Annotated in this window: 75 protein-coding genes, 2 pseudogenes and 1 riboswitch; of the genes and pseudogenes, 48 read left to right on the top strand and 29 right to left on the bottom strand. The window is 61.4% G+C overall.

All coding sequences use genetic code 11. The annotated features are described in order from the left end of the window. Nucleotides 1-222: hypothetical protein (locus F759_RS43065; RefSeq protein ID WP_209440508.1), on the top strand; the 222-nt coding region annotated here is incomplete at its 5' end. A gap of 315 nt (nucleotides 223-537) precedes the next feature. Here F759_RS43065 and F759_RS0122545 read toward each other — a convergent pair. Then, nucleotides 538-1698, bottom strand: a complete 1161-nt coding sequence (locus tag F759_RS0122545; RefSeq protein WP_027801858.1) for an iron-containing alcohol dehydrogenase — start codon at nucleotides 1696-1698, stop codon at nucleotides 538-540. 757 nt (nucleotides 1699-2455) lie between these two features. On the opposite strand from F759_RS0122545, the gene F759_RS0122535 reads away from it, so the two are divergent. Beyond that, nucleotides 2456-3490, top strand: coding sequence for a TauD/TfdA family dioxygenase (locus F759_RS0122535; protein ID WP_027801857.1), 1035 nt, complete (start codon nucleotides 2456-2458; stop codon nucleotides 3488-3490). A gap of 330 nt (nucleotides 3491-3820) precedes the next feature. Beyond that, nucleotides 3821-6049, top strand: a complete 2229-nt coding sequence (locus F759_RS0122530) for an NADP-dependent isocitrate dehydrogenase (RefSeq protein WP_027801856.1) — start codon at nucleotides 3821-3823, stop codon at nucleotides 6047-6049. A 200-nt stretch (nucleotides 6050-6249) separates the two neighbouring features. Here F759_RS0122530 and F759_RS0122525 read toward each other — a convergent pair whose 3' ends face one another. The 3 genes from F759_RS0122525 to F759_RS0122515 all read right to left on the bottom strand — a co-directional run bounded on the left by F759_RS0122525 (nucleotide 6250) and on the right by F759_RS0122515 (nucleotide 8838). Further along, nucleotides 6250-6477, bottom strand: coding sequence for a hypothetical protein (locus tag F759_RS0122525; protein ID WP_027801855.1), 228 nt, complete (start codon nucleotides 6475-6477; stop codon nucleotides 6250-6252). 369 nt (nucleotides 6478-6846) lie between these two features. Further along, on the bottom strand, nucleotides 6847-7665 hold the full coding sequence (locus tag F759_RS0122520; RefSeq protein ID WP_027801854.1) for an alpha/beta fold hydrolase: 819 nt from the start codon (nucleotides 7663-7665) through the stop codon (nucleotides 6847-6849). Nucleotides 7666-7944: 279 nt separating this feature from the next. Continuing rightward, on the bottom strand, nucleotides 7945-8838 hold the full coding sequence (locus F759_RS0122515; RefSeq protein WP_027801853.1) for a LysR family transcriptional regulator: 894 nt from the start codon (nucleotides 8836-8838) through the stop codon (nucleotides 7945-7947). Nucleotides 8839-8937: 99 nt separating this feature from the next. Between F759_RS0122515 and F759_RS0122510 the strand changes: the two genes are divergently transcribed. The 3 genes from F759_RS0122510 to F759_RS0122500 are packed head-to-tail and all read left to right on the top strand — an operon-like array spanning nucleotide 8938 to nucleotide 11946. Then, nucleotides 8938-10242, top strand: coding sequence for a CitMHS family transporter (locus F759_RS0122510; RefSeq protein WP_027801852.1), 1305 nt, complete (start codon nucleotides 8938-8940; stop codon nucleotides 10240-10242). A gap of 26 nt (nucleotides 10243-10268) precedes the next feature. Then, a complete protein-coding gene (locus tag F759_RS0122505; protein WP_027801851.1) occupies nucleotides 10269-11627 on the top strand; it encodes an acyclic terpene utilization AtuA family protein in 1359 nt (452 codons plus the stop codon). 1 nt (nucleotide 11628) lies between these two features. Further along, nucleotides 11629-11946, top strand: coding sequence for an AtuA-related protein (locus F759_RS0122500; RefSeq protein WP_027801850.1), 318 nt, complete (start codon nucleotides 11629-11631; stop codon nucleotides 11944-11946). A gap of 36 nt (nucleotides 11947-11982) precedes the next feature. On the opposite strand, the gene F759_RS0122495 is transcribed toward F759_RS0122500, so the two are convergent. After that, on the bottom strand, nucleotides 11983-12693 hold the full coding sequence (locus tag F759_RS0122495; protein ID WP_027801849.1) for a FadR/GntR family transcriptional regulator: 711 nt from the start codon (nucleotides 12691-12693) through the stop codon (nucleotides 11983-11985). A gap of 411 nt (nucleotides 12694-13104) precedes the next feature. Between F759_RS0122495 and F759_RS0122490 the strand changes: the two genes are divergently transcribed. The 3 genes from F759_RS0122490 (at nucleotide 13105) to kdgD (ending at nucleotide 16899) form a co-directional block, all read left to right on the top strand. Then, nucleotides 13105-14436 carry an MFS transporter gene (locus F759_RS0122490; RefSeq protein ID WP_027801848.1) on the top strand — a complete coding sequence of 444 codons (1332 nt, stop codon included), beginning with the start codon at nucleotides 13105-13107 and terminating at the stop codon, nucleotides 14434-14436. 133 nt (nucleotides 14437-14569) lie between these two features. Continuing rightward, entirely contained in the window at nucleotides 14570-15919 is a 1350-nt protein-coding gene (gene gudD, locus F759_RS0122485; protein WP_027801847.1) for a glucarate dehydratase, read from the top strand. A gap of 62 nt (nucleotides 15920-15981) precedes the next feature. Continuing rightward, nucleotides 15982-16899, top strand: a complete 918-nt coding sequence (gene kdgD / locus F759_RS0122480) for a 5-dehydro-4-deoxyglucarate dehydratase (RefSeq protein WP_027801846.1) — start codon at nucleotides 15982-15984, stop codon at nucleotides 16897-16899. A gap of 38 nt (nucleotides 16900-16937) precedes the next feature. On the opposite strand, the gene F759_RS0122475 is transcribed toward kdgD, so the two are convergent. Continuing rightward, nucleotides 16938-18446 carry an MFS transporter gene (locus F759_RS0122475; protein WP_027801845.1) on the bottom strand — a complete coding sequence of 503 codons (1509 nt, stop codon included), beginning with the start codon at nucleotides 18444-18446 and terminating at the stop codon, nucleotides 16938-16940. A 402-nt stretch (nucleotides 18447-18848) separates the two neighbouring features. Here F759_RS0122475 and F759_RS0122470 point away from each other — a divergent pair, with 402 nt between their 5' ends. After that, the gene (locus tag F759_RS0122470) at nucleotides 18849-20483 is read left to right on the top strand and encodes a methyl-accepting chemotaxis protein (RefSeq protein ID WP_027801844.1); all 1635 of its coding nucleotides are present in this window, start codon (nucleotides 18849-18851) and stop codon (nucleotides 20481-20483) included. Nucleotides 20484-20554: 71 nt separating this feature from the next. Next, on the top strand, nucleotides 20555-22138 hold the full coding sequence (locus tag F759_RS0122465; RefSeq protein ID WP_027801843.1) for an alpha/beta hydrolase family protein: 1584 nt from the start codon (nucleotides 20555-20557) through the stop codon (nucleotides 22136-22138). Between the two features lie 60 nt (nucleotides 22139-22198). Here F759_RS0122465 and F759_RS0122460 read toward each other — a convergent pair whose 3' ends face one another. Then, nucleotides 22199-22801, bottom strand: a complete 603-nt coding sequence (locus F759_RS0122460; protein ID WP_027801842.1) for a methylated-DNA--[protein]-cysteine S-methyltransferase — start codon at nucleotides 22799-22801, stop codon at nucleotides 22199-22201. Nucleotides 22802-23076: 275 nt separating this feature from the next. Between F759_RS0122460 and F759_RS0122455 the strand changes: the two genes are divergently transcribed. Both F759_RS0122455 and F759_RS0122450 read left to right on the top strand, forming a co-directional pair. Then, entirely contained in the window at nucleotides 23077-24444 is a 1368-nt protein-coding gene (locus F759_RS0122455) for a leucine-rich repeat-containing protein kinase family protein (RefSeq protein ID WP_027801841.1), read from the top strand. A 94-nt stretch (nucleotides 24445-24538) separates the two neighbouring features. Continuing rightward, complete coding sequence (locus tag F759_RS0122450) at nucleotides 24539-25501, top strand: substrate-binding domain-containing protein (RefSeq protein WP_027801840.1); 963 nt, start codon at nucleotides 24539-24541, stop codon at nucleotides 25499-25501. Between the two features lie 141 nt (nucleotides 25502-25642). On the opposite strand, the gene F759_RS0122445 is transcribed toward F759_RS0122450, so the two are convergent. Next, complete coding sequence (locus F759_RS0122445; protein WP_027801839.1) at nucleotides 25643-27400, bottom strand: methyl-accepting chemotaxis protein; 1758 nt, start codon at nucleotides 27398-27400, stop codon at nucleotides 25643-25645. Nucleotides 27401-27765: 365 nt separating this feature from the next. On the opposite strand from F759_RS0122445, the gene F759_RS0122440 reads away from it, so the two are divergent. The 10 genes from F759_RS0122440 (at nucleotide 27766) to F759_RS45185 (ending at nucleotide 39670) form a co-directional block, all read left to right on the top strand. Continuing rightward, the gene (locus F759_RS0122440; protein ID WP_027801838.1) at nucleotides 27766-28803 is read left to right on the top strand and encodes a transporter; all 1038 of its coding nucleotides are present in this window, start codon (nucleotides 27766-27768) and stop codon (nucleotides 28801-28803) included. Nucleotides 28804-28970: 167 nt separating this feature from the next. Then, a complete protein-coding gene (locus tag F759_RS0122435; protein WP_027801837.1) occupies nucleotides 28971-30164 on the top strand; it encodes a GGDEF domain-containing protein in 1194 nt (397 codons plus the stop codon). Between the two features lie 567 nt (nucleotides 30165-30731). Further along, the gene (locus tag F759_RS0122425) at nucleotides 30732-31940 is read left to right on the top strand and encodes a CaiB/BaiF CoA transferase family protein (protein ID WP_027801836.1); all 1209 of its coding nucleotides are present in this window, start codon (nucleotides 30732-30734) and stop codon (nucleotides 31938-31940) included. Nucleotides 31941-32260: 320 nt separating this feature from the next. Next, nucleotides 32261-33316, top strand: a complete 1056-nt coding sequence (locus F759_RS0122420; protein ID WP_027801835.1) for a BKACE family enzyme — start codon at nucleotides 32261-32263, stop codon at nucleotides 33314-33316. A 41-nt stretch (nucleotides 33317-33357) separates the two neighbouring features. Continuing rightward, nucleotides 33358-34179 (top strand): SDR family NAD(P)-dependent oxidoreductase, encoded by an 822-nt coding sequence (locus F759_RS0122415; protein ID WP_027801834.1) that lies wholly within the window; start codon nucleotides 33358-33360, stop codon nucleotides 34177-34179. A gap of 35 nt (nucleotides 34180-34214) precedes the next feature. Continuing rightward, a complete protein-coding gene (locus F759_RS38275) occupies nucleotides 34215-34976 on the top strand; it encodes a carboxymuconolactone decarboxylase family protein (RefSeq protein ID WP_051377410.1) in 762 nt (253 codons plus the stop codon). 110 nt (nucleotides 34977-35086) lie between these two features. Further along, a complete protein-coding gene (locus tag F759_RS0122405) occupies nucleotides 35087-36421 on the top strand; it encodes an MFS transporter (RefSeq protein ID WP_027801833.1) in 1335 nt (444 codons plus the stop codon). Nucleotides 36422-36526: 105 nt separating this feature from the next. After that, complete coding sequence (locus F759_RS0122400; RefSeq protein ID WP_027801832.1) at nucleotides 36527-38143, top strand: 3-(methylthio)propionyl-CoA ligase; 1617 nt, start codon at nucleotides 36527-36529, stop codon at nucleotides 38141-38143. A 46-nt stretch (nucleotides 38144-38189) separates the two neighbouring features. Continuing rightward, nucleotides 38190-39314 (top strand): porin, encoded by a 1125-nt coding sequence (locus F759_RS0122395; protein WP_027801831.1) that lies wholly within the window; start codon nucleotides 38190-38192, stop codon nucleotides 39312-39314. A 104-nt stretch (nucleotides 39315-39418) separates the two neighbouring features. Continuing rightward, entirely contained in the window at nucleotides 39419-39670 is a 252-nt protein-coding gene (locus tag F759_RS45185) for a transposase (RefSeq protein WP_084534323.1), read from the top strand. Nucleotides 39671-39804: 134 nt separating this feature from the next. Here the strand turns inward: F759_RS45185 and F759_RS38270 are convergent, their stop codons facing one another. Next, on the bottom strand, nucleotides 39805-40848 hold the full coding sequence (locus F759_RS38270) for an AraC family transcriptional regulator (protein ID WP_036024982.1): 1044 nt from the start codon (nucleotides 40846-40848) through the stop codon (nucleotides 39805-39807). 633 nt (nucleotides 40849-41481) lie between these two features. Here F759_RS38270 and F759_RS40170 point away from each other — a divergent pair. Both F759_RS40170 and F759_RS0122380 read left to right on the top strand, forming a co-directional pair. Beyond that, nucleotides 41482-42414: a phytanoyl-CoA dioxygenase family protein gene (locus F759_RS40170; RefSeq protein WP_051377409.1), complete on the top strand. Its 933-nt coding sequence runs from the start codon at nucleotides 41482-41484 to the stop codon at nucleotides 42412-42414. Nucleotides 42415-42607: 193 nt separating this feature from the next. Then, nucleotides 42608-42895 (top strand): DUF1330 domain-containing protein, encoded by a 288-nt coding sequence (locus F759_RS0122380; protein ID WP_027801830.1) that lies wholly within the window; start codon nucleotides 42608-42610, stop codon nucleotides 42893-42895. Nucleotides 42896-43305: 410 nt separating this feature from the next. On the opposite strand, the gene F759_RS42285 is transcribed toward F759_RS0122380, so the two are convergent. Then, nucleotides 43306-43608 (bottom strand): hypothetical protein, encoded by a 303-nt coding sequence (locus tag F759_RS42285; RefSeq protein WP_152530688.1) that lies wholly within the window; start codon nucleotides 43606-43608, stop codon nucleotides 43306-43308. Between the two features lie 467 nt (nucleotides 43609-44075). Between F759_RS42285 and F759_RS0122370 the strand changes: the two genes are divergently transcribed. From F759_RS0122370 to F759_RS0122325, 9 genes are all read left to right on the top strand, one after another. After that, complete coding sequence (locus tag F759_RS0122370; RefSeq protein WP_027801829.1) at nucleotides 44076-47009, top strand: polysaccharide deacetylase family protein; 2934 nt, start codon at nucleotides 44076-44078, stop codon at nucleotides 47007-47009. Then, nucleotides 46999-50967 carry a tetratricopeptide repeat protein gene (locus tag F759_RS0122365; protein ID WP_027801828.1) on the top strand — a complete coding sequence of 1323 codons (3969 nt, stop codon included), beginning with the start codon at nucleotides 46999-47001 and terminating at the stop codon, nucleotides 50965-50967. Before F759_RS0122370 ends, F759_RS0122365 begins: the two co-directional genes overlap by 11 nt. Before the next feature lie 76 nt (nucleotides 50968-51043). Beyond that, a complete protein-coding gene (locus F759_RS0122360; protein WP_027801827.1) occupies nucleotides 51044-51595 on the top strand; it encodes a hypothetical protein in 552 nt (183 codons plus the stop codon). Between the two features lie 88 nt (nucleotides 51596-51683). Beyond that, nucleotides 51684-53087, top strand: coding sequence for a PelD GGDEF domain-containing protein (locus F759_RS0122355; protein ID WP_027801826.1), 1404 nt, complete (start codon nucleotides 51684-51686; stop codon nucleotides 53085-53087). Between the two features lie 4 nt (nucleotides 53088-53091). Beyond that, nucleotides 53092-54129 carry a tetratricopeptide repeat protein gene (locus F759_RS0122350; RefSeq protein WP_244438887.1) on the top strand — a complete coding sequence of 346 codons (1038 nt, stop codon included), beginning with the start codon at nucleotides 53092-53094 and terminating at the stop codon, nucleotides 54127-54129. Beyond that, entirely contained in the window at nucleotides 54126-55814 is a 1689-nt protein-coding gene (gene pelF / locus F759_RS38260; RefSeq protein WP_051377408.1) for a GT4 family glycosyltransferase PelF, read from the top strand. The genes F759_RS0122350 and pelF overlap by 4 nt, the downstream gene beginning before the upstream one ends. Further along, nucleotides 55814-57187: an exopolysaccharide Pel transporter PelG gene (gene pelG / locus F759_RS0122340; RefSeq protein WP_027801824.1), complete on the top strand. Its 1374-nt coding sequence runs from the start codon at nucleotides 55814-55816 to the stop codon at nucleotides 57185-57187. Before pelF ends, pelG begins: the two co-directional genes overlap by 1 nt. A 15-nt stretch (nucleotides 57188-57202) precedes the next feature. After that, complete coding sequence (locus F759_RS0122335; protein WP_027801823.1) at nucleotides 57203-58105, top strand: endo alpha-1,4 polygalactosaminidase; 903 nt, start codon at nucleotides 57203-57205, stop codon at nucleotides 58103-58105. Between the two features lie 541 nt (nucleotides 58106-58646). Further along, complete coding sequence (locus F759_RS0122325) at nucleotides 58647-59324, top strand: HD domain-containing protein (RefSeq protein ID WP_027801822.1); 678 nt, start codon at nucleotides 58647-58649, stop codon at nucleotides 59322-59324. A gap of 285 nt (nucleotides 59325-59609) precedes the next feature. Here F759_RS0122325 and F759_RS0122320 read toward each other — a convergent pair whose 3' ends face one another. The 4 genes from F759_RS0122320 to F759_RS38255 all read right to left on the bottom strand — a co-directional run bounded on the left by F759_RS0122320 (nucleotide 59610) and on the right by F759_RS38255 (nucleotide 62793). After that, entirely contained in the window at nucleotides 59610-60467 is an 858-nt protein-coding gene (locus F759_RS0122320) for a hypothetical protein (protein ID WP_027801821.1), read from the bottom strand. Nucleotides 60468-61151: 684 nt separating this feature from the next. After that, nucleotides 61152-61376, bottom strand: coding sequence for a hypothetical protein (locus tag F759_RS0122315; protein WP_027801820.1), 225 nt, complete (start codon nucleotides 61374-61376; stop codon nucleotides 61152-61154). 291 nt (nucleotides 61377-61667) lie between these two features. Then, on the bottom strand, nucleotides 61668-61871 hold the full coding sequence (locus tag F759_RS0122310) for a cold-shock protein (RefSeq protein ID WP_006047703.1): 204 nt from the start codon (nucleotides 61869-61871) through the stop codon (nucleotides 61668-61670). Between the two features lie 286 nt (nucleotides 61872-62157). Continuing rightward, nucleotides 62158-62793 (bottom strand): LysE family translocator, encoded by a 636-nt coding sequence (locus F759_RS38255; RefSeq protein WP_036024978.1) that lies wholly within the window; start codon nucleotides 62791-62793, stop codon nucleotides 62158-62160. Nucleotides 62794-62938: 145 nt separating this feature from the next. On the opposite strand from F759_RS38255, the pseudogene F759_RS45040 reads away from it, so the two are divergent. Next, nucleotides 62939-63209 (top strand): annotated as a pseudogene (locus tag F759_RS45040) (DNA-binding protein). Between the two features lie 161 nt (nucleotides 63210-63370). Beyond that, nucleotides 63371-64627, top strand: coding sequence for a serine hydrolase (locus F759_RS0122295; protein ID WP_027801819.1), 1257 nt, complete (start codon nucleotides 63371-63373; stop codon nucleotides 64625-64627). Nucleotides 64628-64766: 139 nt separating this feature from the next. On the opposite strand, the gene pcaG is transcribed toward F759_RS0122295, so the two are convergent. Beyond that, a complete protein-coding gene (gene pcaG / locus F759_RS0122285) occupies nucleotides 64767-65354 on the bottom strand; it encodes a protocatechuate 3,4-dioxygenase subunit alpha (RefSeq protein WP_027801818.1) in 588 nt (195 codons plus the stop codon). A 3-nt stretch (nucleotides 65355-65357) separates the two neighbouring features. Further along, on the bottom strand, nucleotides 65358-66062 hold the full coding sequence (gene pcaH / locus F759_RS0122280) for a protocatechuate 3,4-dioxygenase subunit beta (protein ID WP_027801817.1): 705 nt from the start codon (nucleotides 66060-66062) through the stop codon (nucleotides 65358-65360). Between the two features lie 104 nt (nucleotides 66063-66166). On the opposite strand from pcaH, the gene pcaQ reads away from it, so the two are divergent. Continuing rightward, on the top strand, nucleotides 66167-67165 hold the full coding sequence (pcaQ, locus tag F759_RS0122275) for a pca operon transcription factor PcaQ (RefSeq protein WP_027801816.1): 999 nt from the start codon (nucleotides 66167-66169) through the stop codon (nucleotides 67163-67165). Nucleotides 67166-67430: 265 nt separating this feature from the next. Beyond that, complete coding sequence (locus tag F759_RS0122270) at nucleotides 67431-68564, top strand: 4-hydroxyphenylpyruvate dioxygenase family protein (protein ID WP_027801815.1); 1134 nt, start codon at nucleotides 67431-67433, stop codon at nucleotides 68562-68564. A 14-nt stretch (nucleotides 68565-68578) separates the two neighbouring features. Here the strand turns inward: F759_RS0122270 and F759_RS0122265 are convergent, their stop codons facing one another. The 5 genes and pseudogenes from F759_RS0122265 to F759_RS0122250 form a co-directional block, all read right to left on the bottom strand. After that, the gene (locus F759_RS0122265; RefSeq protein ID WP_027801814.1) at nucleotides 68579-69211 is read right to left on the bottom strand and encodes a helix-turn-helix domain-containing protein; all 633 of its coding nucleotides are present in this window, start codon (nucleotides 69209-69211) and stop codon (nucleotides 68579-68581) included. A gap of 398 nt (nucleotides 69212-69609) precedes the next feature. Further along, nucleotides 69610-69905, bottom strand: a pseudogene (locus F759_RS44245) (transporter); the annotation flags it as partial. An 832-nt stretch (nucleotides 69906-70737) separates the two neighbouring features. Further along, on the bottom strand, nucleotides 70738-71031 hold the full coding sequence (locus F759_RS0122260; protein WP_027801813.1) for a DUF4148 domain-containing protein: 294 nt from the start codon (nucleotides 71029-71031) through the stop codon (nucleotides 70738-70740). Between the two features lie 173 nt (nucleotides 71032-71204). Next, nucleotides 71205-72296: an aldose epimerase family protein gene (locus tag F759_RS0122255; protein ID WP_027801812.1), complete on the bottom strand. Its 1092-nt coding sequence runs from the start codon at nucleotides 72294-72296 to the stop codon at nucleotides 71205-71207. Nucleotides 72297-72329: 33 nt separating this feature from the next. Continuing rightward, nucleotides 72330-73553, bottom strand: coding sequence for a XylR family transcriptional regulator (locus F759_RS0122250; RefSeq protein ID WP_027801811.1), 1224 nt, complete (start codon nucleotides 73551-73553; stop codon nucleotides 72330-72332). 288 nt (nucleotides 73554-73841) lie between these two features. Here F759_RS0122250 and xylA point away from each other — a divergent pair, with 288 nt between their 5' ends. The 6 genes from xylA to F759_RS0122220 all read left to right on the top strand — a co-directional run bounded on the left by xylA (nucleotide 73842) and on the right by F759_RS0122220 (nucleotide 82150). Next, nucleotides 73842-75164: a xylose isomerase gene (gene xylA / locus F759_RS0122245; protein ID WP_027801810.1), complete on the top strand. Its 1323-nt coding sequence runs from the start codon at nucleotides 73842-73844 to the stop codon at nucleotides 75162-75164. A 143-nt stretch (nucleotides 75165-75307) separates the two neighbouring features. After that, nucleotides 75308-76336, top strand: a complete 1029-nt coding sequence (xylF, locus tag F759_RS0122240) for a D-xylose ABC transporter substrate-binding protein (RefSeq protein ID WP_027801809.1) — start codon at nucleotides 75308-75310, stop codon at nucleotides 76334-76336. Nucleotides 76337-76415: 79 nt separating this feature from the next. Further along, nucleotides 76416-77975 (top strand): D-xylose ABC transporter ATP-binding protein, encoded by a 1560-nt coding sequence (xylG, locus tag F759_RS0122235; protein ID WP_027801808.1) that lies wholly within the window; start codon nucleotides 76416-76418, stop codon nucleotides 77973-77975. Next, nucleotides 77972-79171, top strand: a complete 1200-nt coding sequence (locus F759_RS0122230; protein ID WP_027801807.1) for a sugar ABC transporter permease — start codon at nucleotides 77972-77974, stop codon at nucleotides 79169-79171. Before xylG ends, F759_RS0122230 begins: the two co-directional genes overlap by 4 nt. Nucleotides 79172-79410: 239 nt before the next feature. Then, nucleotides 79411-81678 (top strand): xanthine dehydrogenase family protein molybdopterin-binding subunit, encoded by a 2268-nt coding sequence (locus F759_RS0122225; protein WP_027801806.1) that lies wholly within the window; start codon nucleotides 79411-79413, stop codon nucleotides 81676-81678. A 13-nt stretch (nucleotides 81679-81691) separates the two neighbouring features. Then, nucleotides 81692-82150, top strand: a complete 459-nt coding sequence (locus tag F759_RS0122220) for a (2Fe-2S)-binding protein (RefSeq protein ID WP_027801805.1) — start codon at nucleotides 81692-81694, stop codon at nucleotides 82148-82150. 222 nt (nucleotides 82151-82372) lie between these two features. Here the strand turns inward: F759_RS0122220 and F759_RS0122210 are convergent, their stop codons facing one another. From F759_RS0122210 to F759_RS0122180, 7 genes are all read right to left on the bottom strand, one after another. Then, a complete protein-coding gene (locus tag F759_RS0122210) occupies nucleotides 82373-83944 on the bottom strand; it encodes an efflux transporter outer membrane subunit (RefSeq protein WP_027801804.1) in 1572 nt (523 codons plus the stop codon). Continuing rightward, nucleotides 83941-84897 (bottom strand): efflux RND transporter periplasmic adaptor subunit, encoded by a 957-nt coding sequence (locus tag F759_RS0122205; protein ID WP_027801803.1) that lies wholly within the window; start codon nucleotides 84895-84897, stop codon nucleotides 83941-83943. Before F759_RS0122205 ends, F759_RS0122210 begins: the two co-directional genes overlap by 4 nt. Nucleotides 84898-84904: 7 nt before the next feature. Continuing rightward, nucleotides 84905-85114 carry a DUF1656 domain-containing protein gene (locus F759_RS0122200; protein ID WP_027801802.1) on the bottom strand — a complete coding sequence of 70 codons (210 nt, stop codon included), beginning with the start codon at nucleotides 85112-85114 and terminating at the stop codon, nucleotides 84905-84907. 33 nt (nucleotides 85115-85147) lie between these two features. Beyond that, nucleotides 85148-87250: an FUSC family protein gene (locus tag F759_RS0122195; RefSeq protein WP_027801801.1), complete on the bottom strand. Its 2103-nt coding sequence runs from the start codon at nucleotides 87248-87250 to the stop codon at nucleotides 85148-85150. 6 nt (nucleotides 87251-87256) lie between these two features. Further along, complete coding sequence (locus F759_RS38245; RefSeq protein WP_152530687.1) at nucleotides 87257-87838, bottom strand: MarR family winged helix-turn-helix transcriptional regulator; 582 nt, start codon at nucleotides 87836-87838, stop codon at nucleotides 87257-87259. A gap of 78 nt (nucleotides 87839-87916) precedes the next feature. Continuing rightward, nucleotides 87917-89575 (bottom strand): ATP-binding protein, encoded by a 1659-nt coding sequence (locus tag F759_RS0122185; RefSeq protein ID WP_027801800.1) that lies wholly within the window; start codon nucleotides 89573-89575, stop codon nucleotides 87917-87919. A gap of 4 nt (nucleotides 89576-89579) precedes the next feature. Beyond that, nucleotides 89580-91097: an ATPase domain-containing protein gene (locus F759_RS0122180; protein WP_027801799.1), complete on the bottom strand. Its 1518-nt coding sequence runs from the start codon at nucleotides 91095-91097 to the stop codon at nucleotides 89580-89582. 164 nt (nucleotides 91098-91261) lie between these two features. Here F759_RS0122180 and F759_RS0122175 point away from each other — a divergent pair, with 164 nt between their 5' ends. After that, entirely contained in the window at nucleotides 91262-91702 is a 441-nt protein-coding gene (locus F759_RS0122175; protein WP_027801798.1) for a hypothetical protein, read from the top strand. Between the two features lie 17 nt (nucleotides 91703-91719). On the opposite strand, the gene F759_RS0122170 is transcribed toward F759_RS0122175, so the two are convergent. After that, a complete protein-coding gene (locus F759_RS0122170) occupies nucleotides 91720-92310 on the bottom strand; it encodes a histidine phosphatase family protein (RefSeq protein ID WP_027801797.1) in 591 nt (196 codons plus the stop codon). A gap of 78 nt (nucleotides 92311-92388) precedes the next feature. Next, a riboswitch (adenosylcobalamin (AdoCbl) riboswitch) is annotated at nucleotides 92389-92475 on the top strand. 51 nt (nucleotides 92476-92526) lie between these two features. On the opposite strand from F759_RS0122170, the gene F759_RS0122165 reads away from it, so the two are divergent. The 3 genes from F759_RS0122165 (at nucleotide 92527) to F759_RS0122155 (ending at nucleotide 94501) form a co-directional block, all read left to right on the top strand. Beyond that, complete coding sequence (locus tag F759_RS0122165) at nucleotides 92527-92748, top strand: CbtB domain-containing protein (protein ID WP_027801796.1); 222 nt, start codon at nucleotides 92527-92529, stop codon at nucleotides 92746-92748. Nucleotides 92749-92759: 11 nt separating this feature from the next. Beyond that, nucleotides 92760-93554 (top strand): CbtA family protein, encoded by a 795-nt coding sequence (locus F759_RS0122160; protein WP_027801795.1) that lies wholly within the window; start codon nucleotides 92760-92762, stop codon nucleotides 93552-93554. 605 nt (nucleotides 93555-94159) lie between these two features. After that, the gene (locus F759_RS0122155) at nucleotides 94160-94501 is read left to right on the top strand and encodes a type VI secretion system baseplate subunit TssF (RefSeq protein ID WP_244438886.1); all 342 of its coding nucleotides are present in this window, start codon (nucleotides 94160-94162) and stop codon (nucleotides 94499-94501) included. Nucleotides 94502-94633 lie beyond the last annotated feature (132 nt).

Below are 94633 nucleotides of genomic sequence, written 5' to 3'. Positions count from 1 at the left end.
GAAGTGCCTGAAGTGCCTGAAGTGCCTGAAGTGCCTGAAGTACCCGAAGTGCCCGAAGTGCCCGAAGTGCCTGAAGTGCCTGAAGTGCCTGAAGTACCCGAAGTACCCGAAGTACCCGAAGTACCCGAAGTACCCGAAGTACCCGAAGTACCTGAAGTCCCGCCCAAACCTCCGCCGCCGAGGCCGCTAGTGTTGGGTGTAAGAGTTGATCCGCATCCGTAAAGCGCCAGTAGTGTAGACGCCGCGACAGCGATAGCGGTGCGGCCAGCAATTTTCATCATGATGTCCCCGTTGAACGTCTATTGACGGAGACATCTCCGCAAGTACCGCGCCATTCGAGTGGAATAGCGTGAACTCGCGTAATGAGCCTATTAAAACGGATTTTTCAAGCTTAGTTCGAATTAACGACGAAAAATCACGCCAGGAACATAAGCGGAGGGCGCGTGTTCCGACTGCGCGCTACGTAACGCGCAGGTTCCCGTAACGGCGCGAACTGTCGCGCGCTCTGCGCAACGTTAATTGTCAAAACAGGAGGAATTAAAAAGCAGCGGTATAAATCGCCAGTGCATCGGCCTCGCTCACAGGCCGCGGGTTATTCACGAGTAGCCGCGTTTGCAGCATCGCGTCACTGGCCATCCGTCCGAGCCCTTCACGCTCGATGCCCACATCACGCAATCGCGCCGGAATCGCTGTGGCGGCAATCATCTGTTCGAGCTTTTCGATCAGCGCCTGTGTCTTTTCATCGACGTTGCCTGCTGCTCCCGGCACGACGACCTCGGCCAGTTCAGCATAACGATCCGCCGCCGACTCAGCGTTAAAGCGCAACACATGCGGCAGCACCAGGGCATTGGAAAGCCCATGCGGCACGTGATAAATGCCGCCGATCGGATAGGCAAGCGCGTGCACCGCAGCTACCGGCGAGTTCGCAAATGCCTGTCCCGCGAAGGTCGCGCCGAGTAGCATCGCTTCGCGCGCTTCGCGATTGTGGCCGTCTTCGCAAGCGGGCAGCAGATTGCGCGACAGCAGTTCGAGCGCTTTTATCGCGAGCGTGTCCGAGACGGGGTTCTTCAAACGCGCGGACGTATAGGCTTCGATGGCGTGAACCATCGCGTCGATGCCCGTCGCCGCTGTTGCCGCAACCGGGAGCCCGAGCGTGAGTTCGGCGTCGAGAATGGCGAGGTCGGCAATCAGCTGCGGCGCGACCACGCCCATCTTCTTCGCCTCGCCGACTGTGACAATCGACACAGCCGTGACTTCCGAGCCGGTTCCCGCGGTTGTCGGCATCTGCACGAGCGGCAAGCGCGACACTGAAACCTTGTTCACGCCATACATGTCACTCAGCGCCTGCTCCTGCTGCGGAGCGAGGACAGCGATGAGCTTCGCGACATCCATCGACGAGCCGCCGCCTAATCCAAGCACGAGCTCAGCGCCGGCCGTGCGCGCCCGCGCTGTCGCTTCGAGCACGATATGTTCGGGCGGATCGGCGATTACGTCGTCGATTACCGTCGCATGCCAGCCATGCGCGGCCAGGTCTGCGAGCGCGGGGTTCAGTAGGCCGCTCGTGTGTAGAAAGCCGTCCGTCACGACGCACAAACGTTGAAGCGCCGGAAATTGCGCGCGCAACAGAGCGCCGAGACGGCGAGCCGCGCCGAATTCGACTATCAGCGTGGGCACTGTTTGAAAGCGGAATGGGTTCATCATTTGCGTCTCCAGGCATCATATAGCTCGACACTTAACGCCGGTCGAGCAACAGAATGATTATGCCGAAAGCGGGGCGCTGAAAATGCCCGGTTGCCGCGATGTTCGGCAAGACCATTTGCACCGCCGTACTGTTCGACGATCACTGAGTGATCGGGCGCGGGCGGCGAGCGGGAAATCGTAGTAGACGTTGGTGGGCGCCGCGCGAGTTGTGGCGGCAAGTTGGGTGAGAGCCTGCACGTCGCGCCGCTATTGCGGATTGCTGGGCTTGGCAGAACATCGGGCGATCACCAGGGCGCGCGCGTTGGCCATCAATTGCTCGAACCTAACTGTGATCGAGGTTCTCACTGCACAGCCGACCGCACGGTGGGCTGACGTTGTCGTCATGCGGTGACGGTGCGGCGCACGACGTCAGTTGTCCCAGAGCGGATTCGGCCGCTCGTCCTTCTATATTTGCCGGACGAACTATCGAACGCGCGGGATCATGCCAAATGTCAATTGAGAATGATTCGCGTTTCCGTTAGATTGTTGCTGTGCCACGTGAAGGAGGGAGCGGGCCATGATCGACATGTTTGTCCGGGGGAACCTTCCACAGCAGTTCCAATGTCGGTTGTGCCGGCGAGCGCCACAGAGAAAGCCGTAAAGGCCTACTTCGCCAAGGGGACCGCTGCAAAGACTAGCGCCATCAAAGACTGCGCCATATAACAGAGCGCGCCAGAACACCGTCGACACGCCGCTACTTCAAAAAGGATTCCATATGACCATGCTTTCGACGCCGCCGCTGGCGCTTGCCGATCTCCGCGTCGAGCCGGGACTGCCTACTGTCGTTTCGCCGCGCGCGGGCGCAGACGCTTCGCTGGACGACGCGACGCCGCTGCTGCAGCAGATCGCCGAAGAAAGGCTCGAACGCACGGGGGGATTACTGTTTACCGGCTTCCGGATTCAATCGATCGATGCATTCCAGAGTTTCGCGGCTTCGTTCGGGCATCCGCTGATCGGTTATGAATTTGCGTCGACGCCGCGTAGCCAGGTTCACGGCGCGGTGTACACGTCGACGGAATATCCGCCGCATCGCTCTATTCCTTTGCATAACGAGCAGTCGTACACGCGCGAATGGCCTTTGCGTATCTGGTTTCACTGCGCGCTCGCCGCGCGTTCCGGCGGTGCGACGCCGATTGCCGATAGCCGCGCGATCTATCGTGCGTTCGACCCCGCGCTCGTCGAGCGCTTTGCGAGCCGCGAACTGCTTTACGTACGCAACTTCGGGCAAGGGCTCGATTTGCCGTGGGAGCAGGCTTTTGGCTCGGACGATCCGGCCGTGGTCGAGCGCATTTGCCGCGCGCGCGGCATTCAATGCGAATGGCGCGACAGCGAAGACGGCGAGTTGCTTTTGCGCACGCGCGAGCGTTGCCAGGCGGTGGCGCGGCATCCGCGAACGGGCGAAAACGTCTGGTTCAATCAGGCACACCTGTTCCACCTTTCGTCGCTCGATGAAGACATGCAGCAGGCGCTAATCGACTCTGTCGGTCCGGAAAATGTGCCGCGCAATGTGTATTACGGCTGCGGCGCGCCGCTGGAAGCCGACGCGCTTGCACAGATTCGCGGCGTGCTCGATGAGCAGCGGATCGCGTTTCCTTGGCAGACCGGCGACGTGCTGATGCTCGACAATATGTTGACCGCGCACGCGCGCGACCCATTCGAAGGGCCGCGCAAGGTGGTGGTCGCAATGGCGCAGACCTATCGCACAGGCGATGTGGGCGACGGCGGAACGGGAGAACCCGCGTGGTGTTAAGCGGCTGGTTAAACGATTGGGCCTAAGTCCCCGTTATATGAGAACCATTCTCGTTAACCCAAAGTTGCGGGCGCTGGGTCATCTATAAGACATATGTATTTTCACATAGTCCAAATCGATCAAAGCCTTGTGTGGCGGGCATCGCGTCAAATTGAGCCGGTTTGTCGGCATGTTTGTTTAGCAGCAGATAGAGGAAAACGCGCATATACTCACGCTCGGGCCGTAAAAAGTAGTGCCGCGGGTCGCGCTGCGTTTTGCTGCTTCGTCGCAACTCGCTGGCTCAGCGCTTCCAACGCTCTGTCTCTCACTTCACCTAGCAAAGCATCAAACATGTCCACACCGCCGAAGATCATCTACACCCTGACCGACGAAGCGCCTGCTCTGGCGACTTACTCGCTGCTGCCGATCGTCAAGGCGTTCACGCGCTCGTCCGACGTGATCGTTGAAACGCGCGATATCTCGCTTGCTGGCCGGATCATCGCTGCATTTCCGGACTACCTGACCGCGGAACAGAAGGGTTCCGACAATCTGGCGGAACTGGGTGGACTCACCACACGTCCCGAAGCCAACATTATCAAGCTGCCGAACATCAGCGCTTCAGTGCCGCAACTGAAGGCCGCGATCACCGAATTGCGCGATCAGGGTTACAAGCTGCCGCCGTATCCGGACGTCGCTACGACCGACACCGAAAAAGATGTCAAGGCACGCTACGACAAGATCAAGGGCAGCGCGGTCAACCCGGTGCTGCGCGAAGGCAACTCCGACCGCCGCGCGCCGCTGTCGGTAAAAAACTACGCGCGCAAGCACCCGCACAAGATGGGCGCGTGGGCTGCGGACTCGAAGTCGCATGTCGCGCACATGAGCGGCGGCGATTTCTACGGCAGCGAAAAATCGGCGCTGATCGCAGCGGCCGGTGCGGTGAAGATCGAACTGACGGCGGCCGACGGCACAAAGACCGTCCTGAAGGAAAAGACACCGGTGCAGGCGGGCGAGATCATCGACGCGTCGGTGCTGAGCAAGAACGCGCTGCGCAATTTCATCGAAGCGGAAATCGCCGATGCGAAGAGCAAAGGTGTGCTGTTCTCGGTGCACCTGAAAGCTACGATGATGAAGGTGTCCGATCCGATCATCTTCGGTCATGTGGTGTCGGTGTTTTACAAAGACGTGTTGACCAAGCACGCCGATGCGCTGGCGCAAGCGGGCTTCAATCCGAACAACGGTATCGGCGACCTGTATGCGCGCCTGAAAGATCTGCCGGCTGAAACGGCTGCGCAGATCGAAGCCGACATCAAGGCTCAGTACGAACAGCGTCCGCAACTGGCTATGGTCAACTCGGACAAGGGCATCACGAGCCTGCATGTGCCGAGCGACGTGATCGTCGACGCGTCCATGCCGGCCATGATTCGCGAGTCGGGCAAGATGTGGGGCGCGGACGGCGCACTGCACGACGCCAAGGCCGTGATTCCGGACCGTTGCTACGCGGGCGTGTATCAGGCAGTGATCGAAGACTGCAAGAAGAACGGCGCGTTCGATCCGGTCACGATGGGCACGGTGCAGAACGTCGGCCTGATGGCACAAGCCGCCGAAGAGTACGGTTCACACGACAAGACGTTCCAGATTCCGACGAACGGCGTGGTCCGCGTGACCGACGCAAGCGGCGTTGTGCTGATCGAGCAAGCGGTGGAAGCGGGCGACATCTGGCGCATGTGCCAGACCAAAGACGCGCCGGTGCAGGACTGGGTCAAGCTCGCAGTGAACCGCGCGCGCGCCACCAACACGCCGGCGGTGTTCTGGCTTGACGCGGCTCGTGCACACGACGCGCAGATCATCAAGAAGGTCGAGCAGTATCTGAAGGATCACGACACGAACGGTCTGGACATCCGCATCATGACGCCGGTCGAGGCAACGAAGTTCTCGGTCGAACGCATCCGCGCGGGCAAGGACACGATCTCGGTCACCGGCAACGTGCTGCGCGACTATCTGACCGACCTGTTCCCGATCATGGAACTGGGCACCAGCGCGAAGATGCTCTCCATCGTCCCGCTGATGGCCGGCGGCGGTATGTTCGAAACCGGCGCGGGCGGTTCGGCGCCGAAGCACGTTCAGCAACTGGTCGAAGAAGGTTTCCTGCGCTGGGACTCGCTGGGTGAATTCCTTGCGCTGGCTGCGTCGCTCGAACATCTGAGCAGCGCGTATCACAACCCGAAGGCGCAGGTTCTCGCGAAGACGCTGGATCAGGCAACCGGCAAGTTCCTCGACAACGACAAGTCGCCGGCGCGCAAGGTTGGCGGTCTCGACAACCGCGGCAGTCACTTCTATCTCGCGATGTACTGGGCCGAAGCATTGGCCGCGCAAACGGAAGACGCTGCGTTGCAGGCGCAATTTGCCGGCGTGGCGAAAGCAATGGCCGGCAACGAAGCGAAGATCCTCGATGAACTGCGTGCAGCGCAGGGCAAGCCGGTGGATATCGGCGGCTACTATCGTCCGAACGTCGAACTGACGAGCAAAGCTATGCGCCCGAGCGCCACGCTGAATCAGATCGTGGACTCGATTGCGTGAAGTGTTTGGCCACGTGCTGAACGGCGTGCGGAATAGCGCGGCTGCGAACGCACTAGCAAACGCAGTGGCGCATGCACTGGCAAACGCGCTAGTGGAAGAAGAACCTAAGGCCGCATAGAAGTAAGCGGTAAGCATGACGATGGCGCTTTCGAGCGCCATCGTCGTTTCTGCGATTACATGGACGCGCGGCATGCGGTCCATCAGACGTGAACGATTTCCCAGTCGCTCAGTTTCTCGGGAATTTCGAGTGTCGACGTGTCGACTTCGGACAGATGCGGGCAAGTCAAACCGCGCGCCAGATCGTCAGCCGCCTGTTGCGGGCTCGAAAACTCGCCCAAAGTTTCGTTACCGTAGGTTGCTTCCCAACCGTCCTGGCCCGGCAAAATGTAAAACGCTCCCTCGGTCGATCCAAAGCGAAAGCCTTTCATTTTTAGTCTCCCAATTGCCAATAAAAACCGCGGTGCCGTGGCGGCTTCATGCGAATGGGATTCGGGGACTTCCGACAGTGTTCTGTCCCATCCAATCGGTTGCGTCGCATGAAGCGCCTGCTCTTGTAAAAGAGTCTAAGTCAGCAGGCAGCGGCGCAAGCAGTTGTTAGACGCTCCGCTCGAACAAAAAATAGCCTCTATAAACAGTAAGTTACTGGCTTGATTTTACGATGTGCAACGTGGGGCGGCATTGCGAAATGAGGGATTTGTGCCACGCACCACGATTTTTTACGAAGCAAGGGCGCGTGCCATATCGTGAAATTTGGAGGGTCGCGCGCTGATACAGGCGCGCATTCGTTAGGGCACGCGTCAAGAAAGCACGCGCCCCACGAACGCAAGCATCACCTGGTTAAAGACCGCCGGTCTTTGCACCGGCGCGAAATGACTGACGCCGGACAGCACGCTGAACTCCGCGCCCGGAATAGTGCGCGCGAGATATTCGGCGTGCTCCATCTTGATGAACTCGTCGTGCTCGCTTTGCACGATCAGAACCGGCACGTGGATGCGCGCGAGATCATGCGCGGCATAGTTGGGCTCGGTCCTCATCATTTCGCTGACGGCCGCGACGAACGCATCGAACTCGTCCGGCGTAGCGGAAAGCCGTGCGTAGTCCCGACGATGCCGGCTAAAACAGCGGTCGATAACCGGTGTCGCCACGAATTCCTTTGTGCCGCCCGGATCCATATTGCAGCCGAAGAAGAACACGCCGGCCACACGTTGCGGCGCCACGATACCCAGCACCATCGCCACGCATGCGCCGTCGCTCCAGCCGACGATTGCCGCGCGTTCGAGCGCCAGCGCGTCCATCACGGCGAGTACGTCGGAGGCCATCAGTTCGTAGTTGTACGGCCGCTCATCGCGCGTACTGCGGCCGTGGCCGCGACTGTCGATGACGACCACGCGGTGGCCAGCATCGAGCAGCGCCGGCACCTGATAACCCCAGTTGCCGCTGTGGCCCAGTCCGCCGTGCAGCAAAATCACCGGCGCGCCGCTGCCGTGAGACGCGTACCAGATTCGCGCGCCTTCATGCTCGATCCAGCCCGAGTCGTTCGACGCGGGTAGTGGCGGCACGCCAGGCGCTTCGAATTGTTCAAGCGTGTCGTCGTGCGTTTCCGCGAAAGATGCCATCGCCGTCGTCTCCACTGTCGACCGGAGTTCGCGCTTTAGCGCGTTACTCCGGTCCCATGCAGGGCGGTCGACCGGAGTTCGCGCTTTAGCGCGTTACTCCGGTCCCGTGTAAAGCGGTCTCATGTAAAGCGCTAACCATGACCGCCTCAAAATATTGTGATCGAATGCGTCAGCGTGCCAGCACGGCGGCGCGCAAAGCAACAAACCTACGAGAATCTGCTGACTTGCGCCAGCGACGTCGCGACTCACGCACACCCACCGCAAACGCCAGGTCGCCATTCACCCGGAGTCGAGCTTCGCAATCAGCATCGCAACGAACGTCTCCGTGACGGGCGGCAACGTGCGACCGCGCTTCTTGATCAGCGCGATAGGCCGTGTGAACGCCGGGTCGTCGACCGGACGCACCACCAGATCCGGCTCCGCTCTCACTTCGCGAGCCGATGCGGGGAGGATCGTCACGCCGAGCCCCGCGCGCACCATTGCGACGGCGCTCATCATGTAGGTCGGCTCGCACGCAATCTCCGGCACGCAACGCGCGTTGACAAATGCGCTGTCGACGACCGCTCTTACACTCGTGCCTTGCGCGGTCAACACCAGTGGCGTCGCGGCGAGATCGGCAAGCGTGATGCGCCGCCGCTTCGCCAGCACATGCTGCTTCGGACAGACAACCACCAGCCTGTCGATGCCCGCATGCAGCACTTCGAGGTTCCCGTCGTCGAGTTCGCCGCCCGTCAGTCCGATATCGGCCTCTTCATTGCGCACCAACGTATTGACCATGCTCGCGACTACGTCGCGCACCTGGAAGCTCACGCGCGGCACCGCCTTCTTCAGATTCTGCACGAGTTCAGGAAGCGAGCTCGCCGCAAAGGTCGGCAGGCAAGCGATCCGCACTGTGCCGCTCGCGCCGTCGCCAAGTGCGCGCGCGTCGATCAGCACGTGCTCCATGTCGTGCAGCGACTTTTGCAGAAGCGGCAGCAGATCCCGACCGGTCGGAGTCAGCGCGACATTGCGGCTGTTGCGGTCGAAAAGACGCAGCCCCAGCGTTTCTTCGAGGCGCCGGATCTGCACGGTCAACGCCGGTTGCGAAAGATGCAGCCGCGTTGCTGCTTGCGTGAAGCTGCCGGTTTGCGCGACCGCGATAAACGCGCGAATGTCCCGAAGGTTTAGATCCATGATGACTCATAATTGCTGCGATCAATTCATTTCAATTGATTTATCAGTGTTCTGAACTTACGCTGGATCGCAGTAAAAAACAACATCGGAGACAAGCACATGCTGCCATTGCTGGGGCTGGCCACCATCGTCGTGCTGCTCGGCGCCATTCTGTCGAAACGCATGTCGCCGCTGGTGGCGCTCATCATCGTGCCGATTGCCGCGTCGTTGATCGGCGGGTTCGGCTTCCAAACAAGCAAATTCGTGATCGACGGGCTCAAGGGCCTTGCGCCGGTCGTCGGCATGTTCGTGTTCGCGATTCTTTATTTCGGCACGATCACCGACGCGGGCACGCTCGACCCGATCATCGACCGCATTCTGCGCGCCGTCGGCACACGGCCCACGCGCATTGTGATGGGCACCACGCTGCTCGCGCTGCTGATCCATCTCGACGGCTCCGGCGCGGTTTGCTTTCTCGTCACGATTCCGGCGATGCTGCCGCTCTACGACCGTCTGAAGATGGACCGGCGCGTGCTGGCCGCGGCCGTTTCCATGGCTGCCGGCATCAACTTCCTGCCGTGGACCGGGCCGATGATCCGCGCGTCGGCTTCGCTGCATCTGCCGATTTCATCGCTCTTCAATCCGCTGATTCCGGTGCAGGCAATCGGCCTCGTCTTCGTTTTTGGCGTTGCGTTCTGGCTCGGACGTCGCGAGGAAAAGCGGCTCGGTCTCGGCGCTGCTAGCGGTTCGGCGCCGATGCCCAAACGCGAACTGACGCCTGAAGAACAGACGTTGCGTCGACCGAAAAATTTCTGGTTCAACATCGTGCTCACGCTCGTCGTGCTCGGCACGATGGTCGTGATGGGCGAGAAGATTCCGCCCGCGATCATGTTCATGGTCGGCTTGTGCGTGGCGCTCATGGTCAACTATCCGAACGTAGACATGCAGCGCAAGCGGATCGACGCGCATGCACGCGCGGCGTTGATGATGGCCGGCATTCTGCTCGCGGCCGGCGTGTTCACCGGCATCATGCAAGGCAGCGGTATGCTGAAGGCGATGGCGCAAGCCGCCGTCGGCTTCGTGCCGCCTTCGATGGCGAGCCATATTCCCGTCGCACTCGGCATCATGTCCATGCCGCTTAGCATGCTGTTCGATCCCGACTCGTTTTACTTTGGGGTACTGCCCGTTATCGCCGAAGTGGCAGGCCAGCTAGGCGTGCCCGCGGTGCAGGTCGGCCAGGCCGCGTTGCTCGGACAGATGACAACCGGCTTTCCCGTCAGTCCGTTGACGCCCGCTACTTTCCTCGTCGTCGGTTTGTGCGGCATCGATCTCGCCGACCATCAGCGATTCACGTTCCCCTTGTTGTTCGGCGCATCGATCGTAATGACGATTGCGTGTGTCGCGTTGGGGATATTTTCACTGTGAGCTTTACCCAAACAGGTGTGAGCAGGATGACAGCCACTCAGCATAGGCGCCTTGTGCGAATCGGCGCGGGCGCGGGTTATTCGGGCGACCGTATTGAGCCCGCAGTCGAACTCGCGGAGCACGGCGCGCTCGATTACCTCGTGTTCGAGTGTCTTGCCGAGCGCACCATCGCAATCGCGCAGCAGGCGCGCAGCAAAGACCCCGATCTCGGCTACGACCCGCTGCTCGAAACGCGCATGAAGGCGGTGCTGCCCGCCGCGCTGCGTAACGGCGTGCGCATCATCTCGAACATGGGCGCGGCCAATCCGCTGGCGGCGGCGCGCAAGACGGCGCAGATTGCGCGCGCGCTCGGCCTCGGCGACATCAAGATCGCCGCAATCACCGGCGACGACGTGCTCGATGCGGTGCGCAACGGCGATTTCCGCTTCGAGGAGTCGGGCGAGCGCGTGGCGGACTACAAAACGCGGCTCGTCTCCGCAAACGCCTATCTGGGCGCGAGCGCCATCGTCGACGCGCTCGCGGCCGGCGCGCAGATCATTCTGACGGGGCGTGTGGCGGATCCATCGTTGTTCGTCGCGCCGTTGATCCACGAATTCGGCTGGCGCATGGACGACTGGCAGACGCTCGGCCAGGCGACCGTGATTGGTCACTTACTTGAATGCGCGGGGCAGATCACGGGCGGCTATTTCGTGGACCCCGGTTTCAAGGACGTTCCCGCGCTGGCGAGACTCGGCTTTCCCATCGCGGAGGTCGGGCAGGACGGTGCGGTGGTAATCACGAAGCTGCCGCAAGCTGGCGGACGCGTGACCGAGGCGACCTGCAAGGAGCAACTGCTGTACGAGATTCACGATCCGCGACGTTACTTGCAACCCGACGTGGTCGCTGATTTTTCACAGGTGCGTGTCCACGAGGAAGCGCCGGATCGTGTTCGCGTGAGCGGCGGCAGCGGCACGCCGCGCACCGGCACGCTTAAAGTCTCGGTCGCGTATTTCGACGGCTATATCGGCGAGGGACAAATTTCATATGCCGGTCCGGGTGCGCTGAAGCGTGCTCGCCTCGCGCTCGACATCGTGCGAGAACGGCTCGCATTGACCGGAGTTCAGACGCATGAATTGCGCTTCGACCTGATTGGCGTGAATGCGTTGCACGGTGAGACCCTTGCCGCTGAGTTCGCGGAGCCCTACGAAGTGCGCGCGCGCGTGTCGGGGCGCACGGCATCGTTGGAGCAGGCGGTGCGCATCGGCAATGAAGTCGAAACCTTGTACACCAATGGTCCGGCGGGCGGCGGCGGCGTGACGAAGTCCGCGCGCGAAGTCGTTGCCGTGCAATCGGTCCTGCTGCCGCGCGAGCAGGTGAAGCCGGCATTCACGATGGTGGAGGCGTGAGATGAAACTACGTGAGCTTGCTCATTCCCGAACCGGCGACAAAGGCAATACGCTGAACATCTCGGTGATCTGTTACGACGCGCGGCATTACGAGCATTTGCGAGCCGTACTCACGCCGCAGCGCGTGAAGGCGCATCTCGCGGATGTCGTGCGCGGCAAGGTCGCGCGCTATGAACTTCCCACCATTACCGCGTTCAACTTCGTACTTGGCGATGCGCTCGGCGGCGGTGTCACACGTTCGCTCGCGCTCGACGCGCACGGCAAGTCGCTGAGTTCCGCGTTGATGAGCCTCGAAATCGAAGCGCCGCCGACGGTGTGAACCCGGAGGCCGGAATGCGCCACCGTTCGTACGCGGCTATTCGCCCGGCCGACTCAATTCATGCGCGCGACGCAGCCGTTCGCGGCTGTTGCTCAGATGCATGCGCATTGCGGCGCGGGCGTCGTCGGGGTCCTGGCGCTCGATAGCACGATAGATCAGTTGGTGCTCGTTGAGCACGTTGCGCAAGGTCTCGATGTGATCGAGCTCCGCGATCTCCGCTGAGCCGAGGCGCGTGCGCGGACTCACGGCGCTTCCCAACTGGCTCAGCACGTCGAAAAAATAGCGATTGCCGCTCGCCCGCGCGATCTGCAAATGAAACTCGACGTCGTGCGCAAGCGTGTCGGTGCTGCCGCGTTCGAGCTCGGACTCGAAGCGGGCGAGCGCCGCGCGCATCTGCTTGAGGCTCTGCTCGGTGCGCCGCGCGGCGGCGAGCGCCGCCGACGCCGCTTCCACATCGATACGGAATTCGATGATCGCCATCACGTCGAGCATGCTCGACATATCGGCGGCCGGCAGTTGCATGGTTTGTTCAGCGGCGGGTGCGAGTACGAACGTGCCGATGCCATGACGCGTTTCCACGACTCTCGCCGCCTGCAAGCGCGAGATGGCCTCGCGCACGACGGAGCGGCTGACCGACAACTGCTTCATCATCGCGACTTCTGTGGGTATGCGGTCTCCCGGTCTCAGAACGCCGCGGCGGATTTCATCGGAAAGGGTGGCCACCACTTTCTCAGTTAGGCTGCTCATTTCTGTGGCTTATTGACTGATCGGCTGAAAACACGTGCGTCGAGCACGTGCGGGACGTCTCGTGACGTCTGGACATTAGCCATCATAGCGTCTGTCGCCACATTCATCGTTCGATGGATGGAGAGGGATGTCGACAAGGCGATCAATTTGGACTCGATGACTCTATGTCATCAGACGTCTTATTTTCAGTTTCGACCGGCCGATGTTCCGGCTGCGCTAAGCCTTCGGGCTCGTTGCCTTCCCATCTAACATGGAATGACAGGGTAAACACCGCATTGGAAATCAGAGAGTAACAGCGGTAGACTGTCATCAGACAACATATCTCGGTTCGTCATGGGTGATGCCTGCTGACTGCCCATCCGCCCGCGACGTCAGATCAAGGCCGCTCGACGGCCGACACTGGAGACTCTCTTGAACTCTGCTCTTACCACGGCAATCGATCCGCTAGCGTCCGCGGTCTCGAAGGTGAAGCGGCACGTGTTGCCGCTCTTCCTGATCATGTTCATCGCGAACTACATCGACCGCGTGAACATCGGCTTCGTCAACGCTCACATGAAAACCGACCTCGGCATCGGCGCGGCGGCGTATGGGCTGGGAAGCGGCTTGTTCTTCATCGGCTACGCGCTGTTCGAGGTGCCGTCCAACGTATTGATGCAAAAGTACGGCGCGCGTGCGTGGCTGACGCGGATCATGGGGACATGGGGCGTCGTGGCCGCAGCAATGGCGTTCGTGTCGAGCGAGACGTCGTTCTATGTGTTGCGATTCCTGCTCGGCGTCGCCGAAGCGGGCTTCTTTCCGGGCGTGGTGTTTTATTTCACCCAGTGGCTGCCGCAAAAAGAACGCGGCAAGGCCGTGGCGATTTTTCTCTCGGGCTCGGCCATCGCGTCGGTGGTGTCCGGACCGATCACCGGCAGCCTGCTGTCCATTCGCGGTTTCGGCCTGCACGGCTGGCAATGGATGTTCCTGATCGAAGGCGGCTTTTCCATCGTGCTGTGCGCGATAAGCTGGATCTTTCTGAAGTCCCGCATTCGCGACGCGTCGTGGCTCACAACCGAGGAGCAAGGCGTTCTCGAGAGCACGATCGCCGCTGAACAGGCCGAGCGCGTCGCCCACGGCGGCGCGCATCTGCCGGCCAGGAAGCTGTTGAAGGACCCGCAGATCGTGCTGTTCTGCTTTCTCTACTTCGCAATCCAGTTGACGATTTACGCGGCTACCTTCTGGCTGCCGACTATCATCCGCAAGATCGGCGGCCTGTCCGATTTCCAGGTCGGCATGCTCAACGCTATTCCGTGGCTCATCGCAATGGTGGCGATGTACTGCTTCGCATTGCTTTCGGCGAAGTGGCGTTTTCAGCAGGCGTGGCTCGCTGTGGCGCTCGTGATCGCGGCGTGCGGCCTCTTTGCGTCGACGTCGGGCAATCCGGTTCTGTCCTTCGTCGCGATCTGTTTCTCGGCGATCGGATTCAAGGCGGCAGCTTCGCTCTTCTGGCCGATTCCGCAGGGCTATCTGGATGCGCGTGTCGCTGCGGCGGTGATCGCGCTGATCAATTCCATCGGCAATCTGGGCGGGTTCTTCGCGCCGGCCACGTTTGGCTATTTGCAGCAGCACACCGGTTCGATCACAGGCGGCCTGTATGGTCTGGGCGTGGCTTCGCTGATCGCGGCGGCAGCGGCGTTCCTTGCACGCAATCGACGCGGCGATGGCAAGGTGTTACGCGATCCGCTGCACGGCAGCGCACACTGAGCGCTTCTTTCTCTCGCCGCTGCTCATGAGCCCGACGCGCAAAACAGTTTCCGTCCGGTAAAGGTGTTGAGCGCGTTCGCACGACGCGCCGCTCATCACCGTCCGGCTCACCCACTCACCCGGTCTAGTCCACATGTCCACGAAACCATCCAATTCGAACGATACGCCCACTATCACTGAACTGCGCGTCGTGCCCGTCGCCGGCCGCGACAGCATGTTGATGAATCTGAGCGGCGCACACGGTCCTTTTTTCACGCGCAATATTGTGATTCTGCGCGACAGCGCCGGCCACGTGGGCGTGGGCGAAGTGCCGGGCGGCGAGAACATCCGCAAGACGATCGACGACGCGCGGCCGTTCGTCGTCGGCCAGTCAATCGGAAATTTGCAAGCTATCCTGAACAAAGTGCGCACGCAATTCGCTGATCGCGATGCCGGCGGCCGCGGTCTGCAAACGTTCGATCTGCGCACCACGATTCATGCTGTGACCGCGCTCGAAGCGGCCTTGCTCGATCTGCTCGGCCAGCATCTCGGCGTGCCTGTTGCCGCGTTGCTCGGCGAAGGCCAGCAACGCGACGAAGTGGAAATGCTCGGCTATCTGTTCTATATCGGCGATCGCAACAAGACCGACCTGCCGTATGCGAGCGGCGCCGACGGACGCGACGACTGGGAGCGCGTGCGCACCGAACAAGCGCTGACGCCCGAAGCCGTGGTTCGCCTCGCCGAAGCCGCACAAGCCCGCTATGGCTTCAACGACTTCAAGCTCAAGGGCGGCGTATTGTCCGGCGACGCGGAAATCGAAGCGGTGACCGCGCTCGCTGAACGCTTTCCGAATGCGCGCGTCACGCTCGACCCGAACGGTGCGTGGTCGCTCGCGGAAGCCGTGCGCCTGTGCCGCGACAAGCACGACGTGCTCGCGTATGCAGAAGACCCATGCGGCGCCGAGAACGGCTATTCGGGCCGCGAAGTGATGGCGGAATTCCGCCGCGCGACCGGCTTGCCGACGGCGACCAACATGATCGCTACCGACTGGCGCCAGATGGGTCACGCCATCCAGTTGCAGTCGGTGGATATTCCGCTTGCCGATCCGCACTTCTGGACCATGCAGGGCTCCGTGCGCGTCGCGCAGATGTGCAACGACTGGGGCCTCACGTGGGGCTCGCATTCGAACAATCACTTCGATATTTCGCTCGCGATGTTTACGCATGTGGCAGCGGCCGCGCCTGGCAAGATTACCGCTATCGATACGCATTGGATCTGGCAGGACGGCCAGCGTTTGACGCGCGAACCGTTGCAGATCGTCGGCGGCAAGGTGAAGGTGCCGCAGAAGCCGGGGCTAGGCGTCGAAGTCGATATGGATGAACTCGAAAAAGCGCATGCGCTGTATCAGCAACACGGCCTCGGCGCACGCGATGACGGCGTCGCGATGCAGTACCTGATTCCCAACTGGAAGTTCGACAACAAGCGCCCATGCCTCGTGCGCTGATTGCCCGAGACGCAGCCCGTCGCGCGTCCGTTCACATTTGACGATATTCACGCCCTATACAAATGACTTCACCGCAAGAACTGAAAGCGATCGTATCCGAAGGCCTGTTGTCCTTCCCCGTCACTGACTTCGACGCGCAAGGCGACTTCCGCGCCGACACGTACGCCGAGCGACTCGAATGGCTCGCGCCGTACGGCGCGACCGCGCTGTTCGCGGCGGGCGGCACGGGCGAATTCTTTTCGCTTACCAGAAGCGACTACACCAACGTGATTCGCACGGCGACCGAAACATGCAAGGGCAAGGTGCCGATTCTCGCGGGCGCGGGTGGCCCGACGCGCGTCGCGATCGAGTACGCGCGGGAAGCAGAACGCCTCGGCGCAAGCGGCGTGCTGCTGATGCCGCATTACTTGACGGAGGCTTCGCAGGAAGGCATTGCGGCGCACGTCGAGCAGGTGTGCAACGCGGTGAACAACATCGGCGTCATTGTGTATAACCGTGCGAACTCCAGGCTCAATGCCGATATGCTCGAACGGCTCGCGGATCGCTGCCCGAATCTGATCGGCTTCAAGGACGGCGTGGGCGAGATCGAAGCGATGGTGACGATTCGCCGGCGCCTTGGCGAGCGTTTTTCGTACCTTGGCGGCTTGCCTACCGCAGAAGTTTATGCCGCTGCGTACAAAGCGCTTGGCGTGCCGGTGTATTCGTCGGCGGTATTCAACTTTATTCCGAAGACCGCGATGGAGTTCTATCGCGCGATTGCCGCCGACGATCACGCGACCACGTCACGGCTTATCGACGAATTCTTCTTGCCGTATCTGGCGATTCGCAATCGTCGTGCGGGTTACGCAGTGAGCATCGTGAAGGCGGGCGCGAAACTGGTCGGCCGCGACGCGGGACCGGTACGTGCGCCGCTTACCGATCTGACCGGCGAAGAGCTCACGCAGCTCGACGCGCTGATCAGGAAACTCGGCCCGCAATAAGCGGTGCCTATCCGCGTGTTTTGCCGACGGCGGAATGTCTAGCCGCGGCGGAACACGACGTGCGAAATCCGCTGTACGAGCAACGCCGCCGCCAGCGCGGCCACCGCGGTAAGCCACACGCCGATATGAATGGACTGCACCAGCGCATCGCGCGCGGTGTCGATCAATGCGAGCGTGTCGAGCCCTGACGGCTTCATGTCCGCAATCAGCTTCAGGCGCGACGCTTCGTCGATCAGAATGCGCAGATCGACGAAGCGCGGCCGCCATTGCGATGCGGCCGGCTCGCCGAGCACGCTCATCGTCCGCGTGACTACATCTCGATAGTGATGCTGCACGACGGTCGCCACGATGCTCGTGCCCAGCATGCCGCCCACCATGCGCGTGGACTGCAACAGCGCAGTCGTAATGCCGAAGCGCTCGCGGCCCGCAATCTCCTGGCCGAACACATTCAGATTGTTGAGAATGAAACCGAGACCGATGCCGACCGCGGCCATCGGCAATTCGAGCCACAGGTGCGGTGTTTCGGGATTCGCAAACGCAAGGCCGATTGATGCGAACAGCAGTAGCGCAAAGCCGATAGACAGAATTCGCGTCGGCTTCTTCATGTGAATGACGATGCGCGTATTGAGCACACTGCCGAGCGCGATGCATGCGGCGATCGGCGTGGCGAGCAGGCCGGCCTGTTGCGGAGAGAGTCCGAAGCCGCCTTGCAGCAGTAGCGGCGCGAAGAAGATCAGCGAGAACATCACGAAGCCCGACAGCATGCCGAGCGTGAACAGCGTGACGAGTTGCGAGTCCCTGAACAGGTCGAGCGGAATGATCGGATGGGTGGCGCGCTTCTCGCACACGAACAACGCAATTGCGCCGACGATCACACACACGGCGAGCGTGACGTTGCCGGCGGTCAAGCCGTCTTTCGGCACAGCTTCAATGAAAGCCTGCAAGCCGCCGAGCACTGCGGCCACGAGCCCTGCGCCGAGCCAGTCGATCTTGACCTCGCCTTCATGCGGACGCTGAAAGCTCGGCAGATGCGCCCAGATGAAATAGAGCGCCGCTGCACCGACCGGCAGATTGATCAGAAACGTGGAGCGCCAACCCAGATGCTCGCTCATCCAGCCGCCGAGCGACGGCCCCGCCGCCGTGCCGATGCCGTAGGCCGCGGCCATCACCACTTGCCAGCGCACACGCGCGCGCGGATCGGGGAACAAGTCCGGTATCGACGCGAACGCGGTGCCGACCATCATTCCGCCGCCCACGCCTTGCAAGCCGCGCGCGATCACGAGAAACAGCATGTCGTTCGCGATGCCGCATAGCACGGACGCCACCGTGAACGTGATCACCGCGGCAATCACGAAGCGCTTACGGCCGAAGTAATCGCCAAGCCGCCCGAACACGGGCACGGTCACTACCGACGCGAGCAGATAGGCGCTCGCGATCCACGCGTAATACTCGAAACCGTGCAACTCTGCGACGATCGACGGCAGCGCAGTGCTGACGACCGTCTGGTCGAGTGCGACGAGCATGTTGACGAGACCGATGCCGAGCATCGCGAAGAGGGCGTTCCGGAAAGGCAGCGAGGGGGCGGCGGCAGTGGAAGTCACGGATCTGGGCAGGGAGCGATTAAGGTGAAGCGCCGGGCGGCGCAGGATCGAGACAAGCATGTGCCGCAGTTGTCTGACCACTTGGGCGTCATTATACGGGTTTGCCCTTAGTTCAAACTATTGTCTTTGCGCCTTGACGCGTTGGAATGCGTGGCGTCCATCGTCGCGCCGCGTATGCCCCGGCGGCGCGCACCGCACACAGAGGGTTTGTCTCTACACATGCCGCATGAATCGCTGCCGATAAATAAGTCGAGTGGTCGTGTGATGCTGCCGTTCCGCCTGAACCATTGGCGGTTTGCGCAGCCGTTCATCGGCCTCCTTCCAACAGACGACATAGGGGGCGCGAGCATGCACCGATTGAATTTCAAGCAGAAGCTCTGGTTGCCGCTCGTCGTCAGCCTGCTGGCACTCCTTGCCGTGTCGGTGTCGGCGGCGTGGTTGTCGCGTGAGACGCGCGTTGAAGAGCGCAAGCACGATCTGGTGAACGTGGCTCACGTCGGACTCAGCATCGTGAAGGAGTACGCGGCGCTTGCGCAAAGCGGCGCGCTCAGCGAGGCCGATGCGCGCAAGCAGGCACTCGAGCGTCTGCGCGACGTGCGCTACGGCGAGGACGGCTACTTCCTCGTGCTGGACTCGAAGCCGCGCATGGTCATGCATGCGATGAAACCCGCGTTGAACGGCAAGGACCTCGGAGGCGCCGCGGACGCCGACGGCCGTCACCATTACGTGACGTTTGCCGCGACAGCGCAGGCGCCGGAGGGAGGGTTCGTCGATTACGTGTTTCCGCATCCGGGTAATCCGCCGTCGGCTGCGGTCGGCAAGATCGGCTACGTCGTGCGTTACGCGCCGTGGGACTGGATCATCGCGACGGGCGCTTACGTCGACGATATCGACGCCGCTTTCACAGAGTCACTGTATGTGCTCGGCGGCGTGGTGGGCGCGGTGGCGCTATTGCTGTCGGCGCTCGTCACGTTCACCAATCGCAGCATTCAACGCACGATTGGCGGCGACCCGGCCTATGTTGCGCAGGTCGCCGGTGAAATCACGACGGGTAATCTCGTGATCCCGATCGAGGTTCGCCCCGGCGATGACTCAAGTCTTCTGCACACCATGCGACTGATGCGCGACGCGCTTGCGAAGACCATCGTGCAGATCGGCGGCGCGGCCGAGAAGGTGGCGACCGGCGCGCGTGAGATTGCAGCGGGCAATACGGACCTGTCGGCGCGTACCGAGAGCCAGGCGGCCTCGCTGGAAGAGACGGCGGCCAGCATGGAGCAGATGACCGCGATGGTCCGGCAAACTTCGGAGAGCGCGCAGACGGCGAGCCAACTGACCGCTAGTGCCGAGCAGATCGTCACGCACGGCGGACAGATGGCGGCCGAGGCCGTGTCGACGATGCAGGAGATATCGACCGAATCGCACAAGATGGTGGAGATCATTTCGGTGATCGAAGGCATCGCATTTCAGACCAACATTCTCGCGCTGAACGCGGCTGTCGAGGCGGCGCGCGCGGGAGACGAAGGGCGCGGTTTCGCGGTGGTGGCGGGCGAAGTGCGCACGCTTGCCCAGCGCAGTGGATCCGCTGCGAAGGAAATTCGCGCCTTGATCAGCCGCGCGGTGGGCCGCGTCGAGAGCGGTGTTGAACTCGTCGACAAAACCGGCGCGACTATAGAGGCGGCGAGCGAGGCCATTGCGAAGCTCTCCGGTGTGATGCGCGATATCGCCGCGGCCGCCGCCGAGCAAAGCGCGGGCATCGATCAGGTCGGCGACGCCGTCACGCAGATGGACAGCGTCACGCAACAGAACGCCGCGCTTGTCGAGCAGGCCGCCGCGGTGGCGCAGACATTGACCGAGCAGGCGAGACTGCTGGAAGCGTCGATTCATACTTTCCAGGTGGAATACGATTCGCGCGAAGGTGGAGCGGGCGTGGCGGCGGGGCAGGCGGCGGTGAATCGATCGCAGCGGTTAGTCGCCGCTGTTTGAATTCGGGTATCGAGGCCTCAGCGGAAGTCACGATAGTGGCGCTATGCTAGCGGTTTCGTTCGGAGACCCGCATGCCACAAGCGACCCGCACCGCAGCCCTCGCATTGCTGTCATGCGTTGCCTTGACCATCGGCACGTCAGCCGAAGCTGACTCATCATGCGATCAGGCATGCCGCGCGCGCGGCCAGCTTCTCGATCATCGGGTCACGTTGCGGCTTGGCGCTCGCGAGTTCTCGGATCTGCTTGCATCGAGTCCCTCCGGGCAGCGCCTCATGCAAATGGCGGGGCCGCCCGCGTGCGGCGTGCAGGTCGTGTACTTCCGCTACCGGACCATCGGCGGCGCGGACGAACCGGCCACTGCGAGCGGTGCATTGATGATCCCGCAAGGCGATTCTTCCGCATGTAGCGGACCGCGTCCGCTCATGTTGTATGCCCACGGCACCACCGCGTACAGCAAATACAATCTTGCCGACATCGCGCGCACCGATCCGGACAACGGCGGCGCCGGCGAAGGTCTGAGCGTGGCCGCGATGTATGCGGCTCACGGCTATATCGTGGCGGCGAGCAACTATGCGGGCTATGCCGGGTCCGATCTTCCGTACCATCCTTATCTGAACGCGGACCAGCAGTCCGCCGATATGATCGACGCGCTGCGAGCCGCGCGCGCGATGCTGAACGACAACGGCTCGCCAACCGCCACGCGCGAAAACGGCAAGCTCTTCATTACCGGCTATTCGCAAGGCGGTTTCGTCGCGCTGGCGACGCATCGTGCGCTGCAAGCCGCAGGCGTCAAAGTGACAGCGTCCGCGCCGGGTTCAGGTCCTTATGCGCTTGCCGCTACGGCCGACGCGATCATTGCAGGCGAGGTCAACCTCGGCTCCACGCTCTTCACGACGTTGGCCGTAACGGGTTATCAGCATGCCTATAAGAACCTCTATCGCGAGCCGGCCGCGTTCTTCGAAGCCCCTTATGCGCAGGGTATCGGACAACTGCTGCCGAGCGCGCAACCTCTCAACGCACTTTTCTCGCAAGGCAAACTGCCGTCGACGCATCTTTTCAGCAGTACTCCACCGGCGCCGCAATTCGCGTCGCTAACGCCGCCCGCGTCGCCTGCATTGACGCCGTCCGCATTGACGCCGCTATTTGCCGCAGGTTTCGGCGATGCCAATCTGGTGCGTAACGCGTACCGCCGCGCGCTTCTCGAAGACGCGGCGGCGAATCCCGATGGCGCTTTCCCCACTGAAACCGCAAGCCTCGCGCCCGCCGCGAATCCCGGGCATCCGCTGCGGCAGGCGTTCAAGCGCAATGATCTGCGTAACTGGGTTCCCAAGGCGCCCGTCCTGCTATGCGGCGGCGGCTCCGACCCAATGGTGTTCTTCTTCAACGCCCGCATCGAGCAGGCCTATTGGCTTAACGCGAAGGTCCCTGCGGGACTGACTTCGGTGCTGGACGTGGACTCGTCCGTTACCGGACCCGACGATCCATTCGCAGCCGTCAAGCAGGGCTTTGCAAAAGCGAAGGCTTCGATTGCGCGCGAGGCCGTTGCCGCAGGCGCGGCGGATGGCGGCGCGTCTGCTGTATTGCGGTCCTATCACGGAGGGCTCGTTGCGAGCTCGTGCATGGTTGCCGCGCGAGCATTCTTCGCGAACTTCTGAGCGGGCCTGCTTATCGTTGCGACGACGCACGACGCACGACGCACGACGCCGCCGACGCCGTCAATTGCCGAACAACGTGCTCTGCATTCCGCGCGCAGGCGCCGGGCGTGCGCGTTTGGCAGCGACGCGGGCCGCGTCTGCGGGCCCTTGCGTTTGCGTATCCGCGGCGGCTTCGAGCGATGTTTGCCCCGCTTCCAACGAGAGCAGCAGCATCTTGTTCGCCAACCCGCCCGCGAAGCCGGTGAGCTCGCCCGACGCGCCGATCACCCGATGACACGGCGTCACAATGGAAATCGGATTTCTGCCGTTTGCCGCGCCGACTGCGCGCACCGCGTTGATATTGCCGATCTGCACGGCGATTTGCGCGTAAGTGCGCGTCTGGCCGAACGGAATCGTCTGTAACGCGGCCCACACTTTTTTCTGAAACTCGGTTCCTTCGAAGTGGAGCGCGAGATCGAACGTCTGCCGGTTGCCGGCGAAATATTCATTCAGCTGATGCTCGGTTTCCAGAAGGATGGGGCGATCGCCGGCTTCAACCAACCCTGCGAGCCGCACGCGGTTCGGCTTGTCGTTCTCCCATAAAATTGCGGCCAATCGCTCGCCGTTGGCAACGAGCTTCAATTTGCCTACTGGGGAATCCATCAGCTTGTAAGCGTAAGTCACTTGTCTGCTCCTGCAATTGAAGTGAGACTGCGCGGCACGAGGCTGCGAACTCGCGGTGCGCGACGATCCGAGTGTGGACTTCGCGCCGGCTAGAAACACTTCGGATCTTGCTGTCCATATCGTCGTCAAGTATGAAGGATTTATGCGTGAGACTGTCAGCTATCGCGAAGCGGCAGCGTTGCTTCGTTCGCTGCGCAGAAGCGCCTCACGATGCGACTCAGTAGAATTGAGCCTTCGTGCACGACGGGCGCGGGCCACCGGATCTTTTTACGACTGTGACAACGACACTGGAACAACTTCGAGCGGGACAGCTATCTGGCGCACGCCAACTGAAACTCGCGTGCGGGCTCACCGAATTTCCGCGCGAGATTCTGGATCTCGCCGATACGCTCGAAGTTCTCGATCTTTCGGGTAATGCGCTCTTCGCGTTGCCGGACGATTTTGCGCGGCTACGCAAGTTGCGCATGGTGTTCGCGTCCGATAATCCCTTTACGGAGCTTCCCGAAGTACTTGGGCAGTGTCCGCAGTTAAGCATGGTCGGCTTCAAGGCGAATCGCATCCGTAGGGTCGCCGGCAACGCATTGCCGCCACGGCTGCGCTGGCTGATTCTCACGGACAACGAGATCGACGCGTTGCCGCCACAAATCGGCGACTGTACGCATTTGCAGAAGTTGATGCTGGCGGGTAATCGTCTGCGCTTTCTTCCTGAAGAACTGGCCGCGTGTTCGCGGCTCGAATTGCTGCGGCTCGCCGCGAATCGGCTCGACGAATTGCCGGCATGGTTGTTTCGCATGCCGCGGCTCGCTTGGCTCGCCCTTGCGGGCAATCCATTTGCGGATGCACTGGAAGGCGCAGCGTTGGCCGATACCCCCATCGCCGAAATCGGCTGGGACGATTTACGCTTGCAGGAGCAATTGGGCGAGGGCGCCTCGGGACTCATCTATCGCGCCGAGCTTGGCGGGCAGCATGGCGCACCACGGTCCGTCGCGGTCAAGCTGTTCAAAGGCGCCGTCACGAGCGACGGTTTGCCCGACTGTGAAATGGCAGCTTGCATCCGGGCCGGCGATCACCCGAACCTCATTGCGGTCGCGGGGAAAGTGAAAGGTCATCCCGCAAACGCGCATGGCCTCGTGATGGAACTGATCGAACCGCAATTCCGCAATCTCGCGGGGCCACCGAGTTTCGAGTCGTGTACGCGAGACATTTACGAGGCGGGCGCGCGTTTCCAATCGGCCGACGTCGTCGAAATCGCGCACGGCATTGCATCGGCGGCGTGTCATTTGCATCGACGCGGCGTCATGCACGGCGACCTCTACGCGCACAACATTCTGCACGACGGCGAAGCGCGTGTATTGTTAGGAGACTTTGGCGCCGCATCTTTCTATTCGACGGATAACCGAGAAAGGAGCGTTGCGCTCGAGCGCCTGGAAGTGAGGGCGTATGGTTGTCTGCTTGAGGAGTTGATCGACCGTTGTGGCCGTTGCGACCATTACGATTCGGGCGATTGGGCCGATTCCATTGACCAACCACGCGTCGCTGAAAAACTAGCCGGGTTGAGAGACAGTTGCCTCAGCGAAGACGTTCAAAGCCGGCCGCTATTCGAGCAGATAGCAACGGATCTGTTGGCGCTGAAGGCCCGGTGATGTTGAACATGCGAACCGCTTGCGGGTCAATTAGTCGGCATTCGTCCGCTGGCGTTGATGCTGTCGACGGACGCTGTCAGCAAGGAGAGAAACCATGACGCAGAGAATGCGCCGCCGCGTGCTGATCGCCGGTGCACTTGCTGCGGCCGGGCTCGCGCGTGCAGCCGGCGCAGCAACCGTGGAAGGCGGCACGCCGAAGATCGCGCTTGTGCTGAAGTCGCTCAGCGATCCGTTCACTGTCGCAATGGCTAACGCGGCGAAAAACTATCAGCAGCATTACGCGTCGCAATTCGCGTTGATGGTTCGCGGAACCGCCACGGAGCCCGATACGACGGGACAGATTCGCATTGTCGACGAGATGATCAGGGCGAAGATGAACGCGATCGTGATTGCGCCGTCCGGATCGAAAGCGCTGACGGCCGTGGTGGCGCGCGCGATCAACGCAGGCATCATCGTAGTGAGCATCGACAATCCGCTCGACGACGCATTGCAGGACGCCGCGAAAATCTCGGTGCCGTTCGTCGGACCGGATAATCGCAAGGGCGCGATGCTCGTGGCGAACTATCTTGCCGAGCGGCTGAAGGCCGGCGACCAGGTGGGGATCATCGAGGGCATTGCCGCCGATCGCAACGCGCAGCAGCGCACGGCCGGCTACAGCGAAGCGATGAACGCGGCCGGCATGCAGGTGGTCGCTAGCGAGGCTGCCGATTGGGAGTATGGCAAGGGCCGCGACGTCGCGTCGAAAATGCTCGGCCAGCATCCGCAGATTCGCGGTTTGCTATGCGCGAACGACAACATGGCAATGGGCGCGGCGGACGCTGTTCGCGACGCGGGCCGAACCGGCGGCGTTTATATCACTGGCTATAACGCGATCGAAGCGATCAAACCGTTGATCGCCGACGGCCACGTGCTCGCCACCGTCAATCAGTTCGCCGACCGCCAGGCCGTGTTCGGCATGGACGTCGCGTTGAAAGCGGTGACCGAGCAGCGAAAGCAGCGCGAACTGTCGAGAACGATAGAGACGCCGCTGCAACTGGTGACGGCGGCGAAGCGATAAACCGCCTGCTGAGCGGTAATCGAACGGGCGGCCGCCTGTCTGTTGACCGGCTTTCGACCTTGCTCTTGACGCGGCACGGACCGCCGTCCGCCGTCCGCGTGCCTCAGCGCTTAACACCCGTGACGACGGTTAAAGCGACGGTTAGAACGTATCCCAGCCGTCCGTTCGCGTCGCAGCAGCCCCAGCCCCAGCCCCGGCCCCAGCGGCGGGGCGCAAGCTAGCCAAAGCAGCGCGTTTGTTCGCCACAGTTCTATTGTTTGCAGAGGCGGTTCGCGCACGCGGCGCCGCGGAACTTGCAACTGAAGACGCCTGCGATGCCGGCACCGCAGCGCCTTCGAGACGGAAGAACGACACGGACTGATTCAACTGCCGGCCCTGGTCTTCGAGCGATTTCGACGCGGCCGCCGCTTCTTCCACCAGCGCCGCGTTCTGTTGCGTCACCTCGTCCATCTGCGTGATCGCCTGATTGACCTGTTCGATTCCACGACTCTGTTCCGCCGACGCCGACGCGATTTCGCCCATGATGTCGGTCACGCGTGCAACGGCTTGCGTGACTTCCGCCATTGTCATTCCCGCCTTGTCCGCGAGTGACGACCCATCGTGGATCTTCTGCACTGACGTGCTGATCAGATCCTTGATCTCTTTTGCCGCGCTCGACGAGCGTTGCGCGAGGTTGCGCACCTCGCTTGCCACCACCGCGAAGCCGCGGCCCTGCTCGCCGGCACGCGCGGCTTCCACGGCGGCATTGAGCGCCAGGATATTCGTCTGGAACGCAATGGCTTCGATCATGCCGGTGATTTCGGCGATACGTGTGGAGTTTGCGCTGATCTCGCCCATCGTCCCCACCATCTGGCCGACCACGCCATTGCCCTTCAGCGCCACCTCGGATGCATTGGCGGACAAGGTGCTTGCCTGCTGCGCGTTCTCCGCGTTCTGCTTCACCGTGGCGGTCAACTCTTCCATGCTCGATGCGGTTTCCTGAAGGGACGACGCCTGTTGCTCGGTGCGCGACGAAAGGTCGACGTTGCCCGACGCAATCTCGCTGGAGCCGGTCGCGATGCTGTCCGCCGCATTGCGGACATTGCCGATCAGGCGAACGAGGCTCGACTGCATCTCGCCCATCGACGCAAGCACGCTGCCTGCCGGTGCATTGCTCGCACCCGGAACGGGGCGCAAGTCGCCTTCCGCGACGCGCCGCGTGACCTCCGCGAGCGCGACCGGCTCCGCCCCGAGCGCACGCAGCAAGCCGCGTGTGATAACGATCCCCGCTACGACTGCGAGCGCGACAGCAGCGAAGCAGAAGACGATCAGCACGTTGCGCTGATGGGCGAACTGCTCTTTCGAATCCAGCGCCGACTGCGTCGCATGTTCGTGCGTGACGTCGGCGTATGCATTCGAAGCCTTGATCAATGCACTGAGCAAGGGTCTGCATCTGGTCGCGATATCCGCGATCGCCGCCTCATGCTGTCCATTCAAGGCGAGCCTGTCGATCTCCAGCGCGACCGGCCGATAGAGCTGTTCGATACGGGATATCTCGCCAGCAAGACTGCGCGCCTTATCGCTCATGTCCTGTGCGCGAGCCACCATCGCATTGAACTTCTCGAGATTGTTCTCGACCCGCTTCTCTGCATCGAGCACGGCGGCCTTTTCTATTTCGATGTCCGCCGACGACGAAACCAGCACCAGGTTGCGTACTGCCATCGCACGGTCGTCGACCGCGTTGCGCACAGACTCGGCCATCTGCGCGCGCGCATTGACGCCACTCACAAAGCCGGCGAAGCGCTCGTTTGCATCATTGAGCGCGTTCAGCGATATCGCCGAGACGATCAATACGACGACCGCAAGTGAACCGAACGCGGCGCCCAGCTTTGCCTTTTCCGACAGGTTATGAAAATTCATGATTGTGGACTCCAGTCGCCACTTTTCTGGCCGAAAACTACTTAAGACTTTCGATTCCCCTTTACTACCCAACGGGGGCGGCATCACGCGATGGAAGTGAGTTTGCGCCGGTGCTAAACGCAATAACGGCCCACGGATCTCTTGCCGTAGGGCGACTAGCCCTGGCAATGCGAGCGCAAAGGTTTGCGCATGATTGAAATTCACTATGAAGCAATCGCTCAACGAGAGATCAATGCGCGCACCGTCGTTTAGCGGCAATATGACGTTCGCGTGACTCGGTGATGGCGGCCATCGCGGGTTCATCTTGGGCTGGTAAATTGCGGGGTGTGAACAAACCCGAAGCGGAAGCAGGCACCGAACGATTTATGAAATCTGAACTTCTGCTGCAAACCTACGGCTCGGATTCATCGGGCATCGTGTGCGGTTTTGTCTTTTCACCGACGCAACCCGGCCGACCCATTTCAGCCGACGACGCGCTGGAATGGCTGCATGCGCTGCAAAGCGCAGGCGCTGACGCGCATACCGACGAATTTTTGTGGCTGCATTTCAACCTCGCGCACAGCGCGAGCGAGCGCTGGATGCGAGCGCAACTCGAATTGCCCGAGACTTTTTTCGACGCATTGCGTGAGGGCTCGCACTCGACGCGCATCGAGCAGGCGGACGGCGCGCTGCGCGCCGTGGTCAACGACGTGATGTTCAACCTGGAGTTCATCCCGTCGGAGATCGCCACGTTATGGATTTACGCGCACCAGCGAATCATCGTCACGGCGCGCCTGAAGCCGCTGCGTTCCGTGGACCGGTTGCGCGCGTCGGTCAAAGAAGGCGAGATTTTCCGCTCGCCGGTGGAACTGCTCGTTCATCTGATGCGCGACCAGGCCGACCTGCTCGTGCAGATCGTCCGCCGCACGAGCACGGACGTGGATCGCATCGAGGACCGTTTTCTCTCGCAGCGGCCGACGCAAAACCGGCTCGACCTCGGCGCGATGCGACGCATGTTGACCCGCTTGCAGCGGATGCTCGCACCGGAGCCGGGCGCGATTTTTCGCCTGCTCGCAAGGCCGCCTCGCTGGCTTCATCCGGAAGACGTGCAGGATTTGCGCGAGTCGACGGAAGAGTTCTCGGTGGTGCTCTCCGACATGGCAGGTCTGATCGAACGCGTCAGGCTGCTGCAGGAAGAGATCATTTCCCGGCTGGAAGAACAGAATAACCGCACCCTGTTCACGCTCACCCTGGTCACGGTTCTGGCGATGCCGATCAACATCGTCGCGGGGTTCTTCGGTATGAACGTGGGCGGCATTCCATTTGCCGAGAATCATCACGGCTTCTGGGTCATGGTGGTGCTCGTGGCCTGCTTTACGGGGCTGACGGCATGGTGGGCGTTTCGCCGGAGAAAGGACCGGTAGCCCGATGCGCCGGCGCGACTCGCGCATACTATCGCCGATGCCGCGCGTGCCGATAGCGCGGCAGCATCAAAACGAAGTCTGTCCGTACGAGGGCTGTGCCAACGGACGCTATAGAAAAATCAGAGGCCGCACGCCGCATGTGCGACCGACAATAACGCCAAAAGACCATGTCCAATTCCCTTGCGCTGCTCGCCACCGTATTCGTCTCGTGTCTTTCGAGCGCGGCTGTGCTGGGCTACCTTGCACGGCGTAAGGTAGCCGGATTGCGTCGCTGGCTTGCCGCGCATTGCCTGTTCGCCACCGCATCCGGCGTGCTGTTTGTCGTGCACGCTCGTCCTTCGGCGACCGTGATGCTTGCTTCGTGCATGCTCGTGCTTGCCGGCGCACTGCTCATGCTGCAAGGCTGCCGCGCATTCGTCGGCGAGCCGCCGTATCGAACTGGCGAGCATCTCGCGTTGGGCATGTTCGCGTGTGCCCTCGTCTACTGGACGTGGGTCTCGCCGACGATCAGCGCCAGAGCCGCGGCTATGTCGTTCGCGCTTGCGTATGCGCGCATCGCCGTAGGGTGGACGATCTGGCGCGCGCGTGTGCGCGGGCGGCCGCAATACGGTCACTGGCTCGTGCTGTGCGCAGCGCTTGTCGGCGGCATCGTATATTTGGCGCGGGGTGTTCTCAACGCTTTTTTCGCCGATCCCTCGATGGAGTGGCCGAAGCACATCGCTCCGGACTTCGCCTTTCTCGGCGTCAGCATTCTCTCGTTGCCGATCCTCTCGATCGGGCTCGTGATGCTGGCCAACGACCGGCTGATGCAGCAGGTCGAGCACCTCGCCACATTCGACGACCTGACCGGCGCGCTGGTGCGCCGCGCGTTCATGACTCGCGGCGCAACGCTTTCGCACACGGCACGTGCCGCGCACACTGAACTGTGCGTTGCGATTATCGACATCGACGATTTCAAGACGATCAACGATCGACACGGACATGCCGCAGGCGACCGCGTTCTCGCCGACTTCGGCGCCGAAGTGCATCGGCACATGCGTGCCGGTGACGTGTTCGGTCGACTGGGCGGCGAAGAGTTCGCGATACTTTTCCCGCATACGTCGATGGCGGAAGCGGCTCAACGGGTCGGCAGCATGCTCGCCGCGGTCAGTTGCCCGCCGCCGGGTGCGAATGGCAAGCTGGCCTATGCGTTCAGTGCCGGCATCAGCGAATGCGCGCAGGCGGAGAGTTTGAGCGACGCGCTGGCCGCCGCCGACGCAACGCTCTATCGCGCGAAACGGGCCGGCAAATGCCGGATCGAACTGGCGCGGACCGAACGCGTGCGCCATGCCGCGAACGACATCGCACGTTCGGTGTATTAACGCCCATGTGTTGACTGCCGGGAGACGGCGCTGCGAATTCACGCGAATCCACGCCAATGGCCGGGTGAGCGTGCGAGTGTTACCGCATGACGGGTTCGACATTTGCATTGGAAGTTCGCGCGCACGGCGCGGCCCGTCGCGCTGAACGCGGGCAGCAACCGCACGTGCATCTGAGCGCCAAGCAGGAGGACTAGCGTCGGTCAATGCGGCTGCTCGATCATCAGATAGCGGATCACCAGTGCGGGATCAGGCGAAGTAACCAGAGAAGCGCACCACAGGGGAAAAAATCAGGTGAAGAATTTTTTCGAAAAAGGCACGTCACGAGTTGGTTCCTAATCGCTCCGGTTCCGGCCGACAGCCCAGACTGTCAAATAAAATTTGACAGTCTGTCAATTGCACACGGGATTGTCTACGGTCATTGTTCACCGCACAATCTGCCGACAGATCCTCCGGAACCGACGGCCTGCTTAAAGAGGCGGCCATAATTCGAGGGGCGTAATGCTCTCGCTGCCTCGATTCCTCATCAAATGGCCCCTCGAGCGGGTCGAGACAAAAACTAGAGACATCATGCAGACTGACAACCTCGCCTTGCCGCTTGCCGGCGTCCGCGTACTGGACTTTTCGCGCATTCTCGCCGGACCCTGGTGCGCTATGGTCCTCGCCGATCTTGGCGCTGAAGTCATCAAGGTCGAGCACCCCGAGCGAGGCGATGACACCCGCGACTGGGGCATGCGCGTAGGCGCCACGGAGACTGCCTATTTCAACAGCGTCAACCGGAACAAGCGCTCGGTCACCCTGAATCTGCAGTCGCCGGAAGGCGTCGAGCTTGCGCGCGCGCTCGTGCGCAAGAGCGATATCGTCATCCAGAACTTCAAAGTGGGTGACGCGGCGAAGCTTGGCCTAGGCTATGACGATTTGCGTAAGGACCGCGAAGATCTGATTTACTGCTCGATCTCGGGTTATGACCACACCGGCCCGGAAGCGACGCGTCCGGGCTACGATCTCGTCGTCCAGGGCGAAGCCGGGCTGATGGGTATCAACGGCGAAGCCGGCCAGTCTCCGTTGAAATTCGGCGTGGCTGTCGTCGATCTGTTCACCGGCATGTATTCAGCGCAGGCGATTCTGGCGGCGCTCTACCAGCGCCAGCGCACCGGGCAAGGCCGCTCGATCGAGATGGCTTTGTACGACTGCGGCCTGATGATCACCGCGTACTACGGGCTCGAAGCCTTGCTAATGGGCGAAGATCCGCCCCGCTATGGCAATGCGCATCCTTCGATCGTGCCGTACGGCGTCTTCGATGCAGCCGACGGCCCACTCGTGGTGACCGTCGGCAATAACGCGCAGTTCGTACGCTTCTGTCGGGACGTGATCGAGCGGCCTGATCTCGCGACCGACCCGCGCTTCCTGACGAATCTGAACCGGTCGAAAAATCGCGCAATGCTCCTGCCGGAAATTCATCGCGAACTCGCCAAACGCAGGCGTGATGGACTGCTTGAGTCGCTGGCTCGTTCGAACATTCCATGCGGCGAAGTATTGGGTCTTCATGAAGCGCTGACGTCGACACGTACCCGCGACGCCGGGCTTGTGACGTCCCATCCGCATCCGGTGGGCGGCAAGGTAGATGTGTTTGCGCCACCCTACCGCTTCGACGGCGAACGGTTGCCGGTCCGCGCCATTCCGCCAACGCTTGGCGAGGGTACGTCGGACGTTTTGAGCACGCTACTCAATGTATCCGCTGACCGTCTCTCGCTTCTGAAGGCTAACGGCGTGATCTGAACGCGCCCTGAGCAACGGCATTGCAACGGTGCCGACGAACCCGTCCGTCGCGACGGGTTCGAAGTAACTTCTCAAGTCCCCCATCGCTGTTTCCCCCTCCGTCTTCACCGCCAAAGGCCGCCCGAGCGCATTGTCGACGCGCTCAGCGGCACTGTTGCACGCGTGGTGCGCATCGAAAGGGTTTATCCCAATGTTGCATGTGACAGTGTGATAAAACCGAGTGACAAAATGATAAAAGCGGTTCCCTCACTTTCCCTACAGTTCCAATCAACGGATCGCGTTAGCGCAACCGGCCACCAATCCCAGTTTGGAGACGCCCAATGAATTTTCTCGACGATAGCCTCTTCCCCGAAGTTCAGGAAAAACTCGTGATCCAGGTCGCGCCGTTTGGCCCGCAGTGGGTTCCGAGCGACTCAGACGACATCCCGATCACGATGGACGAACAGATCCAGAAGGCAGTGGACTGCTACAACGCCGGCGCTACGGTGCTGCACGTGCATGTGCGCGAGGAAGACGGGAAGGGCTCCAAGCGCCTGTCCAAGTTCAACGAGAGTCTCGCCCGGCTGCGCGAAGCGGTGCCCGATATGGTCCTGCAGGTGGGCGGCTCGATTTCTTTCGCACCGGAATGCGAGGGCCAGGAAGCCCGGTGGCTCGATTACGACACGCGGCACATGCTCGCGGAACTCGATCCGAAACCCGACCAGGTCACGATCGCGATTAACTCCAGCCAGATGAACATCTGCGAGTTGCTCACGCCGGACGACGTGATGGGCACCATTCTCGAGAAGCCTGAATATTTCAACGCCTATTCGGAAATGGTCGTCGATGCGAAGCCGTCATTCTTTATCGAGCACCTGCGCCGCCTGCAGGCGGCCGGCATTCAGCCTCATTTCATGCTGGGCCACGTGCACCAGCTCGAGAGCGTCGAGCGGCTGATCCGCCGCGGCCTCTACACCGGTCCCTTGGTGCTCAACTATGTCGCGATCGGCGGCGGCGCGGCGGGCCTGCATCCAGCCGACCTGATCGAATTCGTTCGACGCACGCCCGATGGAGCGATTCTGACGATTGAAAGCGCAATGCGCGCCGTGTTGCCGATGAACGCGATGGCCATCGCGATGGGACTGCATGTGCGCGTGGGAATCGAGGACAACCTCTGGGGCCGCAAGGGCGAGCGCATGACGTCGGTGCAGCAGATCGAGCAGAGCGTACGCATTGCCCGCGAGCTCGGCCGCGACATCGCAACGGGCGAAGACGCAAAGCGCATCTATCAGATCGGCGAGCAGTACCGCAGCGCCGACGAAACGATCGCCGCCCTCGGCATGGCGCCGAATCGCAAATCTACTCAGCGCGGCTTCACGGTACCGGGCCGCGCGTGAATCCACGGCGCACATCTCTCCACCTTCAGACTGGAAAGAGCATGACACTACGTAACAGGATTGCGCTGGTCACTGGCGTGGGCCCAGGACTCGGTCTGGCATGCGCGGACGCTCTTGCCGCCGAGGGCGCCAGCGTCGTCATATGCGACGTCGACGAAAACGCGCTGGCGGTGGCCCGCGCCGCTGTCGAAGCACGCGGCGCCGAATGTCTTGCACTCCGGTGCGACGTGTCGTCGAGCGAAGAGGTCAGGCATATGTTTGCGCAGATCACAGAGCGCTTCGGCACGTTGCATGTCCTAGTTAACAACGCCGCGCTGACGCCTAATCGTCCTATCGACACCGAACGACGCAATAAGCTGTACGCGTATATGCAAACGCCCATGCCACGTCAGTCGCTGAAATTCACCAGCGAAATCAGCGACGAAGAATGGCATCGCTACTGGGGCGTCAACGTCCACGGTGTGTTTTATTGCACGCGTGAGGCGTTGAAACTGATGGAACCTCAGCTCGACGGGAAGATCATCAACATTGCCTCGATTGCCGGACTTTCGACCAAAAGCGCGCACAGCCCGCACTACTGTGCCACGAAGGGCGCGGTCATCGCCTTCACGAAGTCGGTTGCCTTCGAAGTGGCCGGCGCCAATATCTTTGTGAACGCGATGGCGCCGGGCGGCGTCGCCACGCCGGCATTCAACGACTATCTCGATAAGATCGGCGAAGACGCCCGCAACCGGTTGTGGCAAAGCTGTCCGTTAGGGCGTTTTGGCACCGTAGAAGAATATGCGTCGACAGTGGTCTATCTTGCGGGTAATCACTATCTCGTTGGCCAGGTTATCAGCCCGAACGGAGGCGCGGTGATATGAGTACGAAATTATCCCAACCGGACATGACGACAAGCATGAGCGATCGACAGCCCACACCGAACTACGACACGATGCGCGCCGCAGGTCTCGTTGCCCCCACGCTCGATCCGCTCGCCGAATGGGATCCTGAGTGGACCGAGTCGTTCATGAAGCTCAGCCAGAGCGCCCACACCAGCGACGTGCTCGATCCGCGCCTCGTGGCGCTGATCCGGTTGAACATCGACGTGACGGCCACGCATATGTATGGCCCTGGCGTGCGTCGTCATGTTCGCGACGCATTGCGACTGGGTGTCACGCGAGCGCAGATTCTCGAGGTGTTCAAGCTTGCGAGCGTAGTCGGTATTCACGCATGCGCGCTCGGTGTACCGATTCTTTCCGAAGAACTCGCGAGTGCGGGGCTGTCGGACGAACCAGCGCCTGCCACGTCGACGCCAGTTTGTGATCATGTGCGCGCGAGTGGGATGTTCAATCCGCTGTGGGAGACGATCTATCGGTGGGACCCGCAATATCTCGAGAAATTTCTCGCGATGGGTCTGGGTCTGTGGCGCGACAACGTTCTGCCACCGTTGTGGATCGAGTTCCTTTGCATCGCGGGCGACGCCGCAATCACGCATATGTACGCGCACGGCACGCGGCGTCACATCAAGGCGGCGCTCGAACTCGGTGCGACGCGTGAGCAGATTCTGGAAGTGCTGAAAATAGTCAGCCTGCAAGGCATCGAGGCATGCGAGCTCGCCGTGCCTTTGCTGGAGGCCGAATGCGCGGAGCAGGACCGTGCCCGGCGTAATACGGTTTAAGGCAGGGCCGTGCCTTCCGCGTGACGCGTCGCATAAGGCATGCGTGCGGAGCCTTCACCATGCGACGGCGACTCTGCGCCGTCGCACTGAATGTAGCAGATGGAGACACCATGAGTCATGCCGCTTTACAGGCTGAGGCGATCAGCGGGTCGCGTTCATCGCGCGAAGTCCGGGAGACATATCACAAGATCGCCTGGCGGCTGCTGCCGTTCCTGTTTCTGGCCTACGCAGTCAACGCGATCGACCGGATCAACATCTCTTTCGCCAAACTGCGCATGGCGCAGGATCTCGGTCTGACCGATGCCGCCTACGCCATCGGAGCCACAGCGTTCTTCGCCGGCTACATTCTCTTCGAAATCCCGAGCAATCTGTATATGCAGCGTGTCGGCGCACGCGCCACGCTGACCCGTATCATGATTCTGTGGGGACTCGTCACTATGCTCACCGGCATGGTCTTGACACCGGTGCAGCTTTACATCGCGCGATTTGTCCTCGGTATTGCGGAAGCAGGCTTCTTTCCCGGCGTCATTCTTTATATGACCTACTGGTTTCCGTCATGGAAACGAGGGCGGATCACGTCGATTTTCTTCATGGCGGGTTTTGTCGCGGGAATGATAAGCGGGCCACTAGCCGGCGCAATCATGACTGAACTCGACGGTTGGCATGCGATGAAGGGATGGCAAACGCTGTTCATCCTGGAAGGCATTCCTGCGGTGTTGCTCGGCGCATTCGCGTGGTACTGGCTCGACGATCAGCCCGTGCACGTCAAATGGCTCACCGATCAACAGAAGGCGATTGTCGCCGACAATCTGCGACTCGACCGTGAATCGAACAATGCGCCGGCGCGCACGTTCGGGAGCATCATCCGCGATCCCCGTTCTTACATTCCTGGCATTGTATTTTTCGCGATTTATTGCGCGACCAACACGGTCGCCTACTGGATGCCGTCAATGCTTCAAGGCGCGGGATTCACCGATGTGCGCAGCATCGGTTTGATTGCGAGTGGACCGTATGTACTCGGCGCGGTCGCCATGTATTTGCTGGGACGCAGTTCGGACCGTCGTCTGGAGCGCCGCTGGCACCTCGCGGCAACCATGTCGACTGCGGCATTCGCCTTTTTCCTGATGCATCTCGTATATGCGAACGCGTTGCTATCGACTGTTTTTATGACTGTCGGCGCGGCGGCTTGCCTGGCGGCAGTGCCCGTGTTCTGGACCATTCCGCCGGCATTCTTCAACGGCCGTGCAGCGGCAGGTGGCATCGGGCTAGTGAGTAGCCTGGGCTCAATCGCCGCGGTAGTCAGTCCGATCACCGTCGGCGCAATAAAAATGCACACCGGAAGTCTCTACATTGCGTTCGACGTAATCGGCGTGATCCTACTGGTGGGCGTGATTGTGCTGCTCACCGGCATCCCGGCCGCGGCTCTTCAGCAACGCCGGCAGTAGAACGCTCGATTTCATATTTTCCTTTATCAGCGGTATCTCACGCGCCCAGGCGATCTTGCCGGGTGCGGGGAAACGGCTGCTCTCGCTTCGTCCAGGGAAAACGGAATGAATAGCTCGATGATGCAGATGCCACTGCTCATTTCCTCGTTGCTCGTGCATGCGGAGCGCCATCACGGCGACCGTGAGATCGTCTCGCGACGCGTCGAAGGCGATGTGCACCGAATGACCTTTCGACAGCTGGCACAGCGTGCGAGACAACTTGCCAACGCTCTTGCCGCGCTCGGCATCAGATCTCCCGACCGTGTCGCTACGCTCGCATGGAACGGGCATCGGCATATGGAGCTGTATTTCGCCGCGTCCGGTTCCGGCGCCGTGCTCCACACATTGAATCCGCGTTTGCATCCTGATCAGTTGCTTTACATCGCCGATCACGCCGAAGATCGCGTGCTGTTCTTCGATCTGACCTTTCTTCCGCTAGTGGAGGAAGTCGCTAAACGAAGCACCACGTTGAAAACCTTTGTCGCGATGACCACCCGGGATCACATGCCGGACTCCAGTATCGCGGAGCTGCAGTGCTACGAGGACCTGCTCGACGAGCAGCCTGGCGATTTTGCATGGCCCATGCTCGACGAGAATCAGGCAGCGTCGATGTGCTACACGTCCGGCACCACAGGCATGCCCAAGGGCGTTGTCTACAGCCAGCGCTCGACGGTGCTGCACACCTACGCGGCTGCTTTGCCCGATGCGCTCAACTGCTCGTCGGGCGACGTGATTCTGCCAGTGGTTCCGATGTTTCATGTGAACGCATGGGGCTTGCCGTACATCGCTTGCATGGTCGGCGCGAAGCTGGTGTTTCCTGGACCTGCACTCGACGGCGAATCGCTTTACAACCTGATTGAATCCGAAGGCGTCACGCTGTCAGCGGGTGTGCCGACTGTATGGCAGAGCCTGCTGACATGCGCTGATCAGCATGACCTCACATTCACCACCATGCGGCGCACTGTGGTCGGCGGCGCGGCGTGTCCACCGGCCATGTTGCGTCGGTTCCAGAATCGCTATGACGTGGAGGTTTTGCACGCGTGGGGCATGACTGAACTGAGTCCGCTCGGCACGGTATGCAGTTTGACCGGTGCGCAACGCACGAAACCCACGCAGCAACGCGAAGCGATTCAGGCCAAACAGGGGCGTGCGGTATTTGGTATTGACATGAAGCTCGTCACGGATGACGGCCGGGAGCTTGCTTGGGACGGCGAGAGTGCGGGGAACCTGCTCGTGCGTGGCCCGTGGGTTGCGGCCGGTTACTTTCGTCATGAAGGCACGGCACCGCTTATCGACGGCTGGTTTCCAACTGGCGATGTCGCCCGCATCGACCCGCAAGGTTTTATGCAGATCACGGACCGAAGCAAAGACGTGATCAAGTCCGGTGGGGAATGGATCAGTTCCATCGACATCGAGAATCTGGCGATGTCGCATGAAGCCGTTGCGACGGCCGCCTGCATTGGCGTCAAACATCCGAAGTGGGACGAGCGGCCACTGCTGGTCATAGTCCGGAAAGCTGGTGCCCACGTGTCCCGCGAAACGCTGTTGACGTTCATGGACGGCAAGATCGCGAAATGGTGGATACCCGACGACGTCGTCTTCGTCGATTCGATTCCTCTCGGCGCAACCGGCAAGGTGCAGAAAAGCCTTCTACGCGAACAGCTCGCGCCGATACCCGACTAGGCACCGATTCAGATTCACAAACAAAGCACCACAAAAGGGAGACGGCATGAAACTGAAGTTGATGGTCGGGTTGGCGGTAATGGCATTTGGCACAGCGGTTCACGCGCAAGCGTCGGTCACGTTGTATGGCGCAGTCGACGGCGGCCTGCTATATCAAAGTACATCGGCAGCATCGTTTAGGCCTACAGAAAAAAATCTCGGCAAGATCTATCGGTATAAGGATGCGGGCATCTATTCGAGCTTCTGGGGGCTGAAAGGCGTAGAGGATATCGGCGGCGGCTACGCCGTCAACTTCAGATTGCAAGGTGTGCTCGATACCGGAACCGGCAAGCTTGGGCTGTCGGATACGGCGGGCGTGCCGGGCTTTTTCAACCAGATTGCGACTGTTGGTGTCAGCGGCCCCTTTGGTTCGATCAACGCGGGCCGCCAGATCGTGCCGATGATCTATGCGATGGCGGAGACCGATGTCCGCGCATCGCAGTATTTCGGCAGCATTCTGAGCGCGTGGCTCGGGTTGAATACGGCGGCAGGCTGGCCAGGTACTAGCACAAATGGTCCGATTGGCGCGCTGTATGACAGTAACGCGCTGGTCTATCGGTCGCCGGTCTTCCACGGATTGAGCACTGAACTCGAATATGCGCTCGGCGGCGTGGCGGGGCAGCCGCAGGGCAACACGCGCGAGTCGGCCGTGCTGAAGTATGCGGGGTACGGGCTGCGACTTTCTGCGCTTTACTACAACGGCCACGATACCAACCCCGGTCCGAGCACTGTTCCGACCGGGCTCAACAACAACCGCTACTGGTATTTGGGCGCGCTCTATAAGTACGAAGGATTCTCGATCTCCGGCTCATACAGCAATGGATCGAATCCCGCGCACAGGAATCTGGTCGACCTGGATTTGTACGCGTTCGGGTTGGGGTATCGCTTCGCCCCCGACTTCCAGATCACCGGTGGTCTCTACTACATCAAAGACAAAAACGTCTCGGCGAACAAGTCACTGCAAGTCGCAGCGGGAGCGGAATACAACCTGTCGAAGGCCAGTGCGTTGTATGCGCAGGTCGGTTGGGTGAACAACCACGGGGACATGACGCAAACCATCACCTACGGACAACCTGTTGCGCCAGGTACGGGGACAACTGCAGTCATGATCGGGATGCGGCACAGCTTCTAAACAGACACAGGCTGGCGATGACCTCGGCGGATGCTGGTCTGTGGCGTTTTCTATGAGCGGAGTACCGGTCTGAAGTCCGGGCTTATCATGCGGCAGCCCGAACCATTGATCGAACTGCCTCTTTCAGACACCGACTGGGAGCAAGTCAAACATCGGTTGGCCACACATCGCCCGACACGTGGCCGCCCGGGCGAGACATTCGTCTTATCCCTAATGCCATTCTCTGGATTACGCAAAACGACGAGAGGTGGCATCGCCTTCCCTTGACCTTCCCCTCGCCACAGACCTGTTACGCGAAGTTTCTTGCCTGGCGACGCAGGACACTTCTGCAACAGTCACTGAACTGCTGTGTATGAAACCACTTGACGGCGGTTCGCTCGAAAACTGATCAGGCGTATCGCCAGCTGTCCTTCATCAAGGATTGCGACTGTCAGAGTTAAAGTTCTCTTTAGCGGCCGCAGAGGCCGGCGCTCTCTCGAAACCCACCATGTCACTTCTCATCATGCACATTGGTCACTTTTAGTCGGGCCGCGTTTCTGCGCAATTCAGTCGGTGTTCGTCCATTCCATCGTTTGAACGCGCGCGTGAAATTGCCTTGGCTCTCGTAGCCGAGCCGCGTCGCAATGTCAGCAATCTGAAGGTCGGTCTGCGACAGAAACTGATTCGCCAGATCGCGCCTGACGTCTTCGAGCAATTTCTCGTAGCTCGTATGTTGCTCGTCGAGATGACGATAAAGCGTGAAACGGTGGACTGCAAAAAATTCCGCGACTTTCTGCGACGTACATCCGGTCGGAAGAAGCGCTTCGATCACTTGCCTGACCCGCGCGCTGAAGTCGTCGGTCTGACGCGCCTCCAACTCGGTCATGTGTTGATGCAGGAAGTGGCCAAGCTGCTGGTCGTGACTCGACCTCGGCTGATCGAGCAAGGACTGCGGAAACAAGATCTCGTAATGCGCCTGGCCGAACCATACAGGCGCTTGAAAATACTGCTCGTACAGCGCTGCGGTTTTTGGTTTCCGATACGCGATCCGCACCAGTGTGGGCCGCCACGTGCGACCGAGAATCAACTCCAGAATCCTTACGTTCGCCGCGAGATACGCGGTAAGCAGATGCCGCGCGCCCGGAATGCCGCTGTCGATCGACAGTGACATACAGGCGTAGCCTTCATCTTCCTTCATGCTGACATGCAGCCCGCGATACCAGACACCGCAAAAGCGGATCAGGCTTTCGACGGCCTCGCGCACCGTGGGTGCGTTCAGTACCAAAAAGCGCAGGGGCCCTGCGTTGTCGAGTGTCGCTCTTTGTCCCAGTAGAAGACCGAGGTGCTCGCAGTCAATTAGCTTCGCTGCCGATTCGAGAATGCGGCCGTGTGAGACTGTCGACAACGGGCTCAGTGGCGAAGCTAACGCTTCCTCTGTCACGCCAAAGGACTCGAGAAGCACCCACGGGTCCGCACCATGCTCGCGCAAGACAGCTGGCAACGATTTGAGCGCGCCGATCGGGATGGACTTTTCCGCTGTGGGTTCGCGCTTCATGTTCTGACTCTTTGAGCAATGCTGAATGGCGAATAATCTGACGTCACTTGACACCATTTTACCGCTGTTAGATCCGCGTCTAATCGCGGAACAAAAGGCTTGAATCCTCCTGACATCCCCACGGAGTTTCGCAGAATCACGGCAGGAAGTCGCACTCGCCCACACAGAAGCGACGGTGGAAAACCAGGTGCGCGCGCTCAGGCAACACGAGGAGCGTCAACATGCAATCGCAAGCTCAAGGGAACTTCCGTTACAAGAGAGACCAGCGCACCGATAGCCGTCCCCTTGCGTTCCTTGCTGGTCTTCGCAAATAACTGCGCAATCTCCACTTTCCTGACCGCCGACAACTGGGGGACGCCACATTGATCCCGTCCTTGTTGCTCGACAGGTACTTGTCGAACTTCTGCTTGTCTTCGAGCAGTGGACTTTTAGTCCGTTGGTCGGCGGTTCGAAACCGCCACAGCCTACCAAAGAAAGAGTATCAAGACCCGTGTCACACCAGACGGACGCCCCGACGCTGACCGCGAGCCAGCGAGGTCGATAAATCCGCAGATGGATCGCCGTCCCCTCATGGTATAGACTTCAAGCCGGAGTGTTCGAACGAATCAAATCAACAGATCGCGGAGTGCATTGGTGGATCCTCTTTTGAAGCAAGATTTTGAGTGCAATGGTTTTGCCATCCTTCCGGCGTTCTATTCGCACAGTGAAATAGACGCGGTTCTCGATTCCATTGCTACGAGAAAGCTCGCCCGTCCGATGAATGTAACGGTAGACCTGCTGGATACAGGGGAACGCAGTCTTCTTGGCTTATTGACCGCCCAGGAAATTGCGACGCGCCGAATGAAGATCAATGATCTTTATCTCGACATGCCGGGCGTTCGGGAACTGGCTTTGTCCGAGCGAATCGCTCCGATCCTTCGCGAACTACTGGGTCAAGCGCCAGCGCTTTGCAACAGCCTCTATTTCGAGAAGGGTAGCCAGCAGCCCGCCCATGTCGATTCCATCTACATGACGCCTGCCACGCCCAATCATCTGATAGCGATCTGGGTCGCGCTCGAAGATGCGCACGCGGATGCAGGGCAGTTGGAGTACTACCCCGCGAGCCACAAAATCGAGCAGATGATCTTTAGCAACGGCACTCGACATTTCGAACCAGCCGAAATGCCGAAGTGGCATGCGTATATGGACGAGGAAGTTGCGAAGGCGGGCCTGCATAAGAAGACGTTTTCGGCAAAGAAAGGCGACGTTTTCATTTGGCACTCGAACTTGCTCCACGGCGGCGGGCCGATTTCCGATCCCTCGCGTACCCGGAAATCGCTTGTCTTCCACTACTTCTCAACGAGCGACGCCGTCGATCTCGACATGCGGCTGCAGCCGTTGTCCTGCGGATTCTGGATTGACCGCCCAATTCTCGACGTTCCAAAGGCAGCCTTTGAGCGTGCGGAATTCGAGCGGGCATATCTGGCGAAATACGAAGACGTCGCGCAGGCAGTTCGCGCTGGAACCTTTGCGTCTGGCATCCAGCATTACGATCTTTGCGGCAAGGCGGAAGGCCGGACGATCTAGCTTCTTCCGCTAGTCCCAGATGACGGCTTCCACGTCTGCAGCGGTGCTGGCGGCGCATCTCTGGGACTTAGCGACTGACGTTTGTGGAACGCCGTGTTCTGGTGGTCCGATGCACCGTCGCCGTGGATCGAAGCCCGATGCCGTTTCATGGCATCATCGTATGCACCTTCACACCACTGCAGGAGCGTACGCTATGGCGACTTATATCGTCTTCACGAAGGAAAGCACGCAGGATCAGGGTGAGTTCGACATCTACCAAAGCAAGGTGGGCGAAACCTTCAAAGGTCATCCGGTCAAGGTTCTCGCTGCTTACGGACCTCAGCAGGTTCTTGAGGGCGAAGCGCCACAGGGCGTCGTGATCGTGGAGTTTCCGTCAACTGCGGACGCACGTGCGTGGTATGACAGCCCGGCGTACCAGGAAGTCGCGCAGCACCGGTTCAAGGGCGCGCGCTATCGCGCCGTTCTCGTCGAAGGCGTGTGATAAAAGGCGGCGACGCCCAGGCTTGGAATTCAGTTGCCTCGTCGGCGTACGACGGGCGCGATCAGAGAGCCTCTATGCCTTATCTGCAAACACACATCGCGCGTTGTCTGCGGACAGGTCCATAGTCGTTACTTGATCGCGCCGGCATTTGCTGCTTGAACGGCGCGCGCAAATTCGCATCGTTATGCGCTTGTCTTTACCAAAGTTCATTCGCTGATTTGATTCATGCGTTGAGCATTTGTCCCATGAGCTCCCACAGGCGACGGCCGCATAATTTGGTGGAACCGAGTTCTGTCCCCGTATATTCCAGTTATTTGAGTCGACGGCGGCACATGTAGTCGAGTTTGCCTGTGGGTGCGCATAGGAATCGCCGCGACGCCGATTGACTTGATAATTGGCGCCGGTCACATTCAAAAAACGTATTCGGGATGGCGACGCAGCGGTTTTGCCTGGAATGTGGGCTGAATACGCCACGCCTGAAACGTGATACGAATAATCCTCTGACGATTGTCTTCTCTGCTTGCGGGGACCGAAACTGAGGAGAACTCGTGCTGACGGCAATTGCCCCGAACCCAAATTTCATCGGAAAACTGCTGCGGTAAGCAGTAGCCGCGGCGCGCCATTTTTCGCGCAATCCGAACAAATGTCGTTACAGCCACGCGGCCATTGCCGCCTTTTCGTTGCGGCGCATAGCAACAATTTGCGTTTTGCATATCCCCGCGCACCGTCGCGCACGACGCGGGCGCTGATTCGCACGCCCGTTTTAGTTCAACGAACTCTGTGAAAGACGGCTAAATGTCTTCGCGTATTGTTAATTATCGTCAGGCGCCGCGATATTTTCAGCGCGGCTACTTGCGAAGTAAAACGTTTGCGGCGCCATACCGGGCGCGATTAGCATGCGCGTTGATAGAAGTTTGTCCATCGTTGACGACCGTGCGCGAAGCTTTCAGGAAAAAATAGTCGTGCGTCTGAAAAAAAGAGCCATTAGAATGCGCAGCCTGGACGCGGGGCGACTATTAACGGGCAGAAGGCCCGGGCGGTGTGTGATTACGTCACTGTATCGGTCGACGGAAAGCGCGTCAAAAACGGGGCGGTTAATTCACGCGGGCTGCGGTAAAACCCAAAGAAAAGCCGCATTCAACGCGGGTCGGTAAAAGCAATAAACCGAAGAAGAAATCACATGCCATTGGGGATCCAAACGACAGGTGGAGCGCGGCCGGCGCTTCGCGACGCACGATGGGGCGTGCCGAGGCCGCCGCGTCTCGAACGGGGACGGGCTCATCCGCGCCTCGAACTGCGCGTGCTGGAGTGCGCGGTCCTTGCCGCGTTCGCAATCGCCTACGCGAGTGCGAACGCTCAGTCGGCGCAACCGCAATCCGCGCCGTTGCCCGCGCAACCGCCCGCGCACAGCGAAGCGCGCGCGGTGGAGCCGCATTCCTCGCCGTCAGTCAACCTCGCGTTTTTCGACGGCGCCAATGTGCCGGTCGATCTGTTGCAAGCCTTCGATGCCGTCGTCGTCGATCCCTCGCGCGGTTTCGATCCGTCCGCGAATTCGTTGCGCCATACCGCATGGCTCGCGCGCACTCATGCGGATGCGGCGGCGAACACCCCCAATGCATTCGTCGCGAGCCAGATCGAGCCGCTGTGGCAGCGCGGTTATCGCGGCTTCCTGCTCGACACGCCGCAAGCGCTTGCATCGATCGATGCGATCCGTGCGGTCCATCCCGACGCGCGAATCGTAGTAGGCGGCGCTGACGCGCTGACGCTCGCGGCGCCGCATGCTCAAGCGCTGTATGCGGTGGTGGGCCCGTCGCTCGTCAGCGGCGCGAGCGCGAACGGTGCGGGGCAGACCGTCGTTTCCGCAGACGACCGCGCGGCGCGGGTCGCCGCTGCACAAGCATTCATGCGGCAGACGGGCGTGCCCGTCGTGTCGATCGAGTACTGCGCCGCCGATGACCGCGCATGCGCGCGCAAGACGGCCGCGCAGGTGCTGGCGGCGGGCGTCACGCCCTACGTGACGGACGCGGCGCGCAGCGTGGTGGGCATCGGCGCAATCGAGGTGCTGCCGCGCAAGGTGCTCGTCGTGCAGGATACCGGCGCCGACCTGCTGCTCGACGAAACCCCCGGTGTACGCGATCTGGCAATGCCGCTGAACTACCTCGGCTACGACGTCGAGTACGCGAACGTCAACGGCACGCTTCCCGACGACATCACGCCCGACCGCTACGCCGGCGTAGTTGCGTGGCTGCAGGGCAGCGGCACACAGGACAGCGACGTGTGGCGCAGATGGGTCGATGCGCGCATCGCGTCACACGTTCCCGTCGCGTTTCTTGGCCAGTTCGGTTTTGACGCGGCCGAGGATGAAGGACGCGCGCTCGATCTGCAAGCAGTGCCGGGTCCGTTCAGCGACAAGGTGGACGTCGTCTCGCGCGATCCCATGATTGGCTTCGAGATCGATCCGAAGCTCGGGCCGCGCGATCTGACGGGCGTTCAGGTCGGCGCCGCCAGCCGGTCGCTGCTACGCGTGAAGAGCGGCCAGGCGACGCTGGACCCGGTCGCGATCACCCCTTGGGGCGGCTTTGCGATGAGCCCGTACACGGTCGTGTCGCTCAACGGCATCGACCAGGAACGCTGGGCCATTCAGCCGATCTCGTTCCTTGCCGCTGCATTGCGTCTACAGCAGATGCCGTCGCCGAGCGTTACCACAGAGAACGGGCGGCGCCTCTTCATGTCGCACGTCGACGGAGACGGTTTCGCGTCGCGCGCTGAATTCCCCGGCGCGGACTATTCGGGCGAAGCGCTGTATCAGCAGATTTTTACGCGCTACAAGGTGCCGATGACGCTTTCGGTGATCGAGGGCGAGGTAGGTCCGACGGGGCTGTACCCGAAAATCTCGCCGCGTCTGGAAGAAATTGCCCGCAAGATGTTTGCGCTGCCATACGTCGCAATAGGCACGCATACTTATTCGCATCCGTTCGACTGGGGCAGCGTCGACGCGAAGACCGGCGAGCGCGTGGACCGCGGCGGCGGCGATACCGCGTTCTCGCTGGAGATTCCCAACTACACGTTCGACATCGACCGTGAGGTGACGGGCTCCATCGACTACATCAACACGCGGCTTGCGCCTCCGGGCAAGAAGACGACCATCCTGCAATGGCCGGGCAATTGCAAGCCGCCCGCGCTGGTCGTGCGCAAGGTCTATGCAGCGGGTGTCGCGAATGTGAACGGGGGCGATACCGTCATAACGAAGAGCGCGAGCAGCTGGACCAACATCGCGCCGATCGGTGTCGACAAGGGGCCGGGCGCGTACCAGGTCTACGCGCCCAACCAGGACGAGAACGTCTACACGAACGACTGGCTGGGCCCGTTCTACGGCTTCACGCGCGTGCTCGAAACCTTCGACATGACGGACAAGCCGCTGCGCTTCAAGCCCATCGACCTGTATTACCACATGTACAGCGGCACCAAGGTCGCCTCACTGCGTGCACTCGACCAGATTTTTACCGCGGTGCTCAAGCAGGCCGTGCTGCCCGTGCAGATGACCGACTACACGCAGAAGGTGCTCGACTGGCGTTCGTTTGCGGTCGCGCGTGCGGTTCGTGACGAAGTCGATGCGAAGAATCCGGATGCCAATGCGCCGAAGCGCGCGGGCGGCGACTGGATCGTGCGCGGCAATGGCGAAGTGCGCGAGTTGCACTGGCCGCTGTCGAGCGCGCCGGATCTGCGCGCATCGGCGGGCGTCACCGGCTATTCATCCGGTCCGGACGGCACTTACATCCACATCGCGGACGGCGCGGCGCGCGTTTCGTTCAACGGTGCCGATGCCGGCGATACGGCTGCCGCAGCGCTTCCGAAGGCGGGCGCATTGCCGTACATCGCCGAAGCCAACGGTTTCGTGCGCAACTTCAGGCGCGGCGCAAACGGCATGTCGTTCGAATTCGGCGGCTACTACCAGCCGTTTGTCAGGCTTGCCCAGGCGCGCAGTTGCAGCGTGAGCGTCGCGGGGCGTCCCGTCGCCACTCATCGCGACGGTGCGGGCTTGCGCTTCGATACGCCGGCCTCTACCGGTCTGCAGATGAACTATCAGCCCGTCGAGATTTCCTGTGAGCGCTAAACGTCCCCGTATCGCACCGACCTGGCTCGTCTGTCTGCTGGCGGGCGTCGTGCTGCTCACGATATACGGCGTGTCGCCGCGCGGCGGCTTGCGTCAGCGCGTGGCGTCGGTCGGCGCGCCCAGCGAACTGAGCGTTGCGTATCTGGAAGCATGGTCGAAGGTGCGGCCCGATAACGAAGAGTTCCTGTCCTTGCTCGGCGCGCAGTATTCGTATCTGGGGCGCACCGCGGACACGGAGCGGATCGCCGCGCGCATGGATGCGCTCGGCACCGACGACATGCACCGCACCGCGACGATGCTGCGTCTTTCGGTGGCTGAGCAACGCACCTTTGCGATTGCCGAAGACGATCCGCGCCGCGCCCGCGAGCTGAGCGATCTGCGCGAGCATTTGCAGGAGGCGGCAAAGCTGCAATGGGCGCCGAAGGACCTCGAATGGCTTGCGCAGCGCGCGGCTGCCGTCGGCTTGCCCGATCTCGCGATGCAGCTTTACGCGCGGCTGTCGGCGAACGATCCCGATGGCCGCAACAAGTGGGACACGCAGATCACGCGTTATGCGCTGCAAGTGGGCGACTATCGTGCGGCCGCCGATGCCTGGTTCCGTCAGCAAGCAGTGGCACGCACGCGCGACGAGCAGCGCCGCTGTTTCGTGGCCGGCCTGCGGGCGTTGCAATCGGGCAATCTGCTGGACGAAGCGCTTGCCGCGGCGGATGCGCATGGCGACAAGCTTGCTGACGATCCGGCGACGCTGGTGGTGCTGCTGAATCTCGCGCGCGCGGCAAATCGTCCGCAAGCCGTTGATCGCTACGCGAAGATGCTGGCGCGTTATGCGTCGAACGGATTGCGCGGGGTGTCGCCTGACGCTGCGCCCTCCCAGCGTACGCAATACGCGTATATGGATGGACCTTTGGCGCAGCGCGACGGCTTTGTGCTCGCGACTCTGCGCGAGGCGATGGGTCGCGATGTGCAAAAGCCGGGAATGATGCATGTCGTACGCGTCGGGGCCGCAGCGACCACGTCAAGCACAGCGACCACGTCAAGCACAGCGGCCGCGTCAAGCACGGCAACCACGGCAACCACGGCAACCACAACTCCCGAGCCCGGCATCGCAAACACCGTATTCCAGGCGTTCGTCGAATCCGGCGACCTCGCCAACGCGCAAAAGATCGCGGCGCAACAGGTGCAGCGCGACCCGCGCTCCGCGCCGTGGGTCAAGCGTCTCGCTCAGGTAGCCGAATGGAACCGCGAGCCCGCCCTCGCGCTGAAATCCTGGCTGGAATATGCGCAGGTTTCGAACGATCCCGTCGGCTGGCAGAACGTGCTGCGTATCGCGCCCATGCTCAACGACGATGAAGCGTATCTCGTCGCGCTGGTTCACCAGGCGCGCGCGACGCCCGGCGACATGAAGCTTGTCGACAGCGTCACCGCCACGTATGAACGCCTCGGCCGTCCCGACGACGGTCTCGCGTTCCTGCGTTCGCTGCCGCGCGGCGCGAATGGCGACGCAATCGATCAACGCATCGGCGGGCTCGCGGAACGCGCGGGCCACGACGACGAGGCGCTTGCGACCTACCGTGCAGTGCAGGCACGTCATCCTGACGACGCCACTGCCGCGCTGCGCACCGCGAGCGTGCTGTACCGCCAGGGCGACTATCGCGCATCGCTTGCCGCGCTGACTGCCGCGCGCGCGGGCGCAAAAAACAGCGACGAAATTTTCTGGCGCAACTACGCCGAACTGGCCCGACTGCTGCAACGCGACGACGCAGCGAACGACGCCTATCGTCACCTGCTCGCAAGCGGCGTGGCGACGCGCGAGGACCTCGGCGAAATGACGGACTTCTACGATCCGTATCCGATCGACGCGGGCCGTATCGCCGAATTGCGTTTTCATCGCGAGCACACGGCGCGTGCATTGCGCGACGCGATCTACTACTACCTCGACGCCCAGGCGTTGGACCGGATCGCGACGTTGCTCGCCAATCTGACGCCGGACGAGCGCAAGACCGCCGAGGCGTCGCCCGCGTTGCTCGGCGTGCGCGCCGAATACCATCGTCTGATGGGCGAGCCGCAAAACGCCCTTGCCGATCTCAAGCGAGCGGTCGACCTGCCTGGCGCGGGCTCGGACGTGAGCGCCGCCTATCTGTGGACGCTCGTCGATTACGGCGGCGACGCGGACCTGCGCGCCGCGCTCAAGCGCTGGCGCGACAGCGCCGCTCAAAGCTCGGCGTTGTGGGGCCCGTTCGCCGCCGCTGAAATGCGCCTGAACCGGCCGGTGGCTGCACTCGACTATCTGCGCCGCCAGGCCGGCATGATGTCGCGCGATCCGCTATGGCTGCTCACCTATGCCGACGCGCAGGAGCAGTCGGGTCACGCGGGGCTGGCGTGGACGATCCGCAAAAAGGTGTGGCTGCAACTGCGGGACGAACAGGCGAAGCTCGCGAAGCTTCACGGCGCGCAACGCGCGTCGATGCGCGGCCGTACCGCGCAGGACGCAGAAACGGCGGCCGATTTGCGCGGCCGGCGTGTGACCTTGTCGACGGAATTTGCGACTGGCGACGTCTCTGCCGCGTTGCTCGACGACCTGATGTCCGCGCATGCAGCGCCCGCCGATCTCACGCAAATGCGCCGCACACTGATCGGCGACGTAAAGGGACTGCCCGGCGGCGCGCCGATGCAGGGCGCCGATCTGCCGAAAAACGAACGTGTGCGCGGTGCGGTCGCGAAAGACGTCGCCGTTGCATGGGCGCTGTCGCACGAAAGCAATCCGCTTGCAAAGCGCTGGCTCGCGCAGCAGTATGCCGAACGCCTGTCGCGTCCCGCCGACGCGCGGCTCACGATCGCGCTCGCCGAGAACGACGTCGGCGAGATGCAGCGCCTGCTCGATCAGGAGCGCTCGCGCTTGCCGATCTACGACCGCATCGACGCTACGATCGCCGTAGATCACCCTGATCGCGCGCAGCAACTTGCGTTCGACGCTCTCGGCGGCGCGCCCGAAGACACCGAACTGCACACGCGGGTCACGGAGACGGCGCTCGACTGGCCGCAATCGATCGACGCTACCGTCACGAACTACGTCGAGCATCCGCTCGATTACGTCGAGGCAACGCTCGCCGGCAGCCGCAAGATCGCCGAGCGTTATCTCGTCGGCGTGACATCGGTCCAGCATTTCCAGCATTCGACCGACATCACCCAGCTCGTCAACGTGCCTTCGGTGGACCGTTGGCTCAACATCTACGGCGAGCGGCGCACGCGCGACACATCGTTCACGATCACGGGCGGCAGGCGGGTTGCATCGAGCTCGTTCTACACGCTCGATCTGGCGGGCGAGGTGGGCCGCAACTCGGCTCTCACGGTCGGGCTTCGCGCGGGCCGCAATCAGGTCGCCGACGAAACGCAGGCGCTGCTGGTCGGCGGCATGAAAGACAACCTGATCGGCGACTTCACGTATCGGATGACGCAGCACATCACGTTCACGGGCAGTGTGGAGGCCGACCGTTTCTATAGCCAGGCGCGCACCTATATGGGAAGCGGCGTGCTGTCGACGGGCGAGGTGAGCTACCGGATCCGCACGCAGTACCCGGATTACACGTTGCGCGCGCTCATTACGCACGGCGGCTATGGCGCGAGCGGCCAGGCCGATGGACTGATCACGCGTCTGTTGCCGGTCGCGCTGCAACCGGCGACGCCTCGCGACTTCATGCCGGACACCTACACGCAATACGGTTTCTTCTTCGGCGCGGGCAACGATCTGCTCGAACAGTACACGCACCGCTGGCGGCCCTTCTTCGACGTCGGCCTGCTGCACGATTCGATCCAGGGCTGGGGGCCGCAATTCAATGTGGGTATCGCCGGGACCGTGTTCGGCGGCGATCACGTGGCCTTGTTCCTGCAACACCAGCGCGTGTCGAAGATCGGCACGCCCGTCACTGTGCTGGGCGCGCGCTATAGCTGGTACTACTGATTACCGATTCTGTTCTATTGACACCGTGGGCGTATCGCGTCTGCGACGAATAACGACGTTACTGAGGAGTGGTTCGATGAACAACATGAAAAGATGGTCCGGCCTCGTCAAATGGTCCGCGATGGTAGCGGCGTCGGCGCTCGTGCTGGGCGCGTGCGGTTCAATCCGTCAAACCGGTTCGCCGACGCTCGGCGTAAAAGATTCGGTTGCGGTCGTGTCGATGGCGAACTTCACCGAAACGCCGGCGGCGGGCAGCAGCGCGGCTGCGATCGCGGCGAATACGCTGCGCGCGAATGGCCTGACGGACGTGCGGATCGCGCCCGTCGATGCATCGGCGAACGCGATGTTCGACACCGCGCAGCGCGAGCTGGGCGAGAAGAAACTGGCCTGGGCGCGTGAGCAGCACGTCAAATACGTGCTGACCGGCGCGGTGGAAGAATGGCGCTACAAGGTGGGCGTGGATGGAGAACCGGTGGCGGGCGTCACCTTCGAACTGATCGACGTCGCGTCGGGGCAGGTCGTGTGGAGCGCCACGGGTTCGAAGAGCGGCTGGACGCGCTCGAGTCTTGCAAGCGTTGCTTCGTCGTTGATCGGCAGCCTGTTGTCGCCGCTGCGCTCGCGCGGTTGATGCGCGCGTTGCGCCACGTCTTGCGTGACGTTTTGCGTCGCGCAAGCAGGCTGTCATTCGTATCTCGACACGTCATGAGGAGTCGGCAGTGAATACCGTCACCGCGCAATCCGCCGCCAATGCGGCGAAGCCGCGCCATTCGAATCCGCTCGGCAACCTGAGCGCGTTGCGCCGCTTCGTTGCGCCCGCGGTGGCGCGGCCGTTTTCCATCGTCGAGACGATCGCGTTTGTTGCGGTGGCCGGCGCACTGAGTTGGGCGTTGGATCGCAACGATCCGTTCCTGCTGCATGCGGGTTTTCCGTGGCTATGGCTCGCGCCGCTGATCGTTGCGCTGCGCTACGGCACGTTGCTCGGGATGCTTGCCTGCGCGATGCTGATCGGCGCATGGCAGGTGCTGATGCGCGGCAGCCCAGAGGCATGGCCGACGCTGTTCTTCACCGGCGGCCTGTTGCAGACCATCGTTGCGGGTCACTTCGGCGATACGTGGGGCAACCGGGCGCAACGGGCAAACGCGTTGAACGACTACCTCAACGACCGGCTTGTCGCGATCACGAATAGCCACTACCTGATGCGTCTTTCGCATGAGCGGCTCGAAAAAGATCTGTTGTCCAGGCCCACGACGTTGCGCGATTCGATCACTGAACTGCGCCGTCTGTCGGTCGCACATGGGCTCGATAGTGCGCCGCCGGTGCCGTCGGACGATCTGCCGGGCGCGCATGCGCTGCTCGAATTCGTCGCGCAGGCGTGTCAGATCGAAGTGGCCGCGCTGTACCCTGTGCACGACGGCAAGCTCGCGCGTGAAGCGCTCGCTCGCATCGGCGATGCGTTCGACCTCGAGCCGCGCGACGAGCTCGTTGCACGGGCGCTCGAAACGCAAGCGGTAGCGCATCTGAAAAGCGGCGAGCATCCTTTCACGAACACGGGCCTGCTTGTGTGCGCGCCGATGATCTCAGCGGACGGGCGGCTCATCGCCGTGCTCGCGATCAAGCGGATGCCGTTCCTGTCGCTGAACTTCGACAATCTGCAATTGCTGCTGGTCCTGCTCGGCTATTACGCCGACGGCGTCGAACACTCGCAGCAGGTGCGCGCGATATTGCAGACGGTGCCCGACTGCCCGTATGAATTCGCACTCGACGTGAGCCGCCTCACGCGCCTTGAGCGCACGGCGGGCATTACTTCGTCGCTCGTCGCGCTGGTGTTTCCGCACGACGACGAAGGCGATTCGTTCTTCGAGCATGTGATGCGCCGCCGCCGTGCACTCGATCTGATGTGGCCGGTCAAGGCTGCGGGGCAGTCGGTGCTGATCAACCTGATGCCCGCGACCGATGCAACCGGTGTGGACGGTTATCTCGCGCGGATCGAAGCAAGCCTGCGCGCGCAGTTCAATCTAGATCTGGAAGGTGCGCGCATCGGCGTGCATACGCTGCATCTGGGCGGCGAACCGGGCCCGGCGTTGAAGCGTCTTCTCATGCGCAGCGGCCTCGATGTCTGAAACCATGCGCCCCCAATCCATCGGCCGCGCGTTGAGCATGCTTCGCGCCGTGGCCGCTTTCGTCGGCATAGTGGTCGTCGCGCTCGTGCAATGTGTTCTTATCTGGCGCATCGCGAACCGGCCGGTGGCGTTCGACCCGCTCTTGCCCGTCGTCGCGATCAATCTGATTGGCGGTGCACTTCAGGCGCTGCTGTTTCGCATGCTGTTGCCGTTGCGCTATCGCGAGCCGCGCGGCTGGAGCTTGCTGCTGTTGTGGCTCGGATGCGCGTTCGTGCCACTATTCGCCGGGCTTGTCGTGCTCGTGAGCTGCATCTGGGCCGCCTGCTACCCGCGTTCGCACAACGGCGAGGAACTCGACGATGTGCCGGCGCCCGAATTCGTCACGCATCTGATGTCGCGTGTATCGCATGGCGGCGGCGCGCGCTTGCAGGCACGCATCGTCAATACGCAAGTGAACGCGTCGGATCGTCTGTCGGCGCTCGTCGCAATTCAAAGCATGCCGACGCGTACCACGGGCACACTGTTGCGCGAATTGCTTGCGGACCCGGTGGAAGACGTTCGCCTGATCGCTTACGGCACGCTCGATCAGGCGGAAAACGAAGTGACGCAGCGCATTTTCCAGACCGGGCAAAGTCTCGAGACGGCGAATACCGACGCGCAGCGTCAGGCGATAAATCGTCAGCTTGCCGAGCTGTACTTCGAGCTGATCTATCAGAACCTCGTGCAAGGCGCCGTCTACCGGCACACGCTCGAACAAGCCGATCGCCACGCACGCGCGGCGCTTGAGATCGACGACGGCGACGCCGCACTGTGGATGATTCGCGGGCGCCTCGCGCTCGCGAACGGCGCCGCGGACGAAGCCGCCGAGTACATGGCGCGTGCCCAGGCGCTTGGCTTTCCGCGCGAGCGTCTGGTGCCCTGGCTTGCCGAAGTGGAATTCCTGCGCGGCGATCTTGCGCGCGTATCCGAACTGCTGGCGTCGCTCGGCAATGCCGCGACGCTGCCGATGCTCAAACCTGTCGCGCGTTACTGGTCAACATGAAACCCTCACTGCTGCGCCGCGCCGCCGACGCCGATGTCTGCCTGCTGCTCGAAGGCACGTTTCCCTACGTGCGCGGCGGCGTGTCGAGCTGGGTCAACGACATGATCCGCTCGTACCCCGAGCTGCGCTTTTCCATTGTGTTCGTCGGCAGCCGCGAGGAAGACTACAAAGGCGCGGCCTATGCGCTGCCGGATAACGTGGTGCATTTCGAAGCTCACTATCTGTACGAAGCGGCGCTTGCCGATAAAGACGCGTCGCGTGAAATTCCCGGCGACGCCCAGGCATTCGCGCGCTCGGCCGCATTGCACGACGCGTGGCGCAATCGCGGCAGTTCGAATCCAGCCTCGGACCCTGGCGCGCTGATGGCCGACATGGTGCAGCTGATCGGCGACAACGGGCCGCTGAACGAGGAGCAATTCCTGTCGAGCCGCGCCGCGTGGGACTTTATCGTCGACCAGTACGACCGGTATTGCACGGACCCGTCGTTTACCGATTACTTCTGGACCGTGCGCATCATGCACAAGCCGTTGTGGCAGCTTGCGCGCGTCGCGGAGCAATTGCCGCCGGCGAAGGTGTATCACACGGTGTCGACAGGCTATGCGGGTTTTCTCGGCGCGCTGCTGCATTACCGGACTGGGCGGCCGCTGCTGGTATCGGAACATGGCATCTATACGAAGGAACGCAAGATCGATTTGCTGCAAAGCCAGTGGATTCGCGACAACCGTGGGGCTTTCGAGCGCGACATCTCGAAGATCAGTTACTTCCGTGAACTGTGGGTGCGTTTCTTCGAGGCACTCGGCAAGCTCGCCTACGACGCCGCTGACGACATCGTCGCGCTATACGAGACCAATCGCCAACGGCAGATCGCCGACGGCGCGCAGGCTTCGCGCACGCGCAACATTCCGAACGGCGTGGACGTCGACGCACTCGCGCCGCTCGTTGAAAAACGCGTTGTGCGGCCGCGCAACGTAGTCGCGCTGATTGGCCGCGTGGTACCGATCAAGGATATCAAGACCTTCATTCGCGCACTCTTTATCGCGTCGCGAACCATGCCGGATATCGAAGGCTGGATCGTCGGGCCGGAGGAAGAAGACCCAGCCTACGCACTGGAATGCCGGGCGCTCGTGCAAAGTCTCGGGCTCGCGAAGAACGTGAAGTTTCTCGGCTTCCAGCGTATCGATGAAATCCTGCCGCAAGTGGACGTCATTGCGCTCACATCGATTAGCGAGGCGTTGCCGCTCGTCGTGCTGGAAGGCTACGCGGCTGGCGTGCCGTCGGTCACGACGGACGTAGGTTCGTGCCGCCAACTGATCGAAGGCTACGGTGACGAAGATCGCGCACTGGGCTCGGCGGGCAGCGTCGTGCCCATTGCAAATCCGGCGGCGTTCGCCCAGGCCGTGCTCGATCTGCTCGGCGACGAACCGCGCTGGCTCGCGGCGCAGCAGGCGGGCCTTGCGCGCGTGCGGCGTTTTTATACGAAGAAGCAGATGACCGATCAATACCGCGTGTTGTATGAACGCCTGACAGCCGCGCCCACGCGTGACGGCAGTGAGGGCGGGAAAGCGGCCGCCGCGCGTGGCGGCTGTCCGGTGCATCACGGCGCGCTCGCTGGTGCCGGGCAGGCGCCCGCAGATGCTGCCGCGCCCAACGGCAGCGCGCGGATTCCACATAAAGAGGTGCGCTGATGGCCGGTATCGGTTTCGAGCTCCGCAAGATACTCAAGCACCAGACGCTGTTCGGCGTCGCGCGCGCCTATGCGTACGCGGGGTTGATCAGTTCCGGGCCGCTCATTCTGTCGATCTTCGGTATCCTGATCATTGGTCTGTTGAGCCTGGCATTCGTGATCCCGAAGTACGCGATCGTGCAGTTCCAGGTGTCGGTGACTTACCTGGTCGCGTGCAGCCTGATCTTGACCGGACCGCTGCAACTGTCGTTTACCCGCTTCATTTCCGACCGTCTGTTCGAGAAACGCGACGACCTCGTGCTGTCGAACTACAACGGCGTCGTGCTGATTTCGACGGCGGCCTCGGGCGTGCTCGGCGTAATCGCGGTAGCGTTCGGCTTTCGCGGCGAGCCGCTGATCTACCGGCTGCTGATGGTGGCGGGCTTTGTCGTCGTCAGCAATATCTGGATCGCGGTGATCTTTCTGTCGAGCGTCAAGCAGTATCGGCAGATTCTCTATGTGTTCGCGCTCGGCTACGGTTGCACTGTCGCGTTCGCACTGATGCTCAACCGTCATGGGCTTCCGGGTCTGCTCGGCGGCTTTGTGGCCGGTCACATCGTGCTGCTCGCTGGACTGTCCGGGCTTATCTATCGCAACTACCGCAGCGAACGTTTCATTTCGTTCGAGGTGCTGCAGAAACGCTTCGCGTATCCGAGTCTCGCGCTCGTCGGGCTGCTGTTCAACCTTGGCGTGTGGATCGACAAGTTCATGTTCTGGTACGCACCGGATACGGGCGCGCGCGTGATCGGACCGCTGCACGCGTCGGTGATCTATGACATTCCCGTGTTCATTGCGTACGTGTGTGTGATGCCCGGCATGGCGACGTTCCTTGTGCGGATCGAGGCGGACTTCGTCGAGTACTATGACCGCTTCTATGACGCCGTGCGCAGCGGCGCCACGCTGCGCCATATCAACGACATGCGCGACATGATGGTCGGCAGCGTGCGGGCAGGCCTGTACGAGATCGTAAAGGTCCAGGCGGTCGTGCTGCTGCTGATTCTCGCGTTCGGACACCTCGTGCTCGAAGCGCTGGGGATTTCGACGCTGTATTTGCCGCTGCTTATCGTCGATGTCATCTCGGCCAGCCTGCAAGTGTTGCTGCTCGGGCTGCTTAATGTGTTCTTCTATCTCGACGCACGCCGTGCCGTGCTCAAACTTACGGCGGCTTTCGTCGCGCTGAACGGGCTGTTCACGGGCATCACGCTGTGGCTCGGGCCGGATTTATACGGCTATGGTTTCGCGCTCGCGCTGCTACTGGTCGTGATGGCCGCGGTGACACTGCTCGATCGCAAATTTGCGTCGCTCGAGTACGAGACATACATGCTGCGCAACTAGGCAGGAGAATTGCGGATGAGTATCGAGAGACGTCAGCGCTATGACATGTGCGCGTTTTATCGGCGCGTCGTGTGCGCGGCGCGTCTCGTGATCGTGGGCCTGCTGTCGTCGATCGCGCATGAACGCGCGTGGGCCGACGCAGGATATGCGCCGTCCATCGCGCTCTTTTACGGCGCCCAGCCGCCGGTTAGCCTGTTGCGTAACTTCGACGTCGCGGTGGTCGAACCGGACAGCGGCTTCGAGCCGCTCAGGCACAAGCACTTGCACACCGCGTGGTTCGCTTATGTGAGCGTGGGTGAGATCGAGCCGCAGCGGCCGTATTACGCTGCTATTCCGAAAGCCTGGCAACTCGGCGACAACGCCGTGTGGGGCGCGAAGGTAATCGATCAGGACGCGGCGGATTGGCCCGCGTTCTACGTCGAGCACGTGATCGCTCCCTTGTGGAAGAAGGGTTACCGCGGCTTTTTCCTCGACACGCTCGATTCCTATCAACTCGTCGCCAGGACGGACGCGGCGAGGGCGCGGCAGGAGCGTGGTCTCGTTGCTGTCGTTCGCGCGATCAAGACGCGCTTTCCGCGTGCGCGGCTGATTTTCAATCGCGGGTTCGAGATATTGCCGCAGGTTCATTCGCTGGTGTATGCGGTTGCGTTCGAATCGCTGTACCGCGGCTGGGACCAGGCGGGGCAGCGCTACACCGAGATCGCGCCGGCCGATCGCGAGTGGCTGTTGGGACAGGCGAAAACGATTCGCGAACAATATCGGCTGCCCGTACTGGCAATCGATTACTGTGCGCCCGCCGATGGCGCATGCGCGGCAGAAACCGTCAATAAGATCAGTGCCGCGGGCATCGTTCCATATGTCACGGACGGCGGCCTGCAGACGGTCGGCGTCGGGCCGACCCGCACTCCGAAGCAGTAGTCGTGATGCAAGCGCGCGAGATCCGGCGCCCGTTGATGCTGCGTACTCACATTCCCGCTTTCTCCACGAGTTGCAACGCCGGCGCGAGCTTCAGGCAGAGTTCTGGCCGCTATAGCGCGTAGGCCACATTCTTTTTTCGCGATCTGCATCTGCTCGGTGGCAGGCGCGAATCCTCGCGTGCGTCGCCGCGCTCCATCGCCTGAAACATCATCCCATACTGCCTCCTTCGAAATGAACGTGACCGTTCGGTTGCGTCCCGTTTGCAACGGCAGCGCCGTTGATACCGGAGTTGGCAGAAAACGTCGTTTTGTTGGCCGTGTTCCAGGCATCAATCGAATTGAAAGTCGGCTGCCGCACTCCGATACTTTGGTTGCGGGCTTTCCTTTGGCGAAGTGCCCGAGGACAGACACCAGGCGCGAGCAGCGCGGTGAAAAACTGGCAGTCCGAACTTCGGAACCGGGAGGTTCCGGTTCTCAACGTAGCCTTCTCAAGCCGCTCGTAACAGGCGTGGTGCGACCAGGCAGATATTGGAGCAATGAACATGACGACGATCGCAGGAATCAGAATTCCGGACAGCACGATGGCGCGTGCAGCCACCGAACTCGTTCGCGACACAGAGTCGGACCTGCTTTTCCATCACTCCACTCGCGTGTTTCTTTTCGGCGCTCTCACCGGCGAGCGCAAGCAGTTGAAGTATGACCCGGAGCTTCTTTACATCGGCGCGATGTTCCACGACATGGGGCTTACCGGGCAATTCCGCGCGTCGCAGAACCGCTTTGAAGTGGATAGCGCGAACGCGGCGCGCAGCTTCCTTCAGGAGCACGGTATTGCCGAAGCAGAGATCGACCTTGTGTGGGACGCCATCGCCTTGCACACCACGCCGGGTATTCCGCCATTCAAGAAGCCGGTGGTTCAACTGGTGACGGCGGGCGTCGAGATGGACGTGCTCGGCTTCGCATATGACGAGTTCACCGAGGAACAGCGCAAGCTGGTGGTGGCGGCTCATCCTCGCGGCGAGAACTTCAAGGAGCAGATCATTAACGCCTTTAACGACGGAATGAAGCATCGGCCGGACTCGACGTTTGGCACCGTCAACGACGATGTGCTTGCGCTGAAAGACCCGGGTTTCCGCCGCAAGAACTTCTGCAGCATCATTCTCGGGAATGCGTGGAACGACTCGAACTGCGCTTGCAACGATCCGACACATCAGCACGGCTGAATTAGCCAGCGACGATCCGCGCGGACAGCGCCGCAAAGATGCGCTGCAAACGGAGATTGGGATCGGTCGATGCTGCGCTAAAGCCCCGGCGTTTCGTTGAAGTCGCGCTTCTCAACCATGCGTTTATCTTCACAGATGTCGACCTCCGATCCGCTCGCAGGCTGTCAAATGGCTGCTCGCAGGAAACGGTGAGGACTGAAGTGGGCGTGAAGCGGCCTTCAGTTCCACGAAAGCAGTCATTCGGCAGTCGGAGATTTTCCGAACTGCCGAATGACTCGCAACGGCCTACTGTTTTGTCAGTTGGCCGTAGGCGATCACCAAATTATCTGTTGCCTTGATCAGATAGATGATCGACCGTTTGTACAACGTCGTGCTGCCGCTGACAGGCAGGAACGTGATCGCCGCATTGCCCGTGTAAGTTACTCCGGAAGCGAGCGCGCAGGTACTGGTGGTGCCGCTTGCCGTCATCGTGTAGAGGTTCTTGTTCGAGCCTGGTGTGGTCAACGCGAGCGTGCCCGTGACACCGCAGCCGAGAATGTTGCCAGTGAAGTCACCCGCGTCGTCGACGGTCAGTGTGGTCCGGCTTTGCGCCCACGTCCCCGTGACACTCGACTGCGTAACCGCCAGCGCGTTTGCCGGATCATAGTTCAACGACAGGTTCATCGTCTTGCTGTCGGCGACGTAGCTGCCGGTCAACGTCTGTTTCGCGGTGAACGTCCCGCTGCCCGACGTGGCCGGGTAGCGCACGCTGCTGATGGTCTCGAAGCCGCTTGTCGATGTCCAGTTCGGCGCAGCGGTGGTTGCGGTGCCGAAGGACGTCGACGTGACGACCGTGAATAGGCCGCTCATATAGGAGACGTTGTTCGCCGGGTCCACGAGGGCCGTCATCCGTGAAGTCGACGACTCGGTCCAGATGCCTTCGAACCCGTTTCCGCTGGCGGCAGTCGAACCGGCTTGCGGGGCAGCCAGACTCGGCAGCGCCTCGCCCGCCACGACAGGCGTCGGCGAAGCCGCCGGTGCGCTGGCGCTCGTAGCCGGCGCGGCGGTCTGGACGGCCGGCGAACTGCCGCCGCCGCCCCCGCCGCACGCGGCGAGCACGATCGAACCCAGCACGGAAATTACTAAAGGTAGTCTTTCTTTCATTTCGTTATGGCGTTGACCGTGCGGATAGTTAACCCTGCAGAATGATTGCTGAACTCTCGATATTCCCGCGCAAAATCGCGCACTGAGTTAAACGGCAGTGAGAGAAAAAACTCTAGCGTTGGACGGGAGAATATCTTTCCGGTCTGTTATTGCATTTGCCGGCCTTGTATGCGTTTAGCATAAAGCGATACTCAAACAGACTCATTGTTCTAAAGAAAAGCGGCTACTGAAGCGCTCTTCAATTCATTTCGCTTGTCGTAGGAAATCGACGCGTTCGGTTCACGCGCTCATTGGGCATTGAACCGCCGTGTATGCGATTATCCACGCATGCTTCCTGCGGCTATTCAGTGCCGTAAGGTACGCAGCGTGGCGGACGTAACGGTGGCGCCGTCAGAGGTTTGCGTCGATGCGTGATGCGTTGAAGGAAACCGTGATACGCGGTATGAGGAAGCTGGAGGGCGAGTCGCTCGCCATCTGTACAGCGACAGATGTGTGGGCAACCGGTCAGCGTGGTGCCGATGCCGCAAATGGAGGCGAATTAGCCGTAGCTATGTTTGCGGCCGGCATACGCATGACGCCTGTACAGCGTCATGATGCATCGTGCGCGTGCGGCCTGGTTCGTCTGTACTAGAAATTCACCAGGTAAAGGAATGTCGCGCGCTGTTTTGCGCGCTTATCGTCGCGTCAACCGCGCGTATCGACCCACTCGCGCGCCCAACGTGCGGAGTGCTGCAATGCCTGTTCTTCGTCGGTGAAGTAATCGAGCGAATAGAACTGGTAGAGCCCTTCCGTGCGTGCGCTGTCGGCGCGTTCGAGCAACAGGTTGGACGAAAATGTACCGTCGGGCAAACGATGCGCCGAAGGCTTGACGGCATAGCCGTTGTAAAGGTGAATATGTTTGTTTTGCATTTTATATTTTAATAATGTACGAGTGCGCGCTTGCCTTGCGAACTTCGATTAAGTCGCGCGGACGAGCGGGGATTCAAAGCCATTGCGAGCCGAATCAGAACGCAGCCGGAAAGATAAAGGGGCGTTAAAGCCGGGGGAGAATGAGGTGCAACGAGGCGTTTGGCGCTTGAGCGAGTTGCCTGACACATGCAACTCAAAAGCGATCGCGCGCCAACTGTGGGAGACGAAGCTCCGCGAGGATGTCGCTGCAGCCCGATGTCCGTTGCCGGACACCGAGCCCTTCAAACTTGCTTACAGCGGCGTGATGTTAGCCGCTTGCAGACCCTTGGGGCCTTGCTTCGTTTCGAAGCTCACCTTCTGATTTTCAGCGAGCGTCTTGAAGCCATTGCCGCTGATCTCGGAGAAGTGCGCGAACAGGTCGTCGCCGCCCTTGTCCGGGGTGATGAAGCCAAAGCCCTTGCTGTCGTTGAACCACTTAACGGTACCGGTATCCATGAAGAATCCTTGAGGAAAGAAATAGAAAATGTGCTCTGTGAGAGAGCGTTAGAAGCGTCAAGGAGGGAGAGGACAACGAATACCGCTGAGAGAGCGAGACATTGATGAACAGCAATCGAACTTCTTGAACTTCGGGTGCCACAGTAACCGCTGTGGCATACCAGCGTCAACAGTTAACTTGTAACTGTTCTGCCGGGCGCTTCCGTTCAGCGGGGCTAAGGCTTCGCAATGCGGCCCTGTTAGCGGCTTGCCGCCTCGACTGCGGCAAGCCGCTGACGTGAAGTGGTCAAATGCCCACCTTGTGTGCGGTCACGATCAGACGCAAGCCAAGCGCGGCCACTGCGCTTGCGGCGACGCGATCGATCCAGGCCTTCCATCGCAGATAGATTTCGCGTGGACGTCTGCTCGAAAAGCACAGCGCGACGACCGTATACCAGCCCGCTTCGATTGCGAAGATCGCGGGCGGCAATGCGAAGTAGCACCACAGCGGCGGATGTTGCGGTAAAAGCGCCGCGAAGATACTGCCGTAGTAGACCGCTGTCTTGGGATTGCTCAGTTGGGTGCTGAGGCCAACCCAGAAAGATCTACGCGGGTTCGTGGAGACGGTTTGCGTGGTGTCGAATGCAAGGGGCCTGGCGGCGCCGCGCCAGATCTTCGAGGCCAGATAGATCAGATAAAGCCCGCCGGCCACTTTCAGTCCGATGTAGAGCCATTCCACGGTGGCGAGCAGCGTGTATAAACCGAGCAGCGCAATGCCACTAAAGAACACACCGCCGATACCCATGCCGAGCGCCGTCGCAAGGCCGTCGCCGCGCGACAGACCGATCGCATTGCGCGCGACGATGACAAAACTCGGTCCCGGACTCATTGCGCCTAATAACAGCGCGGCGAGAATGGTGAGGATGGCGGTAGATGCTGGCATGGTTGTGTCTCCGGACCGCTGCTCAAATAGGCAATCTGGTCCAAACATAGCACGAGAGCGCTGGGTGTGGTTCTGCATTATTGGATTGTGAGCGAAGCCCTTCCGGTTTTACTGCGTCCATTATTAGCCGCGACACCGGTAGGTTATGAAAGAGCGAGAAGAACAAACCATTGTTCGACCTCGATGGAAATGCGCGTGAGCGCTTGATCGTGTAAATACGCCGACGCATGGACGAATACGGCATTACGATCGAAGCGTTCGCCCACGCAATGGAAGCAGATGCCGCCGCGACGCGAGCGGTTGTCTGTCGCGACGCTTACGGTAATACATCGGACGGGCGTGGCGATAAGCCGGACTGGTCAGCGCGCGCGATTTACGCAGGACAGGGCATCGACCATTTCCGCTGCTGGGCATGAACGAAGCAATTGCACCGTGCATGCGGTTGCGAACCAGCCGGTATGTACCTTTGCCGTTGATCGTGTGGGCGATCTCCCTTAATATCCACGGGTCGTTGCCGACGAGGCGCCCACTCCATTCTCCGCATAACGGGCGCGCGCGGCACAGAACTGGAAGCTGCATGCCGTACCGCCAACGAACTCCCTCATCACCACTTCCCGCTTTTCGGTTTCTTGCGTGGCTCCGTTATATCGCGGTGTTTGGCCTGTTGTGGCTGAACATCGGCTGGACGTTCGGCGCGACTCACGAGCCTCCCAGGCACTCGTCGCTTCGCGCGGTACGTCACGTGTCGCTGCCCGCGCGGCATGCGTCGAAAGCGAAAGCGCGAACCGCGGACAAAGCGAAAAAAGTCACGACGGGCCAGACCCCGCGGCGCATCGCACACAAGCGCAAGCATGTCGCCGACGACGAGCATTCACTGCACGCAAGCAAGCTCGCGCCCAAATCGCGCCGTCATGGCGTACGCGTTGCACGCGAGCCGCGTGCCTCGGGGCGTCCGCCGGGAATGACGACGCATCGCAGCCGGCAACCCACGCCGACGTCTCGCATGGCCGGAAATACGGCACGTACGGCACATGCCAGGCATGCGGGCCTTCGTCTTTTGCCTCGTTGCGGATATACGCCCAGATCTCGCGCATTGCTTCGCGCCCGCTCGGTGTTCGTTGTTGATGAACGAACGCAAACCGTGCTCACCGAAAAGCAGGCCGATCGCGTGATGCCAATTGCTTCGATATCCAAACTAATGACGGCCGTCGTGGCGCTCGATGCAAGACACGCATTGAACGCGCCGCTCAACGTCACCGTTCAGGACCAGGATTTCGACAAATTTACCGGCTCGCGGCTCTCTGTCGGTTCCGTTCTATCGCGCCATGACATGCTGCATATCGCGCTGATGTCGTCGGAGAATCGCGCTGCCGCCGCGTTGAGCCGCGACTACGCCGGCGGCCGGCCGCGCTTTGTCGCTGCGATGAATGCGAAGGCGCGCGCGCTCGGGATGCGGCATACGTCGTTCGTGAATGGCACGGGCTTGTCCCCACATAACGTGTCGACGGCGCGCGACCTGGCTCGCCTCGTGGCGGCGGCTAGCCGCTATCCGCTGATCCGCGCTTATTCCACCGACCGCGATCAGATGGTGTTTCCGGGCGGCCCACGGGCGCGCCTGAGTTATCACAACTCGAATGCGCTCGTGAGGAGCGGCGACCGGTCGATCGTGTTGCAGAAAACGGGCTTCATCAATGAAGCCGGGCACTGCGTCGTCGTGCGAATGATCGTGCATGGCAGGCCCATCGACATTGTCGTGCTGGGCGCACCAGGGCCGCGCGATCACATTGCCGATGTGATCAGAATCCGTCGCTGGCTGCGTTGCTCGTTGAGATGAGCGATGCCGGCACTTTTCAGCAAGCGCAAAAAAAAGCCCGCGCAAGGCGGGCTCAACTACTCGGAGTTTCGCGATCCAGTCGCTAAACGGATCGCTTTGAGTGTAGGTGAAAGCTTTGTGAAAGTGTAGAGAATCTGCGTTACAGGTCGAAAAAAACCGTTTCCTTGTCGCCCTGCATGTAGATGTCGAAGCGATATACGTTGGCCGTGTTCGGATCGCGGCGTGCAATCAGCGTGTCGCGTCGATCGGTCGGAACTGCCGCCAATACCGGATCGCGCTCGTTGGCTTGCGCTTCGTCCTCGAAATAGATGCGCGTGAATGTGTGCAGCAGCATGCCGCGCATCGTCACGATTACGTTTAGATGCGGCGCCTCGTCGGGGCTCACGCGGCCGGGTTTTACGGTCTCCACGATAAAGCGCTTGTGTGGGTCCGTTCCCGTGCCTACGCGCGCAAAGCCGCGAAAACCGGTCTTGAGTATTTCCTCGCGCGATTCCGGATAGTGGCCGTCAGCGTCGACCTGCGACACTTCGAGCATCGCGTCGCCGATTACATTGCCGTCGCCGTCGAACACCTGGCCCACGATGGTTATGTGCTCGCCGGCTGCTTCTCGGTCCGCGAGGACCGGTGTGAACAGGCTCTTGAAGTCGAAGTCGTATTGCTGGGGGCACAGGCCGTACGCGAAGTACGGTCCTACCGTCTGCGAGGGCGTTTGCTTGAGAGTGGTCATGGCTTAGCGCTCCATCGGAGTTTCATTGCGGCCGCGCAGCACGATGTCGAAGTCGTAGCCGAGCGCGTAGGACTCTTGCGTGGTGTCGAGCGAGAAGCTCGCGATCAGGCGGTCACGTGCATGCTCCGGCGTGCCTTGGAAAATCGGATCGAACGCCAGCAGCGGGTCACCGGGAAAATACATTTGCGTGACGAGACGCGAACCGAAATGTTCGCCGAACAGCGAGAAGTGAATGTGATTCGGACGCCATGCGTTCGGATGATTGCCCCACGGATATGCGCCCGGCTTGACTGTCAGGAAACGATAGCGGCCTTCGTTGTCCGTGACGCAGCGGCCTGCGCCGAGGAAGTTCGGATCGAGCGGTGCGTCGTGCTGATCCACCTTATGTACGTAGCGGCCAGCCGCATTCGCCTGCCAGATTTCCACGAGCGTATTGCGCACCGGGCGGCCGCCTTCGTCGAGCACGCGGCCCGTCACGATGATGCGTTCGCCAAGCGGCTCGCCGTTGCGAACCGCGTTGCGCGTGAGGTCGTTGTCGAGCGCGCCCAGGTCTTCTGTGCCGTAGACGGGCACGCGCTGATCGCGCAGCTTTTCCTTCAGCGGAATCAGCGGACGGGTCGGGCCGCGTTTAACCGACGAGCCGTAGCCGGGGTAGATGTATTCGGGATGCGACGCGAAATCGCGCGCGCTGAGAAAGGAATCGTCCATCAGTGTCTCCTTCAGGATTTGTGGGATAGCTTGTCAGGTGACTTTATCCAAACTTAACGGTTATGAAAAATGACGTTTTAGCCATTTTCGTATAACCTGCCGTTATGCAACGCAGCCTCGCGGATAGCCGCGTCAAATTCCGTCATCTACAGTGCTTTCTGGCCGTGGCCCAGTTTGGGAGCGTCCAGCGGGCCGCGGACAGCCTATCGATCACGCAACCCGCGGTGTCGAAGACGGTCGCCGAACTCGAAACCATTCTGGGCGTAAAACTCTTTGAGCGCGGCCGCCACGGAGCGGTGCCGACTCGCGAGGGGCAACTCTTCATGCCCCACGCCAGCGCCTGCGTCAGCGCGTTGCGGCAGGGCGTCGATCTGCTCTCGCGCGCGGATGGCGCGGCGGCTGCCACGCTGGAAGTGGGGATTCTGCCGACCGTTGCCAGCGCGTTGATACCGCCCGTTCTCAAGCGTTTTGCGTCGCTCTGGCCGCGCGTGATCGTGCGCCTCGCGACCGGCGCAAATCCCGAATTGCTCGAGCGTCTGAAAGCGGGCACGATCGAATTTGCCGTCGGACGTCTCGCGGATCCTGAGCGAATGGTGGGGCTCAGCTTCGAACAGTTGTTCAGCGAACCGCTGGTCGCTGTCGTGCGAGCAGGGCATCCGCTGGATGCCGCGCCGGGTTTGCCGTCCGCTGCATTGCAGGACTTTCCGGTCGTGCTGCCGCCCTTCGGCACGCTCATCCGGCAGTCGGCGGAAAGTTTGTTGAGCGCATGGGGCGTGCCACCGCTGTCGGCATTCGTCGAAGTGTTGTCGGTGTCCACTGGCCGGGCGCTGACGCTCGAGAACGACGCCGTGTGGTTCGTCCCGTTGAGCGCCGTGCAATACGAACTGGCGCACGGCATGCTTGTGCGTTTGCCGCTGCCGTTCGCGGGCACCGGCGAGCCGGTTGGCTTGATTCGGCGCTCGGACACGCAGCCGTCGCCGGTGGGAAGAGCTTTTATCGACGCCGTGCGTGAAGTTGCGCGGTTGCGGATGGCGGCAAGCGCGAGCAAGCCGGCGAGCAAGGCTGCACCGAAGCGTGTTCGCCGCCCGACGCGGACGACTTGACGGAAGAGCGTACCTGGACGGTCGCGACGCGGCCATTCAGGTGCACACGCACGTGCGCCGGTTGCGGCTCTGGTGAACCATTCAGTACAAAATGAAGTTGCGAATGTTACGCGAGCCGGTGTACAAACACGGTGCAAAAGCCGCCACATACCTTGCGATGCTGCGGCACACCGCGCCGGCAGCGTCACACTGCGAGTTGAAGACGGTCTTCACTGATATCAGCACCACTGGAAACAGCGTCGAAAGACAGTACAAGGAGATTGCCATGCCCAGCGACTTGCCCACTCCAGACGCCGCGCTTCGCGCCGTGTCGGCGCCTGAGCACAATCCGCTCGGCACTGCCGGCCTGGAATTCGTGGAGTTCGCGTCGCGCGATCCAAGGGCGCTCGGTGAGACATTCACCAAGCTCGGCTTCAAGGCAATTGCGCGCCACATCAGCAAAGATGTCACGCTGTTCCGGCAGGGCGAAATGAATTTCCTCATCAACGCGGAACCCGATTCGTTTGCCGCGCGCTACGCCGAAGAGTACGGCGCGGGTATCTGCGCAATCGGCATTCGTGTGGCCGACGCGCAGCGCGCTTTCGACCGCGCGATTGAATTGGGCGCGTGGGCCTTCGAAGGCGAGAGAATCGGCGCGGGAGAACTGCTGATTCCTGCGATCCAGGGCATTGGCGATTCGCATATTTACTTTGTCGACCGTTGGCGCGGACGTGGTGGCCAGCGCGGCGGGCTTGGCGACATCTCGATCTTCGACATCGACTTTCGTCCCGTCCACATCGACACTGCGCACGCCGACCTGAGCCACGCGGGCACGGGCCTCGTCGCAGTCGATCATCTGACGCAAACGGTCGGTGCGGGGCGCATGCAGGAATGGCTCGACTTTTACCGCGATTTGCTCAACTTCCGCGAAATTCACGAGCTCCACGCGAACTGGCACGTGTCGGCGGAATCGCGCGTGATGGTGTCGCCGTGCGGCGCGATCCGCATCCCTCTATATGAAGAAGGCACACGCCGGACTGATCTGATGCATGAGTATTTACCTGATCATCCGGGCGAGGGCGTGCAGCACCTCGCGCTTGCGACCGACGATATTTTCGGCTGCGTTGAGCAATTGCTCGCAAACGGCGTGGAATTCGTCGAGCCGCCTGCGCGCTACTACGAACAGTTGGACGCACGTTTGCCGGGACATGGCCTCGACGTCGAGCGGCTCAAGCGCACGCACGTTCTCGTCGATGGCGAGATCGGCACGGACGGCGTGCCGCTGCTGTTTTTTCAGACCTTCGTGCGCCGCCGTGCCGGCGAAATTTTCTTCGAGATCGTTCAGCGCCAGGGACATCATGGATTTGGCGAAGGCAATCTCAGCGCGCTCGCGCAGGCGCGCGAACAGGCGGGTGCATGACCTGATAGGCCACACTATCGCTTCGGCGATTCGTTGATGGCCGATGCTTGCGGAATGTCGGCGCTGGTCGCCATCCACAATACTTCGGCATCCTCTTCACTTGTCGAGACAGCGGCGTGGCCGGTGCGGCTGTCGAAGTAAAGACTGTCGCCGGCGTTCAGATGCGTCGGCGCATATAACTCCGAATAGAGGCACACGCTGCCGCTGATCACATACAGAAATTCCTCGCCTTCGTGACGGCCCCAGTCGTCGAACGCATCGAGGGTGTGCGCCGAGATGCGGATGCGGAACGGCAGCATTGCTTTGTGCGCGAGGTCAGTCGCGAGCAGTTCCATCTGATAGCCGCGATACGCATGACGCTGCCCTTCGCCTTTGCGCGTCAACGCGCGACGTCCACTAGCGCTGACCTTGGGCATGGAGCCGAATAACTCGCCGATTTCGATCTTCAGCCCGAGGACGATTTTTTGCAGCACGTCGAAAGTGGGAGACATCAGGCCGTTTTCGACTTTCGATAACGTTGAACGGGAGACGCCGCAGAGGCGGCTCGCAGTTTCGAGTGTCAGATTCTGCGACTGACGGGCGGCGCGAACGCGCCGGCCGAGATCGGTTGTCGACGGTTCGGTGGGCTTTGCGATGTGGGTGTCCATTAGTTTGCTGCTTTCATTACTGCTGACTGGCGGATGGGATTGGTGTTTCCGATAATAACATTTGGCGTCAGTTGAGCAGCTCGCGGGCACTGGCTGCTGCTGGGCTGCCGAGCGGCAGGCCTTCGGTGCGCCCCTTTTCTGATTGGAAACGGCGAGTGCGCGATGCGCGGCGGATTAACGCCTTCTGTTTTACGTTAGGGCGGTCGGCTAATCGTCACCAAGTTCAAGGCATGCGGTGATACAAACCGCTTTGGGGAAGGCCGATCCCGGACAACACGCAGTTCACGGAAACTGGCCGCGGCCGATGTTGCAGGCAGACCCGGCTCGGAAGATTCCAGACCGACATGCATGTTGCCGCGCGTGGCGCGTTGCTATCAAGGCTTGCCGATCAGAACTCTTCTCATTGGATACTCCGGCAACATTTGCGTATAGGCGACCTGCGTAACGAACGTCCAGTTATTCAAGCTCGCATTGGCAAGGGCGCTGGCTTGTAATGACCGGTAGGTGCCCAAAAATTGAAGCTCAAGGCAATATGTGCGGTATTGGACAAGTGATAGCCGGCAATGATCGGTGTGAAGTACAGGTCAAACAGATTCGACGTCCGGTCGCTGCTTGAAGTTGTCATTCTGCCGACGCCGAACCGAGCGGTGGTTTCCGTCCACAGATAAGGTATGGTCATCGCGGATGCGAAGTCTCATCCGCCTATACCTCCCCACGACCGACAGTACGCCCGTACGCGAAAATCGGCCGGCCCAAGCCGCCTTCTGTGGCATATGCCACGTTCAGCGAGCCGTAAACCAGCATGCTGATCGCAGCTTCGGAAGCCGCTCGCCTGACAGTACGGCACTGAGTTAGCCACATGATGATGGCTCCGCCCTGCCGACAATGTTCATTGCACCGTACAACCGCGGCCCTGTATGCAGGCGCAATACGAATGCCAATAGGTACGCGTCGCGGTTTGCTTGTTTCAAGGCATCGCTTGCGCTGTGCGGGCGCGCTGGGCGGCGCTCCTCTGAGACGTCAAGCTCATTCGGAGACGTATAAATGCTAGCAAACGCTGACTACCAGTGTGGTCGCCACGGACAAACTCGCATTTTCTGTTGCACGATCCGGCCGCCTTTCCTGACCACAAAGCCTCTGAAGTGTCCTTCAAAGCCTCACGTTGCCGTGCTGACCTTGACCTCTAACACTCGCCAGTCAGGCCGAACGGGAAACCGGTTAGCGCGAAACGCAGCATGTCAGGAAGACGGGACTGTACGGCGCCAAAAAATCGCAGAGCTACCACCCTTGGCCGCCGAATAGCCGAAACCGCTACCAGACTTTCATGAGCACACGGAGCGCTAAAGAACCGGAAAAGCAGGCACATTAAATCGATAATTCGTCTGCATGCCTAATGATAGAGTGAACGAAGTGGCCAATTATAAACGGCGTATAACACCGCGTAAACGGAAAAGGCGCAGTCCGGAAATTGCGCCTCTCATGTCACGCCGAACAACGCCGGCTACCAAATCAAGCAAGAGACGACTTTATTGTGCCGGCGCAGCAGCCCCTGCTTGCGACGACCCCAGGGCGGTGGAGCCGTACCCTGTGGTATCGCTTTGGGCGATGGCATTCTGTGCAGCGATGCGAGCCTCGGCCGCTTGGATATCGGCGGGATAATTGGCATCGACGGCAGCAGCCGGGTTATATCCCGCCTGCTGGACCTGCTTCAACTGAGCCTTGACCTCGGCGCGCGTGAGCGGCTGCTCGGACTGTGCAAACGATGCAAGCGGCGCGGCCAGAACTACGACTAGCGCTACCGCTTTGATGAGCGATTTCATGATGCTTCTCTCCGAAGATGGTGTTCTCCGATGCCGCGGCAAATCGTCGGCACCATGCGCGGATTGTAGGAAGCGGTTATTCCAGAGAAAACCCCCAATACAGTAATTCACTCTTGCAGCAATTGATAAGTCGGCGTGCTGTAATCGACAGCGTAAAGAATGAGGGCACTTCGTCAAACGCCGTGGCGCACGCCGACCTTGTACGCCGTTACCTGCCGGTAAGTGTCTCCTGCTCGAACGATGACGTCGTCATGTTCTGTCGGCATGTTCACCTGGTTCGGAAAGCCACCCGCTTCGAGACAGAGCCCAGCATGCGCCTGATAAACAACTCCGCCGCGGCCCGCGTCGCCTTTCAACCAGTTGCCGCTGTAAAACTGCAAGCCGCGCTGATCGGTCGATACAGTCAATTCCCGACCGCTGCCGGGATCGTAAAGACACGCGACGTCGCGCACATTGCCAGCGCGGTTAGCGCCATTAGCATCGCCAGCTGCATCGCGCAGCACGTAGCAATGATCGAAGCCGCCCGCTTGCACTAGCTGTCCATGCGGCCAGTCGAGGCGGGCACCGATTGGTGCGCTCTGTCGAAAGTCGAATGCATTACCCGCTACGTCGGCGAGCTTGCTTGGAATCATCGCTGCATCGACTTCGAAGAACTGATCGGCGTCAATTGACAGCATGTGCCCGCGAATATCGGTACGCGGGCGGCCGGTCAGATTGAAGTACGCATGACTCGTCAGATTCAGCGGCGTGGCAGCGTCGGTAATAGCTTCGTATTCGATGGTCAACGTGCCCTCATCGTCGAGCGTGTAGCGCACTTGCGTCGTCACGTTGCCCGGAAAGCCGGCATCGCCTTCGGGCGACTCGAGTCGCATGAGCAGCGATCCGTTGTCCTCGCTGACATCCCATATCGCACGATGAAAACCGACGCTTCCACCATGCAGCAGGTTCGCCCCCTCGTTGCGGTCGAGCGTGTACTCGATGCCATCGAGCGTAAAACGCGCATCTGCAATGCGGTTTGCCCAGCGGCCGATTAGCCCGCCCATATAAGTTGTGGCTGCAACGTATTGGGCCGGTGTGTCATGGCCGAGCAGAATATCGCCGAGACGTCCCGTGCGATCCGGCGCATGCCAGGAAACGAGCGTCGCGCCCAGGTCGCTGATTGCGATCTTCATGCCGTGTGCGTTGCGCAGCGTGAAGAGCCGTACCGGATCGCCGCCATTGAGCGTGCCCCACGGTTCCGAAGAAAGTTGTGCGATGCTGATCATGTCTGCGATAAAAAATAAAGAGTAGTGGCATGCTCAGCCTGGCGTCGATGCCTCGGTCGAGTTCGCGCGCTCCTGATATTCGCGCGGCGTGCACCCGAGCTCACGACGAAAAACAGCGTACATGTATTGCAGCGACGTGAAGCCGCAACGTATCGCCACTTCCGCACTCGACGCGTCGCGCTTCGCAAGCAGCGCCTTCGCGACATCGAGTTTATGGCGCAAGATTTCCTGATGTACGGTGCACTTGCGCTCGCGCCGGAAGTACTCTTCCAGCGACGAACGGGACACGCCGACATAATCGGCGACCTGCTCGGTGCGAATACCCTGGCACGCATACTGACGAATGAAATGCCGCGCGCGCATCACATACGGACTCGCAAGCGGTTGATGCCTTGTCGACTCGAGCACGTTGATGCCGACAGGCGGCACGAGAATGCGCCGGCCAGGAAAGCGCGCACCGCGCAGCATCTGATGCAGAAGGTGAGCCGCGGTGCGGCCCATTTCCTCAGTACCCTGAATCACCGAGGAAAGTGGGATGCGTGTGAGCGTGCGCGTGAGCGGATCGTTGTCGATGCCGATAATCGCCACTTCCTCCGGTACGGGAATGCCTGCAATCAGGCACGCTTGCAGCAAATGCCGTGCGCGCGCATCGGTCACGGCGATGATGCCGACCGGCTTCGGCAATTCGCGCAGCCACGCAGTGAGTTGTTCGGTCGCCTGGTTCCATGAAGGCGCGCTAGTCGAGAGTCCGCGATAAATCTCGCCGTGAATCTGCTCGGCGCTGTGCCCGTCCGTGCTACGCAAATGAGCGAACGCGAGTTCGCGCTGCTGCGCCCAGCGGTTTTCCTGCGCTCGCGGCAGGCTGTACAGCGCAAAGTGTTCGAGGCCCGCGCCAATCAGATGCGTATAAGCGAGCGAGATGAGCTTGCTGTTATCGGTCGCGATATAGGGTAAATCCGGGGGGTACTGCGCCGGGTCTTCGAACGACGATCCAACCGCAACCACCGGCAATGGACAATCACGCAGCGCTTCGCTCACAGCGGGATCATCGAAGTCCGCGATGATGCCGTCGCCGTCGAAGCGCTCGATACCCGTCAGGCGGCAGCGAAAGTCTTCTTCCAGAAAGAGATCCCACGCTACGCGCGTGGACAGCAGATAGTTGCCGATGCCGGTAATGATCTCGCGATCGTAGACCTTGTTCGCGTTGAACAGCAGGGCGATCCGATGGGTCGTCTGTGGCGTTTGCGGACGGGTCATGGCGGTGCGCGGCATGCGGATAGTTAAACCCGCAAGGCCTTTGTCTCCTATGTCGACAGAGTTGGCGCCTTAGCGTCTTGCTCAGGTTCGATGTTTTTAAGCGTCTGGTTATTCTAGGCCGCGAATCGCGCACCGGTGCAAAACAAATCGAGGGCGGTAAGAAACATCAAGCGCGCTGCGCAATTTCGCAATTGCCGATACCTGCCGCAGGCGGCAGCATGGCGTCACCTTATCGACCGGCGCGGCCACGTCGCACGGGTTGCGGTGCAACAAATACTGGAGACGCTGATGTCCTACTTCGAACACATTCCCGAGATCCGTTATGAAGGCCCGCAATCGGACAACCCTCTTGCGTTCCGTCACTACGATAAAAGCAGAAAAGTCCTCGGTAAAACGCTCGAAGAACATCTGCGCATTGCGGTGTGCTACTGGCATACGTTCGTATGGCCGGGCGTCGACATTTTCGGCCAGGGCACATTCACGCGCCCCTGGCAGCAGGGCGGCGACGCAATGGAAATGGCGCATCTCAAAGCGGACGCCGCGTTCGAATTCTTTTCGAAGCTGGGTACGCCGTACTACACGTTCCACGATACCGACGTGGCTCCTGAAGGCTCCAGCCTGAAAGAGTACAGCGCGAACTTTTCCCGCATAGTGGACTACCTCGCGCGCAAACAGCAGGACACAGGCATCAAGCTGCTGTGGGGTACGGCCAATCTGTTTTCGCACCCGCGTTACGCTGCGGGCGCGGCGACGAGCCCCGATCCGGAGGTATTCGCGTTCGCCGCGACACAGGTACGCCATGCGCTCGACGCAACACAACGGCTCGGCGGCGAGAACTATGTGTTGTGGGGCGGACGCGAAGGCTACGACACGCTGCTCAACACGGATCTCGTGCGCGAACGCGATCAGCTCGCGCGCTTTTTGCATATGGTGGTCGATCATGCACACAAGATCGGTTTCAAAGGCTCGCTGCTGATTGAGCCGAAACCGCAGGAGCCGACCAAGCATCAATACGATTACGATGTCGCGACCGTGCATGGCTTTTTGCTTCAATACGGCCTCGCGAAAGAGATTCGCGTGAACATCGAGGCCAATCACGCGACGCTTGCCGGCCACTCGTTTCACCATGAGATCGCGACGGCCTATGCGCTCGGTATTTTCGGTAGCGTTGACGCAAACCGCGGCGATCCGCAAAACGGCTGGGATACGGATCAATTCCCAAATAGTGTGGAAGAACTAACGCTCGCTTTCTATGAAATCCTCAAGCACGGTGGCTTTACGACGGGCGGTATGAACTTCGACTCGAAAGTGCGGCGGCAAAGCGTCGATCCGGAAGATCTCTTTTATGGGCACGTTGGCGCCATCGATAACCTGGCGCTTGCTGTCGAACGCGCAGCGGTGCTGATCGAAAACGATCGTCTGGATCAATTCAAACGTCAGCGTTACGCGGGCTGGGACGCCGAGTTCGGACGAAAGATTATCTCAGGCGGCTACTCTCTCTCGACGCTAGCCACCGACGCCTTGTCGCGCGATCTGAATCCGCGACATGCGAGCGGCCAGCAGGAGCGTATGGAAAACATCGTCAATCAGGCGATTTATAGCAGACGTTGAAAAGCATCGTCGCAATTTAAGAAAACGCGCGGACATATACCGCGCGAAAAAAAGAAGCTTTGGGTTGTCGCTTGTCCGGACCTGCGGCTCGCAGCGCAGGCCGTCCGATCCGGTATTCCGGCTATCAGAAGAAGGAGACAGAGATGAAATTCGCAACACGTCGTACTGTACTGGGTTCGCTCGTATTTGGAGCGGTGCTGGCCAGCTTGTCGCTTGCGGCGCCGCTCGCGCACGCCAGCAAGGATCACCCTGAAATCGGCTTCTGTATCGATGATCTGCGCGTCGAACGCTGGTCGCGCGATCGGGACTACTTCGTCGCCGCTGCGGAAAAGCTCGGTGCGAAAGTGTCAGTGCAATCCGCCGATGCCAGCGAGGCGCGGCAAATCTCGCAGATCGAGAATCTGATCTCGCGTGGCGTCGATGTCATCGTGATCGTGCCGTTCAATTCAAAGACGCTCGGCAACGTAGTGGCCGAAGCAAGAAAAGCGGGTATCAAGGTCGTTTCATACGACCGCCTGATACTCGATGCCGACGTGGACGCCTACATTTCATTCGACAACGAAAAGGTAGGCGAATTGCAGGCGGAAGGCGTCTATAAGGCGCAACCCAAGGGCAACTACTTCCTGCTCGGCGGTGCGCCGACCGACAACAACGCGAAGATGCTGCGCGAAGGGCAGCTCAAGGTATTGAAGCCCGCCATCGACAAGGGCGATATCAAACTAGTGGGACAGCAGTGGGTGCCGGAGTGGAGCGCGTCCACGGCGCTGCGCATCGTCGAAGATGCACTGACCGCGAACAACAACAAGATCGACGCAATCGTCGCATCGAACGACGGAACCGCCGGCGGTGCAATCCAGGCGCTCGCCGCACAGCACATGGCGGGCAAGGTGCCCGTGTCGGGCCAGGACGCGGACCTTGCGGCAGTCAAGCGGCTGATCGCGGGCACGCAGACCATGACCGTCTATAAGCCGTTAAAGCTGATTGCCGGCGAAGCGGCAAAGCTCTCAGTTGCGTTGGCGAAGGGCGAGAAGCCGGCCTTCAACGCGCAATACGATAACGGCAAGAAGAAGGTGGACACGGTGCTGTTGCAGCCCACCTTGCTCACGAAGAGCAATGTCGACGTGGTCATCAAGGATGGCTTCTATACCCAGGCCCAGCTCGCGAGCCAATGAGCGTAACGCGCGCGCGGTTTGCGCTGATACATGTGGAAGGTATCGGCGTGAACGCGCGCCTTGCAGCGAGGCATAGGGAATGACGCAACCGTTACTGACGATGCGTGGCATCGTCAAAGCGTTTTCAGGCGTGAAAGCACTCGACGGCATCGACCTGACGGTCGCGCCGGGCGAGTGCGTCGGCTTATGCGGCGAAAACGGCGCAGGCAAATCCACGCTGATGAAAGTATTGTCCGGCGTATATCCGCACGGTACCTGGGACGGCGAAATAACCTGGGAAGGCAAGCCGCTCAAGGCAACGAGCATACGCGACACCGAACGCGCCGGCATCATCATCATTCACCAGGAACTGATGCTGGTGCCCGAGTTGTCGGTAGCGGAGAACATCTTTCTCGGCAATGAAATCACGCTGCCGGGCGGCCGTATGAACTACGCGGCGATGTACCGGCGCGCCGACGAATTGCTGCGCGAACTCGGCATTAGCGGAATCAACGCAGCGCAACCTGTCATGAATTATGGCGGCGGCCATCAGCAATTGATCGAAATTGCCAAGGCGCTGAACAAGCAGGCGAAGCTGCTGATTCTCGATGAACCGTCGTCGTCGCTGACTTCGACCGAGATTGCGATTCTGCTCGACATCGTGCGGGATTTGAAGCGGCGCGGCGTGGCCTGCGTCTACATCTCGCACAAGCTCGACGAGGTCGCCGCGGTTTGCGACACGATCAGCGTGATTCGCGACGGCCGGCATGTCGCCACCGAGCCGATGCGTGCGCTTACTACAGACCGCATCATCTCGTTGATGGTTGGCCGCGAGATAAAGAACCTGTTTCCCCGCGAGCCCCATCCGATCGGCGATGTAATTTTCGAGGCGCGCAATGTGACGTGTTTCGACGTGACGAATCCGCGCCGCAAGCGCGTGAGCGATGTGTCGTTCGCATTGCGGCGCGGCGAGATTCTCGGCGTGGCCGGTCTGGTCGGCGCTGGGCGCACGGAATTGATGCAGGCGATCTTCGGCGCCTATCCCGGCTCAAGCGATGCGACGGTTGTGATGGAAGGCAAACCCGTGAAGATTCGCGCGCCTATCGATGCGATTCGCGCGGGCATCGGCATGGTGCCTGAGGATCGCAAGCGCCACGGCATCGTGCCTGGTTTGAGCGTTGGCCACAACATTACGCTTGCAGTATTGCAGCGCTTTGCTTCGGGCGGGCGTATCGATTCAGCCGCCGAACTCGACACGATTCACACCGAAATGAAGCGGCTTTCGGTGCGGGCCGCGCATCCGATGCTGTCGATCGCGAGTCTTTCGGGCGGCAACCAGCAGAAGGCCGTGCTCACGCGAATGCTCCTGACCGACCCGAAAGTATTGATCCTCGACGAACCCACGCGCGGCGTCGACGTCGGCGCTAAGTTCGAAATCTACAAACTTATTTTTCAGCTTGCGCAACGCGGCATGTCGATCGTGATGGTGTCGTCCGAATTGCCGGAAGTACTGGGTATTAGCGATCGCGTGCTGGTGATCGGCGAGGGCGAATTGCGTGGCGATTTCGTCAACGACGGCCTCACGCAGGAAGACATCCTCAGCGCCGCAATCCGCCCCGTGCAGCGTGTTCCGAACCCAACCGTAGCGAGTGCCGCATGACGCCCGACGTTACTTCACAACGCGCCGACGATACCGCACCGCGAGGCGCATTCGGCGGTCCACAGCGCATTCAGCAACTGTTCGCGCGTTACAAGATTCTTGCGTTGCTGATTGCCGTGGCCGCGATCTGGATTTTCTTTTCGGTTCTCACGCATGGCGCGTTCATGACGCCGCGCAATCTGTCAAATCTGCTGCGACAGATGTCGATAACCGGCATGCTCGCCTGCGGGATGGTGTTCGTGATCATCGCGGGCGAGATCGACCTATCGGTCGGATCGCTGCTCGGTTTGCTCGGCGGCGTGGCCGCGATACTCGACGTGAACCGCCATTGGCCGATAGGCGTCACATTGCCGGTGGTGATGCTGCTTGGCGTGCTCATCGGCGTTTTCAACGGATGGTGGTCCACATACCGGCGCGTGCCTTCGTTCATTGTCGGCCTGGGCGGCATGCTCGCGTATCGCGGGATTCTGCTCGGCGTGACGGGCGGTTCGACGATTGCGCCGGTATCCGACAGCTTCGTATTCGTGGGACAGGGCTATCTGCCGAAGCTTGCGGGCGATACGCTCGCCGTCGTGCTTTTTGTACTGCTCGCGTTTCTGACGATACGGCAGCGCCGCAATCGCGAGCGCTACCAGTTGAGTGTGGTGCCGGTCTGGCAGGACGTCGCGAAGGTGGTCGGTGCAGGTGCGATTCTGGCTGGCTTCGTTGCGACGCTCGATCGTTACGGCGGCATTCCGGTGCCGGTCCTGCTACTGCTCGCGCTACTCGGCATTTTCACGTGGATTGCCACGCAGACGGTATTCGGACGGCGCATTTACGCGGTCGGTTCGAACCTCGAAGCGACGCGCCTTTCTGGCGTGAACACGAATCGCGTGAAGCTCGCCATTTTCGCGTTGATGGGCCTGATGTGCGCGTTCGCTGGCGTGGTGAATACGGCGCGGCTTGCCGCGGGCTCGCCGTCGGCGGGCTCGATGGGCGAACTCGACGCGATTGCCGCGTGCTTTATCGGCGGCACGTCGATGCGCGGCGGCTCGGGCACGGTCTACGGCGCGCTGATCGGCGCACTCGTGATGGCGAGCCTCGACAACGGCATGTCGATGCTGGATGTCGACGCCTATTGGCAGATGATCGTGAAAGGCAGCATCCTCGTGCTGGCCGTGTGGATCGATGTGGTGTCGGGGTCGAACAGGCGGTGAGGTTATTGAGCACGTGGGGCGGTCCCGCCCCACGTCCCCAACATTTAATGAAACACCCCACGGATCCCGCTGAGCCCCGCGCCTGACCAAACGCGCTGATCCCCGCGCGCGCATCGCTTCATCCGACGAATTTAAGTTCGCGCCCGCTCTCCCGTCTTACTACTATTGCGTGGGAACGCAGGGCGCGAATCGGCGCCCTCACAGCTTGTTACCGGCGGCAAGCGGATAGGCCAATCGTCATGAAGCGCAGAACCTTCCTTGTGGGCGGCGCAGGCGCGCTCGGCGCTCTGCTGGTCGGCTGGTCCGTGCTGCCCGTGCGGCAGCGCTTCACCACTGCCGCGCCGTTACCCGTCGAGGGCACGCAAGCGGCACTCAACGGCTGGGTCAAGATCGCCTCGGACAACACCGTCACGATCATGATGTGCAAAGCGGAAATGGGACAGGGCGTTCACACCGGCCTCGCCATGCTGCTTGCCGAGGAACTGGACGCCGACTGGTCGCGCGTGCGAGTGGAAGACGCGCCGATCGACAACATCTACAACAGCGTGCAGAGCGTCATCGACGATCTGCCGTTTCGTTCCGATCACGACAGCATCACGAAGCGCACGATCGTTTGGTACACACGCAAACTGGTCCGCGAGGCCGGCACGATGATGACCGGCGGTTCATCGAGCATCAACGACCTATGGACGCCGATGCGCGAAGCCGGCGCCTCGGCGCGCGCAATGCTGATCGCAGCGGCCGCCGCGCAATGGCATGTGCCAGCCGGCGAGTGTGACGCGCAGGGCGGCTGCGTGACTCATCCGTCGGGACATAAGGCCAGTTTCGGCGAGTTGTCGCCGACGGCGGCGCAGCAAGCTTTGCCCGACAAGGTCAGGTTAAAAGATCCCGCCAGTTTCAAGCTGATCGGCAAGCCGCTGCGTCGCATCGAAGCCGCGTCGAAGCTCAATGGCACCGCGCGTTTTGGCATCGACGCGTTGCCGGACGGTCTGCTCTACGCGAGCGTCGTGATGTGCCCCACGCTCGGCGGCACGGTCGCTCGTTTCGACGCGGCATCGGCAGAGAAAATGCCGGGCTTCATCAAGGCGCTCGCCTTCGCGCCCTACAACGGCGGTACGGGCGGCGTCGCTGTGATCGCTAACAACCCGTTTCGCGCGATGAACGCAGTCGACGCGGTCAACGTGACATGGCAGCACGGCGCCGCGGCATCCCTATCGAGCGCGGAAGTGGAGCGCCGCCTCGCGCTCGCACTCGACGACGGCGACGGCCACGCGTACTACCATCGCGGCGACATCAACGACGCATTGAGCGGCGCGGCGCACACCGTCGTTGCCGAATATCACGCGCCGTATCTCGCGCATGGCGCGGTGGAACCGATCAATTGCACGGTGCAGGTCGCGGACGGCGCGGCGACCGTGTGGGTGTCGACGCAAGTGCCCGCGCTCGCGCGGCATCATGTGGCGAAGGTGCTGCATATCGACGACGACAGCGTCCGTGTGCATGCGCAGTTGCTCGGCGGTGCATTCGGGCGGCGTCTCGAACTCGATTACATCGCGCAGGCCGCGATGATTGCGCGCGAAGCGGATGGCCGCCCGGTGCAAACGCTATGGTCGCGCGCGCAGGACTTCACGCATGATTTCTATCGACCGGCATGCGTGTCGCGGTTGAGGGCCGGCCTGGACAGCAACGGCAAACTGATTGCGTGGCACAGCGCATCCGCGAGTCAGGCGATCGTGCCCGAAGCGCTCGCGCGTTACTACGGCGCGCCGCGCATTCCGATCGACAAAACCACTTCCGAAGGCGCATTCGATCAGCCATACGAGTGGCCTGTCGTCCGCGTCGCGCACAAGATCGTGGAATTGCCGGTGCCGGTCGGCTTCTGGCGCTCGGTCGGGCACTCGCATCAAGCCTTTTTCACCGAGAGCTTTACCGATGAACTCGCCGCCGCCGCGGGCGAGGATCCCATCGCGTTTCGCGCCGCGCTGCTTGCGGAGCATCCGCGGCATCTGGCGGTGTTGCAGCGTGTTGCCGCGCTATCCGGTTGGCAACAGCCGGTGACCCCTACCGCCGATGGCGCACCGCGTGCGCGTGGCGTCGCGCTTCACGAGGCGTTTGGCAGTGTGGTGGCGCAAGTCGCGGAAGTATCGATTGGGCCGCACAGGCGGATTCGTGTGCATCGCGTGGTCTGCGTGATCGATTGCGGCTTGCCGGTGAATCCGAATCTGATTCGCCAGCAGATGGAGAGCGGAATCGTATTCGGCCTCTCGGCCGCGTTGCAGGACGAGATAACGATCGTCAACGGACAGGTCGAACAAAAGAACTTCGTCGACTTTCCGGTTGTGCGGATCAACGATTGCCCGGTGATTGAAACGGACATCATGCCGAGCCGGTCGCATCCGCAAGGTGTCGGCGAACCCGGTGTGCCGCCGATTGCGCCCGCGGTTGCCAACGCGGTATTCGCATTGACGGGCAAACGGCTGCGCACGTTGCCTTTGAAGTTCACGTAAGCGGGAGATACGCATGCGATCGCTGAACATCAACGGCCGCGCGGTGGCGGTACAAGCGGAGCCCGATATGCCGCTGTTGTGGGTACTGCGTTGCGAACTCGGCATGACGGGCACCAAGTTCGGCTGCGGTGTCGGAATTTGCGGGGCGTGCACGGTGCATCTGAACGACAAGCCGTGCCTGTCATGCCAGACGCCCATGTCGAATTTGAATACGCAGAAAATAACGACCATCGAAGGAATGCAGGGCCACGAGGCGCAAGCACTGAAGGCCGCGTGGATAGACCTCGATGTAGTGCAGTGCGGCTATTGCCAAAGCGCGCAACTGATGGCCGCCTGTGCGCTGCTCAAACAGAAGCCCAATCCGACCGATGCCGACATCGACGCGGCGATGAGCAATATCGTGTGCCGTTGCGGTACTTATCCCCGTGTGCGGGCCGCGATTCATCAAGCGGCGAAGCGCCGGCCTGCGTGACGCAGCCGGCGCTTCACGAGCAATGGACTTCAGCCTGCCAGCATCTCGACCACGGCCACCACGGCCGTGAAGATGCCGATGCATCCGCCCAATGCTGCTGCGCTTTTCATGAACGACGACATACTTTGGCCTCGCAACGTGTGGTTGGTGGAACGTATTTAACCGCAAATGAAAGGCAAAAGAAATCTCGCCAAAAATAAATCGTAAGCTTGTGGGCCGACGTTACCGGGCTTTTGTCGCGGGCGTTACCGGTTGTGTTTTTGCGGGCGTCGCCGCCGACGATGTCGACACCCCCGGCGCCGTTTGCTGCACCGCCTCCCAGCCGCCGCCGAGAGCCAGGAACAGATTCACCTGGTCGATCGCCACCTGGCCTTCGGCGACAGCCACCTGAGATTTCGTCGACGTCAGCGTACGCGTTGCATCCAGATCGGAAATGAACGACTCGCGGCCCGCGCGATACAGCCGGTGCGTCTCGTCAGCGGATTGCGCCGCCGATTTCAGCGCGGCGCGCAATGCCTCCGCACGGGCGTAGTCGGATGCATACGTGGCGAGACTGGTCTCGGTTTCGCGCAATGCGGTCAGCACCACGCCGTCGAAGCGGGCAAGCGCAACCTGGCTCGATGCCTGCGCCTCACGCACGCGGCCACGCGCGCCGTTCGCCGGGAACGTCCAGCTGATCAGCGGACCGAAGCCCCAGCGCGCGGTGGGCGATGTGCCGAGATCTTCGAGAACGCCCGTCAAACCCGCCGACGCGCCGATGCTCACGGTGGGATACAGCGCGCCGGTGGCAACGCCGATACGCGCCGTGGATGCCGCCAACTGGCGCTCGGCCTCGCGCACATCGGGCCGGCGCTTGAGCAGCGCGGCGCCGTCGCCGACCGGAATCGGCTGGCGAATCTGCGGCAGTTTTTCGCAAGCGAGAACAGCGGGCGGCAGGTCGGACGGCGCTCGCGCGAGCAAAGCCGCGAGCCGGTATTGCGCGATCTTGCGCCGCGCCGTGTAGCGCGGAATATCCGCGGATAACGTGTCGACCTGAGTCTGGCCGCGCGTGACTTCCGTCTGATTGCCGCGGCCCACATCGCGCAAACGGCGCGATACATCCACGCGCTGTCTCTGCAACGCGAGCGACTCCTGCGCGATTTTCAATTCCTCGGCAGCCGAGCATTGTTCGACATAAGCCCGCACCACGTCGGCGACCACCGTGATTCGCGCGAGATCGCCCGCGGCCTGCACGGCCTCGGCGTCGGCTTGCGCCGCTTCCACGCCGCGCCGCAGCTTGCCGAACAGATCGATCTCGTACGCGACGCTGATGCCGATGTCGCCTTCATTCACGACCGGCAGTTTCTCGGTCAGCAAGTATTGCTCGGCCGATTCCTGCGCGCGTTGAATCACTGCCGAGCTCTTGCCGGAAAAGCCGCCTTGCGCCTGCGCGACACCCAATGCTTCGCGCGAGCGCGCGAGATTCGCGGCGGCGACGCGCAAGTCGGTATTGGATTGCAGCGCTTCGTCGACGAGACCGTTGAGCACGGGATCGTCGTATAGCTTCCACCACACAGCCGGTACGTTGCCGCGTGAGGTGAGCGACGTGTCGGCGCCCTCGATCGGCGCATTCGCGAGCGGCGCGTTGACGAGTGCATCTTTCGGCAGGGCGTAGTTGGGGCCGACATTCATGCAGCCGTTGAGCGTCGCCGTGAGAGGTAACAGTGGCAACAGCGGCAACAGCGGCAGCCGCCGCAGTTGCAGCCGCTGCAGCCCAAGCGAGCGCAGAAACGGCACGGTGCGCGACAGTTTCATTGCGAGGCGCCCGAAGTGACCGCGGCAGACGCAGGCTGCGTAGCGGATGCGCTCGAAGCACCCGCCGCACGCGAAGCGCGAACATTCGATATATCGCGCACCGACACGGTAGCGGTGCGTCCTGCGATCATGCGGAAATCGGCGGGCACTTCATCGAGCGCGACGCGCACCGGAATGCGCTGCGCGAGCCGCACCCAACTGAAGGCGGGGTTCACGTTCGGCAGCAGATTCGAGCCTTGCGTACGGTCGCGATCTTCGATGCCCGCGACGATGCTTTGCACATGGCCACGCAGCAAATGCGGCTCGCCCATCACGTCGATGTCGACTGGCTGACCGATGTTGATACCGCCCAGTTTCGTTTCCTCGAAGTACCCGTCGACGCGAAATGAATGCATATCGACAACCGAGAGCACCGCGCGCCCGGCAGCGACGAATTCGCCGGCACGCGGCGCGCGATCGTTCAGATAGCCGTCGACAGGGCTCACGATCGTCGCGCGTTGCAGGTTCAGCTTGGCGGTGTCGATCGCGACGTTCGCATCGGCGAGCGCGGCTTCCGCCTGCTCGACGCGCGAGCGGCTTTCTTCCGCGACTTCGGCGGCGACCAGATTACCGAGCTTGCGATTGCGCACGTCCTCACGGCGCGCCTGATCGAGCGTCGCGCGGCGTTGCTGCGCGGTGGCCTCAGCCTGGCGCAGCGCGAGCGTATAACGCGCCTGATCGATGACGAACAGCACCTGGCCTTGCCTGACCTGCTGGTTGTCCACCACGTCGACGGATGAAATCAGCCCGGAGACATCTGGCGCAACCTGGATCACGTCGGCGCGCACGTGCCCGTCGCGAGTCCACGGCGCGAACATGTAGTAGCCGATCAGCTTCCACAGCACGAGTGCCGCGACCACGACGACGATCAGGGTCAGCAGGATTTGACCGACGGAGAACCAGGTTTTTTTCACGTTGATTTCACGAAACGAGTCTGTGCGAAACGACGACGACAAGGCCCAGCACCAGCACATAGATGCCGAGGTCGAAAATCGGGCGATGCCATACGAAGCGGTAAAAGCCGACGCGCGCGAGCATCGTGCGAATCGCCAGGTTGATCAGATAGGCGACCAACATAAGCACGAGCACGGCCGGCACGAACACGCCGAAGATATCTATTTCACCGATCATCGCGGCAAGGGAGCAAAGGTGTTGAGCGAGGCATCACGCATTGGCCTCCGATGCGGGCGGCGTGGGTGTTTGCAGCGTGGCCGGAAATAGTGAAAGACGCAAGCCGACAAGCGCATGCAGCGCGTCGCGCAAGTGGCGTGCCGAAGTCTGCGACGTCGCGTCGGGTGCGCCTGCATTGGCGAGCCCTTGTGCGGTGACGCGCGTAACGGCCGAATCGATCGACGACATCAGGCTGTCAGGCACCGGTTCGCGCGCATGACGATTCGCGCAGCTTTCGTAATAGGCGCGTACGCCGTCGAGCACGTGGTCGATCGCGGCAGATGCTTCCCCGCCGAGCTTGTGCGTGAGGCGGCGCAGGTCGAGTGAATTGAATGCAATGCGCAGATCGCGGAAGCTTTCGATGGAAGGATGACGATGGTCGTCGGTCGCGGCCAGCCGCGGTATCAATTGCATCAAACGGTCGAGCATGCGGGCCGCGTGATTGCGCGGATCTTCAATAGGCCGCGTGGATGCGGTCAATGCGACGTCGGTCCAACTCGAGCGCAGCAGGCGAGCCGCTGCAAGCTCGGCGCCGAACGGGCGCGTGACGCGCGTCCACAGGTAGGCGTAGAGCAGCCCCGCGAGGCCCGCGAGATTGCTGTTCAGGAAGATCAGGAAGTTGGCGTCGTACGCGTCCTGAATGCTGATGAACGTGGCGGTGTTCACGGCGACGAGCACCGTCACCATATTGAACTGCGGGCGCGGAATCAGCGTGCCCACGAGAATGAACGGCGCGGCGAACAGGATCACGAGCATCGGAAAGTCATGCACGTGCGGCAATACGGCAAAGAGATAGACGCCCGCGGCGACCACGCTGATAGCCGTCGCGACAAAAAAGCGGAACACCATTGGCGCCGGTTCGTCGAGTGCGGCGAAGAAACAGCAGGCCACTGCGGCGAGCGTCACGGCGCTCGCGCCGTCCGCCCAACCCGAGCCGATCCACAGACTGCACGCGAGAATCACAGCCGCGGCGGTGGAGCCGGTGGAGAACAGCATCATGCCGCGATCGTAAAAGCGCTCGGTGCCGCCGAGCCGCCAATGACGAAAACGCGGACGCCAGAAGCCTTCTTCTCGCGTGATGATGATGCGTAGCGACCGGCAGTCCTGCCATACGTCGATCACCTGTTTCATGCGCCATAAGGCGCTGGACAGCAATGCGCCGTCCCAGCTAGTGAGCGCGGCGGGCGGCGGCTGCATTGCGGCAATGCGCTCGCGCAGCGCGTTCGCGGCCGGGTCGGGATGATTGCCCTCGCTCGCCGCGGGCAGCGTCGCATTGAACCATTTGACGATGTCGGCAAGCAGTGCGTCGAGACCCGCCGGCCACTTGTCGCTGCCGCTGTTGTATAGCGCAATCAGCGGATCGGCGAGCGCCGACATGAGCGGCAGCAGCAACTGCATGCGCCCGCGAAGTTCATGCGCGCGCGTAAGGATGTCAGGACGTGTGTGGTCGTAAGCGAGCTGACTCAGCAGCAATTCCAGATTGTTGATGGTGGCCGCGAGCCGTTGCCGCGCGCCTGAAATCGCCGCTCCTGCGATGCGGCCCGACAGCGTTTCAGTTGCGTAGAAGGCGGCGTCGCGAAACCATGCATCGGTACGCTCGATGATAGTCGGCGCGAGCCGGCTCGGAAACAGCACGCTGCCCACAATGCTCGCGCAGACGATGCCGAGCGTGATCTCTTCAGTGCGGCTAACGGCGAGATCGAATACGCCCGCTGGATTCGTGACCGCGGGCAGCGCGATGATCGGCATCGTATAGCTCGCGAGCAGGAATACATAGCTGCGCGCGGTGCGGTCCGACACGGCGAGATATAGCAGCGTGCCGACCCATAGCGCGAGGATCACGCTGAACAGATATGGCGATTCGACGAAGGGCGGCACGAGCAGCACAGCACCCGACGCGCCGAGCACTGTGCCGAGCGCCCGATAGATGGCCTTCGACCGTGTTGCGCCGACGAACGGATTAGACACGATGTAGACCGTCGCCATTGCCCAGTAGGGTCGTGGCAACTGGAGCGCAAGACCGATGTACAGCGCGATCATCGCGGCGGCGAAAGTCTTGACCGAGAAAAGCCAGTCGCGAACGGAGGGGTAGATCATGACGCGTTACGCCGATCCCTTGACGTTGCGCGGCGCGGTTGTGCGGGTCGTGCGGCTTGTGCTGGCTGTACTGCTTGTACTGGTGGTGTGAGTTGTGCTTTTGGCCGCGCTGGCGGATCTCGTCGCCTTTGCGGCACTGGCGGTTTCGGACTCTTCCGCGGAATCGGCTGTGAACGCCGCAAGCACGCGCAAGGTGGCTTCGAGATCGCTGCGTGAAATGCCTTTTAACGCTTGTGCGCGCAGTGTGACCAGTTCCTCTTCCATTTTCTCCGTCACGGCGCGGCCTGCTTTCGTCAACACCACGGTTTTCGCGCGCCGGTCTTCGGGATCTTCGTCGCGACGCATCAGCCCCGCGGCGCAAAGCTGATCGAGCAGGCGCACGAGCGAAGGGCCCTCGATGCCGATGTAATCGGCCAGCGTGACCTGGCGCACCGCCTCGCCGAGCCGGCTCGCGCTAAGCAGCGGCGTAGCGCAGGCCTCCGAGACGTTGAACGCGGACAGCACGCCATGACTCGTGCGCCGCCACTTTCTGGCAGCGATCACGAGCGTGCTGCTCACTTTGCGGCGTAAGGCGTCGAGATTCGTCATGGCCGGTATTGTATTTCCAAAACAATCGTTAGCAAACTATCGAATTGGAAATTTTCGCGGCAAGCCGATGCAAGCGTTTCACACGATCAACCCGAGCCGGATCGTTCGCGCCAGGTCGTCGAGCTGGAAAGGTTTGCGCAGTACGGTGCAGCGTTCCACCGCGAGACCGGAAATGTCGATGTCGGCGTAACCGGTTGCGAGGATCACCGGCAAATCGCTGCGCATCTTGCGTGCCTCTGCAATCACGTCGATGCCGTTCATGCCGGGCATCGCGAAGTCGACCATCAGCAGGTCGGGGTTATCGTCTTGCAGGCGGTTCAGTCCGGCTCGTCCGTCGGCGGCTTCGGTCACGTTGTAGCCGAGCATTTTCAGCGACTCCACGAGCATGGCCCGCACTTCGCTGTCGTCCTCGATCACGAGCACGCGCTTTTCGCCCACGGCATTCGCTTCGATATCCGAGGTCTCGGCAGTTTGCGGCGCGACGCGGTCGCGCAGCGGCAACCAGACTTCCACAGTCGTGCCGGCGCCTTCCTCGCTGAAGAGCCGCGCCGTGCCGCCGGCTTGCCGCGCGATGCCGTAGACCTGGCTTAAGCCGAGCCCCGTCCCTTTGCCGATCGGCTTGGTCGTGAAGAACGGATCGAACACGCGCGACACGATGTCGGGCGGTATGCCCGAACCCGTATCGGTGACTTCGATGACGACATAGCGGCCCTCGGCAAGTGTCTGATCAGGCGCAGTACGCTGCTTCACGCGGATACTGAGCTGGCCGCCGCCAGGCATTGCGTCGCGCGCGTTGATCGCGAGATTGAGCACGGCGAGTTCCAGCTGATTCGCGTCGGCCTGCGTCCACATCTCGTCGCCTTCGAACTCGTTGCTGTAGCCGATGCCCGATCCGAGCGACACGGTAATGATGTCGCGCATGCCTTGCAGCAGCGCGACCACGTCGACCGCTTTGAGGTCGAGGTTGCTGTTGCGCGAGAACGTCAGCAGCTGGCCGGTCAGCTTCGCGCCGCGTTCGGTTGCGCGCTTGACCGTCGCGGCCATGCTGCGAATGCGCTCGTCGCCGCTCACTCGGGCGATCAGTTCCGAGTTGACCATGATGACGTTCAACAGATTGTTGAAGTCGTGCGCGATGCCGCCGGTGAGCTGCCCGAGCGCTTCCATTTTCTGCGATTGCACGAGCACGGCCTGCACTTTGGCGCGCTCGTGAATTTCCATCATCAGCCGGTTGTTCGCTGAAGCCAGTTCATGCGTGCGTTCGGCAATGCGGCTTTCGAGCGAGTCGTTGAGTTGCACCAACGCTTCCTGAGCTTCGATCCGCTCGGCCAGATGGCGGCGCGATTCATATTGCCGCGCGCGTGCCCGCAGCGCAGAGGCCACTGCGCGCCGCAGCGTCTCGGAGTTCAGCGGACGTTCGAGCACGACCACATTGCCCAAGCGTTCCAGCACTTCGATGCCGCGCGCCGAGCGATGCCCCACGCGCGTGGCCGCGAGCAGAATGAAGGGAAAGTCCGACCACGCCGGCTGCTGTTCGAGCCAATGGAACAGACGCGTCGCGTGTTCGCCGGCGAGCGCTTCTTCGGCGATGAGCGCGCTGCCCGCGCCGGCGTCCAGAGCCTCGGTGAGCGCGTCCGCGTCGCGGCAGGGCACGCATACGCGGTGATCCTTGTGCAGGACTTCGGCAATGACATCGGCGTCGCGGCCAAACGGCGCGAGAATCAGGACGCGTTGCTCCATGACCTTACTGCCGCGACGTGTCGATGACGTGCTCCGTCGTGCCAAGTAGCGCCGTGCTGCCACGGTAGGACGGCAGTCCTGAGAGCACGCCTTCGAAGTCGCGCAGCGCTTCGCCCACCTCGACGCCTTTCTTCGTAAGCCGGAACTGGCGGATCGAGCGTTCATGGGCGCTGGCGCGGCTCTTCACGGCGGTCACGGCGGTCAGCACTTCGCCGTGGTGTTCGAAGTAGCGGAACAGCACCACCACGTCGCTCAGATAGCTGATGTCGATATCGTTCTGTATCTCGCCGATAATTCCGTGCTGCCCAAGCACGAGCATTGTGATGATGCCTTGCTGGTTGAGATAACCGAGCAGTTCATGCATTTGCAACAGCAGATAGCGCTCGCCGGGCATTGCTTGCAGGTACGCGTTCAGACTGTCGATCGCGACGTATTTGACGCCCCTTTTCTCGACGGAAAGGCGAACGTCGCTCGCGAATTCGCCGGGAGAGATCTCGGCGGGATCGATCTGACGCAGCGTCAACAATCCGCTTTCGACGTAGGGTTGCAGGTTCATGCCGACCGTCGCGCAGCGCGCTATCAGCGTGACGAGCGTTTCGTCGAACACGTAGTAGACGCAGCGTTCGCCACGTTGAAGAGCCGCGATCAGGCACGAGACCACGGTGGTGGTTTTGCCGACGCCCGACGGGCCGATCAGCAGCGCATTGGTGCCGGGTATGAGGCCTCCGCCGAGCAGCGTGTCGAGGCCCGTTGTGCCGGTGCTCACCACGTGTGCGTCGAATGACGTGTGATGCTCGGCCGCGACGAGGCGTGGATATACGTGGATGCCGCCCGTGTCGAGCGTGAAGTCGTGGTATCCCTCGCGGAACTTGATGCCGCGCATCTTTGCGACGCGCAGGCGTCGCCGGTTGCCTCCGTAGTCGTGTACGACGTTATCGAGCGCGATCACGCCGTGAGCGATGCTGTGCAACTGCACGTCGCCGGGGTCGGACTTGTTGTCGTCGAGCAGCAGCACCGTGCAGGCGCGCGTGGCGAAGTAGCGCTTTAACGCGAGAATCTGCCGCCGGTAGCGCAGCGCGTTCTGCGACAGCAGTCGCAGTTCCGAAAGACTGTCCAGTACGATTCGTGCAGGTTTGATCTCTTCGACCTGCTGGATCACGTTTCGCACGGTTTCGCCGAGTTCGACTTCGGCCGGGTGCAGTACGGTTTGCTCGAACTGCGGATCGAGACCTTCGTCAGAAAGCAATTCGAGAATGTGAAACCGGCTCAGGTCCCAGCCGTGGCTGTCGGCTACCGATATTAGCTCGGAGCGCGTCTCGGACAGCGTAATGTACAGACCTACCTGACCTTCTTCCACGCCCTTAAGTAAAAATTGCAATGCCAGGGTGGTTTTACCCGTACCGGGCGCACCTTCCACAAGGTACATGCGGTGCGGGGTAAGACCTCCTCCGAGGGCGTCGTCGATTCCGTCGATGCCCCAGGAAAGGCGGTGAGGCGTGTGATTCGCAGCGTCTTTTGACATGGCGTGGTTATGGCATCAATGAATGGACCGAGGAGCGCTCAGCCGGTATCGCCAGGATGCAAGTTGCATGCCTATTTGCGGACACTTTCGTTTGGCCAACCCGCAACGGCATGAAGCGTGCTCTCGCTGGAACACGCGAGTTATCTTCAAGGACGTGCGCCGATATGAAAGCCAACAAGCTACTCGTCATCGTGCTTGCTATTGCGTCGGCCGGCGCCCTCACGCCGTGCGCCGCGAATGCCGACGATTCGCCGAGCCCTTGCTCATCGTTGAAACGCATCGTGGCGGCTGCGCCGGACGGGCTCGCTGCGCTTACCGCCGACGACGGCAAAGGCGTCGCTCAGCCCTATGGCGACGACGCGCAATGCTCGGCGGCGCGCGGCAGTTATCAGTGCGTGTGGACACCGCACCGCGATTCGGGCTCGACTGCCGATGCGTTGCAGGCCGTCGCCGCTGACATTGCTTCGTGCCTGCCGGATGCGACGCACGATGTGAATTCGCCGGGACGTCAGCACTTTTATCTTGGGGCGCCGGCTAGGCGCACACAAATCACGCTGACATCTGCGGGTTCGGGCAAGTTACGTCTGTCTGTATCCGGCAAATGATGTTGGTCCAATCAGACTTACGATGGCGCCGGGTTCCATGTCCAGCCGCGCTGTCGCGAGTGCTGCAATTCGACGACGGCGAGCGGTGCGATTTCAATGCGCGGAAAAATCTCGGGCGACGCGCCCAACACATGCACGATCGCCGCGCGGACCAGCGGCGCATGCGTGATGGCGACGACATTGCGCACATGGCCTAACGCGGGGTCCGGCGCAACGTTTAATGCGCTGAGCCATTCGCCGATCCGCTTTATCACCTGAGTGAACGACTCGCCGCCGTGAGGCGCGGCGTGGGGGTCACGCGTCCAGGCCGTCAGCCCGTCCGGTGTTTGTGCGGCGAGATCGTGCAGTCGTTGGCCGCGCCATTCGCCGTAGTCGACGTCCGCGAGCGCTGGGTCCACCTTCGCTGCAAGACCGAGTGCCACGGCCGTTTCGCGCGCGCAGACGGCCGGGCTCACGAACGCGGTTACATCGTCGGCAATCGAGATGCGTGTGCGTGCGGCTTGCGCTTCACCGAGGCCGCGAGCGTCGAGCGGATCGTCGGCGGGAAAGCGGCCGGCGCGCATGGCCGCGGTCGGTGCATGACTGATCAGCAGCAGCCGTCGGTTCATTGTTCAGTTTCCGTGAATACGCGCTTGTGTCTGTCTGCGATAGCTGGCGCGAAAGTTTAGCGCGTAGAATAGCCGCACTGCGAAGCGCGGAAGCCGGTGAGAGCCCGGCGCGGTCGCGCCACTGTAATCGGCATCGTAAGCCGAAAGCCAGACCTGAGCTTCGCACCATTCCTCTGCAATCGACTACGGGGCGCGTTACCCCAGGAGATGTCCATCATGACTGAAGCTGTTTTCGATCCCGCCGGCCAGCCTGCCGCCCAGCCCACGCCGATTCCGCTGCGTGAACTACTGCCTTGGGCCGTGTTCGGCGGATTGTTGCTGTTGCTCGCGCTGTACTTCGTCGGCGCGGAGCAGGGCGCTACTTCCCTGGTGCCTGGCATGTACGTGCATGAGTTCGTGCACGACGGTCGCCATCTGCTCGGCTTTCCCTGCCACTAACGGAGCAGAACATGGTCGGTAAGTTGTTGTTGCGCGGGATGCTCGCAGGCATCGCCGCGGGGTTGCTCACGTTCGCATTCGCCCGCGTGGTGGGCGAGCCGCAGGTCAATCGGGCGATTGCGTTCGAAGAGAAAGCCGGCGACTCGGGCGGCGCGATGCATGGGCATGCGGATGCCGGTGCGGATGCGCACGAGCACGAGCACGAGCACGCTCATGAGCAGGAGCTTGTCAGTCGGGATACACAAGCCGGATTGGGACTGTTGACTGGCGTGGTGACGTATGGCGCAGCGTTCGGCGGACTGTTCTCGCTCGTGTTCGCCTACGCATACGGGCGAGTGGGCGCGATGAGCGCGCGCGCGTTGTCGGCGTGGCTCGCGCTTGGCGCTTTCGTCGCACTCGTGATCGTTCCGAACATCAAGTACCCGGCGAATCCGCCCGCGGTCGGCGACCCGGAGACGATTGGAACGCGTACCGGTCTGTTCTTCCTGATGATCGCAATCTCTCTGACGGCGCTGGTTTTTTCGCTGAAGATTCGCCGCCGCGCGGCGATGAAACTTGGCGCATGGAACGGCTCGATCGTGGCCGGACTTGTGTTCATCGCAATCATTGCTGCTGTGCAGATGTCGATGCCGGTGGTCGACGAGTTGCCCGACGGTTTTCCTGCAGCGCTGCTGTGGAAGTTTCGCGTGGCGGCGCTCGGTATGCAGGCGATCATGTGGACGACGATCGGGCTGCTGTTCGGCGCGATCGTTGAACGCAGTTCGTTCATGCGTGCGGGGAATCGGGCGGCGACTCGGTCGGTTTGAGGAGCTTGGGGGGCCTCCTGCTGTTCAGTAGGCGTGCTCCTCTGGCGGAACTGGTCGACCGGCAGGCGGGATGCGGCGGCGTCCGGTGGATCACGCATTGATTGATTGCGGCACTCCGGGACAATCTGGCCGCTCTGCGCAGGCTGTGCGATGACCCGCAGCGGCGCCGCGGCCGGTTCGTTCGCGTAGCGGAGCGCGCGGTCGTCGTGGTCGCGCCTTCGATACGAATTCCTAATGTTGAGGACTGCTGCATGTGCAGCTTGCGTTGGATAGTACCGGCGCAGACCGTTTCCTCGCATGTTCGACACGTTTATCGTCGCGCAACGGATAGCGCCGGTGTTTCCGCTTTCCGTTGCCGGCTACCTCATGTCCGCATTAACGCTCGATAAGACAAATCCGATTTGCGTGAAAGCGTTGTTTTCGGCTAACAGTCAGCCATCCGCTCAAACCGCCCGCGCTGATCCGGCGCTAGTTTACTCGCCGTTGCAGACCGGATGGGGCCGCTTGGAATCCGTCCGGTCATGCACGTCAGCTGCCTCTGGTCGCATGCAGGTATTTTTCCCGTAGCGAATCAGTCTGCATAACGAACGATCAGGATGGGAAGCATGCATCCAGAATTGTCCGGGTACTCTCAGCGGGAGTTACTTTGCATACACGAACTATTTCAGGAATTTGCCTGCGAGCATCCTAAAATCGCGCGCCGGCTCGGCGCGCAGGGTGCATACGTCGAACGTCTGCTTCAGACGTTCGCCCTGACGGCTGCACGTTCGCAGATGCGCATCGACCGCATGACCGGGGCGTTCACGCAGCACCTGCTCGAATGCGTGAATCGCAAGTATGTGACGCTGCTGCCCTCGCTGAGGGTTGCACGATTCTTTTCCGACCCTGAAGCCACGCTCAATCCGCAGGGTCAGACATTGCCGCGCGGCACGCGTGGCATTTTCTGATGGAGGTTCACTGATGGCCTGGAACACGCAGACCCGCGCGCTGGAGGTGACCGGTGACGCGCTGCCGCAACACTACGGGCAGCCGGTCTTCGTGGCCACGCGCCTGCGCGGGACCGAGAAGCTCGGACGGCT

Source organism: Paraburkholderia dilworthii (genome assembly GCF_000472525.1).
Taxonomy (GTDB): Bacteria; Pseudomonadota; Gammaproteobacteria; order Burkholderiales; family Burkholderiaceae; genus Paraburkholderia; species Paraburkholderia dilworthii.
Note: the sequence above shows the minus strand (reverse complement) of the source record. Positions and strands in the feature narration are given on the sequence as shown.

Excerpts from the sequence above, each read along its gene's own strand:
- F759_RS0122545 (WP_027801858.1), bottom strand. The coding sequence starts at position 1,698 with ATGAACCCATTCCGCTTTCAAACAGTGCCCACGCTGATAGTCGAATTC.
- F759_RS0122535 (WP_027801857.1), top strand. The coding sequence starts at position 2,456 with ATGACCATGCTTTCGACGCCGCCGCTGGCGCTTGCCGATCTCCGCGTC.
- F759_RS0122530 (WP_027801856.1), top strand. The coding sequence starts at position 3,821 with ATGTCCACACCGCCGAAGATCATCTACACCCTGACCGACGAAGCGCCT.
- F759_RS0122525 (WP_027801855.1), bottom strand. The coding sequence starts at position 6,477 with ATGAAAGGCTTTCGCTTTGGATCGACCGAGGGAGCGTTTTACATTTTG.
- F759_RS0122520 (WP_027801854.1), bottom strand. The coding sequence starts at position 7,665 with ATGGCATCTTTCGCGGAAACGCACGACGACACGCTTGAACAATTCGAA.
- F759_RS0122515 (WP_027801853.1), bottom strand. The coding sequence starts at position 8,838 with ATGGATCTAAACCTTCGGGACATTCGCGCGTTTATCGCGGTCGCGCAA.
- F759_RS0122510 (WP_027801852.1), top strand. The coding sequence starts at position 8,938 with ATGCTGCCATTGCTGGGGCTGGCCACCATCGTCGTGCTGCTCGGCGCC.
- F759_RS0122505 (WP_027801851.1), top strand. The coding sequence starts at position 10,269 with ATGACAGCCACTCAGCATAGGCGCCTTGTGCGAATCGGCGCGGGCGCG.
- F759_RS0122500 (WP_027801850.1), top strand. The coding sequence starts at position 11,629 with ATGAAACTACGTGAGCTTGCTCATTCCCGAACCGGCGACAAAGGCAAT.
- F759_RS0122495 (WP_027801849.1), bottom strand. The coding sequence starts at position 12,693 with ATGAGCAGCCTAACTGAGAAAGTGGTGGCCACCCTTTCCGATGAAATC.
- gudD (WP_027801847.1), top strand. The coding sequence starts at position 14,570 with ATGTCCACGAAACCATCCAATTCGAACGATACGCCCACTATCACTGAA.
- kdgD (WP_027801846.1), top strand. The coding sequence starts at position 15,982 with ATGACTTCACCGCAAGAACTGAAAGCGATCGTATCCGAAGGCCTGTTG.
- F759_RS0122475 (WP_027801845.1), bottom strand. The coding sequence starts at position 18,446 with ATGCTCGGCATCGGTCTCGTCAACATGCTCGTCGCACTCGACCAGACG.
- F759_RS0122470 (WP_027801844.1), top strand. The coding sequence starts at position 18,849 with ATGCACCGATTGAATTTCAAGCAGAAGCTCTGGTTGCCGCTCGTCGTC.
- F759_RS0122465 (WP_027801843.1), top strand. The coding sequence starts at position 20,555 with ATGCCACAAGCGACCCGCACCGCAGCCCTCGCATTGCTGTCATGCGTT.
- F759_RS0122450 (WP_027801840.1), top strand. The coding sequence starts at position 24,539 with ATGACGCAGAGAATGCGCCGCCGCGTGCTGATCGCCGGTGCACTTGCT.
- F759_RS0122445 (WP_027801839.1), bottom strand. The coding sequence starts at position 27,400 with ATGAATTTTCATAACCTGTCGGAAAAGGCAAAGCTGGGCGCCGCGTTC.
- F759_RS0122440 (WP_027801838.1), top strand. The coding sequence starts at position 27,766 with ATGAAATCTGAACTTCTGCTGCAAACCTACGGCTCGGATTCATCGGGC.
- F759_RS0122435 (WP_027801837.1), top strand. The coding sequence starts at position 28,971 with ATGTCCAATTCCCTTGCGCTGCTCGCCACCGTATTCGTCTCGTGTCTT.
- F759_RS0122425 (WP_027801836.1), top strand. The coding sequence starts at position 30,732 with ATGCAGACTGACAACCTCGCCTTGCCGCTTGCCGGCGTCCGCGTACTG.
- F759_RS0122420 (WP_027801835.1), top strand. The coding sequence starts at position 32,261 with ATGAATTTTCTCGACGATAGCCTCTTCCCCGAAGTTCAGGAAAAACTC.
- F759_RS0122415 (WP_027801834.1), top strand. The coding sequence starts at position 33,358 with ATGACACTACGTAACAGGATTGCGCTGGTCACTGGCGTGGGCCCAGGA.
- F759_RS38275 (WP_051377410.1), top strand. The coding sequence starts at position 34,215 with ATGAGCGATCGACAGCCCACACCGAACTACGACACGATGCGCGCCGCA.
- F759_RS0122405 (WP_027801833.1), top strand. The coding sequence starts at position 35,087 with ATGAGTCATGCCGCTTTACAGGCTGAGGCGATCAGCGGGTCGCGTTCA.
- F759_RS0122400 (WP_027801832.1), top strand. The coding sequence starts at position 36,527 with ATGAATAGCTCGATGATGCAGATGCCACTGCTCATTTCCTCGTTGCTC.
- F759_RS0122395 (WP_027801831.1), top strand. The coding sequence starts at position 38,190 with ATGAAACTGAAGTTGATGGTCGGGTTGGCGGTAATGGCATTTGGCACA.
- F759_RS38270 (WP_036024982.1), bottom strand. The coding sequence starts at position 40,848 with ATGAAGCGCGAACCCACAGCGGAAAAGTCCATCCCGATCGGCGCGCTC.
- F759_RS0122380 (WP_027801830.1), top strand. The coding sequence starts at position 42,608 with ATGGCGACTTATATCGTCTTCACGAAGGAAAGCACGCAGGATCAGGGT.
- F759_RS42285 (WP_152530688.1), bottom strand. The coding sequence starts at position 43,608 with ATGCAAAACGCAAATTGTTGCTATGCGCCGCAACGAAAAGGCGGCAAT.
- F759_RS0122370 (WP_027801829.1), top strand. The coding sequence starts at position 44,076 with ATGCCATTGGGGATCCAAACGACAGGTGGAGCGCGGCCGGCGCTTCGC.
- F759_RS0122360 (WP_027801827.1), top strand. The coding sequence starts at position 51,044 with ATGAACAACATGAAAAGATGGTCCGGCCTCGTCAAATGGTCCGCGATG.
- F759_RS0122350 (WP_244438887.1), top strand. The coding sequence starts at position 53,092 with ATGCGCCCCCAATCCATCGGCCGCGCGTTGAGCATGCTTCGCGCCGTG.
- pelF (WP_051377408.1), top strand. The coding sequence starts at position 54,126 with ATGAAACCCTCACTGCTGCGCCGCGCCGCCGACGCCGATGTCTGCCTG.
- pelG (WP_027801824.1), top strand. The coding sequence starts at position 55,814 with ATGGCCGGTATCGGTTTCGAGCTCCGCAAGATACTCAAGCACCAGACG.
- F759_RS0122335 (WP_027801823.1), top strand. The coding sequence starts at position 57,203 with ATGAGTATCGAGAGACGTCAGCGCTATGACATGTGCGCGTTTTATCGG.
- F759_RS0122325 (WP_027801822.1), top strand. The coding sequence starts at position 58,647 with ATGACGACGATCGCAGGAATCAGAATTCCGGACAGCACGATGGCGCGT.
- F759_RS0122320 (WP_027801821.1), bottom strand. The coding sequence starts at position 60,467 with ATGAAAGAAAGACTACCTTTAGTAATTTCCGTGCTGGGTTCGATCGTG.
- F759_RS0122315 (WP_027801820.1), bottom strand. The coding sequence starts at position 61,376 with ATGCAAAACAAACATATTCACCTTTACAACGGCTATGCCGTCAAGCCT.
- F759_RS0122310 (WP_006047703.1), bottom strand. The coding sequence starts at position 61,871 with ATGGATACCGGTACCGTTAAGTGGTTCAACGACAGCAAGGGCTTTGGC.
- F759_RS38255 (WP_036024978.1), bottom strand. The coding sequence starts at position 62,793 with ATGCCAGCATCTACCGCCATCCTCACCATTCTCGCCGCGCTGTTATTA.
- F759_RS0122295 (WP_027801819.1), top strand. The coding sequence starts at position 63,371 with ATGCCGTACCGCCAACGAACTCCCTCATCACCACTTCCCGCTTTTCGG.
- pcaG (WP_027801818.1), bottom strand. The coding sequence starts at position 65,354 with ATGACCACTCTCAAGCAAACGCCCTCGCAGACGGTAGGACCGTACTTC.
- pcaH (WP_027801817.1), bottom strand. The coding sequence starts at position 66,062 with ATGGACGATTCCTTTCTCAGCGCGCGCGATTTCGCGTCGCATCCCGAA.
- pcaQ (WP_027801816.1), top strand. The coding sequence starts at position 66,167 with ATGCAACGCAGCCTCGCGGATAGCCGCGTCAAATTCCGTCATCTACAG.
- F759_RS0122270 (WP_027801815.1), top strand. The coding sequence starts at position 67,431 with ATGCCCAGCGACTTGCCCACTCCAGACGCCGCGCTTCGCGCCGTGTCG.
- F759_RS0122265 (WP_027801814.1), bottom strand. The coding sequence starts at position 69,211 with ATGGACACCCACATCGCAAAGCCCACCGAACCGTCGACAACCGATCTC.
- F759_RS0122260 (WP_027801813.1), bottom strand. The coding sequence starts at position 71,031 with ATGAAATCGCTCATCAAAGCGGTAGCGCTAGTCGTAGTTCTGGCCGCG.
- F759_RS0122255 (WP_027801812.1), bottom strand. The coding sequence starts at position 72,296 with ATGATCAGCATCGCACAACTTTCTTCGGAACCGTGGGGCACGCTCAAT.
- F759_RS0122250 (WP_027801811.1), bottom strand. The coding sequence starts at position 73,553 with ATGACCCGTCCGCAAACGCCACAGACGACCCATCGGATCGCCCTGCTG.
- xylA (WP_027801810.1), top strand. The coding sequence starts at position 73,842 with ATGTCCTACTTCGAACACATTCCCGAGATCCGTTATGAAGGCCCGCAA.
- xylF (WP_027801809.1), top strand. The coding sequence starts at position 75,308 with ATGAAATTCGCAACACGTCGTACTGTACTGGGTTCGCTCGTATTTGGA.
- xylG (WP_027801808.1), top strand. The coding sequence starts at position 76,416 with ATGACGCAACCGTTACTGACGATGCGTGGCATCGTCAAAGCGTTTTCA.
- F759_RS0122230 (WP_027801807.1), top strand. The coding sequence starts at position 77,972 with ATGACGCCCGACGTTACTTCACAACGCGCCGACGATACCGCACCGCGA.
- F759_RS0122225 (WP_027801806.1), top strand. The coding sequence starts at position 79,411 with ATGAAGCGCAGAACCTTCCTTGTGGGCGGCGCAGGCGCGCTCGGCGCT.
- F759_RS0122220 (WP_027801805.1), top strand. The coding sequence starts at position 81,692 with ATGCGATCGCTGAACATCAACGGCCGCGCGGTGGCGGTACAAGCGGAG.
- F759_RS0122210 (WP_027801804.1), bottom strand. The coding sequence starts at position 83,944 with ATGAAACTGTCGCGCACCGTGCCGTTTCTGCGCTCGCTTGGGCTGCAG.
- F759_RS0122200 (WP_027801802.1), bottom strand. The coding sequence starts at position 85,114 with ATGATCGGTGAAATAGATATCTTCGGCGTGTTCGTGCCGGCCGTGCTC.
- F759_RS0122195 (WP_027801801.1), bottom strand. The coding sequence starts at position 87,250 with ATGATCTACCCCTCCGTTCGCGACTGGCTTTTCTCGGTCAAGACTTTC.
- F759_RS38245 (WP_152530687.1), bottom strand. The coding sequence starts at position 87,838 with ATGACGAATCTCGACGCCTTACGCCGCAAAGTGAGCAGCACGCTCGTG.
- F759_RS0122185 (WP_027801800.1), bottom strand. The coding sequence starts at position 89,575 with ATGGAGCAACGCGTCCTGATTCTCGCGCCGTTTGGCCGCGACGCCGAT.
- F759_RS0122180 (WP_027801799.1), bottom strand. The coding sequence starts at position 91,097 with ATGTCAAAAGACGCTGCGAATCACACGCCTCACCGCCTTTCCTGGGGC.
- F759_RS0122175 (WP_027801798.1), top strand. The coding sequence starts at position 91,262 with ATGAAAGCCAACAAGCTACTCGTCATCGTGCTTGCTATTGCGTCGGCC.
- F759_RS0122170 (WP_027801797.1), bottom strand. The coding sequence starts at position 92,310 with ATGAACCGACGGCTGCTGCTGATCAGTCATGCACCGACCGCGGCCATG.
- F759_RS0122165 (WP_027801796.1), top strand. The coding sequence starts at position 92,527 with ATGACTGAAGCTGTTTTCGATCCCGCCGGCCAGCCTGCCGCCCAGCCC.
- F759_RS0122160 (WP_027801795.1), top strand. The coding sequence starts at position 92,760 with ATGGTCGGTAAGTTGTTGTTGCGCGGGATGCTCGCAGGCATCGCCGCG.
- F759_RS0122155 (WP_244438886.1), top strand. The coding sequence starts at position 94,160 with ATGCATCCAGAATTGTCCGGGTACTCTCAGCGGGAGTTACTTTGCATA.